Here is a 114,564-nt window from a genome sequence, read left to right as displayed (position 1 = left end):
GTGTTCAAATCACCAAAAAACGTGACACATGCCGTCGGCCTGGCCGTACCGAGCAGACCCTTCACAAGGAAGGACGTCCGAGACTTGGATCTTGTTGCGATCCAGCCATGGAAGCGATCCGGATCACATTTCGATCACGGAGAGTGACGGACGAGCCGGGGCTCGCCGCAAGGCGCCGCCATGTTTACGGGCACGGTTGAAGCGCCATCTCTCCTGGTCCGCACCTGAACAAACCTTTCTCCGGGCACTGTAACCGGATGAGGTGAAACATTACCGCCAAATCGGGCATTGGGTTGACAGTCCGGCCCCCTTCCCGCCACCTTTGGTGGCATGCCAGCGACCACTGCGACCGCCGCGACCCACGCCCGTGGGTTCCGCCGCGCTGTCCAGGTCGACTGTTGCTGTTGTTGTTCCAGCTGTTGATGCCGTAGAGCTCCAGCTTCTTCCCCCAGCGTCACCCAGCGTCACCTTCGCGTCACTTGTGTCACCCCCTCTTCGTGACCCCCACCGCTTCTGTTTCTGCTGAGGAACCTCCCCACCCATGAACATGGACAGCGACCTTCAGATCGCCGGCGACATCCTCGAGGTCCCGCACCTCCTCCAGCCCGAGCGCGCCCACCCCGTCACGGTGGCCGAGTTCGCCGGGCTCGCGCGCTCCATCGCCGACGACCGCTCCCAGTGGGCCCCGTACGTCGAGTACGACGCCACGACCCGCTGGTACCACCGCCTCCGCACCGGCCCCGGCTACGAGGTGTGGCTCCTCTCCTGGGTGCCGGGCCAGGGCAGCGGGCTCCACGACCACGGCATCTCCTCCGGCGTCCTGACCGTCCTGGAGGGCGAGTTGACGGAGCGCACGGACAGGGGCGCGCGGACGCTCGGCGGCGGCGCGCAGCGCGTCTTCGCGCCGGGGTACGTCCACGAGGTCGTCAACGACTCCCTCGAACCGGCCGTCAGCCTGCACGTCTACTTCCCCGGCCTCACCGAGATGCCGATGCACGAGTCGCTGCAGGCCCAGTGCGCCCCGGCCGCGCCCGAGGCCGTCGTCGCCTGACAGACTGCTGTCCATGCGCATTGTGGTTCTGGCCGGTGGCATCGGTGGTGCCCGCTTCCTTCGCGGCCTCAAGCAGGCCGCGCCGGACGCGGAGATCACGGTCGTCGGCAACACCGGTGACGACATCCATCTCTTCGGGCTGAAGGTCTGCCCCGACCTGGACACGGTGATGTACACCCTCGGCGGTGGCATCAACGAGGAACAGGGCTGGGGCCGCCTCGACGAGTCCTTCACGGTCAAGGAGGAGCTCGCGGCGTACGGCGTCGGACCCGAGTGGTTCGGCCTCGGCGACCGGGACTTCGCGACCCACATCGTCCGCACGCAGATGCTCGGCGCGGGCTTCCCGCTGAGCGCCGTCACCGAGGCGCTGTGCGCCCGCTGGCAGCCGGGCGTGCGACTGCTCCCGATGTCCGACGACCGCGTCGAGACGCACGTCGCGATCGAGGTCGACGGCGAGCAGAAGGCCGTGCACTTCCAGGAGTACTGGGTGAAGCTGCGCGCCTCCGTGGACGCGAAGGCCGTCGTGCCGGTCGGCGCGGAGGCGTCGAAGCCGGCGCCGGGCGTCCTCGACGCGATCGCCGAGGCGGACGTCGTCCTCTTCCCGCCGTCCAACCCCGTGGTGAGCGTCGGGACGATCCTGGCCGTGCCCGGGATCCGCGACGCGATCGTCGCGGCCGCGGCCTCCGGGACGCCGGTCGTGGGCCTCTCCCCCATCGTCGGCGACGCGCCCGTGCGGGGCATGGCCGACAAGGTGCTCGCGGCGGTGGGCGTGGAGTCCACGGCGAAGGCGGTCGCGCTGCACTACGGCTCCGAACTCGTCGGCGGCTGGCTGGTCGACACCGTGGACGCCGGCGCGGTGGCGGACGTCGAGGCGGCGGGCATCCGCTGCCGGGCGGTGCCGCTGATGATGACGGACGTGGAGGCGACGGCCGCGATGGCGCGCGAGGCGCTGGCGCTGGCCGAGGAGCTGCGGTGACGTCTCCGGGGGCGACGTCTTCGGCGGTGACGTCTCCGGCCGGGGCGTCTCCGGCCGGGACGTCTCCGGCCGGGGCGGCGCCCGAGGCGGCGGCCCTGGGGAAGGCGGCCGCGGAGGCGGTGGCTTCCGAGGCTCCTTCGTACCGGGTCTGGGCCTTGGGCGGGCTGCCCGAGGTGGCCGCCGGGGACGATCTGGCCAAGCTGATCGCTTCCGTCTCTCCCGGCCTCGTCGACGGCGACGTCCTCCTCGTCACCTCCAAGATCGTGAGCAAGGCCGAGGGCCGGATCGTCGCCGCCGACGACCGCGAAGAGGCCATAGACGCCGAGACGGTACGCGTGGTGGCGCGGCGCGGCACCCTGCGGATCGTCGAGAACCGGCAGGGCCTCGTCATGGCCGCCGCCGGGGTCGATGCCTCCAACACCCCTTCCGGGACCGTGCTGTTGCTGCCGGAGGACCCCGACGCCTCGGCGCGGCAGATCCGTTCGGGGCTGCGGGAGGCACTCGGCGTCGACGTCGGGGTCGTCGTCACGGACACCTTCGGGCGCCCCTGGCGCAGCGGCCTCACCGACGTCGCGATCGGCGCGGCGGGGGTGCGGGTCCTCGACGACCTGCGCGGCGGGACCGACGCGTACGGCAATCCGCTGAGCGCGACCGTGGTCGCCACCGCCGACGAACTCGCCGCCGCGGGCGACCTGGTGAAGGGCAAGGCCGAGGGGCTGCCGGTCGCCGTCGTCCGCGGTCTGCCGCACGTCGTCGCCGGGGACGAGGAGCCGGGGGCGCGGGCGCTCGTGCGCGTCGCCGCCGACGACATGTTCCGGCTCGGTACGTCGGAGGCGGTACGGGAGGCGGTGACGCTGCGGCGGACCGTACGGGAGTTCACCGACGAGCCCGTCGACCCGGGCGCGGTTCGGCGTGCGGTCGCCGCGGCCGTGACGGCGCCGGCCCCGCACCACACCACGCCCTGGCGGTTCGTCCTGCTCGAGTCGCAGCAGTCGCGGACGCGGCTGCTCGACGCGATGCGGGACGCGTGGATCGAGGACCTGCGGCAGGACGGGAAGTCCGAGGAGTCGGTGGCCAAGCGGGTGCGGCGCGGGGACGTCCTGCGCAACGCGCCCTATCTGGCCGTGCCCTGTCTCGTGACGGACGGCGCCCACCACTACGGCGATCCGCGCCGGGACGCCGCCGAGCGCGAGATGTTCGTCGTCGCGGCCGGCGCGGGGGTGCAGAACTTCCTGGTGGCGCTCGCGGGTGAGCGGCTCGGCTCTGCGTGGGTGTCGTCGACGATGTTCTGCCGGGACGTCGTACGGGACGTCCTCGGGCTGCCGGAGGGCTGGGACCCGATGGGCGCGGTGGCGATCGGGCACGCGGCCGGTCCGCCGAAGGAGCGGCCGGGGCGGACCGCGGCGGAGTTCGTCGAGGTGCGCTGAGGCGGTGCTCCCGGGCGCCCGGTCAGAGGTGGGTGATCCTGCCCGGCGCCATGCGGGGTGCCCTGCGGGGCGGGACGCGGCCGCTGAGGAGGACCAGGCGGGCCGCGCGGTGGCGCTGGCCCTCGTACGGGGCCAGGAGCGCCAGCATCGCCTCGTCGTCGGTCGTGCGGTCGCCCGCGAGGGCCCAGCCGACGATGCCCGGGAGGTGGAGGTCGCCGGTGGTGACCTCGTCCGGCGCGCCGTTGCTGCGCTGGATCGTCTCGGCGCTCGTCCAGGGGCCGATGCCGGGGATCAGCTCCAGGCGCGCTCGGGCCGCCGGCGGGGCCATGTGCGCGGCCTCCTCCAGGCGGGCCGCGACCCGCGCCGCGCGGACGATCGTCGCCGAGCGCTTGCCGTCGACGTTCGCCCGGTGCCACTCCCAGGACGGGATCCGGGTCCACGTCCGGGCGTCGGGCATCGCGTACATGCCGTCGGGGGCGGGGCCGGGGGCGGGCTCGCCGTACTTCCGTACGAGCAGCCGCCAGGAGGCGTAGGCCTCCGTCGCCGTGACCTTCTGCTCCAGGACCGTCGGGATCAGCGACTCCAGGACCAGGCCCGTGCGGGTCAGGCGGAGGCCGGGGCGGCGGCGGTGGGTCGCCAGGAGGAGTTTGTGGCGGGGGACGAAGGCCGTCGGGTCGTCCTCGGCGCCGAGGAGGGCCGGGAGGCGGTCCAGGAGCCAAGCCGCGCCCGGGCCCCAGGCCTCGGCTTCGACCTCGCCGGCCCGGACGGCCACGCGGAGGGTGCCGGGGCCGTCGGGGGTGCGGCTGGCCCGCCAGACCGAGCCGTCGGGGGTCACGCGGAAGGTGGGGTCGGCGGGGCCTCGGCGGAGGGGGCCGAGGGTGAGGCCCAGGTCCACGGGGGCGTCGGAGGGGAGGGGTATGGGGACGTGGCCGCCGCGCACGGTGGTGCGGGTGCTGGGGGTGCTGGGGGTGCTGGGGGTGGGGGGTGTGAAGCGGCCGGCCATGGTTATGAGCGTAGCCGGGTCCCGTGCGGGGCTTGGGGGTCGGTTTGTGCGGGTGCCCGTGCGGGGCATCGGGGCGGGGTGCCGTCTTGGCCCTGGGGCGTGCGGGGCCTCGGGGGCGGGGTGCCGTCTTGGCCCTGGGGCGTGCGGGGCCTCGGGGGCGGGGTGCCGTCTTGGCCCTGGGGCGTGCGGGAGCCGCGTGGTTGCCGTCTCGGGCGCGGGGCGTGCGGCTTCGGCGTGGTGCGGTGCGGGTCCCTGGGGTGGACGAGCAGGGGGCGGGCATCGCCCTGGGGGCGTTGTGCCCACCCTCCCCCAGAGGGGGACCCCCAGCCCTGGGCGGAACGCATGCCCACAACGTGGGCGACGACGGCCCGGGGGCGCGGAAGCCCGGGGCGCGGAAACGCGGGGCGCGGAAGCCCGGGGCGCGGAAACGCGGGGCGCGGAAACGCGGGGCGCGGAAACGCGGGGCGCGGAAACGCGGGGCGCGGAAGCCGGGCCCCGGTGGGGGCCCGGCTTGGGGCGTTACTGGTCCGAGGAGAAGCGGACCGCGTTGGCGGGGAGGGTGGTGTCGCACCAGATTCTGATGCCGTCCCGGAGTTCGTTGTCCGGGCCCACCTGGGCGCCGTCGCCTATCACCGCGCCCGTGAGGACCGTACGGGCTCCGATGCGGGCACCCGCGCCGACGAGGGAGTCGGTGATGACCGCGCCCGGTTCGACGACCGCGCCGGCCAGGATCGTGGAGCCCGCGATGCGCGCGCCCTCGCCGACCACCGCGTCCGCTCCGACGACCGTGCCGCCGGTCAGCTTGGCGTCCGGGGCGACCCGGGCCGACGGGAGGACCAGGCGGTCGCCGCAGCGGCCCGGGACCGCCGGTGAGGGGGCGCGGCCGAGGACCAGGTCGGCGGAGCCGCGGACGAAGGCCTGCGGGGTGCCGAGGTCCAGCCAGTACGTGGAGTCGACCATGCCCTGGAGGTGCGCTCCGGAGGAGAGGAGGTCCGGGAAGGTCTCGCGTTCGACCGAGACGGGGCGACCGGCGGGGATCCTGTCGATGACCGAGCGGCGGAAGACGTACGCGCCGGCGTTGATCTGGTCGGTGACGATCTCCTCGGGCGTCTGGGGCTTCTCCAGGAAGGCCGTGACGCGGCCCGTCTCGTCCGTGGGGACCAGGCCGAAGGCGCGGGGGTCCTCGACGCGGGTCAGGTGGAGCGAGACGTCCGCGCCCGAGGAGGCGTGGGTGTCGACGAGGGCCCGGATGTCGAGGCCCGTCAGGATGTCGCCGTTGAAGATCAGGACCGGCTCGTCCGGGCCCGAGTGGAGGCGCGAGGCGACGTTGCGTATCGCGCCGCCGGTGCCGAGCGGCTCCTCCTCCGTGACGTACTCGATGCTCAGGCCGAGGTCGGAGCCGTCGCCGAAGTGCGGCTCGAAGACCTCGGCCAGATAGGAGGTGGCGAGCACGATGTGCTCGACGCCGGCGGCGCGGGCGCGGGCCAGCTGGTGCGTCAGGAAGGGGACGCCTGCCGCCGGGACCATGGGTTTCGGCGTGTTGACCGTGAGGGGCCGCAGCCTCGTGCCCTTGCCACCGACCAGGAGGATCGCTTCAGTCACCTTGTCGTCTCTGCTTCCTGTACGGGGCCGGTCCGCCCGCCCGTCTCGGTCGTCCGTGCTATGTGACCGGTCAGTTTAGGCAGATGGTTGCCCGGCTGACCCCATCAGAGCCTCCCCTGGTACTTCGCCGAGGTCGTCCTGGCCGTGCCGAGCTTGCCGTACAGGCGGGCGCCGGGGCACGCCGTGGCGAATCCGTCACGGTGCCCGGCGATGGTGCGCAGCTTGACCTTGGTGCCCTTCTTGTACAGGTTTCCGCCTCCCGAGGTCAGATACGTCGTGCCGTTCGGGTTCACCCCGTGCAGCCCCAGCTTCCAGGCCGTCAACCGGGCGACGGCGGTGAGTACGGCGGCCGGCGGATTGCTCTTGTCGTAGCTGCCGAGGACGGCGACGCCCATGCTGTTGGTGTTGAAGCCGAGGGTGTGCGCGCCGAGGACGGGCTTGCCCACTCCCCCCGCCCGGCCTTCGTAGATGTTCCCGCACTTGTCGATGGCGAAGTTGTAGCCGAAGTCCCGCCATCCACTGCTCTGGACGTGGTAGCGGTAGATACTGCGCAGGACGGAGGGGGCCTGGCGGCACGTGTAGTTGTTGCCCGTCGCGCTGTGGTGGACGAAGGCCGCCTTGATGCTCTTCGTGTAGACGAAGCCCTTCTCCCGGAGCTTCTCGTCCGCTCCCCAGCCCTTGCGCGTGATGATCTTGGGGCGGGGGCCGATGTACGGCTTCGCCGGTGCTGCCGCGACGGGGGTGACCTTCGCCGGTCCCGCCGGCCGTGTCGGGACGAACCTCTCCGCGAAGTGGCGGAACGTCACTTCCGTCGCCTCCTTCGACAGCGCCGGGATCCAGGACGCGCCGAACGTCGCCAGCTGCGAGTTGACCGCGCTGGCCGCCGCCTCCGCCGCCGTCGGGCCGGACGGGACCGCCGCCGTGCGGACCTGGGGGACGGCGTCGTCCGGATCCGCGCCCGGGTCGACCAGTTCGAGGCGGAGGCCCTCCGGGAGCTGTTCCTCGCCCCGTACGCGGATCTCGACTCCGTCCGAGTCGCCCACCCACAGCGGCGCCGTGGAGCCCTTGAGCGCCCGGCCGGCCCCCTCCGCGGTCTCCGGGTCGGCGCCGTGTTCGTCGTTGTGGGTCTCCACGTCCTGCCACGGGGACCAGGCCCCGCCGCCCGTGGCCCGGGTGCGGACCTGCACCGTGCCGTGCAGCGCGGCCACCGGGTCGTCCCAGACGACACCGAGGAGGGAGAAGGGTCTGACGTCGCGTCGGGCCAGGCCCCGCTCCGCCGGGTCGGAGCCGGTTCCGGCGCCGAAGCCGCGTACGGCCCCGTCCAGGGGTTCGAGCGGCAGCGACTGGGTGGAGCCGGGCAGCCGCTCGGGTCCCGGCGGCAGCGCGGCGACCTCCGGTGGCGCCGTTGCCGCCGCGGTTGCGGCGAAGGAGACCGGCAGGGCGAGCACCGCCGCGCAGGTGACGGCGATCGAGGTGGCGAGTGAGGCACGCATGGGCCGATCGTGCGTATCCCCGGCGCGTTCCGCGCGTCGGGAATCCGCACGGAAATTGACGGGCCGTCGGGCCGACCGGTGGACGGTGTCACCGGTACGGAGGACCGCGCGCGCCCGTCCGCGTACGCTGACCGGCGTGAACGCCAGCGACCGCACCCCCGCCGACCTGCTGCGATCCGCGCTCGCCGCGGACCCCGCCCGCCCCTTGGTCACTTTCTACGACGACGCCACCGGTGAGCGCGTGGAATTGTCCGTCGCCACCTTCGCCAATTGGGTGGCCAAGACGGCGAACCTCCTCCAGGGCGAGCTGTCCGCCGCGCCGGGTGACCGGCTCGCGCTGCTGCTCCCCGCGCACTGGCAGACGGCCGTCTGGCTGCTCGCCTGCTCCTCGGTCGGGGTGGTCGTCGAGGCCGGCGGCGATCCCGCCGACGCCGATGTCGTGGTCGCGGGGCCGGAGACGCTGGAGGCGGGTCTCGCCTGCTCCGGCGAGCGGATCGCGCTTTCGCTGGCGCCGCTGGGCCGCCGCTTCCCCGCCCCGCCGGCCGGCTACGCGGACTACGCGGTCGAGGTGCCGAGCCAGGGCGACCGGTTCGCGCCGTTCGTCCCGGTGGACCCGGAGGCTCCCGCCCTCGTCGTCGACGGTACGGAACGGAGCGGCGCCCAGCTCGTCGACCAGGCCCGCCTGGACGCGGCGGCCCTCGGCCTCGCCCCCGGCTCCCGGCTGCTCACCGGTCTCGGTTACGACGGCTGGGAGGGGCTCTCAACCGGCCTGTACGCGCCCCTCGCGGCCGGTGCCTCGGTCGTGCTCTGCCGGAACCTGGACGCCCTGGGCGCCGAGGGCCTGGAGAAGCGGGTGGAGAGCGAGCGGGTGACCCACACCGCGCTCTGACGGCTCCCGACGGGTGGGCATCGGCCACCCGTCGCCCGCCAGGACGGGCACCCGCCCCGGCCCGACGCCGTCGTTCCGTCCCGGCGTCCGGACCCACCGACCCGGGTGCCCTCGATCCGCTGGACCCCGTTCGGCGTAGTGCCGCGCCGAGTCCCCGGGTCCGCGCGCCGACTCCGGTACATGATCGGCCGGAGGGAGTCACCTCCCTCCGCACAACCATGCGTCGGGTTCGGCCGTCTCCTTCCATGACCGGTGGCCGCCGGGCGCGCCGCCGACGCCTCGAAGGACGGACTGACGTGACGGACCGTGCTGGCACGCCCGCCGAACCGGATCCCCCGGCGGAGGAAGACGCGGCGCCCGGTGCTCCGGAGGAGCCGCGCAAGCGCCACTGGCTGCGGTGGGCTGCCCTCGGGGTCTCGGTCGTGGTGCTGATCGCGGCCGGGGTCGGCTGGTGGTTCTACCGGAAGCTCGACGGCAACATCACCACGGACACGACGGCCGCCGAAGAGCTGCGGAAGTACGAGAAGGAGCGGCCGACGGCGGGCGCCACCGCCGCCAGGAACATCCTGCTCATCGGCTCGGACACCCGGACCGGCGAGGGGAACCGCAAGTACGGCAAGGACAAGGGCACCCAGCGCTCCGACACGACGATCCTGCTGCACCTCTCGGCGGAGAAGTCGAGCGCGACGGCCATGTCGGTCCCGCGCGACTTGATGGTGACGATCCCGAGCTGCACCAAGGCCGACGGGACCCGGACCCGCGAGCAGTTCGCGCAGTTCAACTGGGCCTTCGAGTTCGGCGGTACGGCGTGCACGATCCGTACCGTCGAGAAGCTGACCGGGATCCGCGTCGACAACCACATGGTGATCGACTTCCGGGGCTTCAAGAAGATGGTCGACGCCGTGGACGGGGTGGAGGTCTGCCTCAAGGAGCCCGTCGACGACGCCGACGCCAAGCTGAAGCTGCCCGCGGGGCGCCAGACGCTCCACGGCGAGCAGGCCCTCGGCTTCGTACGGGCCAGGAAGTCCATCGGCAACGGCAGCGACACGGAACGCATGGACCGGCAGCAGCAGTTCCTCGGCGCGCTCGTCAACAAGGTGCAGAGCGACGGGGTGCTGCTGAACCCGACCAAGCTCTACCCGGTGCTGGACGCGGCCACGAAGGCGATCACGACCGACCCGGGGCTCGACTCGCTGCGGGACCTGTACGACCTGGCGCGCGCGATGCGGGCCGTCCCGGCGGAGAAGGTGCAGTTCCTCACGGTGCCTCGCCGCCCTTACACATATGACGCGAATCGGGACGAACTGGTGCAGCCGGCGGCGAGTCAACTCTTCCGCCAGCTAAGGGAGGACAAGCCCGTCCTCGTCACTCCGCACTCCGAGGAGGAGAAGGACGGGAGCGGCGGGACGGGTCGCGCGACAGGCGGCGGGACGGGCGGTGACGGGAAGCCCGACGACGCGGACGCCACGGCGCCCTCCGCGACTCCGACCTTCACCGGCCGGAACGCGGCGGAGGGCGTGTGCTCTTAGGAACACCACGGAGGCGATGGGTAAAGGACGCCCCAAGGGGAGGGCAGGGTCGGATGAGGTTTGAGCAAATTGCCCGGTTGTAAGGGGCGTGGAATTTGTCACTGACGTCGCCCCACGTTGAACTGGGCGGATAGTGTGACGCGATCCGGTGCACCCCGACCGTGTGGTCGTCGCACTCACCAAGGATCGAACGACCGAGAATGCGGCGCCGGGGGAGGCGCCTCGCGTGGCACCGACGGAGGACTCGAGTAACCGTGGACGCGCACAGCCGTGGACGGGCGGACGAGATCGACCCCGCCGACCAGTGGGTACTCAACCCACAGACCGGCAACTACGAACTGCGACTGGACCACTCCGCTGGGCAGCCGCAGGCACCGTCCCGACCCCGGAGATCGAGCACGGTCACCGAGGCCGACGCGGCCCCCGCAGGCCGAGGTGCCGGCACGGCCACCGAGGCTCCCGTCCCCGGTCAGCGCCGCCGCCGCGTCTCCGAGCAGGGTGGCGGCGGTCAGCCGCCGGCCAGCCGCCGCAAGCCCAAGCAGGGTGCGTCCCGCAAGAAGAAGGTCCTCCTGTGGACCGGCGGCACCATGGCCTTCGTCCTCGTGGGCGGCGCCACCGGCGCGTACATGCTCTACAAGAAGCTCGACGGCAACATCGACGCCGTCGACGTCGGCAGCGCCGCGGTGGAGACGCCGGGCATGGACGGGCCGCTCAACATCCTCGTCATCGGCAACGACGTCCGTACCGGTGAGGGCAACGAGAGCTACGGGAACAAGACCAACGTCACCGGCCACGCCGACACGACGTTCCTCATCCACGTCGCCGAGGACCGCACCAACGCGACGGCCGTGAGCATCCCCCGCGACCTCAAGATCAAGATCCCGGACTGCCCCACGAAGCAGCCCGACGGCTCCACCAAGGTCATCCCCGGCTCGGTCGGGACGACCAAGTTCAACGAGTCGTTCGGCGTCAACGGCCGCGACCCCGGCTGCACGATGCGCACCATCACCGAGATGAGCGGCATCGGCATCAACCACTTCATGATGGTCGACTTCAACGCGGTCAAGACGCTGTCGACCGCCGTCGGCGGCGTGAAGGTCTGCCTGAACAAGCCCATCCGCGACACCAAGTACTCCAAGCTCAACCTCGACGAGGGCGAGCACCGGATCCAGGGCGAGGACGCGCTCGCGTTCCTCCGCAACCGCCACGGCCTCGGCAACGAGAGCGACCTGGACCGCATCAAGATGCAGCAGCAGTTCCTCGCGTCGATGATGCGCCAGCTGAAGGAGGACACGCTGGACAGCCCGTCGCAGCTGCTCGACGTCGCGAACGCGGCGACCGACGCGCTGACGGTGGACAAGGGCATAGGAAGTGCCCTGAAGCTGACCAGCCTCGCCAAGGAGATCGGCAAGGTCGACCTCAAGAACATCAGCTTCATGACCGTGCCGGTCGTCGACAACCCCGACGAGCCGCCGAACAAGCGGGCGACCGTGGTCCTCGACCAGACCAAGGCCCCGCAGGTGTTCGAAATGATCCAGAACGACGTCTCCTTCACCGAGGTGAAGAAGAAGGAGAAGGACGCCAAGAACGCCAAGGCGCAGGCCCAGGCGAAGCTCCTCCAGGGCCCGCGCGCCCAGGCCGCGGACGTGCGCGTCGACGTCTTCAACGGCAGCGGCATCACCGGAGCCGCGCAGTCCACGATCGTGTGGCTGCAGAACGACATGGGTGTGAGCCGCTCCAGCAACAAGAGCAACGCCCCCGAGAAGGCGGCGAAGACCACGCTCACCTACGCACCGAACCAGGCCGATCAGGCCCGCAAGCTCGCGGACATGATGGGTCTGCCCGCCACGGCTCTCAAGCCGGGCACGCAGGACGCCGGGGAACGCGAGCCCATGACGCTCGTCCTCGGTGCCGACTTCAAGGGCGCGGGGGCGCCCGTCAAGGGTCCGACGAAGGCGCCGGACGTCGACAAGGTAGAAGCCGACAAGAAGGTGTGCGCCGAATGACCTGGAAACACCAGGCCTCGGCGCGCGGCTGAATCACGAGGGGACCTGGGGTGGGACAGAACGTGCGTGGGGAGGGAACGCGGGGACGCGTTCCGCGCGCCCGTGAACTGGGCTGGGACGACGAGCTCCACGGGGCCGGTGAGGCGACCGGCGCCGGGGGCGTGGCCGGGGCAGGGGCCGGGACAGGGGCCGGAACAGGGGCCGACGGCGCCGGATCCGGCGGTACGTCCGCTCCGGCGTCGACCCGGGCCGAGCGGCGTCGCAGCGGTACCGCCGGCGGAGGGGCGGAGACCGGTGGCGACGCGCGGACGAGCCACCGCCGCGGCGGCTCGCGCCGCCGGGCCAAGAAGGCCGGCAAGCACAAGGTGCTGCGCTGGGCGGCGATCACCCTCGCCGTGCTGATACTCGGCACGGCCGGCGCCGGATACCTGTACTACGAGCACCTCAACGGCAACATCCGCAGCGGTGACCGCGCCGGCGGCAACAGCGGCGCGAAGAAGGCCGCGCCGAACGCGCTCGGCGACACTCCGCTCAACATCCTCCTCATAGGCTCCGACAGCCGCGAGGACGAGAAGAACATCGCCCTCGGCGGCGGCCGGAACGACAAGGACCGCAAGCCGCTCGCCGACGTGCAGATGCTGCTCCACGTCTCGGCGGACCGCGAGAACGCCTCGCTCATCTCCATCCCGCGCGACACGGTCGTCCGCATCCCGGAGTGCAAGGACGAGAACGGCACGCCGTACGCCGCCACCGACAACCGGCCCATCAACGAGTCGCTCCAGCGCGGCGGTCCCGGCTGCACCCTCACCACCTGGGAGAGCCTCACCGGGGTCTACATCGACCACTGGCTGATGGTCGACTTCGCCGGTGTGGTGGACATGGCCGACGAGGTCGGCGGCGTCCCCGTCTGCGTCAAGACCGGTGTGCACGACAGGTCGACCGCCCGGGTGAAGGGCGGCTCCGGGCTGAAGCTGCCGGAGGGCACCACCGAGGTCAAGGGCGAGCAGGCGCTCCAGTGGCTGCGTACCCGGCACGCCTTCGGCAGCGACCAGAACCGTGCCAAGGCCCAGCACATGTACATGAACGGGATGATGAAGAAGCTCCAGGAGCAGAACGCCTGGACCGACACGGGGCGGCTGATGGGCCTGGCCGAGACCGCCACCAAGTCCCTCAAGGTCTCGGAGGACCTCGACACGGTGAAGAAGCTCTTCGACCTGTCGATGCAGCTGAAGAACGTGAAGATCGACCGTCTGACGACGGCGACGGTTCCGACCGACCCGTACGCGCCGAACCCCGACGCGTGGCTCCAGCTGCGGCCCTCCGCCGCCGACAAGATGTGGTCGATGCTCCGGGACGACGTCGCCCTCGACAAGAACGGTGACAAGTCCGGCGCGAAGGCGAAGCCGAAGGCCACCGCCTCCCCCAAGCCCACGACGCCCGCCGAGGCCCCCGGCTCCTTCGCCGTGACCGTCGTCAACGGCACCGACGGCGGCGGTGAGCCCGCCGTCCAGGGCCGGGCGCGTCACATGGCCGAGGCGCTCCAGGGCAAGGGCTTCACCCAGGCCGAGGCCTCCCGGGACGGTGGCAGCCGCAAGGACACCGTCGTCACCTACCCCAAGGCGGACGGCGAGCAGGGCAAGGCGAACGCGCTCTCCGTGACGAAGGCGCTCGGGCTGCCCGCCTCGGCCGTACGGACCGACGCCGAGGCGAAGGGCATCACCCTGGTCGTCGGCGCGGACTGGCGCGAGGGCACCACGTACAAGAAGCCGACGGCGGTGGCCGGCGACCTGCCGGACGGTGCCGACGACAAGGAGACGTGCATGGACATCTACTCGGTCTACCGGTGGGACGGGAAGAGCTGAACACCGTGAGTCGCGCATGACCGACGGCCGGGTCCCCTTCCGGGGGCCCGGCCGTCGGTGTCCGTGCTGTGGTCGCGGTGAGCGCGGCGGTCGTCAGACCGTCTCGGACTCGCCCGCCTTCACCGCCGGGCGGCGGCTCGCGATGACCTTCCGGGCCAGCGAGCGCGGGCTCGTCAGGAAGCCGAACCCCCACGACATGTGCATCGTCGCGAGCGCCACCGGGATCTGCAGACGGGCCTTCAGCGACAGGCCCTTGCCCGCCGGGAGCGAGCCCGCCGTGATCGCGGCGAGGTAGCCCGCCGGAACCACGAAGCCGAGCGGGGTGAGCGTGGCGCCCACCACGAGGCCCGCGGCGATGGCGCAGACGGCGGTCGGCGGGGCCAGGTAGCGGAGGTTGATGGAGCCCTGGTGGTAGCGGGCCACCACGTGGCGCCAGCGGCCGTAGTCCTTGTACTGCTTCGCGAGGGCCTTCACCGAGGGCCTCGGGCGGTACTGGACGCGCAGCTCCGGCGAGAACCAGATGAGGCCGCCGGCCTCACGGATCCGGAAGTTCAGCTCCCAGTCCTGGGCGCGGATGAACTCGACGTTGTAGCCGCCCGCCCGCTCCAGCGCCTCGCGCCGGAAGACTCCCAGGTACACGGTCTCCGCCGGGCCGGCCTCGCCTCCCGTGTGGAAGGCCGCGTTGCCCACGCCGATCTTCGAGGTCATCGCGGCGGCGACCGCGTCCTCCCAGGCGTTCTCGCCCTCGGCGTGCATGATGCCGCCGACGTTCTGCGCGCCCGTCTCCTCCAGGAGCCGGACGGCGGTCGCGATGTAGTTCGGCGAGAGCATGCCGTGGCCGTCGACGCGCACCACGATCGGATGACGGGAGGCCTTGATCGCCGCGTTGAGAGCGGCGGGGGTGCGGCCCGTGGGGTTCGGCACGGTGTGGACGCGGGGGTCTTCGCGTACGAGCTCGGCGGCGATCTCGTCCGTGCGGTCCGTGGACGGACCGAGGGCGATCACCACCTCCATCTCGCCGTCGTACTCCTGCTCCAGGATGTGGCGGACCGAGTTGCGCAGGTGCCGCTCCTCATTGAGGACCGGCATGATCACGGAGACGGGGGGCATGGTTCCTCGGGGGTTCGGGGGTCGCCCCCGGAAGACAGCAGTATTGGCGGCCACGTTACCGCGAACGGGGGACACGGGTGCGCGCCGCATGGGTGGTGCACCCTTGCGCTGATCGTATGGGCCTACCGTGCTCACGGTTCCCCTTGTCACACCCGCGGAGGTGTCCGTCCGTGCCCACACCGCCCCGCACGCCCCCTCGCAGGCCCGTCCCCCGGCCGCCCGCGCCGGTCCGCCGGCGGCGACCGAGGCGGCCCCGGTGGGGGATGCGGATGGCGACCGCGCTGTCCGTGGTGGTCCTCGCGGCGGGCGGGATCGGGCACGCGGTGGTGACCGGCCTGGACACCGGGATCACCCGGGTCGACCCCTTCAAGGACATGAAGAACCGGCCGCAGGCCGGGCACGGGATGAACGTCCTCGTCGTCGGTACCGACGGCCGCGACCGGATCAGCCCGGAGGAGAAGGAGAAGTACCGGCTCGGCGGCGCGCCCTGCCACTGCACGGACACCGTGATGCTCGTGCACATCTCGGAGGACCGGGAGCGGGCGAGCGTGGTGAGCCTGCCCCGGGACTCGTACGCCGAGATGCCCGAGCACACCGACCTGACCAGCGGCAAGAGGCACAACTCCCACCCCGTGAAACTGAACGCCGCCTACGCGGAGGGCGGGCCCGGGCTGACCGTGCGGACCGTCGAGTCGATGACCGGCGTCAAGATCGACCACTATCTGGAGGTCGACTTCACCAGCTTCATGCGGACCGTGGACGCGATCGGCGGGGTGCAGATCTGCACGAGCCGGCCGGTCAAGGACTCCTACACCGGGCTCGACCTCGCGGCCGGCACCCATGAGCTCGACGGCGGGCAGGCCCTCCAGTACGTCCGCTCCCGGCACATCGACGGAGCCGCCGACATCGGGCGCATGCAGCGCCAGCAGAAGTTCCTGGCGGCGCTGATCGAGCGGGCGACGAGCGGCGGGGTGCTCCTGAACCCGGTGCGGTTCCGGGAGATGGCCACGACGATGCTGAGCTCGGTCCGGGCGGACGAGGACTTCGGTACGGATCAGATGCTGGCGCTCGCCAAGGCGATGCGGGGCTTCACACCGGCGTCCTCGGAGTTCGTGTCGGTGCCGATCGGCGACATGAGCTTCCCGGTCAAGGGGATCGGGTCGACGGTGAAGTGGGACGCGGCGAAGGCGCAGAAGCTGTTCCAGGCGTTGCGGGAGGACCGGCCGCTGGCGCCGGCCTCGCAGAAGCCGGCGGCCTCCGCCTCCGCCTCCGTCTCCGGGAAGGGCGCCGCCCCGCGGACGGCCGTCGTGGACGTGGCTCCGCGCACCATCCGGGTGCAGGTCTACAACGGAACTCGGACGGACGGACTGGGCCGGAAGGTGGACGACGCACTGCGCGCCACCGGCTTCGACACGACCCGGACGCCGATGACCGGGTCCGGTCAGGAGCGGGCGCGGACGCTCGTGGAGTACGACCCGCGCTGGGACCGCTCGGCGAAGTCCCTCGCTACGGCGCTGCCGGGGGCGGAGCTGCGGGCGGTGCGGGGGCGGGGCGGGACGCTGCGGGTGACGGTGGGGGCGGACTACCGGGGGGTCACGGGGGTCCGGGCGGAGGAACCGGGCCGGGGCGGCGGCCCGTTCGAGGCGGTGACCGGGGACCAGGTGGTCTGCCCTTAGGGGCCTTGAGGGGTACGCATCCGGAGGCGGGGCCGTGAGAGGTACGCCCCCGGGGGCGGGGCCCTGAGAGGTACGTCTCCGGGGCAGGGGCCGTGAGGGCGTACACGTCCGGGGGCGGGCCGTGAGAGGTACGTCTCCGAGGCGGTGCCGTGAGGGCGTACTCCTCCGGGGCGGGGGCCGCTCGTCGGCGGCCCCCTGGGCGTCAGTCCTCGTAGCCCTCGGCGGCACGGCGCTCGCGGAGGTCCTTGATGGCCTGGCGGCGGGCAAGGCGGTGGGTGCGGCGGATCTGGGCCTCCTGGTTGCGGCGCTTGTCCTGCTCCGTCTCCGGGACGACCTGCGGGACGCGCCGCGGCTTGCCGTCCGCGTCGACGGCCGCGAAGACCAGATAGGCCGAGCCGACCTGGGTGGCGGGCGTGGACTCGTTCCAGCGCTCGGCCATGACCCGTACGCCGACTTCCATGGACGACCTGCCGGTCCAGTTGACCTGGGCCTTCACGTGCAGGAGGTCGCCGACCCTGACCGGCTCCAGGAAGGCCATCTCGTCCATCGAGGCGGTGACCGCCGGGCCACCCGAGTGCCGGCCCGCGACTGCGCCCGCCGCGTCGTCCACCAGCTTCATGATCACGCCGCCGTGCACCGTACCGAGGAGGTTGGTGTCGTGGCTCGTCATGATGTGGCTGAGGGTGGTGCGGGAGGCCGAGGTGGGCTTGCCCGGGATATCGCCCTGTTCTGTCATGCCCTCCACCTTATGCCGGGTCGCACCCCTGTCCGGTTTGCATCAGCTTGGCAACAGCACCGGTCCGATTTTCCACCCGGCCTGTCCAGGGGATTCCCCCGCCCGGCACACTGGTCCGCATGAATGACTGGCCCGAAGACGGCGGACACGGCCGCAACGCGAACTCCCAGCCCGAGGGTGCTCGCAGGATGCGCCATGTGCAGCGCCCGCAGGCTCCGCAGCAGCCGCAGCACGGTTACGACCAGGGCTACGGCCAGGACCAGGGCTACAACCCGAACTTCACCCAGGCCCAAGGCTCGGGCTACGACTCCGGTTACAGCTCGGGCCAGGTCTACGGCGGCCCGCAGGGGGGCCGGCAGGGTGGTGGCGCCCAGGGCGGCGGCCCGGGCAACGTCCCGCCGTACTCCCCGCAGGGCCCCGGGCGCCCCGCCCCGGACTGGCGCAAGCGCGCCAAGATCGGTTCGATCGTCCTGGCCGTCGGCGTCCTCGCCTGGGGCATCGGCACGTACGCCTGGGCCAGCTCCCAGATGCGCAACGAGGTCGACCTCTCCAAGGTCATCGAGCGGCCGTCGGAGGGCGACTGCACGACGTACCTGATCGTCGGCTCGGACAGCCGCGAGGGCATGTCCGCCGAGGACAAGAAGAAGCTGCACACCGGCTCCGCCGAGGGCAAGCGGACCGACTCGATGATGATCCTCGCGGCCTGCTCCAGCGGGAACACGATGGTCTCGCTCCCGCGTGACTCGTGGGTGACGATCCCGTCCTTCGTCGGCTCCGAGTCGGGCAAGCAGTACCCGGCCCGCGGCGGCTCCAAGCTGAACGCGGCGTACGCGATGGACGGCCCCGAGCTGCTCGTGCGGACCGTCGAGTTCAACACCGGTCTGCGCATCGACCACTACGCGGAGATCGGCTTCGCCGGCTTCGCGAACATCGTGGACGCACTCGGCGGCGTGGAGCTCAACATCGAGAAGGGCTTCAAGGACAAGAAGTCCGGTGCCGACTTCCAGGCGGGCGAGCAGACCCTCAACGGCGAGCAGGCCCTGGCCTTCGTCCGGACCCGGTACGCCTTCGCCGAGTCGGACTTCGCGCGGACGAAGAACCAGCAGAAGTTCCTCTCCGCCCTGGCGAACCAGGCGGCGACGCCGGGCACGATCCTCAACCCGTTCGCGCTGTACCCGACGCTCGGCGCCGGTCTGGACACGCTGATCGTGGACAAGGACATGTCGCTGTACGACCTCGGGAAGATGTTCTTCGCGATGAAGGGCATCAGCGGCGGCAACGGTAAGTCCATGAACATGCCGCTCGCCGGCAGCGCCCCGCAGAACTCCTACAAGTGGGACATGCAGAAGGTGAAGCAGCTCGTCGAGCAGATCCGGAACGACGAGAAGGTCACGGTCGAGTCGAACCGCTGACCGGCGGGGCGACCGGCGGGTAGGGGCCTAGCCTGGGAGAGGGGCTCCTACCCGAGGTGGTGTGGTGTGCCGTGACCGAGGACAGCAGGTACTGGGCTTCTGGAAACTGGCAGGTCTCCGAAGGTGAGGTCGACGAGTTCGTCGACCGCTGGAGGGCCTTCCTCACCTGGACCAAGGAGGCCAATGACGGTTTCCTCTCAGCGCGACTCATCCATGATCTGAACGAGCCGCGCCACTTCGTCTCCTTCTCCTCCTGGCGGGACCCGGCCGCGATGAAGGAGTGGCAGGGCAAGCCCGAGTTCGCCGAGCTCTTCGGCGCCTGCAAGGCGCTGTGCGACGACATGTCGAGCGGCGGGTACGAACTGGCGGTGGCCGTCTGACCACCAGGTGCCGCTACTCCAGCAGGTCGAGGACGTCGGGCGGCTTCGGGATGTGCGGCGCGCACTCCGTGCAGGCGTAGACGTTGAACCCGGGGCCCGAGCCCGCGTGCACCTCGGAGACGATCACGGGGTCCGTGGTGAGCCCTTCGCAGCGGACGCACATCCGCACGGGTCGGCGCCCGGCCGTCACGCCGCACCGACGAGGTGCGTGTCGAGATCGATCCCGAAGTCGGCGGCGAGGACCAGCGCGAGGCGGCGGCTCCGCTGCTCGTGGGCCCGCAGGTACGGGCGTACCAGCGGGGTCTCTGTTCCGTCGAGCGGGGCGTCGAGCCCGTACGGCGAGCGCGGGGTGGGGAGTGCCCGGCGCGGGGGTGCGTCCGCGCAGGGGCGGTGCGTAGCGGCGACTAGCGGTGCGAACAGGAGCCTCGTCCAGCGCACGAGGGCGCGGATAGGGTGGGCCATGTCGGTCTGCTTTCGGTAGGTCGGATCGGCCATGCCCCGGGACGGCTCCACCCGTCGCCGGGGCTCTTGCGTTCTCTGATCGCAGCGTAGGGGAGGTGTACTACCCCCGTCTACCCCTGACTACCCCTGACTACCCCTGACTATCCCTGGGGGTGGCTATGGTAACCCGCAGGTAGCTTCCTAGGGTCGTGGGCCATGAGCATTGACCGGGAAGGCCCCATCCCGCCGTACAGACAGATCGCGACGATCCTGCGTGCGCGCATCGAGGACGGCACCATCGCGCCCGGCCGCCGTATCCCGAGCATGGTCGCGCTGGAGGCGGAGTACGGCGTGGCACGCGACACGCTCCGCAAGGCCGTGCAGGTCCTCAAGGACGAGGGGCTCGTGCACACGGTCACCGGCATGGGCGGCTACGTCGTCGACAAGGCCGCCGAGTAACCCGAAGGGCAGGGCGCGCCCCGGCCCCGGGCCAGGGCACGACTATGCTCGGGCAGGCATTCCGCCCGACGTCACTGGAGTACCGCATGGCCCTCAAGATCACCGTGATCGGCACCGGCTACCTCGGCGCCACCCATGCCGCGGCGATGGCGGAGCTGGGCTTCGAGGTGCTCGGCCTGGACGTCGTCCCCGAGAAGATCGAGCTGCTGTCCTCCGGACGCGTCCCGATGTACGAGCCGGGTCTCGAGGAGCTCCTCGCGAAGCACGTGGCCGGCATCGAGGGATCGACCGGCCGGCTGCGCTTCACCACCTCCTGGGAGGAGGTCGGCGCCTTCGGCGACGTGCACTTCGTCTGCGTGAACACCCCGCAGAAGCACGGCGAGTACGCCTGTGACATGAGTTACGTCGACGCCGCCTTCGCCTCCCTCGCCGCGGTCGTCCGCGAAGGGGCCCTCGTCGTCGGCAAGTCGACCGTGCCGGTCGGCTCGGCGGAGCGGCTCGCGGAGCTGCTGCCCGAGGGCGTCGAGCTCGCGTGGAACCCGGAGTTCCTGCGGGAGGGCTTCGCCGTCCAGGACACCCTGCGCCCGGACCGCATCGTGGTCGGCGTACAGGGCGAGCGCGCCGAGAAGACGCTGCGCGAGGTGTACGCGGTCCCCGTCGGCCAGGGCTCGCCCTTCGTGGTGACCGACTTCCCGACGGCCGAGCTGGTCAAGACGTCCGCGAACTCCTTCCTCGCCACGAAGATCTCCTTCATCAACGCGATGGCCGAGCTCTGCGAGGCCACCGGCGGCGACGTCGCCAAGCTGGCCGAGGCCATCGGCCACGACGACCGGATCGGCGCCAAGTTCCTGCGGGCCGGCATCGGCTTCGGCGGCGGCTGCCTGCCCAAGGACATCCGCGCCTTCATGGCCCGGGCGGGCGAGCTGGGCGCCGACCAGGCCCTGACCTTCCTGCGCGAGATCGACTCGATCAACATGCGGCGGCGCGGCCAGATGGTGGAGATGGCGCGCGAGGCCCTCGGCGGGTCCACCTTCCTGGGCCGGCGGGTGGCCGTGCTCGGCGCGACCTTCAAGCCGGACTCGGACGACGTCCGCGACTCCCCCGCGCTGAACGTGGCGGGCCAGATACACCTCCAGGGCGGCCAGGTCACCGTCTACGACCCGAAGGGCATGGAGAACGCGCGCCGCGTCTTCCCGACCCTGGGGTACGCCGAGACGGCCCTCGACGCGGTGCGCGGGGCGGACGTGGTGCTGCACCTCACCGAGTGGCGGGAGTTCCGCGAGCTCGACCCGGCGGAGCTCGCCGCGGTCACCTCCTCGCGGGTGATCCTCGACGGCCGCAACGCCCTCGACGGCGAGCGGTGGCGGGCGGCGGGCTGGACCTACCGGGCGATGGGCCGCCCGCGGGCCTGAGACGACGAGGAGGAGGAGGGGCGCACCGCCGTGGCGGTGCGCCCCTCCTCCGTAGGTGCCTCTCCGTCCCGTCAGGCCGCGGCCGGGCGGATGCGGTTCGTCCGCGCCAGGAACTCCGTCTCGCGCAGCGCGCTGGTGACGTTGGCGTGGGCCAGCCCGACCAGGTCCTGGGCGGGCCAGCCCCTGCGGAGGAGCTCCGCGAAGAGCGGTACGTAGCCGTGGGCCGGGTCGGTGGTGTGCGAGACGCCCGTCGAGCGGGGGCCCGCCTCCGTACGCACGCGGTCGAGGACGTCGGCGTCGGCGGCCGGGTCGTCCGTGACCGTGACCATGCAGACGGCGCCGTTCTCGCCGAGGAGCCCCAGCACGTCGTCCGGGAGGCCCTCCGGTGCCGCCCTGGTCAGCAGGGCCGGGGCCCGGGTGACCGCGAGGGTGCGGCGGACGGTGTCCTGGTCGGCGCCGGAGAGGTCCACGGCCAGGCCGAGTCGGTTCATCTCCCGTACGGCTTCGCGGGCGAAGCGGTCGAAGCGGGTGAGGTTCACGGCCCGTACGCCCAGGGCGTGGTAGGCCCGCAGGGTGGCGGCCGAGCCGCCGAGCGCGGGCCAGCCGACCGGCCCGAGCAGGGCCGCGACCCGGCCGCAGTTCCCGGCGTGGGCCATCTCGGACGTGCTGTGCACGAGGCGCAGGTCCTCGGGACACGCGGCGACGAGCGCGCGGATCGCGTCGATCCGCCGCAGCGTACCGATGACGCCCTCGTCGGCGTCCACGTACAGGGACCAGAACTGCGCTCCGGCCTCCCCCGCGCGAGCGGGCGGAAGGTCCTCGGGGTCGAGGGACGGGGGCAGTTCCGTGTGGCCCTCGACCACGGGCTGGGCGGCCAGGATGGCGCGGGCCCGGGCCGTCTCGTCGAGCGGGGGTGGGGACTCGGCGGGATCCAGCGCGCCGACGGCGGCGGGGGCGGCAGAGAAGGGGGAATGGTCGTCGAGATCTGCCATGGTGCTACTCCGAACTCGGTGATGCAGTACCGCCCCGCCGAGAGCGGCGGGGCAGTACCGTCCACCGTGCCACCGGCCGGGGACCGGGGCGCGACGGGGTAGACCGTCCGGGTGACGAGCCGGTTACGGAGCGTCCTGTGCCGCGGGGGCGTCCAGGACGTCGATCGTCGCGTTCGACGGGGACGTGCGGGAGCGCAGGTCGCGGGAGACCGCTTCCGCGTCGCGGAGGGCGCGGACCGCGTTGGACCAGGTCAGCTTGGCGAGGTCCGGGTGTGACCAGCCGCGGTGGAGGAGCTCCGCGATCAGGTTCGGGTAGCCGGCGACGTCGTCGAGGCCGGCCGGGGTGAAGGCCGTCCCGTCGTAGTCGCCGCCGATGCCGATGTGGTCGATGCCGGCGGCCTCGCGCATGTGATCGAGGTGGTCGGCGACCGTGGCCACGGTGGCGATCGGGCGCGGGTTCTCCGCCTCGAAGGCGCGGTGCAGCTTCATCGCCGCGGCGGTGGTGTCGAGGTGGTCGAAGCCGTGCGCCCGGAGGTTGTCGTCCGCCCGCGCGGTCCACTCGACGGCCGCGGGGAGGATGAACTTCGGCACGAACGTGGCCATCGCGACGCCGCCGTTGGCGGGCAGCCGCTCCAGGACGTCGTCCGGGATGTTCCTCGGGTGGTCGCAGACCGCCCGGGCCGAGGAGTGCGAGAAGATCACCGGCGCGGTCGAGGTGTCGAGCGCGTCCCGCATGGTCGTCGCGGCGACGTGCGAGAGGTCCACGAGCATGCCGGAGCGGTTCATCTCGCCGACGACCTGCCGGCCGAAGGCGGAGAGCCCGCCGACACCCGGCTCGTCGGTCGCCGAGTCAGCCCAGTCGTTGTTGTCGTTGTGCGTGAGCGTCATGTAGCGGACGCCCAGCGCGTGCAGCGCGCGCAGGGTGGCGAGGGAGTTGTTGATCGAGTGGCCGCCCTCGGCGCCCTTGAGCGAGGCGATACGGCCCTGCTTGCGGGCCGCCTCCATGTCGTCCGCCGTCAGGGCCGGGGCGAGGTCGCCGGCGTACCGCTCCAGGAGCTGGTCGACGACGTCGATCTGCTCCAGGGTCGCGCTGACCGCGTCGTCACCGGCCAGCCGGCAAGGGACGTAGACCGACCAGAACTGGGCGCCGACGCCACCGGCCCGCATCCGGAGGAGGTCGGTGTGGAGGGCGCCGGTCTGGTCGGCGCCGATGTCCATCCGGTCCAGGTCGTACCGCACGTGCTCGCGCAGCGCCCACGGGAGGTCGTTGTGGCCGTCGACGACGGGGTGGCCCGCGAGCAGCTCGCGGGCCTCCGCCAGACGGTCCGCCGCCGCGCTCACTTGGCGAAGCCGAACGACTCCGCGCCCTCGACCTTGGCCCGCAGGCGCTTGCCCTTCTCCGTGGCCTGGTCGTTGAGCTCCTGCAGGAACTCGTTCATCCGGGCGAGGAGCTCGGGGTCGTGCGCGGCGAGCATCCGGGCCGCGAGCAGGCCCGCGTTGCGCGCGCCGGCCACGGAGACCGTGGCGACGGGGACGCCGGCCGGCATCTGCACGATGGAGAGCAGCGAGTCCATGCCGTCGAGGTACTTCAGCGGCACCGGAACGCCGATGACCGGGAGCGGGGTGACGGAGGCGAGCATGCCGGGCAGGTGGGCGGCGCCGCCCGCGCCCGCGATGATCGCCTTCAGCCCGCGGCCCGCGGCCTCCTCGCCGTACGCGATCATCTCGCGGGGCATCCTGTGCGCGGAGAGGACGTTGACCTCGTACGCGATCTCGAACTCGTCCAGGGCCTGGGCGGCGGCCTCCATGACGGACCAGTCGGAGTCGGATCCCATGGCGATGCCGACGACGGGGGCGGTGCTCATGCTGCTCACTCGGTGATCGTTCCTCGCAGGTAGCCGGCGGCGTGACGCGCGCGCTCCAGCACGTCGTCCAGGTCGTCGCCGTAGGTGTTGACGTGCCCCACCTTGCGGCCGGGCTTCACGTCCTTGCCATACATGTGGATCTTGAGCTGCGGGTCCCTGGCCATGCAGTGCAGGTACGCGGAGTACATGTCCGGGTAGTCGCCGCCCAGGACATTGCACATCACGGTCCACGTCGCGCGCGGCCGCGGATCGCCGAGGGGGAGGTCGAGGACCGCCCGGACGTGGTTCGCGAACTGCGACGTGACCGCGCCGTCCTGGGTCCAGTGGCCGGAGTTGTGCGGGCGCATCGCCAGTTCGTTGACGAGGATGCGGCCGTCCGTGGTCTCGAAGAGCTCGACGGCGAGGTGGCCGACGACCCCCAGCTCCTTGGCGATGCGGAGCGCCAGCTCCTGCGCCTGCCCGGCGAGTTCGTCGTCGAGGTCGGGCGCGGGCGCGATGACCGTGTCGCAGACGCCGTCGACCTGACGGGACTCGACGACCGGGTAGGCCACGGCCTGGCCGTGCGGGGAGCGGACGATGTTCGCCGCCAGCTCGCGCGCGAAGTCGACCTTCTCCTCGGCGAGGACCGGGACGCCCGCGAGGAACGGGTCGCGGGCATCCTTCTCGGTACGCACGAACCAGACGCCCTTGCCGTCGTAGCCGCCGCGCACGGTCTTGAGGATGATCGGGAAGCCGCCGACCTCGGCCGCGAAGGCCACGGCGTCCGCCGGGTCCGCGACGATGCGGTGGCGCGGGCTCGGCGCGCCGATCTCGTCGAGCTTGGCGCGCATCACCCCCTTGTCCTGGGCATGCACCAGCGCGTCGGGCCCCGGCCGGACGGGGATGCCGTCCGCCTCCAGGGCTCGCAGGTGCTCCGTGGGGACGTGCTCGTGATCGAAGGTGATCACGTCACATCCGCGCGCGAAGTCACGCAGCGTGTCCAGGTCGCGATAGTCGCCGATGACGACCTCGCTCACCACCTGGGCCGCGGAGTCCTGCGGGGTGTCGCTGAGGAGCTTGAACTTGATACCGAGGGGGATACCCGCCTCGTGGGTCATACGCGCGAGCTGACCGCCGCCGACCATGCCTACTACGGGGAACGTCACCCTCTTAGGGTATCCGCACCATCAGGGAACACTCGTCCGCCTGTGCTTTGCGACAAGCACTGCGCAGGTGGAACCCGGCTTTCCCCGTGGTTTGCGAGGTACTCGGGCGGGTGACAGGGGGGCTGGTTAGCATGGTTGGGTTGACGTCGCCCGGACGTCACCCGGACGGACGGGACAGGCCCATCACCATGAGTGAACCCGGCGCGCTGCGCATGCGACTCAACGGGCTCTTCCGTGAGGTCGCCAAGTTCGGGGCAGTGGGGGCTGTCGGTGTCCTGGTCGACCTCGGGGTGTTCAACCTCGTACGGCACTTCACGGATCTCCCCGTCGTGCGCGCGAGCATCATCGCCACGCTGGTCGCGATCGCGTTCAACTACGTGGGGTTCCGTTACTTCACGTACCGCGACCGGGACAAGAGCAGCCGCACCAAGGAGATGTCGCTCTTCCTCCTCTTCAGCCTGATCGGTCTGGTGATCCAGAACGGTCTGCTGTACGCGGCGACGTACGGCTTCGGCTGGGACGGGCCGCTCGCGAGCAACTTCTTCAAGTTCTTCGGCATCGGCATCGCGACCCTGTTCCGCTTCTGGTCGTACCGCACGTGGGTGTTCCGCGCGCTGCCCGCGAAGGAAGCCGTGCAGACCGCCGAATCGTTCCTTGAGCAGCCTCCGCGCCAGGCGGCCCACCGTCAGCCCGACCGCGTCTGAGCCTCCGGCCCCGCCTCAGCGGACGGGGCGCTCCCGCGCGTCGTCCGAGACGCTCCTGACCTCCCGGCTCAGGAAAAGCGCGAAGACCGGCGGGTGCTGCTGGAGGAGCTCCAGGCGCCCGCCGTCCGCCTCCGCCAGGTCCCGGGCGACGGCCAGGCCGATCCCCGTGGAGCTGCGGCCGCTGACGGCCCGCTCGAAGATCCGCGCGCCGAGGTCGGACGGGACGCCGGGGCCCTCGTCCGTGACCTCGATCACCGACTGGTTGCCCGTGACCCGCGTCCGTACGGCGACGGTGCCGCCGCCGTGCATGAGCGAGTTCTCGATCAGCGCCGCGAGGACCTGGGCGACCGCGCCCGGGGTGCCGACGGCCCGCATCCCCTGCTTGCCCGAGTGCACGATGGCCCGCCCGGCGCTGCGGTAGGCCGACCGCCACTCCTCCAGCTGCTGCTTGACGACCTCGTCGAGGTCGAAGGCGACGGCGGAGCCCGTACGGGGGTCGCGGGAGTTCGTCAGGAGCCGTTCGACGACGTCGGTGAGCCGCTCGACCTGCGTGAGCGCGATCGTCGCCTCCTCCTTGACCGTGTCCAGATCGTCGGCGAGGGCGACCTCCTCCAGGCGCATGGAGAGGGCCGTGAGGGGCGTACGGAGCTGGTGCGAGGCGTCGGCGGCGAGCCGGCGCTCGGCGGTGAGCATCCGGGCGATGCGCTCGGCGGAGGCGTCGAGGACGTCCGCCACCCGGTCCAGCTCGGGCACCCCGTACCGCCGGTGCCGGGGCCGGGGGTCGCCCGAGCCGAGGCGCTCGGCGGTCTCGGCGAGGTCGGTCAGCGGCGACGCCAGCTTGTCGGCCTGCCGGACGGCGAGGAGGACGGCGGCGATGACGGCGAGCAGCGCCACCGCGCCGATGATCAGCAGGGTGCGGCCGACCTCGGCGGTGACCGCGGAGCGGGACTCCTCGACGACCACGGTCTCGCCGCGCTCACCCTCGGCGAGGCCGCGGATGACGTCCCCGCCGGGGCGGGTGCCGATCTCGATGGTCTCGCGGCCGGGGATGCGGATCTGTGCGTACCGCTTGGCGCCGCTCTGCTCGGCCAGGATGTCCGGATTCACCGGCTCGCCGCCGATGAGCCGGCTGTCGACGATGGAGACGATCCGCAGCGCCTCCGAGTCCACGCTCTCCTGGGCGCTGCTGGAGATCGTGCGGGTCTCGACGATGACGAGCGAGACACCGAAGACGGCGATGACGACGAGCACCACGGCGAGCGTGGAGTTGATCAGACGGCGGCGCACGGCGCCCCTAGCTCTTTTCGAAGCGGAAGCCGACACCGCGCACGGTGGCGATGTAGCGCGGGTTGGCGGCGTCGTCGCCGAGCTTCTTGCGGAGCCAGGAGATGTGCATGTCGAGGGTCTTGGTGGAGGACCACCAGGTGGTGTCCCAGACCTCCCGCATCAGCTGGTCGCGGGTGACGACCCGGCCGGCGTCCCGGACGAGGACCCTGAGCAGGTCGAACTCCTTGGCCGTGAGCTGGAGCTCCTCGTCGCCCATCCAGGCGCGGTGCGACTCGACGTCGATCCGGACGCCGTGGGTCGAGGGGGCGGTGACGGGCTCGCTGGAGCCGCGCCGGAGCAGGGCCCGGACCCGGGCGAGGAGTTCGGCGAGGCGGAAGGGCTTGGTGACGTAGTCGTCGGCGCCCGCGTCGAGCCCGACGACGGTGTCGACCTCGTCGGCCCGCGCCGTGAGGACCAGGATCGGCACCGCGTGACCCTCGGCGCGCAGTCGGCGGGCGACCTCCAGGCCGTCCATGCCGGGCAGTCCCAGGTCGAGGACGACCAGGTCCACTCCGCCCTGGAGTCCGGCGTCGAGGGCGGTCGGACCGTCCTCGCGGACCTCGACCTCGTACCCCTCTCTCCGCAGGGCGCGGGCCAGCGGTTCCGAGATGGATGCGTCGTCCTCGGCGAGCAGTACACGGGTCATGGGGTGATGGTAGTCCGCACCGCCACCGGGCCGTGGCGGGATCGGCCCGGCCCCGGTGACCCCTGGGGATCCTGTGGGCATCTTGCTCATGACCTTCGAATAGCCTTGTTCGGTTGCACCTCCACCTGTGATCCATCTCTCAAGTCCTTCCATATCCGGCACTGTCGTGTCGTATGGTGGCGAGACGTCTGTAGCGGTAAACGGGGACCTTTGGCCAGCTTCATGCGCCAAGGTCCTCTTTCTGCGTGAGGTCGGCCCCGCCGGTCTCGAGGACAGTGAACGACCTGTGGGCCGGGTTCCGGGACGCGATGACGCGACTCCCGGGGCGTGGATCCCGGTGGAGTCCAACGGCTCCGCCGGTGCCGGCCTCCCCCACCGGGCGCATCACGCTCACAAGGCGTGCGTCCCGACAGAGCAAGGATCGACATGGCGTCCAGCCTGACGAAGGACTCGGCCGAACTCGGCTACGAGAAGACCTTCCTCGGCCACCCCCGCGGCCTGGCCACCCTCTTCATGACCGAGATGTGGGAGCGCTTCTCCTACTACGGCATGAGGGCCCTTCTCGTCCTGTACCTGGTCTCCGGCGGCGTGGACGCCGCTACGGGCAGCCAGGGCGGCGGCCTCGCGATGACCGCGGCGACGGCGACGGCGATCTACTCCGTCTACGTCTCGATGGTCTACCTCATGGCCATGCCCGGCGGCTGGTTCGGCGACCGCGTCTGGGGCGCCCGCAAGACCGTCGCGATCGCGGCCTCCGTGATCATGCTCGGTCACGTCTCGCTGGCCATCCCCGGCCAGGCGATGTTCTTCGTCGGCCTCGCGCTCGTCGCGGTCGGCTCCGGTCTGCTCAAGGCCAACATCTCGACGATGGTCGGCCACCTCTACAAGGGCGCGGACGACCCCCGCCGTGACGGTGGCTTCACGCTCTTCTACATCGGCATCAACCTGGGTGCGTTCTTCGCTCCCCTGGTCATCGGCACCGTCGGCGAGAAGGTCAACTGGCACCTGGGCTTCGCCCTCGCCGCCGTCGGCATGGGCCTCGGCCTCGCCGTCTTCCTGGCCTTCGGCAAGACGCTGAACCCGAAGAGCAGCGAGGTCCCGAACCCGCTGACCGCCGCCGAGCGCAAGGCCGTCATCACCAAGGTCGCCGTCGTCGCCGTCCTGGTGGCCGTGTTCTACGGCGCCGTGGTCGCCTTCGGCATGTACACCCTGAACTGGGCGATGGTCCCGATCACCCTCGCCGGTCTGATCATCCCGGTCGCCGTCCTCGCGCGCATCAAGCGCGACAAGGACCTGACCTCCGGCGAGAAGTCCCGCGTCACCGGCTACATCTGGTTCTTCGTCGCCGCGGCCATCTTCTGGATGATCTACGACCAGGGCGGCTCGACGCTGTCGCTGTTCGCCGACGCCAAGACCTCGGACACGATCTTCGGCCTCGGCTTCCCCGCCACCTGGTACCAGTCGCTGAACCCGCTGTTCGTCATGGCGCTGGCCCCGATCTTCGCCTGGCTGTGGCTGTGGCTGGCGCGGAAGAACCAGGAGCCGAACACCATCGTGAAGTTCGCGATGGGTCTGGTCCTCGTCGGTGCGTCGTTCTTCGTCTTCATCGTCCCGATGAACATGGCGGGCGGCGGCGACAAGGTCTCCCCGATGTGGCTCGTCTCGATCTACATGATCCAGACCATCGGTGAGCTGTGCCTCTCCCCCGTCGGCCTCTCCGTCACCACGAAGATGGCGCCGCAGAAGTACGCCTCCCAGATGATGGGTGTCTGGTTCCTCGCCGTCACCGCCGGTGACTGCACCACGGGTCTGCTCTCCATCGCGGGAGTCGACCTCAACGGCACAGGGATCATCGCCATGCAGGCGACGCTCGCCGTCGCGGCGGGCTTCGCGATCTACATGTACCGCAAGAAGGTCCAGGGGCTCATGGGCAGCGTCCACTGACCTGCGCCCTTCTGTACGCGCGAAGGCCGCCGCACCGGTTCGGTGCGGCGGCCTTCGCCGTTCTCGGCTCCCTCAGCGCCGCAGTCGCGCCCACGGTGTGAAGGTGAACACCGCCCCGCCGAGGAGGATCACCGTGCCCGCGACCAGGGCGAGGGCGCGCAGGGCGCCGTCGCCCTCGGAGCCGGTCTCGGCGAGGTTCTCACCGGAGGAGCCGCCGGAGGCCGAGCCGGAACCCGAACCCGAGCCGGAGCCCGAACCCGAACCCGAGGCGCTCGAACCGCCGTCCGAGCCGCCGCTCGCCCCGCCTGCCTGCTTGCTCGTGTCCAGCTCCAGGGAGGCGTTCACCGCGCCCTTGACCTGGCACGGAATGTCCATCTTCGCCTCGCCGAGCGTCACCTTGATGGTCAGCGCGCCCGGGCTGAGCGTGGACTTCCCGGTCGCGCCGGGCTTGTACGTGCCCTTCATGTCCTCCAGGCTCACCGGTGCGCCCGCCGCGACCGCGGTGGGGTTGGGGGCGCCGGTGACCGTCACCGTGCCGCTGTCGGCTCCGCCGATCTTGACCGCCATGGTGGGGACGAGCGCCCCCTTGGGGAGCGGAGCCGGGCTGTCCATGACGCCCTTGGCCGTCTTGACGGTGAGCTCGTAGACGGCGCCGTTCTTCTTCGCGCTGATCGTCACCTTGGAGTTGATGTTCGGCGGTCCGGGGGACGTGCAGGTGAAGGCGACGGCGACCTCCTTGCCGGGGAAGTCGGTCTGCCCGCCGCTGCCTCCGGAGGAGCCGCCGCTGCTGCTACTGCCGGATGTGGAGCTTCCTCCAGCGGTGGAGCTCCCTCCCGTGGTGGCGCCGCCGGAGGAGGTGGAGCTGCCGCCCGACGTCGTGGTCGAGCCGCCCGTACCGCCGCCGGTGCCCGTGTGCCCACCGGAGGTCGTGGTCGTACCACCGCTCGTGGTGGTCGTACCGCCCGAGGTCGTGGCCGTACCGCCCGAGGTGCTCGTACCGCCGCTCGTGCTCGTACCGCCGCTCGTGGTCGTACCGCCCGAAGTGGTCGTCGTCCCACCGCTCGTGGTCGTACCGCCTGAGCTGGTGCCGCCGGCCGCCGTCACCTTGATCGTCGCCGCGACCGGAACCGCTTCCTTCGGTGCGCACTTCGTGTCCGTCGACAGCGGCTTGGACACGTTGATCGTGTACTTGTCGGGCGTCAGCGTGACGTCGCCCGCCTTGTCCAGCTTCAGCTTCCCCTTCATCTCGGGCAGCACCATCGGGCTGTTCTTGGGGATCGGCGGGTTCTTCCGCGGACCCTCCACGGCGACGGTGCCGCTCCCCGCGCCGCCCACCGTGAGGACACCGCTCGGCTTCACGGTGTCCGCTCCGAGGTCGAGCACGTCGGGGTTCTTCGAGGCGGCCTGGACCGTCTTCCAGACGATCTCGACCTCGTCGCCGACCTTGGCCTCCGCCGGTGCGGTGATGAGCACCTTCGTGGTGCCCTGCACCGGCGGGAGCCCGGAGATGGGCGGGGGGACGCACTCCGTCTTGTACGAGACCTCGGCGGCCTGTGCGGGGCCGGCGGAAATCAGGATCCCCGCGCCGCCGAGCATCAGCGCGACCCCGGCCGCGCTCATCCTCCGTTGCGTACTCACGCATGTCCCTTCGTCGTCGGACTGCTCTCTGGCGCTGACGGTGCGGAGTCAGGGCTGAACCACGGCAGGACCGTGGCCGGTTCGTCGTCCCTCGCGTCCCCGGTGGCGGGGGCGGGGACGGACGTGCGGGTGGTACGGCGGCGCGGTGCGGCCGTACGGGGGAAGCGGAGGCCCGGGCGGCCGGCGGACGGGCGCCCCGCGGCGGGGCGTCCGGCGGCGGGGCGGACGCGGTCCACCACGGCCATCCCGATCCGGAACAGCGCGGCCGGCACGACGACGGCGAGCAGCACCCAGAAGAGCGTCACGCCCCAAGGACGGCCGACCCCCCACGGCTGCTCGACGAGGACCTTGCCCGCGTACCGCACGGAGACCTGGTAGTCGCCGTGCGCGCCCGCCGTGAGTTCGGCCGGGAGCCGGACCAGGGCCTTCTTGCCGGGTTCGATCGTGCCGCGCCACTGGCGTTCCTCGTACTGCGGCGCGAAGACACCGTGGCTCGTGCCGACTTCGAAGACCGGGTCCTTGACGGCGGCCGATCCGAGGTTGCCGACGGTGAAGACGACCTCGCGGCGCGGCGGCGCCCCGAACCAGACGAGGAGGCCGCTGGAGCCGTCGAGGCGGACGGCCGCGAGGACGGCGAGCCGGCCGTTGCCCGAGGGCTCGGGGAGCGGGGCCGTGGGATGACCGGCGACCGTGAACTCCTTGTCGACCGCGTCCTGTTGGCCGGTGACTCCGGCCACGTGCACGACGCAGGGGCAGGGCTTGGGCGGTTCCGCGACCGGGAGCTTCGCGCTGAAGCCGCCCCGGGCGTCGACGGTGGCGGCCCGGCCCTCGCTGTTGGCACAGGAGTTGGTGCCGCCGATGACGCCCGTGCCGGGCGCGGACTGGCCGCAGATCAGGAGCATGAGCAGCGCGCCGGGTTTCCAGCCGCTGCCGCTGACGGTGATCGTGCCGCCCTTGCCGCCCTCGGCCGCCGAGAGCTCGACGACGGGCCCGGGCGCGGCCGTCGCGCTGACCGCGGCCGGCAGCGCGAGGGCGAGGGCCGTGAGCAGGGCTGTGACCAGGGCCGCGGCCGTACGCGACCGCCTCGTCGGCCTCATGTTGTCGCTCCCGTCGACGCTTGCGGGGTACGGGTACGGGGACCCGCGCCCGTACGGCTTCCGGCCGCCCTGCCCCGTCGCCGTACCGCCCACGCACCGGCGCCCGCCGCGGCGAGGAGCGGTGCGGCCGCACCCCCGAGGGCAGGGAGCTCGACGAAGGCGGCCTCGGCGCGGGCGGTGGCGTCGGGCGCGCCGGGGGCGCGGGCGGTGAGCCGGACGGTGACCGAGTCGAGGGCGGGCGGGTCCGGCCAGGGTTCGGTGCGGGCGGCCCGCTCGCCGGGGCGCAGGGTGAGCGGCAGGGCGCGCTCCGGCCGGTCGAGGACCGTGCCGAGGAGCCCCTCGGCGCGGACGGCGAGCGTCGGGGCGAGGACGGTCGTCCCGCGGTTGACCAGGGTGTAGCGGAGGGCGCCGGTGGCCTCGTCGACGCGGACGTCCTCGACGGTGAGCGCGGCGAGGCGCGGGCCGCTCACCCGCAGGAGCAGGTCCACGCTCAGCTCGCGTCCGGCGGCCGTGGCGCGCACGGTGCCGCGGTGGTCGCCGGGCGGGGTGTCCGCGGTGACGGTCACGGCGAACGGCACGTCGGCCCGGGTCCTGGCCGGCACGGTGACGGTCCGCGCGGCGAAGGCCACGGGCGCGCCCTCCCCCGCGAGCCGTACGGTGAGCGGCCGCCCGCCCGGATTGGTCACGGACAGGCTGTCCTGGAGGACGCTCCCCGCGGGGCCCTCCAGATAGGCGTACGGCCGTCCGGCGGCGGGGGCCGCCGTCCAGGTCCCGTCTCCGGGGGGAGCCGCCGCGACCACGCCGACGAGGGCGGTCGCGGCGGCCACGAGCCCGGAGCGCGCCGCCGCCCGCATCAGCGTGCCGTGCGCCGCGTGAGCCAGAGGACTCCGGCGGCGCCGGTCAGCAGGACGGTTCCGCCGAGGGTCCCGAGGGCGAGGGCGGAATCGAGCGGGCCGGTCTTGGGCAGTTCGGACCCGGAGCCGTTGTCGTCGCCGCCGTCGTCGGCGGCGGGCGGGGGCGTGTCGTCCCCACCGGAGAGCCCCGTCACCTCCAGCTCCAGGGAGGGCTTGGGGTTGTTCTTCGGGGTGCAGACGGCCGCGTCCATGCCGAGGGCGTGGACGGTGAGCGTGCCGGCGGTGAAGGTGACCTTGCCGTTCGTCTTCGGCGTGAACGTCCCCGTCAGGGTGCCGATGGCGATCGGGGTGTCCGGCGGGATGGCCACGGTGTTCGGCGTGCCCTTGACCTTGACCGTGCCCTCGGCGGCGCCGCCGAGGACGAGCTCGGCGCGCGGGGTCATGACTCCCTTGGGGAGTTCGATCGGGCTGTCGGAGACGCCCTTCTCGAAGGACATCGTGATCGTGTAGCCGCTGCCGCTCTTGACGGCCTTGATGTCGACGGGCGAGACGGCGCCCTTCGGCCCGATCTTGGTCTCGCACGCGTAGTTCACGTCGACGACGGTCGCCCGGGCGGCCGGTGCGGCGGTCAGCACGGCGGCGCCCGCCACCGCGACCGCCGCCGTGAGACCGGCGGCCGTTCTCCTTCGGTTCGGCACCTTGGACACCCGAGCACCCCTCACCGCGACGTAACTGACGGTCTTTCAGATTGGCCGTCAAGGTACGCCCGGGGCCTTGCGGAGGGAAGGCAGAGGAGTGGGTGAACTTGTGAAAATGCTAGGCGGGTGCGGCCAGTTCGGCCCAGACCGTCTTGCCGGGGGCGCCCGGGGTGCGGTCGATGCCCCAGTCCAGGCAGAGTCGCTGGACGATGAACATGCCGTGGCCGCCGGGGCGGCCGGAGCGGTGGGGGGTGCGGGGGGCGGGCTGGCCGGCGCCGCGGTCGGTGACTTCGAGGCGGACGACCTGGGGGGTGCGCAGGACGCGCAGCCGCTCGGGGCCCTCGGCGTGCAGGCAGGCGTTGGTGACGAGTTCGGAGACGACGAGCAGGACGTCCTCGGCTGCGGCCCTGCGGTCGGCGGTGGCGGCCGGGAGCCAGCCCCATTCCGTGAGCGCCGACCGCGTGAAGTCACGGGCGAGCGGGACGGTGCCGCTGGTCTCGCCGAGGGCGAGCGTACGGACGTCGGAAGCTTGGTCCATCAGCGCTTCACCTCACCGATTGACGAGACAGAGGGGTGGTACGTACGAACGGCTCTTGGCCGGTCTCAGCCGGGGAGGGCCGTGCCGAGCGTGTCGTGCAGCGTGAAGACGGCCTCCGCGCCGGTGATGTGGAACACCCTGGCGACCGCGGGCCGCATCGCCACCAGATGGACCCCGCCGCCCGCCGCTTCCGCCCGCAGGCGGGCGCCGAGCAGGACGTTGAGTCCGGTCGAGTCGCAGAAGTCGAGGCCCGAGCAGTCGACGACGAGCCGCGGCCGGCCCGCGTCGAGCGCGGAGTCGAGTGGCGTACGCAACAGTTCGGCGGTGTGGTGATCGAGCTCACCCACGGGGGTGAGGAGTTCGCTTCCCCCGTCCACGGTCCGGACCTCGACCCGCAGGCGCGCGGGCTGCGCGCTGCCGATGTGCTGGCGGTCCATGTCCGTGCCTCTTCTCGCTCTCGCGGGTGCCGACTGACGTGCCTCGAACCCTACAAGCGGGGCGCCCTTCCGCGCACACACCGCCCCCCACGAACCCACCCAAATCGGACTATTGGCACTTGCAACCATCGGCGTCAACCAGGTAGGGCTAGAGGGAACACCTGACAGGACACCCGACACGACCGGCCTCGGAGGCGCCGCAAACCGCAGCAGAAGACCGATGAAGGAGACCCATGTCACCCCGGCTCGACGCCACGCGTACCCCCGACGCGCCGTCGGCGGCAACCCCCCTCGACCACCTGCCCGACGGGCCCCTCGACCGCATCGGAGCGGTCGACGCGCGCGCCCTCTCGAAGCAGCTCTTCGCCCGCCTCTCCGAACTGGAGGAGGGCACCCACGACCACGCGTACGTCCGCAACACCCTCGTCGAACTCAACCTGGCCCTGGTGAAGTTCGCCGCGGCCCGGTTCGGCAGCCGCAGCGAGCCGATGGAGGACATCGTCCAGGTCGGCACGATCGGCCTCATCAAGGCCATCGACCGCTTCGAACTGACCCGCGGCGTCGAGTTCCCCACCTTCGCGATGCCGACGATCATCGGCGAGATCAAGCGGTTCTTCCGCGACACCTCCTGGTCCGTGCACGTCCCCCGACGGCTCCAGGAACTCCGCCTCGACCTCGCACGGGCCGGTGACGCACTCGCCCAGCGCCTCGACCGCGCCCCCACCGTCGCCGAACTCGCGGAGGAGCTCGGGATCTCCCCGGAGGAGGTCGTCGAGGGCATGACCGCCAGCAACGCCTACACCGCGAGCTCGCTCGACGCCAAGACCGAGGAGGACGAGGCCGGCAGCGGGGACAACACCCTCGCCGACCGGATCGGCTACGAGGACGACGGGCTCACCGGGATCGAGTACGTCGCCTCCCTCAAGCCGATGATCGCCTCCCTGCCCGCCCGCGACCGGCTCATCCTCTCCCTCCGCTTCGTCTCCGGCATGACCCAGTCGGAGATCGGCACGGAGCTCGGGATCTCGCAGATGCACGTGTCCCGGCTGCTCGCCCGCACCCTCACCCGGCTGCGCCGCGGCCTCACTCTGGAGGAATGACCTCCACGGACACCCCCGAACCGCCAAAATGGCTCAGGAAGGGGCCCGTTCACGGTCGACCGACCCGGAACGGGCCCCTTTCGTACCGCCGTGCACGACCGGGCGGAAGGCTCTTCGGCGACGCCGACCGCGCGCCCGGGGGGCCTTGTTGACGGGCCGTCCGGATTGGGCCACATTGAGCCCGGGGATTCAGGGGGGAATCACATGGTTTCTGCGTACGCGGAACTGGAAGGGCGGATGCGCGACCGGCTCGGGGGCAGGGAGTGCCTCTACGTGCCGTCGTGCCGCTTCGGGCTCTACCTCGCGCTGCGCCACTGGTGCGAGCCCGGCGGCCGGGTGCTGATGTCACCGGTCAACGACGACGTCATCTTCTTCGTCGTGCTCGCCGCCGGCCTCCGCCCGGTGCAGGCGCCGCTCGACCCCCGGGACGGGTCGATCGACACGGCGGCCGTCCCCGAGTCCGTCTGGCGCGGCCTGTCCGCGGTCCTCACGACCAATCTGTACGGGAACCCCGACCCGGCACCGGAGCTGCGGGCCCACTGCGACCGGCTCGGCATCCCGCTGATCGAGGACGCCGCCCACGCGATCGGCTCCACGGTCGGCGGGCGCCCCGTCGGCACGTACGGCGAGGCCTCCGTCTTCAGCCTCTCGAAGCACACCGCCGCCAAGACCGGCGGCTTCCTCACCCTCGCCGACCCGAAGCTGCGGGAGGAACTCGCCGCGGCCCGCGACGAGTTGCTGCACCCGGGCCGCGCCGTCGACGAACTCGCCTACCTGGCACGGCCGTACGTGGAGGCCGCCCTGCGCGGGACGCGCCTCGTCCGGCCCGCACGCGCGGCGGTACGGCTGCTCAGGATGGAGGAGCGCGAGGAGATAAGGATGCCGCTCCGCGCCGACGAGCTGCGGCGGGCCCTGCCGGCCGCGCCCGCGCTCGCCCCCTTCCACTCCTGGATCCGGGTCGACATGCACGCCTACCGGCTCCGGCCCGGCCCCGGGCGGCTCCGCCGCACCACCCGCCGGCTGGCCCGGCTCGACGGCGTCCTCGCCGCCCACCGCGCCGGCACGGCCCGGCTCCTGGCCAGCGAGTACGGCACGCCCGGGGCCACCGCCGAGTCGGCCCAGCCGCTGTTCCGGGTGCCCCTGCTCGTCGAGGACCGGGACGCGGCGATCGCCGCCCTCGCCCGGCACCGGATCACCACCGGCTACGTCTACGACCCGCCGCTCGACAGCTACGCGGGCGAGGCCTTCACCGACCTCTCCCCCGCACCGGAGGCCGCCGCCAGCTTCGCCCGGCACGCCCTGCCGGTGGACCCGCGCCGCGCGGACGAGGTCCTGGGCGCGCTGCGCGCGGCCGGTGCCCGTCCCGCGCGCCTGTCGGAGGCCCCCGGCGGCGCCCGGTGACCGACACCGTACGACTGCGGGCGACGGACGACCCGGCGGCCGGGGAGCCCCCGGCCGCCGCCGTGCCGGAACCCGCCGGCAAGGACCTGACGGAGGCCAAGGGCGACTCCGGCGAGAACTCCATGTTCCGCAACGCCTACGCGCTGATGCTCTCCACCGGCGTCTCCGCAGCCCTCGGCCTCGGCTTCTGGCTGGTGGCGGCCCGCTACTACACGGAGGAGGCCGTCGGCCAGGGCTCCGCCGCCATCGCCGCCCAGCGGATGCTCGCCTCCCTCACGGCGACGACGCTGACCGGCGCGGTCGTCCGGTACGTGCCCCGGGCGGGCCGGGCCACCGGGCCGCTCGTCGTCCGCCTGTACCTGGTCAGCACGGCCGTCGTGGGCGTCGCCTGCGGCGTCTTCCTGCTCACCCTGGACTGGTGGGGACCCTCGTACGCCCCGCTCGGCACCGTGTCCGCCGGGATCTTCTTCACCGCCGCCAGCATCGGCTGGGCCCTGCTCACCCTCCAGGACGCGGTCCTCACCGGGCTCAGACGGGCGATCTGGGTACCCGTCGGCAACGCCGTCTTCTCGCTCGGCAAGCTCGTGCTGCTCGTCGTCCTCGCCGTCGGCCTGCCGGTGCTCGGCGTCTTCGTCTCCTGGGCCGCGGCCATCGTGCTCTCCGTGGTACCGCTCGGCTGGCTCGTCTTCCGGCATCTGATCCCGCGACAGGCGCACGCCGACCGGGACCGCGAGCCGCCGACCATGCGCGAGATCGGCCGCTTCCTCGCCGGGGACTCCGTCGGCTCCGTCTTCAGCCTGCTGATGATCAGCCTGCTGCCGATGATGGTCGCCGTCCGCTTCGACGCCGCCCACAACGCCTTCTTCTACACGGCCTACACCGTCGGCGGCACGATGGAGTTCATGGCCATCAACATGGCCTCCTCGCTCACCGCACACGCCTCGCACAGCCCGGAATCCCTCGCCGAGGGGGTCAGGGGCGCGCTGCGCCGCATGGTGCTCCTGCTCGTCCCCGTCGTGCTGGTGCTCGTCGTGCTCGCGCCGGTGCTGCTCACGCCGTTCGGCGAGGAGTACGCCGAGAACGGCACGACCGTGCTGCGGCTGCTCGCCGCCGCCGCGCTCCCCCGGGTCGCCGTCGAGCTGTACATCGGAGTGCTGCGCGTGCAGGGCCGTACGGGCATGCTCGCCGCGCTCCAGGGCGCGATGTGCGTCCTGGTGCTCGGCAGCGCGGTCTTCCTCCTCGGGCCCTTCGGCATCGCCGGTGCGGGGTACGCCGTGCTGGGCGCCATGACCCTGATGGCGCTGGTGTCCGTGCCGGGCCTGCGGGCCGCCCTCAGGGGCGAGGAGCCGGCCGAGGGCTCCCGGTCCGCCGCGCGGGTGCAGGAGCGCGCGGAGGACGGGTACGGCACGAACTGGGCGCGGGAGAGCGCCTATCTGCGCGGGACGCACGACTCGGTGACGCCCGCCTTCGGCATCCCCGTGTACGTGCCGCGGCCGCGCACGGACGGGCCGGCGGCCGCCCCGGGACGGCCGGGGGGCCGCGCGGGGCAGGCGGGCGCACGGGAGGCGGACCGGGCCTCCGCCCCGGAGCCGGCCGCCGCGGCCCGGCTCCGGCTCGGGCTCTGGCTGTGTCTCGGGCTGGCAGCCGGGCTCTTCTGGTTCCCGCTCGCGGGCTCCGGCGCCCTCGACGTGGAGCGGCTCTCCGGGACCGGCCTGCTGACCGCGCTCCCGCCCGTCACGCTCCTCGCGGGGCTGGTCCTCGTCGCGCTCCAGGGGGCGGCCGTCGGTCTGCGCGCCTTCCGGTCGGGGTTCGCCGGGACGGTCCTGCTCGCCACCTTCCTGGCCCTGCACACCGCCCCGCCCCTGCTGGGGCTGCGGCCCGCGGCGGCCGGCGGACCGGGTGCGGACCTCCTCGGCGAGGCCGCGGGGCCGGCGGCGGCGGTGACGCCGATCGTGCTCCAGGCGCTGTGCCTGCTGCTCGCGGCCCTGCTGCTGCGGGTGCTGGGCGTGGGCGAGCGGGTCACGGCGGGTGTGGTGTGGGTGCTCGTCTGGGCCGGGTGGGCGGGGCAGCAGGCCTTCGCCGCCGCCCCGCTCCCGCTCTTCCTGGGTCTTGCCGGGGCGACGATGGCCGTCTGCGCCTTCCGCGGCCTGGCGGCGGGCCGCCGCTGACTCCCTGCGGGGTCAGCGGCGTGGCAGGGGCTGCTTGAAGTACGGGTCCTGGCCGGCGATCCGGTAGCCGTCGAGCCCCGGGCCGGAGTCGATCGTGAGGTCGCAGCCCGGCCCGGGGACGGCGCGGTTCCAGTGCACGTACGCCTTCACGTCCGGCAGCGTCGGCGCCACCTTCGGGATCGCGGTGTACCAGTCGCGCTGCCGCTCGGGGCTCTTCGGGTCGGGGGCGGTGGAGAACTCGGAGAGCATGACGGGCTTGTCGGCGGAGATGTTCTTCCGCAGCCAGTCGTAGCTGGGGCGCTGGCTGCCGTCGAAGTCGAGCCAGTTCGGGGACTTGTGGCAGAGGTAGTAGTTGTACTGGTCCATGCCGATCCAGTCGACGTAGTCGTCGCCGGGGTAGAGGCGTTTCATCAGGGCGGAGTTGCCGAGGTAGCCGGAGACGGTCCAGACCCACACCACGTTGGTGACGCCAAGCTTCTCGAAGCGGTCGCGGACGTGGCGGTAGGCGGCGACGTACTCCTCGGGGGTGCCGGCGCCCTGCTCGATGCGGAAGTCGGCCTCCTGGTCGAAGGAGAAGAAGACCCGCTTCCCGTACTCCTTGAGCCGCAGGGCCTGCGGGTCGATGACAGAGGTGTCGTACGTCCCGGCGGCGATGTTCTTCCAGCCGAGCTGCTTCTCGGTCCAGTTGGCGTGGTGCTTCTCGGTCCAGACCGTGGACTCCCAGGCCAGCATGAGGAGCCGGTCGCGGCCGAGCTCCCGCTCGTCGGGGGTGAGCAGTTCGCCGTCGGCCTTGCTCCCTGACATGTCGTGGTACGTGTAGACGAGGTCGAGCTTGCGGCCGATCTTCTTCTCGAAGGCGTACACCGGCCGGGTGAGCGAACTGTCGTCGTCGTACGGGATGTACGCGCCCCACCAGGCACCGCACGGTGCGACGAGCGAGGTGTCGGGAGCGCAGCGGTCGTCGTCCTCGGTGAGGGTCACCCAGACGCCGATGCCGACGATCAGCGCGCCGACGGCGGCGAGCGCGACGGCTGCCCGGGTCCAGGGGCCGCCCTTGGCGTGCCGCCCGTTCACCGGCCCCCGCCAGGCCTTCGTTTACGGAACCGGGCGGCGAGCGGGGACGTACCCCCGGCGGTACGCGCGGACGTGCGGGCGCTGTCGCGCTCGACGGCGCCGCGCGTGGCGGCCGGCAGCGGCACACCGGGCAGGGTCGCGGCGACGGTCACGAAGAGCGCGAGGACGGCGAGGAAGACGGTGAGCGAGAAGGCCTTCGTCAGGAAGAGGGTGGTCGCGACGAGCGTCGCCACGGAGAGGCTGACGGGCGCGGCGAGCGCCAGGGCCTCCAGGCGGGCGCCGGGGCGGAGCCCGAGGGGCTGCGGGAGCAGCAGCGCGAGGCCCGGCGCGAGGACGACGAACGCGAGGACGGGGATCCAGCGCAGCGGGGAGCCGCCGGGGAGCGCGGTCGCGGCGAGGGCGACCCATCCGGAGGCCGCGAGGGCGGCTCTGCGCTGGACTCGTGGGGTCAGGCGTGGGCTGGCGGCCATGAGGTACCGGCTCCTTCGGGTGCGGACGGGCCTGCGGGGGTTCAGGTGGTGGGCCGGTAGCGGAGGACGAGTCCGTCGCGGCTCTCCTCCACGACCTCGAAGAGCGGGGACCGCTTGAGCGCGTCCTTGAGGGTGTCGAAGCCGCCAACCGGGAGGTACCCCTCGCCGATGACGGCCTCGCCCTGCGTGGGGGTGAGGATCACGTAGGCCGGGCGGCCCGCGGGGATGCCGCCCGCGAGGTAGCCGGCGGGGTCCTTCAGCATGCGGAGGTTCTCGTCGACCTCCTGCTCGGTGAAGAACCAGCGCTCGTAGTGGTCGTAGCGGTAGTACGAGTCGGCGAAGGCGCCCGTCGCGGCGAGGATCAGCGCCCCTTCGGGCGCCCGGTCGAAGGCGCGGCGCGTGAGCGCGGTCTCGCCGGGCGGCGCGTAGTGCATGCCCTCCTTGCCGTAGTACGAGGGCAGGAAGCCGGCGAGCAGGGCGACGAGCGTGACGGGCAGGGCGACGGCGGCGGTGCGGCGGGCGACGGCGGCGGCCCGGCTCGCGGCCCCGACGGCGGGGACGAGCGCGGCGGCGGCGAAGAAGGCCGCGCCCGGCAGGCCGAAGAGGTAGACCCGGAAGATCATCTCGCCGCCGTAGTCGTTGACGGCGAACATCGGCAGGGGCGCCGCTGCGGCGAGGATCAGCGGCAGGGCGCTGCGGGCCAGCCTGCGGCGGAGCAGTACGGCGGCGGCGGCGAGCCCGCCGAGGGCGAGGACCATCAGGATGTTGGCGCTGCCGACGAGCTCCGGGCCGGGGCCCGTGGGGTCGCCGGCGAAGCCGGGACGGGAGTTGCCGAGGAGGTCTCCGGCCTTCTCCCGCAGGGTCCCGAGGGTCTCCAGGAAGAGCTCCCGGCCCATGGTGAGGTTCCAGACCAGCATGATCAGGCCGGTGGTGACGAGGAGCCCGATGTTGCGGTAGCGGCGGGTGAGGCAGAGGGCGAAGAGGCTCGCGCACAGCATCACGGGGGTGAGCTGGTGCGAGGCGTTGATGGTGAGGATGACCGGGACGAGGAAGAGGACGGCGACCGCGCGCTGCCTGGTCGTGGTGGGCGGCGGGACGGCCGCGGCGGCGGGGTCGAGCGCGGAGCGGTCGCGGAGCGGGCCGGCCGAGCCGGGCAGGACGAAGTGCCGGACGACGACGGCGAAGACGGTGAGGTAGAGCAGGTAGGAGAAGCCCTGCGGGGAGAGGTAGTCCTGGCCCACCCAGTTCGCCAGCTGGAAGATCCACACGCCGGTCCACACGAGCCGCCAGTCGTCGCTGAACGTGCGGTAGACCAGGATGAGGACGGGCACGGTGAGCATCCCGAGCGCGACCGGGGCCCAGTTGATGAAGGAGGCCGCCGCGTCGACGCCGAAGGCGCGGACGAGGGCCGCGTCGAGGGAGAAGAAGCCGGGCCACTGGTCGTAGGCGGACATGCCGCCGGAGAGCTCGCGCCCGGGGTGGACGGTGCCCTCGGTGAGCAGCCGGCTGATGATCGCGTCGTGCTTGGACGCCCAGGCGTAGCGGACGGTGTCGTAGAGGATCGCGGGCGGCGCCTTGAGGGCGACGAGCATCGCCGCGCAGTAGGTGGCGGGCCAGAGGGGCGCGGTGCCGGCGCGGCGGAGGGTGAGGACGAAGCCGCCGGTCAGGACGGCGAGGGCGGCGTAGAAGCCGACGGGGAAGCGGTCGAGGAGGCCGAACTCCTCGATGCTCCGGAAGTCGATCTGGGGCAGCGCCCAGAGCCAGAGGGCGGCAGCGAGGACCAGCGGGGCGAGGTTGGCGGCGGCCGGGGTGCGGAGCGCGGCGAGGGGACCGGACCGGGGCCGGGGGGCCGGGGCCGTGCCGGTGTCCCGAGGGGCCGGGGCCGTGCCGTTGTCCCGGGGGGCCGGGGCCGTGCCGGTGTCCCGAGGGGCCGGGGCCGTGCCGTTGTCCCGGGGGGCCGGGGCCGTGCCGGTGTCTCGGGCGGCCGCTGCCGGCTGTGTCGCCGCCCGCACGGCGGCCTCCCTGTCGGCGGCCTGACGTTCGGCGTCTTCCCGCTCTGCGGCCTCGCGGTCCTCCGCGGAGGGCTGTGGCGGCACGCCGTCGCCCCCGGTCACCGGTGTTGTCGGCAGACGGTCCTGCTGCAAGGCGGCTCTCCCCCCACTGTCCCTGTCCCCTTGGTGAAGCAAGGGAACGTACTTCGGGTGTGCACCCGGATTCAACTCTCGTCCCGGATGGGGGAGTTGATGATCATGCGCGCCACTGCGGCGCCGCTGCGCCGTGGCGTCAGCCCGCGAACTCCGGCCCGTTGAGCAGCGCACGGGCCCTGCGGTACATCCGCCAGCCGACCGTGGGCAGCGAGTCCGGGTACGGCGCGGCCTTCGCGCCGCGGCCCTCCATCCACTGCTCGATGTCGGCGACGGTGTGCCCGCGGCGCAGGATGAGCCGGGCGATGCGGTAGATCTCGTCCGACTCGGAGCTGAGCGCGTGCCGGACGGCGACGGCGGAGGTGTAGCCGGCGGCGGCGACGGCCCGGCGCACGGCGGGGCTGTTGTAGCCGTGCGGGTAGGCGAGGTGCCGGACCTCGCGCCCGAGGACGTCCTCCAGGACCACCTTCGCCTCGCGCAGTTCGCGGCGCAGGAGCCCGGGCGTGAGGGTGTCGAGCTGCGGGTGGGTGACGGTGTGGGCGCCGACCTCCATCCCGTACTGCTCCAGGCGCGGGGCCTGGGAGAGGTTCATCATCGGCGCGGGCGGCAGGAGGCAGGGCCGGCCGGGGGTGATGGCCCCGGTCGTGAGGTACGCGGTGGACGGCAGGTCGCGGGCGGCGAGCGCCTCGGCCGTCGGTCCGACGAGGTCGGCGAAGCCGTCGTCGAAGGTGAGGACGACGGGGCGGGGCGGCAGCGGCTCGCCGGCGGTGAAGTGGGCGGCGAGGGCGCCGACGGTGATCGCGGTGCGCCCGCTGGCGACGATCGCGTCGAGCTGGGAGGCGAACTCCTTGGGCGAGACGGTGAATTCGGCGATCCAGCCCGGGGGGTCGTCCATCACGGCGTGGTAGAGGAGGACGGGTATGCGGGTGGAGACGGGCGCGCACTTCATCGGGCCGCCGCCTTCCGTACCGCGCGGGCCTTCGCGTATCCGATCGGGCCGTAGAGCATGCCGCGTCGCTCCAGTCGGGACAGGGTGCGGGGCCAGGGATGGTGCTGGGTGCCGTGCTCGCCGGGGACTCCGCCCTCGGCGGCCCCTCCCCGCTGGGCGGTCAGCGCCCTGGCGTGGGCGAGGCCGCGTGGCAGCCTGGCGAGCAGGGCGGGCAGCAGGCGGGGGCTGCGTACCAGGGTCGCGGTGAGGTAGGCGGTGAGGCCGGCGCCGTAGCCGTACGCCTGGTTCCGCAGGTCCTGCCAGGTCTCGCGGTGGTGGTGCCAGACGAGGGCCTCGGGTGTGTAGCGGAGCCGGAAGCCGGCGGAGAGGACGGCGACGAAGGCGTACAGGTCGTCGCCTCCCCTGGCCGGGGTCCCGGTACCGGTCGCCGGGTCGAAGCCGCCGGCCTTCTTCAACGCGGAGGCCCGGAAGGCCATGTTGGCGCCGGAGCCGAAGCTGCCCGCCGTGAAGGGGAAGAGCGGCTCGTCGGCGGGCGGCCGGGCGGGGTCGTAGAGGCGGGGCGCGAAGCCCTTGGCGAAGCCGCCGTGCGATTCGAGGAGGACCTGGGCGGGGGTGCCCAGCCGGGCGGGCAGGATGAGGCCGGTGACGCAGCCGAGGCCGGGGTCGGCGGCGAAGGGTTCGGTGAGGGCCGTCAGCCAGTGCGGGTCGGCGATCACGTCGTCGTCGGTGAAGGCGAGGACCTCGCCGTCGGCGGCCGCGGCGCCGGTGTTGTGGGCGACGGCGAGCCCGGGGGTGTCCTCGCAGACGTACCGGACGCGGTCGGCGTACTTCCCCGTGACGAGGTCGTGGGTGTCGGTGGTGCGGGGCGCGTTGTCGACGACGATCAGCTCGTGGTCGGGGTGGTCCTGCGCGAGGAGCGAGTCGAGCGCGCGGGCGAGCTGCTCGGGGCGCTCGCGGGTGGCGACGACGACGGAGGTACGGGGCGGGGTGAGCCCCTTGCGGGCCGACGCGAGGAGGTCGGGCCGGGCGAGCGGGCGTGCCGCGGCGAGGCGTTCGGCGTCGGTACGCGGCCGGGCTGCGGCCTCGACGCGCTGCCGCGCGAGCGCGCCGAGCACCTCCCCGGGGTCCTCGCCCTCCGCGACGGTCCCGATGACGGTGGCGGCGGGCCGGCCCCGGAGCCGTACGAGCGCGTAGACGTCGCCCGTCGCGAGGGGCGGCCCGCCGGGCGCGGGCCGCAGTCCGACGACCGGCCCGTCGGGCGCGTCGAGATCCAGCTCGGCGACGGAGACGGAGGCGGCACGGGGAGGGGGGACGGGGCGGTCGGGGCGACTGCTCGATCGGCTGCTCAATGGGGATCCCTCAGGGGAGTACGGCGGCGGGCTCGGCGGCTGGGGAGGGGCGGCGGCGGGGCGGAGCCGGCGCGGTCGGGGACGAGGGGCGTGGCGGCCCGGGTGGTGGCCCGGGAGCCGGTCCGTTCGCCGGGCCGGACGCCGCTCGGGTCGCCGAGCCGTTCGCCGGTCCGGACGACGGGCCGCCGTCTCGTCGTCGGGTCGGGGCTATCGGTTGCCCCGCAGCCGGGCGAGGCCGTTGAGGGTGGTGCGGGCCCGGGCCGCGAGGGCCGGGCGGTCGCGGACGAAGCGGTGGGCGCGCCGGGCGGGCTCGCGCCCGAGCCAGTGCAGGGCGGCGCGGGCACCCGGGACGAAGACGGCCCCCTCGTACACCGTCAGCTCGCCCGTCTTCAGTGCGTCCTTGTACTCGGCCGCGCCGCGCCCCAGGTCGAGCAGCCCGATCCCGGCGGCGGCCGCGGCCTCGGCCATGCGCAGGTGGAGGACGAGGCCGGGCGAGTACTTCGCGAACTCGGGGTCGTACGAAGGGAACCAGCAGGAGAGCACGGTCGCGGACCGCAGCCCGAAGTGGGCGGCGATGGGCCGGTCTCCCACGTACAGCACGGACAGGACGCCGGAGCAGCCGGGCGTGCGCTGCTCGTGGAGGCGGCGGACGAGGGTGCTGATCCACTCCTTGGCGAAGCGGTCGCCGCGCCCGGTCCTGCGGTACTGGGCGGACTTCCACTCCATGAGGGTGCGCAGTGCGGCCGGGTCGCGTTCGTCGAAGACGAAGCGCACCTCGCCGTCCGCCTGGCGGCCGAGCTTGCGTTCCTTGGCGAGGGTGGTCCGGAGGAACTTGGGCGACTGGACGCGCAGCAGCGCCTCGTAGGCCGCGTACCCCTCGCCGACGTCGATCACGGGCGAGGCGAAGGACTCGGTGGCGGCGCCCTCGAAGACGGGCTGGCCGGCCTCCAGGTTGTCGAACTCCCAGACCGCGGCCCCACAGGCGCGCAGCAACGCGCGGGCACCGGGCCGCAGTCCGGGTCGCAGGACGGCGCCGTGGCTGTCGGAGACGCCGAAGCCGATGGCCCGGCCCTGCCCCAACGGCCCCTTCTCGTACGGGAAGAAGCCGACCGGATCGCCGCCCTCCCACCACACCGCGACCCGCGAACGGGGCCGCACCTCGGCGACCGCGCGCGTGAACTCGGGCTCCATGAACGGGTTCGCGGGCGAGCCGGACGTGGCACGCAGCTCCCGCCACGCCGCCATCTCGCGCTCGCTCAGCTCCCCCGGCCGCACGATCCGCACACGCAAAGCACTCACCTTGCCGACCCCCCGGTCTACCCCCTGAGTACTGCCAGGACAGGACGGTACCGGTCCGAACCCCTCCCCGGCAGGCATACTCGGCCATTCCGTGACCCCACTGTGAAGCGGCGGTCAGGCACGGGTGAGCATGGACAAAAGAGGAACGGGGCAGGGCAGTTGAAGATCATCGGGCAGGGCAGGACCGCGGACGTGTACGCACTGGACGAGACGCGGGTCCTGCGGCGGTACCGGGACGGCGACGACGCGACGCGGGAGGCGGGGGTGATGACCCGGCTGGCGGGCCACGGCTACCCGGTTCCGGCGGTGGTGCGGGCGGAGGGGCCCGACCTGGTGATGGAGCGCCTCGCCGGACCGTCGCTCCTGGACGCGCTCCTGGACGGCACCTACGAGCCGGAACCGGCGGGCCGACTGATCGCGGAGCTCCTCACCCGCCTGCACGGCCTGCCGGGCTCCCGCCTCCTGCACCTGGACCTGCACCCGGGGAACGTGGTGCTCACGGCGTCCGCGGGCCCCGTCGTCATCGACTGGCAGACCGCCGAGGACGGCCCGGCGGGCCTGGACTGCGCCATGTCGGCGCTGATCCTCGCGGAGGTGGCGGCCTCCGCCGCCCCGTTCGCCCCGGGCGCCCGCGCCGCCCTGGGGGCGCTGTTGTCCACCACCCACGCCCCGGTCCTCCCCCACCTCCCGACGGCCCGCGGGCGCCGCGCGGCGGACCCGAACCTGACGACCGGAGAAGTCGCGGCTCTGACGGAAGCGGTGGCGCTCGTGGAGTCGATGACCGCCTGACCCCCGACCGCACGAGAAGGCTTCGAATTGTCGGCGGAATTCAGGTGAACCGTGCGTTCCGCTTACCTTCGCACCGCACCGACTTCCGCTCGGCAGACGCATTCTGATCTGCGGTCAGGCCACGCACATGAGTACGCCTACTCATATCGCGCTGCCCATCTTTCCTGCCCTGAAGATGAGCTCCCCGGATGCACGGGATTCCCTTGTCGCCCGCCGTTTCCCGCTCATAAAGTCCGTGGACATCGACACCTCAAGTCACTCCGACGGGCAGGAATCCATGCACAGAATCGCCTTCCCCATCGTGGCTTCGGCCTCCCTCTCGCTGGCTCTCCTGCTCCCGCAGTCGGCCTCCGCCGCCGTGGCGGACGTACCGGACCAGCCGTCGGTCGCCGGCGAGTTCCGCACCCTCGGTCCCGGCCTGTACACGTCCACGCCCTCGCGGTACCGGATCGCCGAGAACGACGTCGCGGTCGGCCTCATGAGCCGCAGCCAGACCGTCACCCGTCAGGCCGACAGCACACAGGCGCAGGACGCCCCCGCCGGCCGTCCCGACCTCGGCGTCTTCGGGCCGGGCTGGACCGCCGAGTTCCTCGGCGGCCGGCTCAACCGCTCCCTGACCCGGGGCTCGGGCTTCCTCACCACCACCGATCTGGGCGTCTCCGAGTCCGTCCGCTACGACCTGACGAACCAGCTGGACCGGCCCGACGGCGGCCACCTCATCACGTACACCGCCCCCGACGGCTCCACGATCACGGAGAGCGCCGTCTGGGACGACGCCGCCGGCGTGCTCCGCACCACCGTCACGGAGACGGTCAACCTCGGCCTCGCCACGGCACCGGCGGGCGACGACGTGCCCGTAAACGCGCTCGGACAGCCGGTCCCCGCCGCCGACCTCAAGCCGATCTTCACCTGGAAGCAGGTGGCCGGCGGCGCCTGGCGGGTGACGGGCGTCGGCACCAAGGCGTTCAGGACGACCACGGTCGCCTACGACTCCAAGGGCCGCGTCCAGCAGATCGACGAGCCCGCACGCGGCGAGACGCCCGCGCGGTCGGTCAAGGTCTCCTACGCGTCCGCCACGACCGCCGCGGGCACCGCCCTCGGCGACGTGGCCGGCCGGGCCAAGGACATCACCGTGACCGAGGGCGCGACCGTCCAGACCCGGGCCCGCTACGCCTACGACGTGCGCGGCCTCCTGCGGAAGACCACCGACCCTGCCTCCGGTCTCGACCTCAACGCCTACACCTACGACGGCTACGACCGCGTGGTGACCGCCACCACCGACGAGGGCGCCCGCTGGGAGCTGACCTACACCGGTGACGCGGTCGCCCCGCAGGCGCGCGAGACCACGGGCACCCTGCCCGTCCCGGGCGGCCCGGTCACCGGAGCGGCCAGTCAGAACGAGCCCGAGGGCGTGGCCCCGGGGCCGGAGGAGTTCCTCGACCCGGACGTCTCGCTGCCGCTCCCGTACCCGGGTCCGTGCTCCACGGCGGGCTCCTGGATGCTCTACGCCTCCGAGGGCTGCTCGACGAAGGTCGCGCACCACGGGTGGCGCAACCCGTCCTGGAAGCAGCTGAAGAGCGGGACGTTCGTCCGGGGCGTCGACAACGACCACTGCACCACCGCGCCGGACCGCCCGCTGGGCTACGACTTCCGCGCGGCCTGCGACGCGCACGACTACGGGTACGGGACGATCGGCAACTCCTACAAGGAGCACCGCTACTCGCTCTCACGGTCCCAGGTGGCTGAGGTCGACGCCCTGTTCTGGGACATGCTGTACGACCGGACCTGCCGCGGCTACGCGGTCAAGAGCCCGTGCCGCGCGGCAGCGACCACCCTCTACGGGGCCGTGGCGGTCTCCGCCCGCGCGAAGGCCGGCGCCGACGCGACCTGAGTGCTCAGCCCGCGACGCGCGCGCCCGCGCGCCAGACCTCGCTGACCAGCGGGACGCCCGGCCGGTAGGCCAGGTGGACGTGGGACGGGGCGTCCAGGACGGTCAGGTCCGCGCGGGCGCCGGGGGTGAGGCGGCCGACGTCCGTGCGGCGGAGGGCCGCGGCGCCGCCGGCCGTCGCGGACCAGAGGGCCTCGTCCGGGGTCATGCCCATGTCCCGTACCGCGAGGGCGATGCAGAAGGGGACGGAGGACGTGAAGGACGAGCCCGGGTTGCAGTCCGTGGAGAGGGCGACGGTCACGCCGGCGTCCAGGAGGCGGCGGGCGTCCGGCCACCGGGCGCGGGTGGAGAACTCGGCGCCGGGGAGGAGGGTGGCCACCGTGTTGCCGGAGGCCAGGGCGTCGACGTCGGCGTCGGTGAGGTGGGTGCAGTGGTCGGCGCTGGCCGCGTCCAGCTCCACCGCCAGCTGCACGCCGGGGCCGTACGTCAGCTGGTTGGCGTGCACCCGGGGGTGCAGGCCCTTCGCCTTGCCGGCGGTGAGGATCGCGCGGGCCTGGTCGCCGTCGAAGGCGCCCTTCTCGCAGAAGACGTCGACCCAGCGGGCGTGGGGGGCACAGGCGTCGAGCATCTCGCCGGTGACGAGCTCGACGTAGGCCGCCGGGTCGTCCGCGTAGTCCGGGGAGACGATGTGCGCGCCGAGGTACGTCACCTCGTCGGTGTGCTCGGCGGCGATCCGCAGGGCACGTGCCTCGTCCTCGACCGTCAGGCCGTAGCCGGACTTCGTCTCGAAGGTGGTCGTGCCCTGGCGGAGGGCCTCGCGCATGAAGCGGGCCACGTTGGCCGAGAGGGCCTCGTCGCTCGCCGCCCTCGTCGCCGCGACCGTCGTGCGGATGCCGCCCGCCGCGTACGCCTGGCCCGACATGCGGGCGTTGAACTCGGCGGTGCGGTCGCCCGCGAAGACGAGGTGCGAGTGGGAGTCGACGAAGCCGGGGATCACGGCCCGGCCGCCGGCGTCGACCCGATTGTCAGTGGTGGGTGTTCTGCTTGATTCACCGACCCAGACGACCCGGTCGCCGTCGACGACGACGGCCGCGTCCTGGATCAGGCCCAGAGGACTGCCATCACCGAGGGAGGGATCGTTCGTGACGAGGCTGGCGATGTTGACGATGGCGGTGGCGGTCGTCGCCACGGCGCTGTTCGCGCTCCTGGGGGCGGAGCTCGCCGCCGGGTTGTTCGTCGCCGCGGGGCCGGTGTTCATGATGAGGGGTGTCTCCTTCAGCCGCGCAGGGCGGCGATCGAGTCCGCGAGGGCGCCGGCCACGTCCGGTACGGAGTGGTGGACCCCGTCCCGTACGACGTGACGGCCGGCCACGACCGTGTGACGGACGTCCGCTGCCGACGCGGCGAATACCGCCGTCTCGGCTGCCAGACGCGGTAGCGGTCCCGCTGTCCTGACCGTGTCCAGGGCGATCGTCGTGAAGTCGGCGAGCGCGCCGGCCTCCAGGGTGCCCGCGTCCGGCCAGCCGAGGGCCGCGTGGCCGTCGGCGGTCGCCGCGCGAAGGAGCGCCGCGGCCGTCCAGTGACCTCGCGTGCGGGTGCGCAGGCGCTCGTTCAGCTCCATGGCCCGTGCCTCCTCCAGGAGGTCGATGACCGCGTGGCTGTCGCTGCCCAGGGAGAGCGGGGAGCCGGCCCGCTGGAGGGCGACCGCGGGGCCGATGCCGTCGGCAAGGTCGCGTTCGGTCGTCGGGCACATGCAGGTGCCGGTGGTCGAGGAGCCGAGGAGGGCGATGTCGCCGTCCGTCAGGTGGGTGTTGTGGACGCCGGTGGTGCGGGGTCCGAGGACGCCGTGTTCGGCGAGGAGCTGGGTCGGGGTGAGGCCGTGCGCCGCGAGGCAGGCGTCGTTCTCCGCGGTCTGCTCCGAGAGGTGGACGTGGAGGGGGGCCTCCCTGTCCTGTGCCCAGCGGGCGACCGTGGCGAGCTGGTCCGCCGGGACGGCCCGTACGGAGTGGATCGCCGCTCCGACGCGGACGCCGTCCCGTTCCTTGAGCGCCGACACCCGCTCGGCCCACTTCTCCGCCGTGCCGTCGGAGAAGCGGAGCTGGTGCCGGTCGGGGGCGGCCCCGAAGCCGGAGGAGAGGTAGGCGGTGTCGAGGAGGGTGATGCGGATGCCGGCCTCGGCGGCGGCGGCGATCAGGGCCTCGCCCATCGCGTTCGGGTCGGCGTACGGGCTGCCGCCGGGCGCGTGGTGGAGGTAGTGGAACTCTCCGACGGAGGTGATTCCGGCGAGCGCCATCTCGGCGTACACGGCGCGGGCGAGCGCGAAGTAGCTGTCGGGCGTGAGGCGCTGGGCGACGGTGTACATCACCTCGCGCCAGGTCCAGAAGGTGCCGGAGCCGACCTGGACGGTGCCGCGCAGGGCGCGGTGGAAGGCGTGCGAGTGGGCGTTGGAGAGGCCGGGGATCGTCAGGCCGCGCAGGACGACCGCGCCGGGCGGCGGGGCGTCGACCCCGGTGCGGACGGACGCGACCCGGCCGTCCGGGGTGCCCGCGGCGGAGCCGCTGGTGGACACGGTCAGGGCCACGCCCGGCTCGACGTTCGTGTCGAGCCAGGCGTGCTCCAGCCAGTACGTCGTCAGCGACACGCCAGGCCCTCCAGTACGTCGGCGAGTGCGAGGACCCCGGCCACGCAGTCGTCCTCGGCCGCGAATTCGGCCGGGGAGTGCGAGACGCCGGTCGGGTTCCGTACGAACAGCATGGCGGTCGGGATCGATTCGGAGAGGATCCCGGCGTCGTGTCCCGCGCCCGTGCCGAGAACGGGGGTCTTCTCGCCGGTCTTCTCGCCGAGGATCTTCGCCAGCTCGTCGCGCAGGGTGTCCGAGAAGTCGACGACCGGGGTGAAGGACTCCCGGGTGACGGCGAGGTCGATGCCGTGGCGGCCGGCGTAGTCGCGGGCGGCGGCCTCGACGCCGGCGATGACCTGGTCCAGGGAGCCCTGGTCGGCGGCGCGGGCGTCGAGCCAGCCGCGGACGAGGGACGGGATGGCGTTGACGCCGTTCGGCTCGACCGCGATCTTGCCGAAGGTGGCGACGGCGCCCGCGAGTTCGGCCTCGCGGCGGGCGGCGAGGACCGTCTCCGCGTAGGTGAGCATCGGGTCGCGGCGGTCGACGAGCCGGGTGGTGCCGGCGTGGTTGGCCTCGCCGGCGAAGTCGTACCGCCAGCGGCCGTGCGGCCAGATCGCGGAGGCGAGGCCGACGGCGTCGCCGGACAGGTCCAGGGCCCGGCCCTGCTCGACGTGCAGCTCGACGAAGGCGCCGATCTTCGCGAGGCGCTCGGGGTCGGCTCCGATGGTGGCCGGGTCGTGGCCGGCCGCCTCCATCGCCTGCGGGAGGCTGATGCCGTCGGCGTCGCGGAGCTCGTAGGCCTGCTCCTTCGTCAGCCGGCCCGCGGTGAGGCGGGAGCCGACGCAGGCGAGGCCGAAGCGGGCACCCTCCTCGTCGCCGAAGTTGACGATGGCGAGGGGCCGCTTGAACACGGCGCCCCGCGCGCGGAGTTCGTCGAGCGCGGCGAAGGCCGAGACGACACCGAGGGGGCCGTCGAAGGCGCCGCCGTCCGGGACGGAGTCCAGGTGGGAGCCCGTGACGACCGCGTCACCGGCGGTCGGGTCGCCGAGCCAGGCCCACTGGTTGCCGTTCCGGTCGGTCTCGACGTCGAGACGGCGGGCCTCTGCCTGCATCCGGAACCACAGCCGGCAGTCGGCGTCGGCCTCGGTCCAGGCGTAGCGGCGGTAGCCGCCCGAGGCGGCGCTGCGGCCGATGGGCCGCAGCGACCGCCACATGGCGTGGAAGGTCTCGCTCACGCGGAGGCCTCGGCGCCGGAGACCTCGGAAGCGTCGTCGCCCTCGCGCATCGGGACGCGGACGCCCTTCTCGTCGGCGACGCGCTCGGCGATGTCGTAGCCGGCGTCGACGTGACGGATGACGCCCATGCCCGGGTCGTTGGTGAGCACGCGGCGGATCTTCTCGCCGGCGAGCGGGGTGCCGTCGGCGACCGTGACCTGGCCGGCGTGGATGGAGCGGCCCATGCCGACGCCGCCGCCGTGGTGGAGGGAGACCCAGGAGGCGCCAGAGGCGACGTTGACCATGGCGTTGAGGAGCGGCCAGTCGGCGATGGCGTCGGAGCCGTCGAGCATGGCCTCGGTCTCGCGGTACGGGGAGGCCACCGAGCCGCAGTCGAGGTGGTCGCGGCCGATCGCGAGGGGCGCGGCGAGGGTGCCGTTGCCGACCATGTCGTTGAACATGTCGCCGGCCTTGTCACGCTCGCCCTGGCCGAGCCAGCAGATGCGGGCGGGGAGGCCCTGGAAGTGGACGCGCTCGCCGGCCATCTTGATCCAGCGGTGGAGGGACTCGTTCTCCGGGAAGAGCTCCAGGATCGCCTTGTCCGTCTTGTGGATGTCGGAGGCCTCGCCGGAGAGGGCGGCCCAGCGGAAGGGGCCCTTGCCCTCGCAGAACAGCGGGCGGATGTAGGCGGGGACGAAGCCGGGGAAGGCGAAGGCGCGGTCGTAGCCGGCGAGCTGCGCCTCACCGCGGATCGAGTTGCCGTAGTCGAAGACCTCGGAGCCGGCGTCCATGAAGCCGACCATGGCCTCGACGTGCTTGGCCATGGACTCGCGCGAGCGCTGGGTGAAGCCGGCCGGGTCCTTCGCCGCGGCGTCGGCCATGTCCTCGAAGGCGATGCCGACGGGGAGGTAGGAGAGCGGGTCGTGGGCGGAGGTCTGGTCCGTCACGATGTCGATCGGGGCGCCCTCGGCGAGCATCTGCGGGAGCAGCTCGGCGGCGTTGCCGAGGAGGCCGATGGAGAGCGGGCGGCGGGCGTCGCGGGCCTCGACGGCGAGCTGGAGGGCGTGGGCGAGGTTGTCGGCCTTGACGTCCAGGTAGCGGTGCTCGATGCGGCGCTCGATGGCGCGCGGGTCGACGTCGATGCAGATGGCGACGCCGTCGTTCATCGTCACGGCGAGGGGCTGGGCGCCGCCCATGCCGCCGAGGCCGGCGGTGAGGGTGATGGTGCCGGCCAGGGTGCCGTTGAACTTCTTCGCGGCGACGGCGGCGAAGGTCTCGTAGGTGCCCTGGAGGATGCCCTGGGTGCCGATGTAGATCCAGGAGCCTGCGGTCATCTGGCCGTACATGGTGAGGCCGAGGGCCTCCAGGCGCCGGAACTCCTCCCAGTTCGCCCAGTCGCCGACCAGGTTGGAGTTGGCGATGAGGACGCGCGGGGCCCACTCGTGGGTCTGCATGACGCCGACGGGGCGGCCGGACTGGACGAGCATCGTCTCGTCCTGCTTCAGCGTGCGCAGCGTGCGGACCATGGCGTCGTACGAGCGCCAGTCGCGGGCGGCCTTGCCGGTGCCGCCGTAGACGACGAGCTTGTCGGGGTGCTCGGCGACCTCGGGGTCGAGGTTGTTCTGGAGCATCCGGAGGGCGGCTTCCTGCTGCCATCCCAGGGCGCTCAGTTCCGTACCGCGTGCCGCTCGGACGGGGCGGGGTCCTGACATGGGGGTGCCTCCTCGGATGTCGATCAGATATTCACATCTTGGCGCGCTGAATAGTTGTAGTCAACAGGGCCGCCCTCACCCGTACCGGTGAAGCGATGGACGAGGATGGGCCGCATGGCCTCCTACCGCCGTGATCTCGCCGTCCGAGCCTCCGTCGACCAAGGACTCCTCTCCCCCGCCGAACCCGTCGTCGCCCTCCTCGACACCGCCGGCATCCGCGCCTCCGCCGCCGCCCTGACCAGCGCCTTCGCCGCCGTCACCGACGCCCACGTCCTCCACGCCTTCGCCGTCAAGGCCGCCCCGCTGGTCCCCGTCCTGCGCCTCCTCCACGACGCGGGACTCGGCGTCGAGGTCGCCAGCGCCGGCGAGCTCGCCCTCGCCCGCGCCGCCGGGATCCCACCCACCGACACCGTGCTGGACTCCCCCGCCAAGACCCCGGCCGAGCTGCGCCAGGCCCTCGCGCTCGGGATCGCCGTCAACGCCGACAACCTCCAGGAGCTGGACCGCCTCGACGCGCTCGTCGCCTCCGCGCCCACCGCCTCGCCCCTCGGGATCCGGGTGAACCCGCAGGTCGGAGCCGGTTCCATCGGAGCGCTCTCGACCGCGACCGCCACCTCCAAGTTCGGCGTGGCACTCCGCGACGAGGGCGCCCGCGAGGGCGTCGTCCAGGCCTACCTGGACCGCCCCTGGCTCACCCGGCTGCACACCCACACCGGCTCCCAGGGCGTCCCGCTCGCCCTGATGGCCGAAGGCGTCGGGGAGGCCTACGCCCTCGCCGAGGAGATCAACCACAAGGCGGGACGGCAGCAGATCGACACCCTCGACATCGGCGGCGGCCTGCCGGTCAACTTCACCTCCGACGAGGAGACGCCGACGTACGCCGAGTACGCCCGCCTCCTCGCCGACACCGCGCCCGGGCTCCTCGACGGCCGCTACCGGCTCGTCACCGAGTTCGGCCGCTCCCTGCTCGCCAAGCACGGCACGGTCCTCGCCCGGGTCGAGTACACGAAGACCTCCGGGGGCCGCCCGATCGCCGTCACCCACGCGGGCGTCCAGCTCGCCACCCGCACGGTCTACGCCCCCGACTCCTGGCCGCTGCGGATCCTCGCGTACGACGCCGAGGGCCGTCCCCGCGCCGGGGAGCCCACCGTCCAGGACGTGGCGGGGCCCGCCTGCTTCGCCGGGGACCTGCTCGCCACCGGCCGGGAGCTGCCGCTGCTGCACCCGGGCGACATCGTGGCCGTCCCGGACACCGGCGCGTACTACTTCGCCCACCACTACGCGTACAACAGCCTGCCCCGGCCCGCGATCCACGGCTTCACGGTGGGCGACGACGGGACGGTGGCGTTCTCGACGGTCCGGAAGGCCCAGACAACGGACGAGATCGTCGCGGAGGCGGGCGGGGCCCACGCGGACGCGCTCGTCGGGTAGCGCGGGCGGGACGGCCGGACCACAAGGACCGGCCCGCCGGATCGCGCGGGCGGCGGCGCCGGATCGCACGGACTCGGCCGGCCGGATCGCGCGGGCGGGGGGCGCCGGATCGCACGGACAGGGGGGCGCCCGGTAGCGCGGGCGGGCCTTTCGGGTAGCGCGGGCGCGGCGTCCCGGCTTCGATGAGGACATGACTGGATCGGGTACGGACACCACCTCCGTCGTCGTCGAGCGCCGGGTCGCCGCCTCCCCCGGGCGCGTCTGGGAGTCGATCACCGACCTGCGGGACATGCCCCGTGTCCTCTCGGGCGTCCAGAAGGTCGAGGTGCTCACCGAGGGCGGCTTCGGCGTCGGCACGCGCTGGCGCGAGACGCGGAAGATGCTGGGCAAGGAGGCCACGGAGGAGATGACGGTGACCGAGTGCGTGCCGCCCGACCGGTACGTCACGGTCGCCGAGTCGCACGGCATGCACTACGAGTCCGAGATCACCCTCCACGCCGACGGCGAGGGCGCCACCACGCTGCGGATGACGTTCTCGGGCCGCCGGATGGCCGGCCGCCGGCCCGGATTCGCCTCCAAGCTGATCGCGCGCCTCGGCGCGAGGGCCGTCGCCAAGGCGCTCGCGAAGGACCTGTCCGAGATCGCGAACGCGGTCGAGTCCCGCGCCTGACGAGCACGGGCGGTCAATTCCCGCCACCCTCGGGCATGTTCCGATGGAAAATGCCAGAACACCTCCCGCGAGCCGGAACGTTCAGTAACGTCACCGTCACCGCCGTTCGTTCGCGCGCCGTATCGGGAGGGGAATCCGCGTGCCCGGAATCGACGAGTGCCTGCTGGAGGCCATGGCCCTGCCAGGCGCTCGCGGAGCCTCCCTGGTCGACTGGACCAGCGGGCTCGCGCTCGGGACCGCGGGGGACTCACCGGTCGGCGACCATGAGACGACGGCCGCCGAGACGGCCGAACTCGCCAGGTCCGCCGCGGAGTTCGACTCCTTCGTGGCGGAGGGCGAGACCCCCTCCGACGGCCCTCCCGTCGAGGACCTCATCGTCACCACCCGCGCCGGCTACCACGTCCTCCGCTTCGTCGAGACCTCCTTCGACAGCAGCGTCTTCCTCCACCTCTGGCTCGACCGCGACACCGGCAACCTCGCCCTCGCGCGCATCCGGCTCAAGGACCTCGCCGAGAGGCTGGTCCTCGGATGACCGCCGTCGCCACCCCCGTCTCCCCGATGCTGGTCCGCCTCGCCGCCGAGAAGGCCACCGGCGCGCTGCTGCGCGACCACGGCACTCTCTACCTCGTCGACGGACGCGTCGTGCACGCCGAGAGCCCCGCCGCCCCCGGCGTCGACGTCCTCCTGACCACCGGCGGGCGCCTGCCCCGCGAGGGCTGGGACGAGGCCGTGGACCGGGCCGGCGCCCACCGCGCCGTCGGCCGCTTCCTCGTCGACAGCGGCCGGCTGCACGACGGCGAGCTGGAGATATGCCACCTCGGCGCCGTCTTCGACGCGGCCTTCTTCGCCCTCTCCCCCACCAGCGGACCGACCCGCTTCCGCTACGGGGTGGGCCACTGGTTCGGCACCGTGCGGCCGGTCTCCGCCGAGGCCGTCGAGCGCGAGACCGTCCGCCGCCGCGAACTCCTCGACGCCGTCTGGCCGTACGCCTCCGTCGACAGCGCCCCGGTCGTGCCGCGACCCGCCGCCCCCGGCCAGACCGTCGGGGCCCGGCAGCGCGCCCTGCTCGCCGCCGCCGACGGGGAGCGGACCCCGGCGGAGCTCGCCCGGCTGCTCGGCCGCCCCGCCTTCCACACACTCCTCGACGTCCGGCGGCTCGCCGCGGCCGGGCTCGTCGAGACCCCCCAGGAGCCGGAGCCCGAGCCCGGCCCCGTACCGCCCCCGCAACCGCTCCTGGCGGCACCGCAGGTGGCCGACCCCGACATCGCCCTGCTGCGCCGGCTCCGTGACGCCCTGGAGGCACATCTGTGATGAGACGTGCCCTGCGCCTGCGCGCCGAGAGGAGACAGCTCATGACTGCGGAAACAGAAGTCCTCGGCGAACTCAGACGACTGCGGGCCCGGCTGCCCCAGCTGACCGGAGCCCTCGCCGCCAGCGCCGACGGCCTCGTGCTCGCCCACGACACCGTCGACGGCGAGGCGGAGAGCGTGGCCGCGCTGACGGCGGCGGCGCTCGGCGTCGGCCAGCGGCTGACCGACTCCACGGGCCAGGGCCGCTTCCGCGAGCTCCTCGTCCGCGGCGAGAGCGGTTACGTGGCGACCTACGCGGCGGGCGGCGCGGCCGTCCTGACGCTCCTCGCCGAACCTCGGATCAACGTGGGCCGGCTCCACCTGGAGGCCCGCAGGTCCAGCGCCCGGATAGGGGAGCTCGTCGACGGCGCCCTGGAACGCAAGGACCTGAACAGACTCTGACCGACTCCGACCGACCTGTCTGATCCGACTGACCTGATCGACCTGATCGACCTGATCGAACCGTCCGCACAGCACACTCGAAAAGGAAGTACGACACCATGGCGAACACCGAGACCTCCCTCAAGGAAGCGGCCTCCATCGAGGGCGCCATCGGCGCTGCCCTCGTCGACTACACCAGCGGTATGGCGCTCGGCACGATCGGCGGCGGCAAGGAGCTCGACCTGAACGTGGCAGCGGCGGGCAACACCGACGTGGTCCGGGCCAAGGTCCGGGCGATGGAGATGCTCGGCCTCGGCGAGGAGATCGAGGACATCCTGATCACCCTCGGCCGGCAGTACCACCTGATCCGGCTACTCAGGACCCAGGGCTCGAACGGCCTGTTCATGTACCTCGCCCTGGACAAGGAACGCGCGAACCTGGCGATGGCCCGCCACCAGCTCAAGAAGATCGCCTCCGAGCTCCAGATCTGACCCGGAGCACCCCCGCCCGGCGGGCTACTCCACGAACAGGCCCCGCGCGGCCGCCTTCGTGTCGAACTCCTCCAGACGCGCCTGCGCGTCCGGGAGTTCGTCCGCCATGGCCTCGAGGAGGACCCGGCCGAGCATCATCGGCGCACAGGCGGTGTCGAAGGCGAGCCCGGTGCCGACGGCGGCCGGAATCAGCAGGTCGCTGTGGGCGGCGACGGGCGCGAACGCCGAGTCGGCGACGGCCACCACCGTGAGCCCCGCCGTCCGCGCGTACTCCAGGGCCTCGACGACCTCCCGGGGGTGCCGGGGCAGGGCGAAGCAGAGCAGCGCCGTGGCCCCGGCCCGTACGGCCGCGTCGACGCGGTCCGTGAGCATCGAGCCGCCCTCGTCGAGGAGCCGGACGTCGGGGTGCACCTTGGCGGCGAAGTAGGCGAAGCCGCGCGCCTGCGAGGAGGCGGCGCGCAGGCCCAGCACGAGCAGCGGGCGCGAGGAGGCGAGGACCCGGCCGGCCCGCTCGACGGGACCGGGGTCGGCGAGCAGCCCGGCGAGGTGCCGCAGGTTCTCGATCTCGGCGAGCACGGCCTGCTGGTACTCGTTGCCCTGCTCGCCCCCGGCGCCGTCCGGCTCGGGCGGCGCGACCTCCCGCAGGTGCTTGCGGAGCGCCGGGTAGCCGTCGAAGCCGAGCGCGACGGCGAAGCGGGTGACGGAGGGCTGGCTGACCCCGGCGAGCTCGGCGAGCTCGACGCTGGACAGGAACGGCACGTCGGCGGCGCGCCGCACCATGCAGTGGGCGATCCGCCGCTGCGTCGGCGTGAGCCGGTGCCCCTCGAAGAGCGCCTGCAGCCGTCCGGCCGGGCTGTCGCTCATGCCGCCCCCTCACCTATTCACCCACCAAAGCCTCTGCATAAGGATATGCAGCCGGGTGGCGGGAGGGAAAGGCGAGGGAAGCGGAAGATGTGGCGCGGGGACCGCCGCACCCCCGGTGAAGGGGGGCGGGACGACGGCGGTCCCCGCGAGGGACACGGGCCCGGGTCAGGGCCGGTCTCCGCGTCCGCGGCGTCCATGGAGACCCGGGAGCCGCTCCGGAAGTCCTTGACGCCGACGAACACCAATGTGCCGGACGCGTGTTAAGCGGGTGCTGCGCGTACGTGTCACGCTCGTACCGGTTGCACGAAGTGCCGGTTGCACGGACGCGTCACGGACGACGGAGCACCCCCCGCACGTCCTACTTCGAGCCGCCGTTGGCCAGGAAGGCCAGCAGGTCCTGGCGGCTGACGACGCCGGTCGGCTTGCCCTCGACCAGCACGATCGCCGCGTCGGAGGACTCGCCGAGGACCGTCATCAGGTCCGCGACGGGCTCGCCGGAGCCGACCTGCGGCAGCGGCGCGCTCATGTGGCGCTCCAGCGGGTCCTCCAGGGAGGCGCGCTTCGTGAAGAGCGCGTCGAGGAGCTCGCGCTCGACGACCGAGCCGACGACCTCGGCGGCCATGACGTCGGGGTGGCCGGCGCCGGGCTTGACGATGGGCATCTGGGAGACGCCGTACTCGCGCAGCACCTCGATGGCCTGGCCGACGGTCTCGTCCGGGTGCATGTGGACGAGGGAGGGCAGGCCGCCCTCCTTGTGGCGCAGGACGTCGGCGACGGTGGCGGAGGAGGTGTCCTCCAGGAAGCCGTGTCCTGCCATCCACTCGTCGCTGAAGATCTTCGACATGTAGCCGCGGCCGGAGTCCGGCAGCAGGACGACGACGACGTCGTCGGGCCCGAGCTCGCGGGCGACCTCCAGGGCCGCGACGACGGCCATGCCGCAGGAGCCGCCGACGAGCAGGCCCTCCTCCTTGGCGAGGCGGCGGGTCATCTGGAACGAGTCCTTGTCGGACACGGCGACGATCCGGTCCGTGACGTTCCGGTCGTAGGCGGTCGGCCAGAAGTCCTCGCCGACGCCCTCGACCAGGTACGGCCGGCCGGAGCCGCCGGAGTAGACGGAGCCCTCCGGGTCGGCGCCGATGACCTTCACGGAGCCGCCGCTGGCCTCCTTGAGGTAGTTGCCGGTGCCGGAGATGGTGCCGCCGGTGCCGACGCCCGCCACGAAGTGGGTGATCTTCCCGTCCGTCTGCGCCCAGAGCTCGGGACCGGTGGTCTCGTAGTGGGAGCGCGGGTTGTTCGGGTTGGAGTACTGGTCGGGCTTCCAGGCGCCCGGCGTCTCACGGACGAGCCGGTCCGAGACGTTGTAGTACGAGTCCGGGTGCTCGGGGTCGACCGCCGTGGGGCAGACCACGACCTCGGCGCCGTACGCCCGCAGGACGTTGATCTTGTCGAGGGACACCTTGTCGGGGCAGACGAAGATGCACTTGTAGCCCTTCTGCTGGGCAACGATCGCGAGGCCGACGCCGGTGTTGCCGGACGTGGGCTCGACGATGGTGCCGCCGGGCTTGAGCTCGCCGCTCTGCTCGGCCGCCTCGATCATCCGCACGGCGATCCGGTCCTTGACCGAGCCTCCGGGGTTGAAGTACTCGACCTTGGCCAGGACGGTCGCCTGGATGCCCGCTGTGACGTTGTTGAGCTTCACCAGCGGGGTGTTGCCGACGAGGCTGATCATCGAGTCGTGGAATTGCACCGTAATCTCCGGGGTCTCCGTAATGGTGTGGCCAGCGTATGCGTAGTCGGAGCGGGTTACGGGGCAGTTAGACCCTGAACGGCTTGAAGGGTCCCAGCGGCTCGGAGGAGGTGACGGCCCCCATGTCGAGGGCGAGGGTGGCACGACGGATCGCGGCGGGTGCGGCGTACGGCGGCGGGAGCATCGGACTCCTCGGCGTGGCGGCGGTCGGGCTCCTGCTGACCGAGATGCAGCTGGCGAAGCGGTCGGTGGGGAACGGGACGGCACCCCTGCCGCCCGTGGCGGACGGCCTGTACGGCCGGTCCTTCGGTACGGAGGAGCCCCTGCGGCTGGCCCTTCTGGGTGATTCCACCGCGGCGGGCCAGGGGGTGCGCCGCACGGGTCAGACGCCGGGCGCGCTGCTCGCCTCGGGGCTCGCGGCGGTCGCGGAGCGCCCGGTGGTCCTGCGGAACGTGGCGCTGTCGGGGGCGCGCTCGGACGATCTGGAGCGCCAGGTGTCGCTGCTCCTGTCCCAGCCCGTGACCCCCGACGTCTGCGTGATCATGATCGGGGCGAACGACGTGACGCACCGGATGTCGCCCACGGAGTCGGTGCGGCACCTCGCGGCGGCGGTGCGGCGGCTGCGGACGGCGGGTGCGGAGGTGGTCGTCGGGACCTGTCCGGACCTGGGGACGATCGAGCCGGTCTACCAGCCGCTGCGCTGGCTGGCCCGGCGGGCCTCGCGGCAGCTGGCGGCGGCGCAGACGATCGTGGTGGTGGAGCAGGGCGGGCGGACGGTGTCGCTGGGCGACCTGCTCGGCCCGGAGTTCGCGGCGAACCCGCGCGAGATGTTCGGGGTGGACAACTTCCACCCCTCGGCGGAGGGGTACGCGACGGCGGCGATGGCGGTGCTGCCGACGCTGTGCGTCTCGCTCGGCGCCTGGCCGGAAAGCGATCGGCTGGAGCCGGCACGCCGGGAGAACATCCTGCCGGTGGCCAAGGCGGCGGCCGAGGCGGCGAAGGAGGCGGGCACGGAGGTCACGGGCGCCCGCGCTCCGTGGGCCCTCCTGAAGCACCGCCGCCGGCGGCGTCTCCCGGCCGCGGAGACCCCGGCCCCCACCCCGGAGGACGCCCAGACCTGACCCGCACCCACGGCGGCCGGCCGCCCCGGCCCCGTGTGCGGCACCCTGGTGGTGCGGGTAGGTGCGGGGGGTGCGCACCGCCCCCGCGAGGGTCCCTTACTGAGCGCTCGCTTAGAAAAGAGGCCCGCGTCACACCGTCAGGGCGGTGACCCGTGCGGTACGTACGGGTAACTTCCCTTTCAGTCCGCCCCCTCCGCACCCTCATGGAGCCGTGATGCCCGAAGCCGTGATCGTCTCGACCGCCCGCTCGCCCATCGGCCGGGCCTTCAAGGGCTCCCTCAAGGACCTGCGGCCGGACGACCTCACCGCGACCATCATCCAGGCCGCCCTGGCCAAGGTGCCGGAGCTCGACCCCCGTGACATCGACGACCTGATGCTGGGCTGCGGTCTGCCCGGCGGCGAGCAGGGCAACAACCTGGGCCGGATCGTCGCCGTGCAGATGGGCATGGACCACCTCCCGGGCTGCACGGTCACCCGCTACTGCTCCTCCTCGCTCCAGACCTCCCGCATGGCGCTGCACGCCATCAAGGCCGGCGAGGGCGACGTCTTCATCTCGGCCGGTGTCGAGATGGTGTCCCGCTTCGTGAAGGGCAACTCGGACTCCCTGCCCGACACCCACAACCCGTTCTTCGCCGAGGCCGAGGCCCGCACCGCCGAGGTCGCCGCCTCCGAGGGCTCCGCCTGGCACGACCCGCGCGAGGACGGCATCGTCCCGGACGCGTACATCGCGATGGGCCAGACCGCCGAGAACCTGGCCCGTTGGAAGGGCATCAGCCGCCAGGAGATGGACGAGTTCGGCGTACGGTCGCAGAACCTCGCCGAGCAGGCCATCAAGAACGGCTTCTGGGAGCGCGAGATCACCCCGGTGACGCTGCCGGACGGCACCGTCGTCTCCACCGACGACGGCCCGCGCGCCGGCGTCACCCTGGAGGGCGTGCAGGGCCTCAAGCCGGTCTTCCGCCCCGACGGCCTGGTCACCGCCGCCAACTGCTGCCCGCTGAACGACGGCGCCGCCGCGCTCGTCATCATGTCGGACACGAAGGCCCGCGAGCTCGGCCTGACGCCGCTCGCCCGCATCGTCTCCACCGGCGTCTCCGGCCTCTCCCCCGAGATCATGGGCCTCGGCCCGGTCGAGGCCTCGAAGCAGGCCCTCAAGCGCGCCGGTCTGACCATCGGCGACATCGACCTGGCGGAGATCAACGAGGCCTTCGCCGCCCAGGTCATCCCGTCCTACCAGGACCTGGGCCTGGACCTGGACAAGGTCAACGTCAACGGCGGCGCGATCGCCGTCGGCCACCCCTTCGGCATGACGGGCGCCCGGATCACCGGCACGCTCATCAACAGCCTCCAGTTCCACGACAAGCAGTTCGGCCTGGAGACCATGTGCGTCGGCGGCGGCCAGGGCATGGCCATGGTGATCGAGCGCCTGAGCTAGCAGGACGCCTGAGCCGACGGGCGCCCGAGCCGACCGAGCGCCTCTCCCGACGCCCCGGGACCAACCCCTCCGCGTCCGAGCCGTGACCGAATCTCCCCCAGGATGTGACCTACGTCCCGGGGGAGTTCATTTTTGCAGGTCAGAGGGGTTTCGGGACTAAACACCCGGCCGAAATACCTGTCCAATTCGTGACGTAATGCACTGACAGCAGGCACCACCCCAGGACAAGCTGATGTAGGAAGTCGGGGGATCGACTCGGAATCGGGAGTACGTCAGTGAGCGCCATGTCTCTTGCCCTGCTGCTGACCACGGCCGCTGCCACGGCCGTGGGCGCTGCTGCCCTGCACGCCGTCCACGGTCTCCGCAAGGAGGTCACCGGCCTCCGCAGCGAGCTGGCGGCCGCCCGCGGCGTCACGGTCCCCGCGGCGCGCGCCACGTCCGCCACGGAGATACGGGCCGCGGTCGCCGAGGCGCTGGCCGAGGAGCGCGAGCGCGAGCTCGCGGAGGCCCGTGCCTTCTGGGCCGCGCAGGAGGCCCGCGACGCGGCGGACGCTTCCCCCCGCTTCGCCGGGGAGGCCCCTACGTCCCTGCTCGGCGGGCTCGGCGGCCCGGCCGAGGACGGCACCTTCTTCGTCCCGCGCCAGGCCGACTTCGCGGGCCTGGAGGCGATGGCCCTGGAGGCCATGGAGGCGGAGGCCGCCGCGCTCGACGGCGTCGCCGAGTTCTCCGACCCGCTGGACGAGTTCCCCGAGGACTCGGCGGAGCTGGCCGCGGCCCGTCGCCGGCACCCCTCGCACCCGGACTTCGTGCCGGTGCAGACCCCGGTCGTCACCGACCACGAGCGGACGGTGGCCCGCCTCGAAGAGCTCGCGGACACCCGCACGGCGCTGACCGACGTGCGCCCCGGCCCGCTCGGCACGCTGGACGTGTACGTCTTCGCGGACGGCACGACGCTCTGTATGACCCCCGGCCACCGCGAGACCGCGGAGCGCCTCGCCGAGGCCCTGCGCTCCGGGCGCTCCCCGGTGCTGCTCGGCGGCTCGGGCGTCTCGGGCGCCTTCGCGCTCACCTTCTCGTACGGCGACACGGACGAGGAGAACGTCTACATCCTGGCGGACCGCGTCATCGCGTCCCTCTGAACCCGCGCCCCTCGCACCGCCCGGCCCCGGAAGGGGCCCAGGCTCTGCCGGCGGCGTTCCGAGCCGCCCGCACGACGCCGCGCCGTACGGCGCGGCCCATTGATCCCTCCGGCCAGACCTCCGACGGCCCTCTGGCGGGCCTCTGAGGGGCCCTCGACGGGCCTCGGACAGGCGCGCTAGAGCCCCGAGCGCTCCGCCGCCTCCCGTACCAGCCTCACGGCCTCGTCCAGCTCTCCCTCGCGGGAGCCGGCCGGGGCCGTTCGCAGGATCTCCGCAAGGTCGTTCCCGGCGACGACGAGCTGGTCGGCGACGGTGAAGACCCCCGCGTCCGGCATCGTCCGCGGCTCCAGCTCCGGGTTCTCGGCGCGCTGGGCGCGCACCGCGAGCTCCCGGGCGAGCTCCAGCCCCTCGGCCGCCGCACCGCGCTGGAGGCGGCTCTGCGGGGCGGCCCGCAGCCGGTCGGCGAGGCGCTCGACGGACGCGGTCAGTTCACTCGTATCAAGCACCCCGCGACCCTACGCGCCGCCCGGGGACCCTGACGAACGGGCTCCGGGCCCGGGAACGCGGAAAGGGCCCGCCCGGCGCGAAGCCGGACGGGCCCTTCCCCCGAGCTCAGAGGCGTCAGTCGTCGCCCTGCAGGATCGACAGCAGACGCAGCATCTCCAGGTAGATCCACACCAGGGTCATGGTGAGACCGAAGGCGGCCAGCCAGGCCTCCTCGCGCGGCGCGCCGTAGTTCACGCCGTCCTCGACCTGCTTGAAGTCGAGGGCGAGGAAGCAGGCACCCAGGATGACGCCGATGACGCCGAAGAGGATGCCGAGGCCACCGCTGCGGAAGCCGAGGCCGTCATCGCCGGCGAAGACGGCGAACAGCAGGTTGACGACCATGAGCAGCATGAAGCCCATGGCGGCGGCCATCACGAAGCCGTAGAAGCGTCGGTTGACCCGGATCCAGCCCATCTTGTAGGCGATCAGGACACCGGCGAAGACCGCCATCGTGCCCAGGACCGCCTGGATGACCACGCCGTCGGCGATGTACGTCGAGACGGCGGCCGAGATCACGCCGAGGAAGACGCCCTCGAAGGCCGCGTAGCCCAGGATCAGCGCGGGAGACGGCTTGCGCTTGAAGGACTGCACCATCGCCAGGACGAAGGCGACCAGGGCGGCGCCGATGGCGATGCCGTAGGACTTGCCGAGGTTGGCCGAGTCGACCGGCAGCAGGAACCAGGACAGGACTGCGGTGAGCACGACCGTGCCGAGCGTCATGGCCGTACGGCTCACGACGTCGTCGATCGTCATCACGTTGCCGCGCGCCTGCTGCGGGGCGCCGACCTGGGCGTCCTGCGGGGCGTACGGGTTGGTGGCGTACGGGTTCGTCGCACCTTCGGCATACGGGTTGCCGGTGGCGTACGGGTTGGTTCCTACGGCGGGGCCCCCGGCCTGCGGCTGCTGGCCGTAGCCCGCGGTGCCGTTGTCGCGGCTGAACCCCCGTCGCGAGAAGACCGGGTTGCTGCTCCTCATCTCACTCCTCCATGGGCAGACCGCGCGGCGCGGTCTTGCGTCAAGAGTAATGCGTAGGCAAAAGAAACTCCCTAGTGCTCGGGGAGGATCTTTTCCGCACCCGTGAGAGACCCCCCGGGGGCAGCCGCCGGGAGTGGCGAGGGAGGACCTGGCCGCCGGGCCTCAGGCACTCGCCTGCGGCCCGGGGTGGTGCCCGGAACCGGACTTGAACCGGTACGGCCCGAAGGCCAGCGAGGTTTAAGCTCGCCGTGTCTGCGTATTCCACCATCCGGGCGTTGCGCGAAGCTCCGCGTTGGCACAGGAGCCTATCGGGGCCCTATCCCTCGTTCAGCGGAACATCGGCCCGATGTTGTCTTATTTTATTGACGCCTGAGGGTGCGTCAGTGCAGGTGAGAGGCATTTCGCCGAACTGTGACGGGGGTCGCAGGCGCAAAGGCGAGCCCACCGGAATGACGAAAAGTCGTCGGACTTCTGTCACCTCGGCTCGATGCCGACTCTCGGGGACCCCGTCATACCTCAGGAGGAGGACCGGGGGCTCCGGTCCGACTCGAGTCTGCCCATGGAACGGGCACGTGGACGGACGCCCCGGGCCTGAACGCTCGACACGATGGAGTGGTTCCCGCAGCAGCCCCGCAGTGACAGGAGTCCCCCTCGTGACCACCACCCCCACCGTGTCCCGCGCCACCGCGGTGGCCGCCCGCGCCACGGATCTCTCGAAGGTCTACGGCCAGGGCGAGACCCAGGTGGTCGCGCTCGACCACGTCACCGTCGACTTCCGGCAGGGCGAGTTCACCGCGATCATGGGCCCCTCGGGCTCCGGCAAGTCGACCCTGATGCACTGCGTGGCCGGCCTGGACTCCTTCTCGTCCGGCTCGGTGCGGATCGGCGAGACCGAGCTCTCCACGCTGAAGGACAAGCAGCTCACCCAGCTCCGCCGGGACAAGATCGGCTTCATCTTCCAGGCCTTCAACCTGCTGCCGACGCTGACGGCCCTGGAGAACATCACGCTGCCGATGGACATCGCCGGCCGCAAGGCCGACAAGCAGTGGGTGCAGCAGGTCATCGACATGCTCGGCCTCTCCGCCCGCCTCAGCCACCGCCCCACCGAGCTCTCCGGCGGCCAGCAGCAGCGCGTGGCCGTGGCCCGCGCCCTGGCCTCCCGGCCCGAGATCATCTTCGGTGACGAGCCGACCGGAAACCTGGACTCGCGCTCGGGCGCCGAGGTCCTGGGCTTCCTGCGCAACTCGGTCCGCGAGCTCGGCCAGACCGTCGTCATGGTCACCCACGACCCGGTCGCCGCCTCCTACGCGGACCGCGTGATCTTCCTCGCGGACGGCCGGATCGTCGACGAGATGCTGAACCCGACGGCCGACGGGGTGCTCGACCGCATGAAGGCCTTCGACGCCAAGGGCCGTACGAGCTGACGCACCGCGCGTCGCCCCGTACCCACCCCCTTCTCCCAGGACTCCAGGACACACCCATGTTCCGTACCGCCCTGCGCAACGTCCTCGCGCACAAGGCGCGGCTGCTGATGACCGTCCTCGCCGTGATGCTCGGCGTGGCCTTCGTCTCCGGCACCCTCGTCTTCACCGACACCCTCGGCCAGGCCTTCCGCAACCAGTCGGCCAAGAGCTACGACGACGTCGCCGTCGCCGTCGAGATGCACCCGGCCCCCGAGGAGGCCCGGAAGACCCCCGGCCTGTCCCGGCAGGACGTCGACAAGGTCGCGAAGCTCGACGGGGTCACCTCCGTCACCCCCCGCGTCGACGGCTTCGCCGGTGTGCCCGACAAGAACGGCAAGCTGATCGGCGTCGGCTGGTCCAACAAGGGCACCAACTTCGCCCCCGGCAAGGACGGCAAGGACCGCGCGTACGCCTTCACCGCGGGCAACGGCCCGACCGAGGCCGGCCAGGTCGCCCTCGACAAGGTCACCGCCGACAAGGGCGGCTACAAGGTCGGCGACACCGTCCGCGTCGCCACGAACGGCCCGGTGAAGGAGTACACCCTCTCCGGTGTCTTCACCACCGAGGACGGCGCCGTCAACGCCGGCGGCAGCCTCGTCGTCTTCGACACCGCCGTCGCCCAGCAGCTCTACCTGAAGCCCGGCTTCTTCCAGAGCCTGACCGTCTCCGCCGCACCCGGCACGGACGACGGCAAGCTCCTCGACGAGGTCCTGAAGGTCGTCCCGAAGTCGGCCACCGCGCAGACCGGCCAGGCCCTCGCCGACCAGCAGGCCAAGGACATCGAGGCCGGCCTCGGCGCGCTCAACCAGGTCCTCCTCGGCTTCGCCGGCATCGCGCTCTTCGTCGGCATCTTCCTGATCTCCAACACCTTCACCATGCTGGTCGCCCAGCGCACCAAGGAACTGGCCCTGATGCGCGCGGTCGGTGCCTCGCGCAAGCAGATCACCCGCTCCGTCCTCGCCGAGGCCGCCCTCGTCGGCCTGGTCGCCTCCGCCGTCGGCTACGTCCTCGGCATCGGCCTGGCCGTCGGGCTCCGCTCGGCCATGAGCGCCTTCGAGATGAAGGTCCCCGGCGGCGGGCTGGTCCTCACCGCCACCCCCGCCGTCAGCGCCTTCGCCGTCGGCGTCCTGATCACGATGCTCGCCGCCTGGCTGCCCGGCCGCCGCGCCGCGAAGATCCCGCCGGTCGCCGCCATGAGCAGCGTCCACGCCCCCGCGAGCACCAAGTCGCTCGTCGTGCGGAACTCCATCGGTGCCGCGCTCACCGCGCTCGGCGCGGTCCTGATCGTGCTCGGCGCGGGCCAGGGCGGCGACGAGGGCCGGATGCTCATCGCGGGCGGCGCCTTCCTCGCCCTCATCGGCGTGATCGTGCTGATCCCGTTCCTGTCCCGTCCCGTGATCGCGGTGATCCGCCCCGTCTTCGTGAACCTCTTCGGGGTCTCCGGCAAGCTCGCCGGCCTCAACGCGGTCCGCAATCCGCGCCGCACCGGCGCCACCGCCTCCGCCCTCGCCATCGGTCTGACCCTGGTCACCGGCCTCTCGGTGCTCGGCGCCACGGTCGGCACGGCCCTCGACAAGGCGACGACCGACCAGGTCAAGGCCGACTACATGGTCTCGATGGCGAGCGGCAACAGCCTCAGCAAGGAGGCGCTGACCGCCCTGGAGAAGGCTCCCGGCGTCACGGCGATCTCCCCGCAGCAGGCGGGCGCGCTGGACATCAAGGGCTCGTACGTCTCGGCCTCCGGTGTCACCCCCGGCGACATCGGGAAGGTCCTCAAGCTCACCGTCGTGAACGGCTCGCTGGACTCCCTCGGCAAGGGCGCGATCGCCGTCGACGAGAAGACCGCCACGAAGCGCGGCCTCAAGGTCGGCGACACCGTCCCGGTCGAGTACCTCGACAAGCAGAAGGCCAAGCTGACGGTCGGCGCGGTCTTCGAGCCCAACGAGTTCCTCTCGCCGGTCCTGATCGACCACGAGCTGGTCACCGCGCACGAGGAGCGGGCGGAGATCCGTCAGATCTTCGTCTCGACCGAGGGCGGTGCGAGTGCGGCCAACGAGCGGGCCCTGGCGAAGGCCATGGGCGACAACCCCGACATCACGGTGCTGGACCACAAGGGCATCCGTGACTCCTTCGGCGGCCCGATCAACCTGCTGCTCAACATCATGTACGGCCTGCTCGGCATGGCCCTGATCATCGCGGTCCTCGGCGTCGTCAACACCCTCGCGATGTCCGTCTTCGAGCGCCAGCAGGAGATCGGCATGCTGCGGGCGATCGGTCTCGACCGGCGCCGTGTGAAGCGGATGGTCCGTCTGGAGGCCGTGGTCATCTCGGTGTTCGGCGCGATCGTCGGCATCGGCCTCGGCTCGTTCCTCGGCTGGGCGATCGGCGAGACCATCCGGGAGCAGATCCCGGGTTACGCCCTGGTCCTGCCCTGGGACCGGATCGGGATCTTCCTGGTCCTGGCGGCCCTGGTCGGCGTCCTCGCCTCGCTGTGGCCGGCCCGGAGCGCGGCCAGGCTGAACATGCTCGCCGCCATCAAGACCGAGTAGCACCCCGGCAGACGGAAAGGGCCGGTCCCCCACCCGGGGGGGGGCCGGCCCTTCGGCGTGTCCGCCTCAGTCCGTCTTCTCGTTCCACACGCGCGGCCGCAGCGCCGTCCCGCTCGTCCCCGACACCGGGGTCTTCACGGCGAGGAACTGGTTCACGCCGATCCGGTTGCGTTCGAAGGAGACGGCCGAGGCCGCCATGTAGAGCCGCCAGATGCGGGCCCGGCCGGGCGACGTGAGCCGGACCGCCCGGTCCCAGTCGCGCTCCAGGTTGGCGACCCAGCGGCGCAGCGTCAGCGCGTAGTGCTCGCGGATCGCCTCGACGTCGCGGACCTCGAAGCCGGCGTCCTCCAGGGTGGACAGGGTCCGGCCCATGGGGGCGAGTTCGCCGTCGGGGAAGACGTACGCGTCGATGAAGAGGTCGATCTCGTAGGCGGCCTCGTCGGGCTCGGGGCGGCGCGAGATCTGGTGGTTGAGGAGCCGTCCGCCGGGCCTGAGGAGCCCGTACAGGGTGTCGGCGTACTCCCGGTACCGCACGGCCCCGACGTGCTCGGCCATGCCGATCGAGGAGATCGCGTCGTACGGGCCGTCCGGGACGTCCCGGTAGTCCTGGACCCGGATCTCGACGAGGTCGGTCAGGCCCTCGTCGGCGACGCGCTTGCGGGCGTAGGCCGCCTGCTCGCGGGAGAGGGTGATGCCGACGACCCGTGCGCCGTACTCACGGGCGGCGTGGAGGGCCATGGAGCCCCATCCGCAGCCCACGTCGAGGAGCCGGTCGCCCTCCTTGAGGTTCAGCTTGCGGGCGATGAGGTCCAGCTTGTCGTGCTGGGCGTCCTCCAGGGTGCCGTCCTCGGTCCAGTAGGCGCACGAGTAGACCATGGACGGCCCGAGGACGATCTCGTAGAAGTCGTTGCCCACGTCGTAGTGGTGACTGATCGCCTGCTTGTCGCGGCGCCTGCTGTGGCTGAGGCCGCTGCGGCCGCGCATCTCCTCGGCGGGCGGCGGCGGGGGCGGCAGGGGCCCGGCGAGCCGCAGCAGGGCGCGGGCCGCGGAGCGGAGCTTCGGGTCGCGGACGGAGTCGCGCAGGGCCGTGAGGCGGCTCCTGGTGTCCTCGGGGCGCTCCCAGAGGAGGCCCGAGAGCCGGTCCAGGACCTCGTACAGGTCCCCCTCGACGTCGAGCTCCCCGGCCACCCAGGCGCGGGCCAGGCCCAGTTCGCCGGGCCTCCAGATCATTCTCCGCAGGGCGCGGCGGTCGCGGACGATCAGGACGGGAGCCCCCGCGGGGCCGGCCTCGCTGCCGTCCCAGGCCCGCAGCCGCACCGGGAGCGGTCCTCCCAGGAGTTCCTCGGCGAGAGTCGTCAGCCGCGACGCGGCGTCGGCCATGGTGCACACCTCCGTGATCTCGTGCCCCAGAAATGCTCGTCACCAAGGGAACACCCTGGGTAGGCGTTTGCCATCCCGGCGCAGCGCAAGAAGTCGGCAAAACACGCGAAGGGCCGTCCGCACCACGGATGGCGGACGGCCCTTTCGGACGAGCTGTGCAGGTGTGCGGAGCTGTCAGGAGGCCTTGGCCTTCTCCTGCGCCGGCGCGGCCGGGGCGGGGGCGGGCTTGGCGGCCTCGTAGAACTCCTCGCGCGGCGTCTCCATGGCGCCGAGCGAGACGACCTCGCGCTTGAGGAACATGCCGAGGGTCCAGTCCGCGAAGACGCGGATCTTGCGGTTCCAGGTCGGCATGGCCATGCCGTGGTAGCCACGGTGCATGTACCAGGCGAGACGGCCCTTGAGCTTGATCTTCACCTTGCCCATGACGATCATGGCGACGCCCTTGTGCAGACCGAGTCCGGCCACCGCGCCCTTGTTGGCGTGGCTGTACTCCTTCTGCGGGAAGCCGCGCATGCCGGCCACCACGTTGTCGCCGAGGACCTTGGCCTGGCGCAGGGCGTGCTGGGCGTTCGGCGGGCACCAGGCGCGCTCGACCGGGACGCCGGCCTTGACCGCGGCCAGGTCCGGGACCTGGGCGTTGTCGCCCGCGGCCCAGGCGTAGTCCATGCCGTTGATCTGGAGCTTCTCGTTGCAGTCCACGTGGCCGCGGGGGCCGAGCGGCAGACCGAAGCGGGAGAGCGCCGGGTTCGGCTTCACGCCGGCGGTCCACACGATCGTGTTGGAGTCGACCTCGAGGCCGTTCTTCAGCACGACGTGGCCGTCGACGCAGGAGTCCATGGAGGTCTCGAGGTAGATCTCGATCCCGCGCGACTCCAGGTGCTCCTTGCCGTACTGGCCGAGCTTGGGGCCGACCTCGGGAAGGATCTTGTCCGCGGCGTCGACCAGGATGAAGCGCATGTCCTCGCGCTTCACGTTCTGGTAGTACTTCGCGGCGTCGCGCGCCATGTCCTCGACCTCGCCGATCGTCTCGGCGCCGGCGAAGCCACCACCGACGAAGACGAAGGTCAGCGCCTTGCGGCGGACCTCCTCGTCGGTGGTCGAGTCGGCCTTGTCGAGCTGCTCGAGGACGTGGTTGCGCAGGCCGATGGCCTCCTCGATGCCCTTCATGCCGATGCCCTGCTCGGCGAGGCCGGGGATCGGGAAGGTGCGGGAGACCGCGCCCATCGCGATGACGAGGTAGTCGAAAGGCAGCTCGTACGCCTCGCCGACGAGCGGCGAGATCGTGGCGACCTTGCGGTCCTGGTCGATGGTGGTGACCCGGCCGGTGAGCACCTCCGCTCCGCGGACGACGCGTCGCAGCGGGACGACGACGTGACGCGGCGAGATGCTGCCGGCGGCGGCTTCGGGCAGGAAGGGCTGATAGGTCATGTACGACCGCGGGTCGACGACCGTGACGGTCGCCTCCGCGTAGCGCATCTTCTTGAGGATGCGCCGAGCTGCGTACAGGCCTACGTACCCGCCGCCTACTACGAGGATCCTGGGACGCTCCGTGGTGCTCATGGGATCGAGTATCCACCCCTCACTGGGGGGGTGCTCGTGCGCCCCTTCACAAGGTCCTGGCGGACCTCTGCTACACTCCGCCGCCCACGTGATCCATGTCATGGCGTTGCAAAGGAACCGGGGTGCGGCGGTGAACGTTGTTCACCCCTTGTGAACTGGCCTGGAGAGCCCTCGTTAACGCTGAACCACCAGATGCGTTCACGCGATGGAAACAACGAGCGAAGTGGCCCCCGAACCTGCGAAAGGGCCCTGAGGCGCCCCTCGGAGGGGCTAAAGACCCTCCTCGGGCGCCACCAGGGCCCTTTTCCTTGTGAAGAACTTCACGAACCTTTTCCGACAGGGTGTCGCCGGAGGGCTCGATAGGCGCCCACTATGCGACGGATAGGGCGATCCCATCGAGAATGTCGTGCTCGCTGACCACGACCTCGCTCGCTCCGACGCGCTCCACGATCTCCCTCAGGACGAGCGCACCGGCGATGATCACGTCCACCCGGCCCGGGTGGACGACGGGGATCGCGGCCCGCTCGTCGTGCGTGGAGGCGAGGAGCATGTCGGTGACCTCGGCGACGCGCGCGGCGGAGATCCGGGAGTGGTGGATCTTCTCGGAGTCGTACTCCGGCAGCCCGAGGGCGATCGCTGCGACGGTGGTGACGGAGCCGGCGAGCCCGACGAGGGTCTCCGCCGTACCGATCGGCACGGTCTCCGCGGCCAGGTCGAGCGCGGCCCGGACGTCGGCGCGGATCGCGGCGACCTCCTCGGCGGTCGGCGGGTCGTGGCGGACGTGCCGCTCGGTCAGGCGCACGCAGCCGATGTCGACGGAGCGGGCGGCCTCGACGTGCTTGTTGCCGGTGACGAACTCGGTCGAGCCGCCGCCGATGTCCACGACGAGGTACGTCTCCGTGCCGTGCAGCTCGCCGGTGGCGCCGGTGAAGGAGAAGGCGGCCTCCTGGTCGCCGGTGATCACCTCGGGCTCGACGCCCAGGATCTCCACGACCCCGTTCACGAACTCGTCGCGGTTCTCCGCGTCCCGGGAGGCGGAGGTGGCGACGAAGCGGAGCTTCTCGGCGCCCAGCTCCTTGATGACCTCGGCGTACTCGCGGCAGGCCGCGAAGGTCCGCTCCAGCGCCTCGGGGGCGAGACGGCCCGTCCTGTCGACGCCCTGGCCGAGCCGGACGATCGTCATCCGCCGGTCCAGCTCGACGAGGTCGCCCGTCTCCGGATGAACGTCGGCGACGAGGAGGCGGATCGAGTTCGTACCGCAGTCGATTCCGGCGACCCGGGTCATTCCGCGGACTCCTTCTCTTCCTTGTCCGCGCACGGCGTCACACACGCGCCCTTCGCCCACCACTCCGGCAGCATCGCGAGGGCCTCGTCGCCGAACGGGTTGACGCCCGGGCCCGCGACCAGCGAGTGGCCGACGAGGACGTGCAGGCACTTCACGCGGTCCGGCATGCCGCCGGCGCTCGGGAAGCCCTCCAGGACCTCGATCGCGTCCCGGCGGGCGAGGTAGTCCTCGTGCGCGGCCCGGTAGGCGGCGGCCAGCTCCGGGTCGGTCGCGAGCCGGGCCTGCATCTCCTTCATGACCCCGTTGGCCTCCAGGGTGCCGATGGCGGAGGCCGCGCGGGGGCAGGTCAGGTAGTACGTCGTCGGGAACGGCGTGCCGTCGGGGAGCCGCGGCGCGGTCTCGACGACGTCCGGGTTGCCGCACGGGCAGCGGTGCGCGATGGCGCGCAGGCCGCGGGGCGGCCGCCCGAGCTGCAGCTCGAAGGCGGCGATGTCCGTCGCGGTGGGCTCGGTGCGTTCGGTCTGTGGAGGGGGCGTTTCCATGTCTTCGGTTGCCTTGCTCGTTGTCGCGGAGGAGGGGTCAGGGGCGGTCGGCGCGGTCGACGCCGTCCCAGAGGTTGTCGTACCAGGGGCGCTCGGCCGCGCCCTGGTCGGCGCGGGGCCGCTGCTCCGCGTCGGGGTCGTTCACGGTGAAGCCGGTCTCGCCGGGCAGCACGTAGTGCAGGTGCTCGCGGGCGAGGCGGCGGACGTAGGCGGGGTCCCGGAGGCGGGCCTTCTCGTCCCGCAGCTCCTCGACCCGGTGGGCGGCCTCGGCGGCCCGGCGCTCCTGCTCCTCGATCTCGCCCTGCTGGGAGACGTAGCTGCGCATCGGGTAGGCGAGCGCCACGACGAGGGAGCAGACGACGAGGGCGAGGAAGGCCGCGCGGCCGGTGAGCCGGGAGCGGCGGGCCTGGCGGCGGGTCTGGGAGCGGTAGACACGAGCGGCGGTCTGCTCGCCGAGCAGTCTGATCCGGGTCGCGGTCGAGAACCGGTCCCGGTCCTTCGCGGCCATGTCGTGTCGCCTCCCCTGTTCATGCGTACGTCCCCGCACACGGTACGGGACCGAGTACGGGGACGTACGGAAGCTGCCCTACGGGGCCGGTGTCAGCCCCTGGGGTCTCGTCAGCCCTTGAAGCGCGGGAACGCGCTGCGGCCGGCGTAGACCGCGGCGTCGTCGAGGATCTCCTCGATGCGCAGCAGCTGGTTGTACTTGGCGACGCGGTCCGAGCGGGCCGGGGCGCCGGTCTTGATCTGGCCGCAGTTCACCGCGACGGCGAGGTCGGCGATGGTGACGTCCTCGGTCTCGCCGGAGCGGTGGGACATCATGCACTTGAAGCCGTTGCGCTGGGCCAGCTCGACGGCGTCCAGGGTCTCGGTCAGCGAGCCGATCTGGTTGACCTTGACCAGGAGGGCGTTCGCGGTGCCCTCCTCGATGCCGCGGGCGAGGCGCTCCGGGTTGGTGACGAAGAGGTCGTCGCCGACGATCTGGACCTTGGCGCCCAGCTTGTCGGTGAGGACCTTCCAGCCCGCCCAGTCGTCCTCGAACAGCGGGTCCTCGATGGAGACCATCGGGTACGCGGAGACGAGCTCCTCGTAGTACTCGGTCATCTCGGCGGCCGAGCGGGACTTGCCCTCGAACTCGTACTTGCCGTCCTTGTAGAACTCGGACGCGGCGACGTCGAGCGCGAGCGCCACGTCGGTGCCCGGGGTGTAGCCGGCCTCCTTGATGGCCTCGACGATGAGGTCGAGGGCGGCGCGGTTCGACTCCAGGTTCGGGGCGAAGCCGCCCTCGTCGCCGAGGCCGGTGGAGAGGCCCTTGCGCTTCAGCACGCCCTTGAGCGTGTGGTAGATCTCCGCACCCCAGCGAAGGGCCTCGGAGAAGGACTCCGCGCCGATCGGGGCGATCATGAACTCCTGGATGTCGACGTTGGAGTCGGCGTGCGACCCACCGTTGAGGATGTTCATCATCGGAACGGGCAGCAGGTGCGCGTTCGGGCCGCCGAGGTAGCGGAAGAGCGGGAGGTCGGAGGCCTCGGACGCGGCGTGCGCGACGGCGAGGGAGACACCGAGGATGGCGTTCGCGCCGAGCGAGCCCTTGTTCTCGGTGGCGTCCAGGTCGAACATGGCCTGGTCGATCAGGCGCTGCTCGGTGGCGTCGTAGCCGACGAGCTCCGGGCCGATCTGCTCGATGACGGCGAGGACGGCCTTCTCGACACCCTTGCCCAGGTAGCGGTTCGGGTCACCGTCGCGAAGCTCGATGGCCTCGAACGCACCGGTGGAGGCGCCGGACGGAACAGCAGCACGGCCGGTGCTGCCGTCGTCGAGGCCGACCTCGACCTCGACCGTGGGGTTGCCTCGGGAGTCCAGGATTTCCCGGGCTACGACGACGTCGATGGACGGCACGAGCATCTCCTTTTTGGGATGTGACGCTGGATGTGACGCATGGCCGGTGCAGGGTCGATCGGCCTTGCGACATGAGCCTAACCGGCTCGGGGGCTCCGGTCGGCCGCGCGCCCGCACCCTGGGACGAAAAAGGACCCAAGGGCATGCAATAAGGGACGAAGGGCCCCAGATCTACTGGACGGTAACCGCGAGGTCGTCCCCCGGCGGGCGGAGCTCCGGCCGGATACCGGGGCGGAGCGCGGCCGGATAAGCGGAACCCCGGTCCGGCGCGCACGGGGGAGAGTGCGCCGGACCGGGGTGGTCACCGCGGGAGGGTCGTCGGGGTCGGACGAGCCGCCGGACTCATCGGACCCGTCGGGGTCACTTCAGGTGGAGCTGCTGACCCACGTAGATGAGGTCGGCGTTCTCGACGACGTCCTTGTTCAGCTCGAAGAGCTCGGCCCAGCCGCCCTTGACGCCGTGCGCCTGGGCGATCTTGCTGAGGGTGTCGCCGGCGACGACCTTGTACTCGCCGTCGCCCTTCTTGACGACCTTGCCGGTCGGCGTGGTGACGGTCTTCTTGGCGGCGGCCTTCGGCGCGGACTGCTGCGTCGACTTCTTCGGGGCCTGGCGCTGCTCGCTGCGGGTGGTCGGCTGCTCGGCCTTCCGCTCCGGGCGCGGCTGCTGGGTCGGCTGCGACTGCTGCTGCGGCGCGCTCGGCTGCTGCGGCGCGCTCTCGGCGGCGCCGCCGTCGTACGAGGCGCCGGAGAGGCCCACGCCACAGCTCGGCCAGGCACCCTTGCCCTGGCCCGCGAGGACCTTCTCGGCGATGGCGATCTGCTGGGACTTCGACGCCTGGTTGGCGGTCGAGGCGTAGGCGGTGCCGCCGTACGCGGCCCACGTGGAGGCGGAGAACTGCAGGCCGCCGTAGTAGCCGTTGCCGGTGTTGATCGACCAGTTGCCGCCGGACTCGCACTGGGCGACGCGGTCCCACTCGGAGGCCGTGGCGGCCGAGGCGGTGCCCGCGGTCATCAGCGGGGCGGCCACGGCGACACCGGTGACGCCGACGAGCGTGGCGACCTGGGTGGCCTTGGAGGGACGACGGTGTTTGCCCTTGCCGGAAAACAGCATGGAGATTCTCCTCACCGACGCCTGTGAGGTGAGCTGTCGGGTTCGGGCCGGAAAGTTGCCCGGCCGCGTGTCCTAGCACGCGGCTTCACCCCAAGCCGGTCTTCGGCCGTCTCTCAACGGCCGGGACCGGCACTTACCTTGGGTCCCCCACTCCTGCCTTCGGCGCTGACGCGACGACTGTTCCCATCGGCCGACGGCAGGATTCGGCGTTTCGGTCGACGGGGCCCGCGGTGGCGAGCGGTTACGACCGTAGACACAGACCCACCGGAAGTTCAAAGAGGCGTATTGCGGAAATAACGCCCCTACTTGCCTTCCGGCGGGGGGTGTTTGTGCAGGTCGGAGGTGACGGGAGCAAAGTTCGCGGACGTGACACGCCAGTTGAGGCGAAGAGACCCATGTCTCACTTGCCCAGAACTGGACATTTGCCCTCGAACTACTCCGCGGCCTCTTCCGAACCGACCGTCAGGTCGAGGCTCTGACCAGGGACGATGAGGTCCGGATCGGTGCCCACGGTCCCGCGGTTGGCGTCATAGAGGGCGTTCCAGCCGCCGGGGAGTTCGTTCTCCTGTGCAATCTCGGACAGGTTGTCACCCGGCCGCACGGTGTACGCGCCCGAAGTGCCCTGACTGTCCGTTGTGCCCGAATCCTTCGACTCGTCAGCCGAGGGCTTGGCGGTGGAGTTTTCCGCCAGCTCGTCCGTCGATGACGCATGTCGGCCGGATTCGACAGAGGTGTCCGCCTTGTCGGTTTCCTCCGGAGCTGCCTCGCCCCGGTGCTTGCCGGTGCCGGGCGTGGCCGACGAGTCGCCACCCATCGGCGTCTCGGGCGAAACGGGCGTAAGGGATGTGTCGGGCGTGACCGGGGTGGTCGGGGTGCCCGGCGTGGTCGGGGTGCCCGAAGCGGGCGGGCTCACCGGTGTGGTCGGGGTGGCCGAGCCGTCCGGAGTGGTCCCCGTCACCGGCGCGGTCGGACTGACCGGCACGCCGGGGCCGGCGGGGGTGGTGGGCGTGACGGGAGCGGTGGGGGCCTCCGAGGCCTGACGGGGCGACCCGGGGGTCTTCGTGGCCTGCGTGGGCGCGGCGGTCTTCTCCGCGGCCTTCCCGGTGGCGGCCTCCGAGGGCGCGGCCGGGGTGCCGGCGGTCCGGTTCGACTCCGCCACGGGCCCCGTGGGCGCCTTGGGGGCGGTGGCCGGGCCGGGATTGACCCCGGTGGCCTTGCCGTCGTTCGTCAGACCGGCGATGGGCGCGCAGGTGGCCCAGTCGGTGCCGCCGGCGGTGAACGCCTTGTCGGCGATCGCGATCTGCTGGGCGCGGCTGGCCAGATCGGGGCTGGGCGCGTAGTCGAGGCCACCGTTCCGCTCCCAGCTCTCCTGGGTGAACTGGAGGCCGCCGTACATGCCGTTGCCGAAGTTGGCGCTCCACTGGCCACCGGACTCGCACTCGGCGACCCGGTCCCAGGTCGCCGCGTCGGCGGCCGAGGCGGAGCCGGTGGCGAGCAGCGGCAGTGCCAGGGCGGAGCCGGTCACACCCGCGGCGACGACGATGGCGGGGGCCTGACGGGGGCGACGGTGTCTTCCGTTCCCGGATCGCATAGGAACGCCTTTCGCGTGACGGCTGGAAACTGCCGGGAAACGTAGCGGCATTCGAACACTCATCACAAGTCGATGGACCCCCGATCACGTGAAGATCACATTTCTGACGGTCCGTCAACTCACAGCAGACGTACGGAAGGGGTGAAATCCACCGGAAGCGTGCGCAATCCCCGCATGATGAGCCCTCCGCGCCACCGCAGTTCGGCCGGATCCGCCGCAAGTCGCAGGTCGGGCAGGCGCGTCAGCAGGGTGGCCAGCGCGGCCTGTCCCTCCAGCCGGGCGAGCGGCGCACCCAGGCAGTAGTGGATGCCGTGCCCGTACCCGAGGTGCTGGCTGTCGCGCCGCGAGAGGTCCAGCGTGTCCGGGTCCGCGAAGCGCTCCGGATCCCGGTTCGCGGCGGCGAGGACCACGAGCACCGGGTCGCCCGCCGGGATCTCCTGCCCGCCGACGGTCAGCGCCTGCGTCGCGTACCGCCAGGTGGCCATCTCCACCGGCCCGTCGTACCGCAGCAGCTCCTCGACGCCCGTCTCCAGGAGCCCGGTCTCCCCCGCCGCGACCGACGCCTGGAGCCGCTCGCGCTGCTCGGGGTGGCGCAGCAACTGGTAGACGCCGTTGCCGATGAGGTTCACGGTCGTCTCGAAGCCGGCGAAGAGAATGATGAAGGCCATCGCGGCCGCCTCGTTCTCGGTGAGGTGCTCGCCGTGGTCGGAGGCCCTGATGAGCCCCGAGATGAGGTCCTCGGCCCCTTCCTGCCGCAGGTCTTCCCGCTTTCGGTGGATCAGCTCCGCGAGGTAGCCGCGCATCTTCTTCACCGACCGGGCGACCCCGCCGCGCGGACCTCCGCCGTGCCGGATCATCATCCCGGCCCAGTCGCGGAAGTCGTCCTGGTCCTCCGGGGGCACGCCGAGCAGATCGCAGATCGCGTAGATGGGAAGCGGGAACGCGAACTCGTGGATGAGGTCGGCGCTCCCCCGCTCCACGAACTCGTCCATGAGCCGGTCGGTCAGCTCCTGCACGCGCGGCGCGAACTCCGCGACCCGGCGCGGCGTGAAGGCCTTCGACACGAGCCGCCGCAGCCGGGTGTGGTCGGGCGGGTCGATGTTGAGCAGATGCGTCATCAGCTCGGCCTTGCGCTCGCCCGGGATGCCCGTCTTGCCCTTCGCGTGAGGGGACTCGTCGTGGTGCGCCGGGTTCTTGGACAGCCGCTGGTCGGCGAGGGCCTGCCGGGCGTCGGCGTACCGGGTCACGAGCCAGGCCTCGACGCCGCTGGGCAGCTTCGTGCGGTGCACGGGCGCGTGCTCCCGCAGCCAGGCGTAGGCGGGATAGGGGTCGCTGGCGAACTCCCAGGTGAAGAGCTCGGGGGCGGGGCTGGTACTCACTCCCCGACCGTACAGGGGGCATGCATGGAGAACCTGTGATCATGAGGTGCCCGACGTGCCCTAGATTCATGCCAGTGGATCCCCAGCTGATCAGAAGCACGTTCGCGGTCGTCGAGAGACGGGCCGAGCATGCCGTCACCTTCTTCTACTCGCACCTCTTCTGGAACAACCCGGGAGTGCGCGCGCTCTTCCCCGAGGACATGGCCCCCCAGCGGGACCGGCTCTTCGCGGCGCTGACGCATGTGGTGACGCACCTGGAGGACCCCGCACTCGCCGCCTACCTGGGGCATCTGGGCCGCGACCACCGCAAGTTCCTGGCCTCGCCGGCGCTGTACGCCGCCGTCGGCGAGAGTCTGATCGGCGCCTTCGCGCACGCCGCCGGGTCCGCGTGGACCATCGAGGCGGAGAAGGCCTGGACCGAGGCGTACGGGCTGGTGGTCGAGCTGATGCAGGCGGGCGCCGAAGAGGCCGCCGGGGCCGGGGAGCCCGCCTGGTGGGACGCGGACGTCGTCCGCCACGAGCGGTACGGCGACAGCCTCGCCGTCCTGACCCTGCGGCCCCGGCAGCCCTTCCCCTACCTCCCCGGCCAGTACGTCAGCGTCAGCTCGCTGCGCGTCCCGCGCGTCTGGCGCACCTACTCCGTCGCGAACGCGCCCCGCGACGACGGCACGCTCGACCTCCATGTGAGCCGGATCCCCGGCGGTGCGATGAGCACGGCGCTCGTCGAGGAGACCGGTCCCGGCGAGGTCCTGCGGCTGAGCGCCGCCGGCGGCGGACTCACGGCACGGACGTCCGCGGGCGGACTGCGCACCTATATATGCGCCGGTACGGGCTGGGCCCCCGTGCGCGCCCTCCTGGAGGAGGCCGCCGACGCGGAGCCGGACCTGGAAGGCCGGCTGTTCGTCGTGGCCCGTGCGAAGGACCACCTCTACGGACGCCCCGACGCCGAGGCCCTCAAGGAACGTCTCCCCGGTCTGAACGTCACCTACATCACCGCGGCCCCCGGACGCCGGCGCGACCAGGCCACCGAGCGGCTGATCCACGCGCTCCAGGCGTGCGAGCAGTGGCCCGCGCACGAGGTCTACCTCGCCGGCCCGCCCGGCTTCCTGACGGAGACCGTCGAGGTCCTCACGGAGCTCGGCACCGCCCCTGACCGCGTCCACCACGACACGCTCCCGGCCGTGGGCCGCTTCACGGTCCGCCCGAGCACCGCCGCCGAACGCCTCCTCGGCCCGCCGCAGCTCCAGTGGCACAACCCCGAGGCGCGGGCCCCGGGCGGGGAGTGAGCGGGGGCTCAGGCCACCCGGGAGGCGCGGGCACGGACCCGCCCCACGACGAAGTTCCCGAGGAACGCGAGCGCCAACAGCCCGGTGACGACCCGCAACCAGCCGGGGGTGTCGCTCTGCACCGCGAGTCCGCCCATCAGCAGGACGAGCAGGGACGCGCCGAGCGGGGTGTCGGGGAACTCCGGCTTCCGCACGCCGGCCCCGCGCGCACGCTCCCCGCTCACTCCAGCCCCTCCGCCGCGCGGATCGCCTCGCGGTACGTCCGGGCCGCCGCGCGCAGCGCCGCCTCCGGGTCCACGCCGGCCGCCTCCGCACGGGCGGCGAGGCCGAGGAGCTCGTACCCGATGCCCTCGCCCGCCGGCAGCGCCACGTCGAGCCCCGCCGTCCGCACGCGGTTCGCCAGCTTCGTGGCGAGCGCGAGCCCCGGCTGTCCGAGCGGCACGCCGTCGGTCACGGACTCCCGCTGCTTCTCGACGGCCTTCGTCCGCAGCCAGTGGGCCTTGACCTCCTCCGGCGTCTCGGCCGTCGCGTCACCGAAGACGTGCGGGTGCCGGTGGATCAGCTTTTCGACGATCGTCCCGGCGACGTCGTCCACGGAGAACGGCTCCTCCGGGTCCTCCTCGGCGATCCGGGCGTGGAAGACGACCTGGAGCAGGACGTCCCCGAGCTCCTCGCGGAGCTCCTCGCGGTCACCGTCCTCGATCGCCTCGACGAGCTCGTACGCCTCCTCGATGCCGTACTTGGTGAGCCCCTTGTGCGTCTGCCGCGAGGACCACGGGCACTCGCGCCGGATCCGGTCCATGACCTGCACCAGGTCCAGCAAGCGGGATCCCGGCAGGTCGTACGAGCCGGGGAGCAGCTCCAGATCGGGCATGGAGACCCGGCCCGAGCCGGCGAGCCGGGCGAGTCCGTCCGTCAGGGCGCGGTCGCCCTCGCCGGAGGGCAGCAGCACGACCGTCCGGCCCCCGGCGCACTCCTCGACGAGCTCCTGCGCGGTGGGCAGGACGTGCTCGACGACGACCCCGGCGTCCTTCAGGTACGGCAGCTGGGGGTGGTGCTCGTCGGGACACAGCACCCGGTCCGCGCCGTGCAGTGCCTGCCACGCGGGCCAGGACAGCAGTCCGGGCGCCACGCGGTGGCTGGCGGTCAGCAGGACGATGCGGCCGGGGCTCTCAGATGTCACACCTCGAACCTACCCGGACGGGGCGGCCCCGGGCCCCGCGCCCCCGGACCGGTCTCACGCCCCGGACCGGTCTCACGCCCCGGCCTGGGCCGCGCCCGGGTCCTGGCTGACCTGCCGCAGCCACGGCGACCCGTCGTAGGAGCCGTCGAGCTGGACCTGCGCGTCGTCCCAGGCGCCGAAGCGCGGGTTCACGTCGATGTCGAGGGCCTTCGAGGCGTCGGTGAAGACCTTCGTCAGCTTCTCCTGCCCCTCGGGGGTCTCGGTGATCCCCAGCTTGGCGGCGATCTTGTTCATGAGGACGTTGCGGCGGACGACGTCGTCGATCTGGTCGGGGGCCACGCCCTGCTCCTGGAGCAGGGCGGCCGCCAGCCGGTCCTCGCCGCCGCTCTGGCGGACGAAGGCGGCGCGGGTCTGCTGGAGCTCGGCGCGGGTCGCGGTGACGCCGTTGTCGGCGGCGACCTTGTTCACGACCCGGTCGAAGATCAGGCCGTTGAGCTTGCGGCGGTTGAGGTCGCCGCTGGTGCCGAGCAGCTGGGCGCCCTGCGGCGAGGCGGCCTGAGCGGCCCGCACGTCCTCGACCTGCGCCTGGAGCGTGGAGACCTCGATCCGTTCGCCGCCGACGACGGCCGCCGCTCCTGGGTGGGCGTCGCTCCCGCAGGCGGTGAGCAACGGCGCCGCGAGGAGCGCGGCGGAGACGGAGAGAGCAATGCGGCGATCGCGGCGGTGCACAGGAGCCTCCCGGGCTGGTCGTGCGTCAGTTGAACGACCTTGCGGTGATCGATGGTAGGGAGTCGCCGGGGCCGTAGCCACTACTTCGGAGCGACTGTTTCCCACAACGAGTCACCGGACCGCCGGGTGTCGGCCCGCATCTCCCGCTCCTCCTGCCCCGCCTCCGTCTCCTGCACCAGGTAGTGGGGGCGGCGCTTCACCTCGTAGTAGATGCGGCCGACGTACTCGCCGATGAGGCCCACCATCACCATCTGGACGCCGGCGAGCGCGGTGACGGCGACGAGGAGCGTGACGTAGCCGGGCGTGTCGACGCCGCTGGCCAGGGCGTCGACGACGATCCAGGCGGCGTACAGGGAGGCGAGGGAGACGAGAAGCAGGCCGAGGTGGACGGCGGCCCGGAGGGGTTTGTTGTTGAAGGAGAGGAGGCCGTCGAGCCCGTAGTTGAGGAGCTTGCCGAAGGTCCACTTGGAGCGGCCCTCCTCGCGCACGGCGTTCTCGTAGGAGAAGGTCGTGGTGCGGAAGCCGACCCAGGCGAAGAGGCCCTTGGAGAAGCGGTTGTACTCACCGAGGCCGAGGAGGGCGTCGACGGTACGGCGGGACAGCAGCCGGAAGTCGCCGACGCCGTCGACGAGCTCGACGTCCACGAGCCGGTTGATCGCCCGGTAGTAGAGGCGGGCGGTCAGGGTGCGGGTGACGCGGTCGCCCTCGCGGGTGCGGCGGGCGACGACCTGGTCGTACCCCTCGGCGTGCAGGGCGACCATGCGGTGCACGAGCTCGGGCGGGTGCTGGAGGTCGGCGTCCATGATGACGACGGCGTCCCCGGCGGCGTGCCGGAGCCCGGCGAGCATCGCGGCCTCCTTGCCGAAGTTGCGGCTGAAGGAGACGTAGCGGACGCGGCCGGGGTCGGCGGCGGCCAGCTCCTGGAGGAGCGGGAGGGTCCGGTCCCGGCTCCCGTCGTCCACGTAGACCAGCTCGAACTCCCCGTCGAGACGGGAGAGTTCGTCGGTCACGCGGGCATGGAAGCGGGTGAGGACATCGTCCTCGTTGAAGCACGGGACCACGATCGAGAGCAGCACGCGGACCACGACAACGGAGCCCGGTGACCCGTCCTGTCCGCGCGGATGACGGAGAGGCGACCATCGAGTGAACTGGCCCGCCGGGCCGGCCCTTTCCCCGGTGGTCGCTGACATATTCGATGCGCCATGCAGATGCAGATCACGCCGAACCCCACAGCCCGCGCCCTCTCCGCCCGCTCGAAATCCGCCCGCGCCCTCTCGGCCCGGCCCCTCTCCCTCGCGGCCCTCCTCGCCACCGCAGCCGTCTGCGCCGGCGACGCCGTGGCCCGCGTCTTCCCCTTCGGGCCGCGCCACCGGGCCGTCAACGACCTCGCGAACCAGTTCGTGCCTTTCCACGCGCACCTCTGGGACCTGCTGCGGGGCCGCGCGGACGGCGGGCTGCTGCTCGACTGGAGAGCGGGCTGGGGCACGAGCTTCCTTCCCGACTACGGCACCTACCTGTCGAGTCCCTTCGCCCCGCTCGTGGCGCTGCTCCCGCGCGCGGACATCGAGTACGCGGTGTACGGGATCACCGTCCTGAAGACGGCGGTCGCCGCGGCGGCGATGACGTTCCTGCTGCGGCGCACCGGCCCCGGGGGCGCGTGGTGGTGGGCGGCGGTCCTGGGCGCGGCGTACGCGCTGTGCGGCTGGTCGCTCGCGGAGGGCACGTACAACCCGATGTGGCTGGACGGTCTGATCGCCTTCCCGCTGCTCTGCCTGGTCGGCGAGTGGGTACGGGAGGGCCGCAGACCGCTCCTGGGGCCGGCGGTGGTGGCGGTGTGCTGGCTGGCGAACTTCTACACCGCGTACATGGCGACGCTCGGCGCGGCCCTCGTGCTCCTGGTCCGCCTGGCCACGGCGGGGCCTTCCGGACGGGCTCCGGTACGGACGCTGCTCCGGGCCGCGCTGACGACGGCGCTCGGCATCGGTCTCGCCGCCCCCGTCCTCGTCCCCGTCTTCCTCGGGTCGCGTCACGCGTACCCCGGTGTGGTCAGGGAGTTCGACCCGGCGGCCGGTACGGACGTCCTCGCCCGGCTGCTCCCCGCGACGTACAGCTTCGCCACCCCGGCGGCCTTCGTCACCACGGCGGTGCCGCTGCTCGCCGCGACGCTCCTCTTCCGCCGGGACGTCCCGGGCCGTGAGCGGTGGCTGTGGGCGGGCCTGTGCGGGGCGGTCGCGCTCTCGATGCAGTGGGGCCCGGCCCATCTCGTCTGGCATGTCTTCGCCACCCCGAACGGCAGCCCGTACCGGCAGACCTTCGTCCTCTCCGGCGTCCTCGTCCTCGCCGCCTGGACGGCCGTCTCCCACGGCCTCCCGGACCGGCGGTCGGCGGCCGCGGGGGCGGCGGTCGTCCTCGCGCTCGCGGCCGGGGCCCTGCCGAGCCGCCTGATCACCCCCACGGCGCTGCTCCTCGCGGGCGCGGGCCTCGCGGCGGTGGCGGGCGCGCTCCTCCTCCCCCGCCGGGGCCGGTACGGGATCCTGGCCGCGCTCCTGGTCGCGGGCACGCTGCTCGGGCAGGCGGCGGCGACCACGGCCCACGCGGACCGGGAGCGGGCGGCCCGGCTCGACGACTACCCGCCGCTGGGCGCGGAGCAGGAGCGGCGGGCGGCGGCCCTGGCGGCGGCCGACGGCTGGCCCGCGTACCGCACGGACCCGGGACTGCCCCGGGTCGCGGGCAACGATCCACTGCTCATGGGCGGGCAGGGCGCCGCGTACTACAGCAGCCACACCCCGGCGGTCCTCACGCGGACGCTGACGGCGCTCGGCGGCGGCTGGACCTCGCGGGGCCGGAACCTGCTGAGCCTGGACAACCCGGTGACGGACGCGGTCTTCGGGGTGGGGGCGCGATGGCGGGACGGTTCGGTGGAGCGCACGGAGACGTACCTCCCGCTCGTGACCGTGCGCCCGCCGGGCCCGCCCCCGGTCTACGGCCCGTCGCCCTTCCGCAACCAGGAACTCCTGCTGGGCGCCCGGGTGTACGAGGCCCCGCGCGCGGGTGCCTGCCGGGTCGGCACCGAGGTCTTCCTCTGGGCGCCCGACGCCACGGGCCAGGCCCGGCTGGGGTCACGGACGGCGGCCCTCCTGGGCGGCCGGCCGAAGCGCAGCGCGGCCATGACGTCACTGGGGGTCCAGCGGACGGCGGGCGCGCGGGTGGAGGTGCCGGGCGGCGGGCGGGGCGAGGTCGGCTGCCTGGACCACGCGCGCCTGCGGGAGGCGGTGGCGTCGCTGCGCGTCGGGGCGGCCACGACGGCCCGCCCCACGCAGGACGGCATCAGGGCGACGCTCCCGGCGGGCACGGGCAGCACGGGCGCGGGCGCGGGCAGCACAGGCGCGCTCGCAGGCACAGGCACGGTGGTCATAGCCGCCCCGCACATCGCGGGCTGGACCTGCGCGGGCTCCCCCACCGCCTCGTACGGCGGCCTCCTCGCCCTCCCGGTGCCGGCCTCCGGCACCGTCGACTGCGCGTTCCGCCCGCCGGGGCAGCGGGCCGGCCTGGCGGCGGGAGCGGCGGCCCTGGGGGCGCTGCTGCTGTGGCGCCTGACCTCCGCCATCAGGCGTTCCCGGGACCGGCCTTAAGGTCGTCGCATGCATCTGGACGAGGGACGGAAGGCCGCGGAGGCCGGGGAGTGGGTGGCGGCCGGGCACGCGTTCGTGCGGGCCGCCATGGAGGGCAGCGCGGAGGGGGCCGAGCTGGCGACGCAGGTGACCGTCGGTCTCGTACCGCTGGCCGACGCGGGGTCGGCGGAGGCGGCCGCGCTGCTGGCCGGGATCTATCTGGAGTACTTCGACGAGTCGGCCCTGCCCGACGCCGTGCGGTACGCCCGCGCGGCGGCCGGGGCCGGGCATCCGGCCGGGCAGCGCACCTACGGGTACATGCTGCTCGAAGGGACCGGCGTCCCGGAGGACCACGAGCGCGCGGCGGAGCTGTTCCGGGCGGCGGCGGAGGCGGGGGACGCGTACGCCTGCCTCAACCTCGCCCAGCTCGTCGACGACTTCGACGAGGCCAGGCTGCTCCTGGAGCGGGCCACCCGCGAGGGGATCGACATCGCCGGCGCCCTGCTCGCCGACCGGCTGTCGGAGCTGGACCGCGACGAGGAGGCGCTGACCTGGTACCTGTGGGCGGCCGAGCGCGGCCACCCGGGCGCGATGCACGCCGCCGCCTGCTGGTACCGCGACGGCTTCGGCACCGAGCCGGACCCTGTGCAGGCGGTGCGCTGGTTCCTCGCGATGCTCGCGCACGGCGAGGGCGACGGCGTCCACGAGGCGGTCGACCTGGCGAAGTCCGGGGCCCTGGACGCGGACCAGGTCCGCGAGGCGGGCCGCCTGGCGGGCGACCCGGCGGCGGCGGAGTCCCTCATCGCGACGGTGTGGGGGGACACTCCTTAGGGGATGTCCCGTCGCCAGCGGATCTCACCGTCCTGTTCCTCGTCGGTCGGGGCGAGTCCGGCCGCGCGGGCGACGGCGGCGGAGGCCGTGTGCCCGGGGTGGACGTGTGCGAGGACCGTCCGGACTCCCTGGCCGACGAGCAGGCCGACCAGCCCCTGGGCGGCCTCGCGGGCGATCCCGCGCCCCTGCCAGTCGGTGCCGACGACCCACGCGACCTCCGCGACCCGCCCGCCGTCGGTGACCGTGGCCTGCACGGTCCCGGTGAGCCGGTCCTCGTCGCGCAGCCGCACGACCCAGTTGCGCCAGACCACGGAGGGGTCCGGCGACCCGGCGACCAACCGCTCGTAGCGGGCGCCCAGTTCGGGCGCGGTGAGCGGGGCGCCCCCGATGAAGGCGTGCAGGGCGGGGTCGGCCAGGACGCCGGCCATCTCCTCGGCGTGCGCGACGTCGAGCGGTACGAGGTCGAGCCGCCCGGTCCGTACGACCGCCCCGCTCACAGCGCCCCCAGCGGTCCCGGATCGACCTCGTCGAACTGCGCGCCCGTCTCCCGCTCCAGCTCCAGCAGCTCGGCCATCGTCACGATGCGCCGGCTGGTGGCCCCCAGGTCCTGGTGCGCCTCGGCGGACCACAGCGGCGGGTGGAGGGCGAGCCCCCGGTCCCCGTCCAGGTCACGGACCTCGTCGCGCCAGCCGGGCCAGCGGAGGTTCTCGTAGAACTCCTCCGTGCCGCCCGCGAGCATCCACGACAGCCAGGCCCCGTAACCGGCACCCAGCGCCTCCCACCGGAGCGAGTCCGGCGCGAAGTAGATCATCTCCCCGGGCTGTCCCGGCAGCCCGACCTGGTCGGCGGGTCCGGCCTGGAGGACGAACGCCCCGCCGAGGACGTCATGGGCCACGACGAGCCCGGCCTGCGGATGCCAGTCGGGGACGGTCACGGGCGGGTAGCCGTTGACCCGCGCGAGAGAGGGCAGCCGCCGGGGGTTGTCGGCGGCCGGGCTTCCGTACACCCGCAGCCAGCCGTCGTCGACGAACGCCCCGCCGCTGCGCAGCAGGAACGCCCCCAGGAACGACCCCACGGTCACCTGGGTCTGCACCAGCGCGGCGGCCCCACGCCCCGGATCGGCGTCCAGCACGTCGACGGGCACGGCCGCGCCCCGCAACTCCGCACCGAGCACCGGCCACGCCGGGTCCTCGACCTCGATCAACTCACTCAGTTCACGCACCGCAGCATGCTCGCACGCGCGCGGGATGGGGCGGCCCGTGCCCACCACCCCGCTCCTGCGGCGGCTGGCGCGGGCGCTCGACGCCGAGCTGACCATCGAGCCGACCCCCCGCCACGAAGCGGCCTGAACGCCCCGTAGCCGAGCCGGTCACCGCACACCCGAACGGCTGTACCATCCGGCGGATGATCAGTCAGGGGTGGCGGGCGGCGATCGGCGCCGCGGGCGCGGTCGCGTTCTGCTGGGGTGTGGCGGGCGCGGTCCACATGGGGTTCGAGCATCAGGGAAGCAACGGGAGGGGCGCGAACTACTACGGCCTGCCCGAGGGCGGCTGGGGGTACGAGATCGCCCTGCTGGCCGGGTTCATCGTGTCGGTCTACTCCACGCCCGGGCTGCTGCGCCGCGCCGCGTGGTGGCCCTCCATGAGCCTGAGCGCGGGCGCCGGGGCGGGTGTCGTCGCCGTGCTGTCGCTGGGGCAGGAGCCGAGGCACTGGGTGGCCGCCGCGCTGCTGTGGGCGACCGGGATCGCGGCGCCCCTCGTGAACCGCTTCTGGGGCCGCCACCATCCCCTGTGACGCCCGGTCACGCCGCCCGCGCCCCGGCCCTGGACCCGAGAAGGGCCGGGACCCCCCCGTGAGGTCCCGGCCCTTCTCCGCGTACGCGTCCGCGTGTTACTTCGCGGCGACCTCTTCGAGGCACAGCACGAACTTGATCGTCTCGAGCTGCTGCGCGAGCGCCGAGAGCTCCGTGCCGCACTTGTTCACGTCGAAGGTGTCCTCGACGACCTTGACGACCTTGAACGTGTCGGCCTTGCCGGCCGCGCAGTCGACGGTGTCGACCTTCGGGTCGTTGTCCGGACCGGTCACCGTGACGCACTCGCCCGCCTTGGCGTGCACCGGTGCCTCGCCCGTGAGGTACGGGACGCCGAACTTCCAGGCGAGGACGGCCACGATCGCGACGAGGACGGCGCCGATCTTCTTGAGGATCTTCTTGCCCTTCGAGGGAGCCTCGGGGGCGCCGAAGGCGGCGGGCTGCTGCTCGGGGGTGAGGGGCGCGGCGGGCGTCGTCATGAGGATTCCTTGCAGGACGTGGACATGATCAGACGCGAACGTTACATGCGCCAAAACCGACAAAGGGGATGGGGAAGATCCACTTCCCCATCAGATGCCGAGTCGTGATTCTGGCGCCCCGTCAGGATCACGCCCCTATCACGTCAGGGGCGTGGCCCCAGCAGGCGCTGGCGCTCCAAAGCCCTGCACAAGTCCACCGGAAGCGGGTGATACGGGCCGTACGCGCGCTCCGCGTCGAACAACAGCCGCTGGAGCTCCGCCTGTCCGACCGCGTGCTCCCCCGTCGCCAGGTGCAGCAGCCCCGTCCGGTGCCGGATGTCGAAGGCCCGCGCCGGGTCGGCGGCCTGCTCGTAGAACGGCAGGACCGCGCGGAACTCCGCGAGCGCGGCGGCCGTCTCGCCCAGCTGCTCCAGGCACACGGCCGCGTCGTACCGGAACTGGAGCGTCTGCGGGTCCGCCGGGCCCGCCTCCGCGGCTCGGTCCTCCGCGAGGCGGCGCAGCTCCGGCAGCGCACGCCGGTACTGCCCGTCGTCCATCAGCGTCGACGCGTACTGCTTGCGCAGGATGCGGACGACCGGCGAACCCTCGCCGTGCTCCGCCGCGGCTGCGGGCAGGATGCCGCCGAGGATGTCGACGGCCTGCGTCAACGACCCCTCCGCGAGCAGCCGCTTGACCTCGTCGACGGCGGCGGCGACATCGGGCCTGGGGGGCCTCGACGGAGGCGGGGGCGTCGTCGCGTACATCCGGGGGTCCGCGGGCGGGGACGGCGGCTGTACGGGAATTTGCGCGGGTACGGGTGGGGCGGCCGGCGGCGCCTGGGGCGCCTGCGCCGCGGTCCGGTCCGGCCAGGGGGCGTGCGGGCGCAGGAACGGGCGGGTCGGGTCCATCGGCCCCGCCGGGGCGCCGCGCGCGGGCAGCAGCGGCAGGAGGTGCTCGTACACCTCCTGCGCGCCCGACGGCCGGTCGCGCGGGTCCTTGGCCAGCAGGCGCAGCACGAGCGCTTCGAGCGCCTCGGGGACCTCGGGGCGCAGCTGGCGGATCGGACGCGGCGGCTCGTACAGGTGCCGGTGCAGCACGCCGAGCGCGGTCGAACCGGAGAACGGCACGTCCCCGCTGAGGAGTTCGTGGAGGAGGGCGCCGAGCGCGTACAGGTCGGTGTACGGACCGACCGCGCCGCCCATGGCCTGCTCGGGCGCCATGTACGCCGGGCTGCCGATGGGGGAACCGGTGTGGGTGAGGCGGGTGGTGTCCGTGTCGAGGACGGAGGCGACGCCGAGGTCGAGGACGGTGACCGTGCCGTCCGGACGGACCATCACGTTCCGCGGCTTGAGGTCGCGGTGGACGATCGGCACGGCGTGCACGGCGGCGAGCACCGCGCACAGTTGGGCGGCGACGCAGACGGCCCACACCCAGGGGTACGGGTCGTTCTCGGCGAGGTGGTCGGAGAGGTCGGCGCCCTCCACGTACTGCATGACCAGGTACAGGTCCTCGCCGTCGCTGCCCGCGTCGTGCACGGTGACCAGGCCCGGGTGGTCGACCTGCGCCGTGACGCGGCACTCGCGCACGAAGCGGCGGCGCAGCTCGTCGGCGGCGGTCGCGGGCCCCGCGATGCCGGCGGGGTGCAGCAGCTTCACCGCGACCCGGCGGTCGAGCCGGCCGTCGTACGCCGTCCAGACCTGACCCATGCCGCCCTGGCCGATGACGGTGGCGAGCTCGTAACGCCCGCCGATGACGCGCCCGTTCACTTGCGGCCTTCGCCTTCCCTGCCGTCCCTGCTGTCCCTGCCGTCCTGGCGCAGGAGGTCGCTCAGCTCGTCGAGCTCGGCGCGGACCTGCTCGATGCGGGGTGCGGTGGTCGGCTGGACGGGCTGCGCGGGCTGGGAGGCGCCGAAGTACGGGGCCGGGGCCGGGGTCACGCTCGGTGTCGTCGCGGCGGTGGAGCGGTCCGGCCCGTACCCGTACCCGACCGGCCCGTACGGCGGCGGCACCGGCATCGCGCGGCGGCGTTCGTAGTACCGGATCTCCCCGACCAGGTAGTAGGCGACGGAACCGGCCCCCAGGGCCAGGATCATGCCGACCCCGATGACGGCCTCCAGGTCGGTGGTCTCCTTCTCGCCCGTGACGCCCATGTAGACGAAGAGCGCGGTGGCCACGACGAAGGCCAGCCCGAAGAACACCCAGTCCCGCACCGTGCGCGTGAGGATCGCGAGGCGCAGCATCGGCGCCCAGGCGAGGAAGCCGCAACTGAGCAGCGGCAGCGCGACGAAGAGGACGCGCAGCGCGATCAGGCCACCGGAGGCACCGGAGGCGGGACCGGGCGGCGACGGCTGCGGGGCCTGCGGGTGGCCGTACATCTCGGCTGCTGCTCCTGCTCGAACGGATCGGAACGGATCGGCGCGGATCGCCCCGGATCGATGCGGATCGGGGGCGGATCCGGGACGAGCGTATACACCGTCGCCGACAACGGTTCCGGGTTGTCCGGAACCGTTGTCGAACCGATCAGGACCCTCAGCCCGCGACGGCCCGGGTCACGGCGCCACCGTGCCGTCCGCCAGGCCGTCGTACAGGCCCTGGACGAGCTGTTCGCCGAGCCGGGAGGCCTGCCGCAGGGTCTCCTCGAACTCCGCGAGGGCGCGGAACCGCTCGCCGAACCGGCGCTGCTCGGCGAGGGGCAGGCGCGGCAGTTGGAGGCGGCGCACGTCGAGGCGGGTCGCGGTGGAGGCGTAGCTGCTGGCCTGCCGGGTGTTGGCGGTGGCCCGGAGGAATCCGGCCAGGAACCACGGGTCGAGGGCGGCCGGGTCGGGGCGGAGCAGTTGGAGGTTGCGGCCGAGGGCGGCGCCCTCGGCCGGGGCGTCGACGACGCGGACGGCCGCGCCGCCGCCGAGGACCGGGACGACGACGTCACCGGCGGCGAGGAGGACCGGGTCCTCGGGCGGGCCGTCGGGGAGCGTGCCGGAGGGCGGCTGGGCGGCGAGGACGTCGTGGTCGGTGAGGACGGCGACGGGAGCGCCGGCGGGGGCCGTGCCCGCGCCGCCCGCGTGCAGGGTCAGGGCTCCGGCGCGCGCGAGTTCGCCGACGGTGGTCGTGCCGGCCGTGGCCGCGGGCCGGCTCGCGGGGCCGCCGTCGGCCGTGGCCGGCTCGGCCAGGGGCGCCGGCGTCAGCTCGCGGGTCCGGTGCAGGGTCTCGGCGAGGCGCTCGCGGACCAGGGCCAGTTGGGTCACGCCCTCGGCGGCGGCGCGGGGCGGGAGGTGGCGGGCGGGGGCGAGGTCGACGTCGTCGTCGAGGAGCTCGATGACGGGGACGGCGCGGCTCTCCCCGGGGGTCGCGGCGAGGGTCCCGTCCCGGTCGAAGGCCGTCCAGGCGTCCAGTACGGCCGTGTGGACGGCCGACCAGTCGATCCTGTCCCGGCTGTCCCTGCCGTCCCTGCCCTGACCGTCCCGGCCGCCCTGGCCCGGGTGCTCGGACGCCGTGTCGACGAGGAGCAGTTCGGCGGCGGGGCGCTCGCCGGGGACGGGCCTGCGCAGGACCCAGAGGTGGAGCGGGATGCCGTACGGGGGTGCGGCGCCGGCCGGGAGGGCGACGACCGCGCGGAGGGCGCCGCGGCGGAGGAGGTCGGCGCGGATCCGGCGGCCGGAGCGGCGGGAGGCGGCGGCGGGCGGCATGAGGAGGACGGCGGTGCCGCCGGGGCGGAGGCGGGCCAGGGCGTGCTGCACCCAGGCGAGCTCGGACTCCGTACGGGCCGGGAAGCCGTACTCCCAGCGGGGGTCGTAGGCCAGTTCGTCGTGGCCCCAGTTGCGCTCGTTGAACGGCGGGTGGCAGAGGACGGCGTCGGCGGCGAGCGCCGGGAACGCGTCGGCGCGGAGGCTGTCGCCGGAGCGGACGCGGATGTCGGCGGCGGTCTCGGCGGAGAGGGCCAGGCGGAGGGCGGTGAGCGCGGCGAGGTCGTGGTCGGCGTCCTGGCCGCAGACCGCGCCGGGCCGCTCGACCGCGCTGAGCAGACCGCCGGTGCCGCAGGCGGGGTCGAGGACGGTGAGCGGGGCGCGGGTGTCGTCGGCGGCCCGTGACGCCGTGCCGCCGGTCGCGAGGGCGGCCATCAGGGAGGCGGGGCCGGGCGGGGTCAGCGTGTACTGCCGGGGGTTGGCGTCGAGGTGACGGCCGAGCAGGAACTCGAAGGCCGGCCGGACCCCGTCCATCTCGGCCGCGAGGTCGGCGGCCCCCCGGAGGAGGGGGACGGAGGGGGCGAGCGCGGAGACGGTGGGGGTGAGGACGGGCCGCTCGGGGCCGAGGCGCTCGGTGAGCGTCTCCTCCAGGGCGACGGGGAGCACGCCCGTGAGCCGCTCGTCCGGCAGCGCGGCGAGCGCCGGCCAGGCAGCCGACCTGTCCCGTACGAGGAGGAGGGCGCAGCCCGCGTGGACGAGGGCGGTGACGGCGCCGGCGGGGTGGCCCGCGATCTGCTGCCAGACGCGCTCGCGCAGGGGGACCTCGGCGAGCTTGCCCTGCTCGCGGAGCCATCGCTCGACGTCGGCGAGGGCGAAGGAGGGACTGGCCTCCGTGCCGCCCACCGGCTTGGGGAAGTCGGCGTGACGGCGGCGCCAGTTGCTGACGGCGGCCCGGCCCACCCCGGCGAGCCGGGCGATCCCGGCGGCGGTCACCTCTGCCGAGCCGGCGTCTCCGGCGTCTCCCGGTGTCCCCATGGCTCCCGTGTCCCCGGTGTCTCCCGCGCGCTCCTCCGGCACCTGACTCATCTCCCTGGCTCGCCTCGCCCACGTCCTCGTGTGACATCGATCTTACCGACGAACGCGCACCGCACCACTTCACAGCGTGAGCGGACTCGTTTTTCCTGAATCGTGTTGACTCGGTTCACAAGCTCTGTTGTGATTGACCCATCGCTTCAGACAGCTTCTCTGTCCGGGAGGACACACCCATGTCGTACGACACTCAGGTCCCCGCCGCCCCGCGGCAGGTCATGCGCAACGGCCTCGGCACCGCGGCCCTGATCCTCGGCATCATCGGCACGGTCTCCGGCCTCATCCCGCTGCTCTTCTGGCTGGCCGGCACCCTCGGCGTCATCGCGCTGGTCCTCGGCCTGGTCGGCAAGGGCCGGGTGAAGCGCGGCGAGGCGAGCAACAAGGGCGTGACGGTCACCGGCGCGATCCTCGGCCTCGTGTCCCTGATCCTCGCGACGGTCGGCCTGATCATCACGGTCACGGCGGTCAGCGACGCGGTCGAGGAGATCGACAAGAGCATCAAGGACGCGGCGCCGAAGGACCCGACCAAGACGGAGGCCCCCTCGGGCGACGCCGGGAAGGCGGACAAGGGCAAGGCCCTCGCGGACGGCGACACCTCGGTCTACGACGACGACCTGAAGGTCACGGTCTCGGACCCGAAGCCCTACACCGCGAGCGAGTACGCGGTCGGCCACACCAAGGGCAACAAGGCCTACCAGGTCACCGTCGTCGTCGAGAACGGCGGCAAGAAGAACTTCGACGCCGTCGGCGTCCTGCTGAGCGCGCGCGCCGGTGCCAACGGCGTCGAGGCGGAGCAGATCTTCGACGAGAAGGTCGGCGCGGGCTTCCAGGGCGCCGTCCTGCCCGGCAAGAAGGCCACGCTCACCGTCGCCTTCGACGCCCCGAAGGACGCCAAGAACCTGACCGTCGAAGTGAACCCCGGCTTCGACTACAACGCCTCGCAGTGGGAACTGAAGCTCGGCTGACCGGGCACAGCCCATCACCACGCACCAAGCAGCGCACCGAACACCGAACACCAAGCACCAAGCACCAAGCACCAAGCACCAAGCACCAAGCACCAAGCACAGAGCACAGAGCACAGAGCGCCAACAGGACCGGGGGCCCCACGGGGCCCCTTCCCTCGTTCTCCCCCGTCGAAGACACTGCCACGATGCACGCCTTACTCCGCCGCCCTGTCGCCGTCGCCTTCCTCTGCGCGACCTTCACCCTCTCCGCCACCGCCTGCGACCGGCACGTCGGCGACCTGACCAAGTCCGAGCTTCTCGACAAGGCGATCAGGGCGACGGAGTCGGCGGAGTCCGTGACCGTGCACTCCGACGGGTTCTCATTGGCGTTGCCGGTGAAGAGCCGCACCTCCTACGACGGCCGCGGGAACTGCACCACCGCGCTGTCCTACGGCACGTCGGACACGATCGACGTCATCAGGGTCGACGGGGACACGTACGTGCGCCGCGGCGAGGCTCGCCTGCGCAGGGAAGAGGGGCACCGGAGCCCGGAGGACCTGGCGGCCCTGATCGACAGGCTCGGCGGCCGCTGGACGAAGCCGCCCGTCGACGGCCCGGACGCCCCGGCGGAGCCGGCGCTCTGCGGCCGGCTGACGCTCGACGCCCTGGAGAACGGCTGGGGCGACGACGCCGCGAAGGGAGAGCCCACCACTGTCGACGGACGGAAGGCTCTGAAGCTGGTGAAGGCGGGCACCGAGAACGAGACAGCCGTCCACATCGCGGCGGAGGGCCCGCCCTACATCCTGAGGATCGTCACGAAGGGCGGCGACACGCCGGGGACCACCACCTTCGACTACGACCGGCCGGTCGAGGTGAAGGCCCCGCCGGCCGGGGCCGTCGTCATGGCGGACTGATCCGCCGTTCCACCGTCAGAGGGCGTGCCGAACCCACACGTTGGGCTCGACATAGACCGCGTAGCCCCGCGAGACCTCGCAGTGGACCGGGACGAGGGCCTTCTCGACCTCGACCGGACCGTCCGTGTCGAACGGCAGCCCCGTCCACTCGCGCCACTGCTCGACGGAACCGCTGACCGTCATCGACGCCGGGGCCACCGCCTCGACGACACCGCCCGCACGGACGTGGACGCGCAGCCACGGGTCGACGGGCAGGCCGTCGGACTCGCGGGTGCGGAAGGCGTACTCGTGGATGGAGGACTCCGCCTCCAGGTGCTTGCCGTTGGGGCGGACCGGGGCGACGAGCTCCGAGAAGCCGAGCCGCTTCGTGTTGTCCCGCATCGCGGCGAGCATCCGGTGCGAGACGCCGTTGCCCAGCGCGCTCGTGTCGACCGTGATCTCGATCGCGCTGACGGTGTCCGGCTCGCGGCCGGCCCGCAGGTCCGAGAAGGCCCAGAGCAGCACCTCGTCCCAGCCCCGGGGCGGCAGCCCGCGGCGGCCGTCGACGTCCATCCGGAAGGGGACGCTGAAGCCGCGCGCGACGACCTTGCCCTCGGAGTCGGTGGCGACGAGGACGTACTCCGGCAGCTCACGCACGATCCGGCCGATGTTCGCCCAGCCCACCGGGTCGTACATCATGAACTCGGGCCAGAGGTCGAGCATGCTCCACATCGGCCCTTCCAGCTCGGGACGGGCGGCGAGGGTCGATATGTTCAGGTCCATGCGGGCAGGATAAAGATCATCTTCCCGGTGGGGAAACGATTTTCCCGACAGTTCGGCCGCCTACGGGAGCTTCTGCTGCGGGCAGCGGTCGAGGACCCGCTTCATCGCGTCCCGCTCGGCGCCGGTCACCCACACCCCGTACTTCTTCTTCACGGCGACCTGCCGGGCGACATAGGTGCAGCGGTACGCCCTGTTCGGCGGGAGCCAGGTCGCGGCGTCGCCGTCGGACTTGCGCCGGTTCGCCGAGGAGTCGACGGCGAGGAGGTTGAGCGGGTCGTTGGCGAAGCGGCGGCGGGTGTCCGCGTCCCACTTACGGGCGCCCTTCTGCCAGGCGTCGGAGAGCGCCACGACGTGGTCGATGTCGACCTTGCTGCGGCCCCGGACGTACTCGACGGTGGTGCCGGTGTACGGGTCGTCGGTGAGGGTCCCGGAGGCGACCTTGCAGCGGCCGTCCGTGAGGCGGACGCCGGTCAGGTCGCGCCGGAGCACGTCGTCGCGGGTGCCGCAGCCGTTGCCGTCGACGTCCGCCCAAGCCCGGCCGAACTTCTCGCGCTCGTAACCGGTCTTCGGGGCCCGGCCCTTGACGGTGAGGGTGTCCACGGCGGCGAGCGCGGACCCGCGCGCGGCGGGCCTGCCGCCGGCTCCCCCGTCGGACGCGGGGGTGTCGGAGCCGGGCGAGCAGGCGGTGGCCACCAGGGCGGCGACGGCGAGGACAGTCGCGGCGAGGGGCTTTCGATACGTCAGCACGCTGGAATCCTAGGGTGGGCGAATTCGAGCCGGTTCGTCCCCCTTGCTTCCCTCGTGGATCCCCGCGGGCCCCTCGTGGATCCCCGCGGGCCCCTCGCGATCCGCGCCGGAAGGTAGCGTTCCGACCTTCCGAAACGACACCTCAGGGGGACGCATGCAAGGGTCCGGAGTGCTCCGGGCGCTGACGGCCGTACTGGCCTTCATGTGCGCGGGGCTCATGCTGACAGCACCTCGGGCGCAGGCCGACACGGTGGGCCCGTCGGCCGCGCCGCCGGTCAGGACGTACACGTACAACATGTGCGGCAGCGGCGGGACCGGTGGGTGCGACGTCAGCGCCGCGGGCAACGAGGCGCGGTACGACGCGATCGTCGGCGAGACGGCGGCGGGCGTCTGGAACGCCGACTACCTCTTCCTCGTCGAGGTCTGCCGGTACCAGTTCGACGACCTGAAGGCCCGTCTCGGCAGCCGCGGATACGCGGGCCGTTACGTCGAGACCGTCCCCGCCGGGAGCCTCGGGTCGCTCTGCAAGGACCCGGTCGGGACCACCACGCCGAGCTACGGCATGGCCACCTTCGTCAGGGGCGTCGTCGTCGACGGCGTCGACCTCACCCTGGACACGCGGGCCGCGATCCTGACCACCGTCCCGGGGTCGAACGCCGAGGACATCAAGGCCCCCTGCGTCAAGGCCTGGGTGCAGTCCCGGCAGACCTGGGCGTGCTCCGTGCACCTCTGGTGGGGCCTCCCCACCCTCCCCGCCAACCCCACACCCCAGCAGCAGGCGACTCACTCCGTGATGACCAGGGAGGCCGACAGGCTGGCCGCCCAGGCCAGGACCTGGGAGGACGCGGGCCTCCCCGTCGTCCTCGGCGGCGACTTCAACTCCTCGCCGTGGGGCGACGTCCTCGACCGCTTCTACGAGGCCGGTGCCGGCGAGGGCGGCCACGGCACCTTCGCCGAGGCCGACGAGACCGACGCCGACCGCTTCGGGATGCGCGGCACCCTCTGCGCCGCCCCGGCCGTGCGCTGCCGCAGCGGACAGCTCACCAAGCTCGACGCGGCGCACACGACGCAGACGCAGAAGCTCGACTACACCTTCTTCAGCTCCCGGTACTTCCGCGGCGAGGTGGGCGACGTGCCTCCCGAGCCGAGGACCCCGACCGTCGGGAAGTGGATCTCCGACCACCTGCCGATCCGCGGCGCGGCCTACTGGGCGGACTGCGTCGCCTACGGCGCCACACCCGGCGCCGTGTTCCGGCGGGACGCGGCCGGCGGGCTGTACCGCTACGAGGGCCGGGCCGACGGCGCCGGAGTGGCCAAGCCCTGCAAGGTCGGCACCGGCTGGTCCGGGATGAAGCGGGTGGCCCGCCAGGGCACGACCCTCGCCGCCGTCGACACGGCCGGCGACCTGTGGCACTACGAGGCCGCCCCCTCCGACGGTTCGTACTCCGGCGGCGCCGGCCGTACGGCGGCGGGGACCGGCTTCGGGAACGACGACCTGCTCCTCGCCCCGGGCGACGCCGACGGTGACGGCGTCGCCGACCTGATCACCCGCGACTCCGCGGGCGCCCTCTGGCTCCACAAGGGGACCGGCCCGCACGGCTACGCCCCGCGCACCCGGATCGCCGACATCGACGGCGACGGGGGCACCTGGGGCGGCTACCGGTCCGTGGTCGCCGTCGACTTCGACCGGGACCTCACCGGCCCGAAGGCGCCCGACCTCCTCGCGGTCGACGCCGGCGGCCGGCTCTGGTTCCACCGCGGGAACGGCGACGGAACGTTCTCCGCGCGCCAGGCCATCGGCACCGGCTGGACCGTCTACGACGCCCTCGTCGCCCCCGGCGACCTGGACGGCGACGGAAGGCCCGACCTGGTCGGCCGCGAGGCCGGGGGTGACCTCTACTCCTACAAGGGCGACGGCGCCGGCGGCTACGCCCCGCGCGTGAAGATCGGTTCGAGCTTCCCCTCGGGCGAACTGCTCTTCTGAGTCACGTGACGCGTGAATCCCCGTGACGCTCCGGCCTCACACCTTGCCGATGCCGAGGGTGTTCTCGGAGGGGAGCAGGCCGGAGCCGATCGCCGACAGCCAGGGGCCGCCGAGGAGTTCGGCGAGGCGGGCCGTGTCCTCGGGGCCGAGGGCGGCCCAGGGCGCGGCGGCCAGTTCGTCCGTACGCAGCTCGACCTCGGCGCGCAGGGCGCGGCCCACTTCGGTGACGGCGCCGTCCTCGTCCAGGACCCCGCGGGCGGTGAGGCGCTCGCGGGCGGCCGCCCACTCGGCCGCGCTCCAGCCCCGGCTCTCGAAGACCGGCTCGGGGGCGGCGCCGATCGCCGCGAAGGAGACGAGCGCCTCGACCGGGTCGAGCCCGGCGACGAGGAGCGCGGCGAGGTGGCCGTCGCCGCGGTGCTCGCGCAGGATCGTCGCGGCCTGCCAGAGGACGAGGTGCGGGGCCTCGGGCCAGGGCAGGGCGGCGTTGGCGGCGGCGAGGGGGCGTCCCTCCGTCCCGGCGGCCTCGGCGGCGCGGCGGGCGAGGGCGGCGGCCTCGGCGAGCTCGGGGCTCTTGACCGTGTCCTCGCCGAGGACGGCCCGGTAGGTGCGGTCGACGGCGCGGAGGCGGGCGGCGAGGACGTCGACGGGGGGCGCGGAGGGCGCGCCCGGGACGTAGCGGGCGACCATCCCGGGGCTGAAGCTGTAGAAGGCCGAGGTGACCCCGACCGGGCCTGGCGCTCCCAGCGGGGCGGAGCGCCAGGCGAAGTAGGAGGGCCAGCGCTCGGCGGTGTCGTAGCCGAGGGCGGCGGCCTCGTCGAAGGCCTCGGGGGCGTAGTAGAGCAGGGCGTGCAGCGGTTCGAGCAGGTGCCACATCTGACGTACGCGTGTGGATTCCACGGGGTACCCCTCTCGCGATGACGGCGGACCATCAACTTGTCACTGACTAGATACTGCGCCCCGAGAGCCAACTTGTCAACGACTAGATGAGGGCTAGGCTGCCCCCATGAGTCCGAGCCGGAAGACCTACCACCACGGCGACCTGCGGCAGTCCGTCCTCGCCGCCGCCCTCGACGTGATCGCCGCCGAGGGCCCCGGGGCGCTGAGCCTGCGCGACCTCGCCCGCCGCGCCGGCGTCTCCCACGCCGCCCCCGCCCACCACTTCAAGGACCGCACCGGCCTCCTCACGGCCATCGCCACCGAGGGGTACGACCTCCTGGCCGCGGCCCTCGCCGGCACGCCCGAGCTGCGCGAACGCGGCGTGCGGTACGTGCGGTTCGCGACGGAGCACCCGGCCCACTTCCAGGTCATGTTCCAGCCGGACCTGCTCCGCGCCGACGACCCGGAGCTCCTGGCCGCGAAGGAACGCGCCTCCGCCGAACTCCGGGCGGGCGTCGCCGGCCTGCCGGACGTCCCGGACGCCCGCACGGCGGGCATCGCGGCCTGGTCCCTCGCCCACGGCTTCGCGACCCTGGTCCTCACCGGAAACATCGAGGCGGCCCTGGGCGACCGGGAGCCGGAGGACTACTTCCGCTCGCTCACCGGACTCCTCTTCACCGGCCAACTCCCGCAGAAGGACCGGAGTTGATTCCCGACGACCGGGAATAGCCCGCGCCTGCCCGCAATTGATGCCAGCATGCAAACGTCGAACACCCTGCGCCGCACCACCCTCGCCCTCCTGACCGCCGCCGCCCTCGGCCTGGCCCCCACCGCCCTCGCCGAGACCGGCTCCGGCTCCGGCTCCGGCCACAAGGGCTCCCCCTGGCGTGCCGCCTGGGCCGCGTCCCCGCAGTCGCCGACCGCGCCCTTCACCGCCAACTGGTCGCAGCAGGGCTTCGACAACCACACGGTCCGCCAGGTCGTCCGGGTCACCACCGGCGGCACCCGCGCCCGGATCGAGCTGACGAACCGTTACGGCTCCACTCCGCTGCGGATCGCGGGCGCGACCGCGGCCCGGACCGCCGAGGGCGGCGCGGTGCGCCCCGGCTCCGTACGCCAACTCCGCTTCGACGGCCGCGCGTCCGTGACGGTCCCGGCCGGCGGCACCCTCCTCAGCGACGCCGCCAACCTCCCCGTCGAGGCCTTCGGCTCGCTCACCGTCACCCTCTACCTCGCGGAGAGGACCGGCCCCACCACCTTCCACCACTTCGCCTCGGCCACCAGCTACCGCGCCGCCGGCGACCACCGCGGCGACCTGACCGGCGCGGCCTTCCAGGAGACCAGCGCGTCCTGGTACTTCCTCTCCGGCGTCGAGGTCACCGGCGGCCGGGACTCCGGACGCCGGAACGGTGTCGTGACCTTCGGCGACTCCATCACCGACGGCGTCGGCTCCACGCCCGACACGAACGGCCGCTACCCCGACGAGCTGGCGGAACGCCTCGCCGCGGCCGGACGCCAGCGCGCCGTCGTCAACCACGGCATCGCCGGCAACCAGGTCGTCAACGACACCACCTGGGCGGGCGAGAAGGGCCTCAAGCGCTTCCGGCAGGACGTGCTGGCGGAACCCGGCGTCCGGACCGTGATCGTCCTCGAAGGCATCAACGACATCGGCGGCAGCACGGCGACCTTCCCGGCCCCGCCCACCCCCGACGTCTCCGCCGCGCGCCTGATAGCGGGCCACCGCACCCTGATCCGCGAGGCGCACGCGAAGGGCCTCAAGATCGTCGGCGCGACCCTCACCCCGGTCAAGGGCTCGTACTACGACACCCCGGCGAACGAGGCCAAGCGGGAGGCCGTCAACGACTGGATCCGCACCTCCGGCGCGTACGACGCGGTCGTCGACTTCGACCGGGCGGTCGCGGACCCGGCGGACCCGGACCGCATCCTCCCGGCGTACGCCTCCGGCGACGGCCTCCACCCGAACGACGCGGGCTACGAGGCGATGGCCGCGGCGGTGGACCTGGACGAGTTGTAGCCCCCGTGGTGCGGCGCCCCGCCCCTACGGCTCGGGGTGCCGCACCAGCCACTCCTGGAACTCCCGGTGCCGGAACTGGTAGACGGCGCCGGAGGTCCGCATCAGCCCGGCGGAGACGGACGCCCCATCAATCGGCCCGGCCGCGTCCTCGCCGTCCAGGGCCCACAGGACGCCCGCCACCGCCAGGGCGAGCAGGCCCGCGCCCAGCAGCCGGCCCCGTACCGTCCAGCTCCCTCGTCCCCCGTCCGACATGGGGACATCCTGCCGGACGGGGAACGGTCAGAGTGTCACGATCCCAGGATCGTCGTGAGGAACTCGCCCGTCCACGCGAGCAGTTCGCGCCCCACCACCGGCTTCCCGCCGATCTTCCCGCTCGTCGGCCGCGGCACCAGGATCTGGTGGACCGCCGGCTTGATGACCGTGCGCGGGTACAGGCGCTTCAGGCGCAGCTCCTGCGACTCGCGCAGCTCCACCGGGGCGAAGCGGATGTTCGGGCCCTGGAGGACGATCTCGCCCACGCCGCACGCCCGCGCCAGCATCCGCAGGCCCGCGACCAGGAGCAGGTTCTCGACCGGCTCCGGCAGCTTGCCGTAGCGGTCGGTGAGTTCCTCGCGTACGGCCCTGATGTCCTCCTCCGAGTTCGCTGAGGCGATCGAGCGGTAGGCCTGGAGGCGGAGCCGCTCGCCCGGCGCGTAGTCGTGCGGCATGTGGGCGTCGACCGGGAGCTCGATCTTGACCTCCAGCGGCGCCTCCTCCTCCGCGCCGCCCTCCATCTGCGCCCGGTAGTCCGCGACCGCCTCGCCGACCATGCGGACGTACAGGTCGAAGCCGACGCCCGCGATGTGGCCGGACTGCTCGCCGCCGAGGAGGTTGCCCGCGCCGCGGATCTCCAGGTCCTTCATCGCCACGTACATGCCGGCGCCCATCTCGGTGTGCTGGGCGATCGTCGCGAGCCGCTCGTGCGCGGTCTCCGTCAGCGGCTTCTCCGGCGGGTACAGGAAGTACGCGTAACCGCGCTCGCGGCCACGGCCGACGCGGCCGCGCAGCTGGTGGAGCTGCGAGAGGCCGAAGTTGTCGCCGCGCTCGACGATCAGGGTGTTGGCGTTGGAGATGTCGATGCCCGATTCGACGATCGTCGTCGAGACGAGCACGTCGAACTTCTTCTCCCAGAAGTCGACGACGACCTGCTCCAGAGCCGATTCCGACATCTGGCCGTGGGCCGTGGCGATCCGCGCCTCCGGCACGATCTCGCGCAGCCGCGCCGCCGCCCGGTCGATCGAGTCGACGCGGTTGTGGATGTAGAAGACCTGCCCCTCGCGCAGGAGTTCGCGCCGGATCGCGGCGCCGATCTGCTTCTCCTCGTACGGGCCGACGAAGGTGAGGACCGGGTGGCGCTCCTCCGGCGGGGTGGTGATCGTCGACATCTCGCGGATGCCGGTGACCGCCATCTCCAGGGTGCGCGGGATCGGGGTTGCGGACATCGTCAGCACGTCGACGTTGGCCCGGAGCTTCTTCAGCTGCTCCTTGTGCTCGACGCCGAAGCGCTGCTCCTCGTCGACGATGACCAGGCCCAGGTCCTTGAACTTCGTCTCGGAGGCGAAGAGCCGGTGGGTGCCGATGACGACGTCGACCGAGCCCTCCCGGAGCCCCTCCAGGGTCGCCTTCGACTCGGTGTCGGTCTGGAAGCGGGAGAGCGCCCGGACGTTCACCGGGAACTGCGAGTACCGCTCGCTGAACGTGCCGAAGTGCTGCTGGACGAGCAGCGTCGTCGGGACGAGGACGGCGACCTGCTTGCCGTCCTGGACGGCCTTGAAGGCGGCTCGCACCGCGATCTCCGTCTTGCCGTAGCCGACGTCGCCGCAGATCAGACGGTCCATGGGGACCGTCTTCTCCATGTCCTCCTTGACCTCGGCGATCGTGGAGAGCTGGTCGGGGGTCTCCGCGTACGGGAAGGCGTCCTCCAGCTCGCGCTGCCAGGGCGTGTCCTGGCCGAAGGCGTGGCCGGGGGCCGCCATGCGGGCCGAGTACAGCTTGATCAGGTCGGCGGCGATCTCCTTGACGGCCTTCTTCGCGCGCGCCTTCGTCTTCGTCCAGTCCGCGCCGCCGAGGCGGTGCAGGGTGGGCGCCTCGCCGCCGACGTACTTGGTGACCTGCTCCAGCTGGTCGGTGGGGATGTACAGCCGGTCGCCGGGCTGGCCGCGCTTGGCGGGGGCGTACTCGACGAGGAGGTACTCGCGGGTCGCGCCCTGCACGGTCCGCTGGACCATCTCCACGTACCGGCCGACGCCGTGCTGCTCGTGGACGATGTAGTCGCCGACCTCCAGGGTCAGCGGGTCGATGGTCTTGCGGCGCTTGGCCGGCATCCGCTGGCCGTCCTTGCCGGCCGCCTTCTGGCCGGACAGGTCGGTCTCGGTGAGGACGGCGAGCTTCAGCGCCGGGTCGACGAAGCCGTAGTCGATGGAGCCGGTCGACACGTGCACGACGGACGGCGCGATCTCCGCGAGGTCCGCGTCGAGGCGGGCGGCGATGCCCTCGCCGCCGAGGACCTCGACCGTGCGGGTGGCGGGGCCGTGGGCCTCCGTGACGTACACCGTTCGCCAGCCCTCGGCCAGCCAGCCCTTGGTGTCGGCGAGCGCGCGGGCGGTGTCGCCGCGGTACGACTCGGGGGCGCGCATGCCGAGGGTCAGGGTGTCCCCCGACAGGACCTCGTCCGCCGCGAACGGCGACACCGACCACCAGGCGATGTCCAGCTCGCGCGCCCGGTCTCGGACGTCCGCGATCCCCCACAAGGAGGCCGCGCCGACGTCGATCGGGGCCTCGCCGCCGCCCGCGGTCGCCGCCCACGAGGCCTGGAGGAACTCCTGCGAGGTCGCCACCAGGTCGGCGGCCCGTGTGCGGACCCGCTCCGGGTCGCAGACGACGGTCATGGCGCCCTTCGGGAGCACGTCGAGCAGCAGCTCCATGTCGTCGACGAGGACCGGGGCCAGGGACTCCATGCCCTCGACGGCGATCCCCTCGGCGATCTTGTTGAGCAGCTCGCCGAGCTCGGGGTGTTCGACGGCGAGCGCCGCCGCCCTCTCCCGTACGTCATCCGTGAGGAGCAGTTCGCGGCAGGGCGGCGCCCACAGGCCGTGCTCGGCGACTTCGAGGGAGCGCTGGTCCGCCACCTTGAAGTAGCGGATCTCCTCGACGTCGTCGCCCCAGAACTCGATGCGGAGCGGGTGCTCCTCGGTGGGCGGGAAGACGTCCAGGATGCCGCCGCGCACGGCGAACTCGCCGCGCTTCTCGACGAGCTCGACGCGGGAGTACGCGGCGGCCGCGAGGCCCTCGACGATCTCGTTCAGATCCGCCGTCTGGCCGCTGCGCAGCGCCACGGGCTCCAGGTCGCCGAGGCCCTTGACCTGCGGCTGGAGCACGGAGCGGATGGGTGCGACGACGACGCTGACGGGGCCGGCGGCCGGGTCGTCGTCGCGGGGGTGCGCGAGGCGTCGCAGCACGGCGAGGCGTCGGCCGACGGTGTCGGAGCGGGGCGAGAGCCGCTCGTGCGGCAGGGTCTCCCAGGAGGGGTACTCGGCGACCGTGTCGGGGTCGAGGAGCGAGCGCAGGGCGGCGGCCAGGTCCTCGGCCTCCCGGCCGGTCGCGGTGACCGCGAGGACCGGGCGCCCCGAGTCGCGGGCCAGCGCGGCCACGGCGAAGGGCCGGGCGGCGGCGGGCCCGACCAGGTCGACGTGCGGGCGGTTCCCGTCGGCGGCGGCCTTCACCGCCTCGGCGAGAGCCGCGTCCTTGACGACTACATCGAGCAGGCCGTGCAGGCTCATGGAGCTTTCCATCCCGGGTTCGGAGTACGGGGCGCGGTGGCGCGGGGCGGGCAACGCGAACGGCCCGACACGTCGCACGGGCCGGGGTGCCCAGCCTACGACGTGCCGCTGTCGCTCGCCCGAAGGAAAGGCGCCACTCGGAGGGATGGCCGATCCCGCTCCCGGACGGCGGGCGGCCCCGGTGCGTGTCGTCGCACACCGGGGCCGCCGGGTCCTGCGTACCGCCGACGCGCCTACTCGCTCGCGATCGCGTTCAGGACGTTCATGCGGCCGGCGCGGAAGGCCGGGACCAGGGCCGCGAAGAGGCCCACGAAGGCCGAGCCGACGAAGACGGTGAGGATCGTCGGCCAGGGGATCTCCAGGACGCCGAGGCCCTCCAGGGCCAGCAGCTTCTGGGCGGCCGTGCCCCAGCCCATGCCCAGACCGAGGCCCAGGAGGGCGCCGAAGAGGGCGATGACCACGGACTCCAGGCGGATCATGCGGCGCAGCTGGCGGCGGGAGAGGCCGATGGCCCGCATGAGGCCGATCTCGCGGGTCCGCTCGACCACCGAGAGGGCCAGGGTGTTCACGACGCCGAGGATCGCGACGACGATCGCGAGGGCGAGGAGCCCGTACACGATGTTGAGGAGCTGGCCGACCTGGTCCTTGAGGGCCTCCTTGTAGTCGGCCTGGTTGCTGGCCTTGTACTGGGGGTAGGGCGCGAGGGCCTTCTTGACCGCCTCGTACGCCTGGGTCTCCTGGCCCTCCTTCGCGCTGGCGAGGAGCAGCAGGCTGTGCGGCATCCGGTCGGCCGGGACGTAGCGGGCGACGGTGGAGACGTTGGTGTACATCGCGCCGTTGTCGACCTGGCCGGTGTCCGCGGTGATCGCCGCGACCTTGAGCTTCGCCGTCCTGCCGCCGGTGAAGGCCATGGTCAGCACGTCGCCGACCTTCACGCCGTGCTCGGTGGCGTAGTCGCTGCCGACGGACATCGCGTCCGCGCCGTACGCGTCGGCGAGGGTGCCGGAGGCCGTCTCCCGGCGGAGGTCCTGCGTGTACGTCGGTTCGGTGGCGGCCAGGTCGGCCGTCGTGGTCTTCCCGCGCGGGTCGGTGACCTTGGCGTCGACCCACCTGTACTCGGTGACGTGGTCGAGGCCGGGGACCTTCTCCAGGGCGGCCTGCGCCTGCGGGACGATCGGCTGGCCGGTGCCGGACTGGACGATGAAGTCGGCGCCGACGGAGCGGTCCAGCTCGTCGGTGGCCGAGGCGACCATCGAGGAGCCGACCACCGAGAGGCAGGCGACGAGGGCGAGGCCGATCATCAGGGCGGCGCCGGTGGCGCCGGTGCGGCGCGGGTTGCGCAGGGCGTTGCGCTCGGCCATGCGGCCGACGGGGCCGAAGACCCGCAGGACGACGACGCCGAGGGCGCGGACCACACCGCCCGCGAGGAGCGGGCCGATGACGATGAAGCCGAGGAGGGAGAGGACGACGCCGAGGCCGAGCCAGAGGGAGCCGGGACCGGCCTCTTCGGCGCGGGTCGCGGCCCACAGGGCGGCGGCTCCGGCGGCGGTGAGGGCGAGGCCGAGCCCGCCCCGGACGCGTCCGGCCTTTCCGTCGGCGGGGGTGCCGGCGTCGCGGAGGGCGGCCATCGGGGAGACCTTGCCGGCCCGGCGGGCCGGGACGTAGGCGGCGAGGACGGTGACGACGATGCCGAGGGCGAGGCCGACCGCGGGGGTCGTCCAGGCGACGGTGAGGTCGCGGGTGGAGAGCTCCATGCCCATCGAGGACATGAGCTTCATGAGGCCGACGGCGAGCCCGACGCCCGCCGCGACGCCGGCGACCGAGCCGACGATGCCGAGGAGCAGCGCCTCGACGAGGACCGAGCGGTTGACCTGCTTGCGGCTGGAGCCGATCGCCCGCATGAGGCCGATCTCGCGGGTCCGCTGGGCGACCAGCATGGAGAAGGTGTTGACGATGAGGAAGATGCCGACGAGGAAGGCGATCCCGGCGAAGCCGAGCATCGCGTACTTCATGACGTCGAGGAATCCGGCGACGTCCTCGCGGCCCGCGTCGGCGGCCTCGGCGGCGGTCTGGAGCTTGTAGCCGTCGCCGATGGCGGCGGCGATGTCCGCCTTCAGCGCGTCATCGCTGACACCGGGCTTGGCGTCGGCCTGGACCTGCGTGAACAGGCCTTCCTTGCCGAGGAGTTCGCGCTGCGCGGTGGCCGTGTCGAAGTAGACGAGGGTGGCGCCGGGGTTGGTGACCTTGAAGTCGACGATGCCGGAGATCTTCGCGGTGAAGTCGCCGTCGACGGCGATGGTCCGCAGCTCGTCGCCGATCTTCAGGCCGTGCTTCTCGGCGGTGGCGCCGTCGACGACCACGTCGGTGGGGCCGCGCGGCTCGTGGCCCTCGACGAGCTCCACCGAACGGAGCTCGTTGGGGCTCCAGTTGAGGGCGATGGTCGGGGCGCCGCTGGTGGGCCCGACGTTCTTGTTCTTCGCGTCGACGACGGTGACGCTGGTGGAGGCGATCGCGCCCTGCGCAGCCTGGACGCCCTCCGTCTTCCTGACCTGCTCGACGAGCGAGGCGGGGAGGGACTCGGGGCGGCCGGTCTGCGGGGACTCGTCTTCGGCCGCCGCGCCCTTCGGGCTGACGCTGACGTCGGAGGCGGTCGACGCGAAGAGCTTGTCGAACGTCGTGTTCATCGTGTCGGTGAAGACGAGCGTCCCCGAGACGAAGGCGACGGAGAGGAGGACGGCGACGGCGGAGAGCGCCATGCGTCCCTTGTGCGCGAGGAAGTTGCGCAGCGAGGTCTTGAGGACGGTCATGACGTCCGCCCGCGCGCGTCGAAGTCCTTCATGCGGTCGAGGACGGCTTCGGCGGTGGGCCGCTCCATCTCGTCCACGATCCGCCCGTCGGCGAGGTAGAGCACCCGGTCGGCGTAGGAGGCGGCGACCGGGTCGTGGGTGACCATGACGATCGTCTGCCCCAGCTCGTCGACGGACTGCCGCAGGAAGCCGAGGACCTCGGCGCCGGCCCGGGAGTCGAGGTTTCCGGTCGGCTCGTCACCGAAGATGATCTCGGGCCGGGCGGCGAGCGCGCGGGCCACGGCGACGCGCTGCTGCTGGCCGCCGGAGAGCTGGTTGGGCCGGTGCTTGAGGCGCTCGGAGAGCCCGACGGTGTCGACGACCCGGCGCAGCCAGTCGGCGTCCGGCTTCCGTCCCGCGATGTCCATCGGGAGCGTGATGTTCTCGAGGGCGTTCAGGGTCGGCAGCAGGTTGAACGCCTGGAAGATGAAGCCGATCCGGTCGCGGCGCAGCTGCGTGAGCTTCTTGTCCTTGAGCCCGGTGATCTCGGTGTCGTCGAGGAAGATCTCGCCGCTGGTGACGGTGTCGAGTCCGGCGAGGCAGTGCATCAGGGTCGACTTGCCGGAGCCGGAGGGCCCCATGATCGCGGTGAAGCGGCCACGGGCGATGTCCACGTCGACGGAGTCCAGCGCGACGACCCGGGTCTCCCCGGTGCCGTACGCCTTGACGACCTGACGCGCCCGCGCGGCGACGGCCGTGCTCTCTCCCGTACCCCCGTGCCTGGGGATGGTCACAGCCGAAGTCACGGTCTTCTCCTTGGTGGGCGGAACTGGGCGGATGGGGTGGGGCTGGTTTGTAAGTTCAAGTTAAGAAGCGAGAACGGGACTTCTCCTCCTCCGGCGGGACGAACGACCCCTGGCCCGTATGGGGGAGGAGCCCCTAGGGGTTCCTCAGCCCCTGGTACTGGTGAGACCCTGTCCCGAACATTTAGGTGTACGAAGAAAGGAAACGCACGGTGACCGAGTCCCCCACGACACCGGCGGCAACGGCGCCCTCCCCCGGCTCGGCCGCGGCCGCACGACGCGGACCGGTCGTGGCCGCGCTCATGCTCGGCATGGGGCTCGCCGCCATCGACGGCACGATCGTCTCGACCGCCGTCCCCCAGATCGTCGGCGACCTCGGCGGCCTCGCCGTCTTCTCCTGGCTGTTCTCCGGCTACCTGCTCGCCGTGACCGTGACCCTGCCGGTGTACGGGAAGCTCAGCGACACCTTCGGCCGCAAGCCCGTCCTCATCGCCGGGATCGTCCTCTTCCTCATCGGCTCCCTGCTCTGCGCCGCCGCCTGGAGCATGGCCTCCCTCATCGCCTTCCGCGTCGTCCAGGGCCTCGGCGGCGGCGCGCTCCAGGGCACGGTCCAGACGATCGCCGCCGACCTGTACCCGCTGAAGGAACGCCCCAGGATCCAGGCCCGGCTCTCCTCCGTCTGGGCCGCGTCCTCCGTCGCCGGCCCGGCGGTCGGCGGACTGCTCGCCGGATACGCCGACTGGCGCTGGATCTTCCTCGTCAACCTGCCGATCGGGCTCGTCGCCCTCTGGCTCGTCACCCGCCACCTGGTCGAACCGCAGCGGGCCACGGCCGCGCCCCGCGAACGCCCCCGCATCGACTGGGCCGGCGCACTCGGCGTCTTCGCCACCGGGGCCCTGCTCATCACCGCGCTCGTCCAGGGCGGCGTCGCCTGGCCCTGGCTCTCGGCCCCGTCCCTCGCCCTCCTGGGCGGGGCGGTCGCCCTCGGCGCCCTGACCGTCGTCATCGAGCGGCGGGCGGCCGAGCCGATCATCCCCGGCTGGGTCTGGCGCCGCCGCACCATCGCCGCCGTCAACCTGTCCCTGGGCGCCCTCGGCCTCCTGATGGTCGCCCCGACGGTCTTCCTGCCGACGTACGCGCAGTCCGTCCTGGGCCTCGGCCCGATAGCCGCCGGCTTCGTCCTCTCCACCTGGACCCTGAGCTGGCCCATCAGCGCCGCGTTCTCCAACCGGGTCTACACCCGCATCGGCTTCCGCCTCACCGCCGTCCTCGGCATCTCCGGCGCCCTGCTGCTGCTCCTGGCCTTTCCGTTCCTGCCGTTCCCCGGCGAACCCTGGCAGCCCGCGCTGATCATGCTGCTCCTGGGCGCGGCACTCGGCCTCTTCCAACTGCCCCTGATCGTCGGCGTCCAGTCGACCGTCCCGTACGAGGAGAGGGGCACGACGACCGCCTCGGTCCTCTTCTGCCGCCAGATCGGCCAGACCGTCGGCGCGGCCCTCTTCGGCGCTGTCGCGAACGGCGTCCTGGCGTCCCGCCTCGGCTCCGGGAGCGGCGACCTGGACACCCTGGCCCGCGCCCTCGACGACCCCGCCTCCCTGACCGCCGAGACGACGGACCACCTGCGCCGGGCGGTGGACGCGGCGGTGGACTGGGTCTACCTGGGCGCGGCGGCAGCGGCGGCCCTGGCCCTCCTGGCCCTGCTCACCCTGGCCCCCCGCCGCTTCCCGGTACTGAAGGAGGCGACGGGGGACGAGGAGTGAGCGTGAGCGTCACCTCCCGTCGCCCCCG

General features: G+C 72.5%; 98 protein-coding genes, 1 tRNA gene and 1 riboswitch. Of the genes, 40 read left to right on the top strand and 59 right to left on the bottom strand.

Annotation, left to right across the window (positions count from 1 at the left end):
• Positions 1-541: 541 nt before the first annotated feature.
• The 3 genes from IE124_RS14460 (at position 542) to IE124_RS14450 (ending at position 3,454) form a co-directional block, all read left to right on the top strand.
• Positions 542-1,051, top strand: coding sequence for a cysteine dioxygenase (locus tag IE124_RS14460; protein WP_189508112.1), 510 nt, complete (start codon positions 542-544; stop codon positions 1,049-1,051).
• Positions 1,052-1,064: 13 nt separating this feature from the next.
• Positions 1,065-2,027 carry a 2-phospho-L-lactate transferase gene (gene cofD, locus IE124_RS14455; protein ID WP_189508111.1) on the top strand — a complete coding sequence of 321 codons (963 nt, stop codon included), beginning with the start codon at positions 1,065-1,067 and terminating at the stop codon, positions 2,025-2,027.
• A 95-nt stretch (positions 2,028-2,122) separates the two neighbouring features.
• Entirely contained in the window at positions 2,123-3,454 is a 1,332-nt protein-coding gene (locus tag IE124_RS14450; RefSeq protein ID WP_370468765.1) for a coenzyme F420-0:L-glutamate ligase, read from the top strand.
• A 22-nt stretch (positions 3,455-3,476) separates the two neighbouring features.
• On the opposite strand, the gene IE124_RS14445 is transcribed toward IE124_RS14450, so the two are convergent.
• The 3 genes from IE124_RS14445 to IE124_RS14435 form a co-directional block, all read right to left on the bottom strand.
• On the bottom strand, positions 3,477-4,457 hold the full coding sequence (locus tag IE124_RS14445) for a DNA-3-methyladenine glycosylase family protein (protein WP_189508109.1): 981 nt from the start codon (positions 4,455-4,457) through the stop codon (positions 3,477-3,479).
• 519 nt (positions 4,458-4,976) lie between these two features.
• Complete coding sequence (manB, locus tag IE124_RS14440; RefSeq protein ID WP_189508108.1) at positions 4,977-6,059, bottom strand: mannose-1-phosphate guanylyltransferase; 1,083 nt, start codon at positions 6,057-6,059, stop codon at positions 4,977-4,979.
• Positions 6,060-6,163: 104 nt separating this feature from the next.
• Positions 6,164-7,552, bottom strand: a complete 1,389-nt coding sequence (locus IE124_RS14435) for a peptidoglycan recognition protein family protein (RefSeq protein WP_189508107.1) — start codon at positions 7,550-7,552, stop codon at positions 6,164-6,166.
• Between the two features lie 136 nt (positions 7,553-7,688).
• Between IE124_RS14435 and IE124_RS14430 the strand changes: the two genes are divergently transcribed.
• The 4 genes from IE124_RS14430 (at position 7,689) to IE124_RS14415 (ending at position 13,838) form a co-directional block, all read left to right on the top strand.
• A complete protein-coding gene (locus tag IE124_RS14430) occupies positions 7,689-8,441 on the top strand; it encodes a TIGR03089 family protein (protein ID WP_189508106.1) in 753 nt (250 codons plus the stop codon).
• A gap of 296 nt (positions 8,442-8,737) precedes the next feature.
• The gene (locus IE124_RS14425; RefSeq protein ID WP_189508105.1) at positions 8,738-9,970 is read left to right on the top strand and encodes an LCP family protein; all 1,233 of its coding nucleotides are present in this window, start codon (positions 8,738-8,740) and stop codon (positions 9,968-9,970) included.
• A gap of 254 nt (positions 9,971-10,224) precedes the next feature.
• Positions 10,225-11,976: an LCP family protein gene (locus tag IE124_RS14420; RefSeq protein WP_189508104.1), complete on the top strand. Its 1,752-nt coding sequence runs from the start codon at positions 10,225-10,227 to the stop codon at positions 11,974-11,976.
• A 50-nt stretch (positions 11,977-12,026) separates the two neighbouring features.
• Positions 12,027-13,838: an LCP family protein gene (locus IE124_RS14415; RefSeq protein WP_229832449.1), complete on the top strand. Its 1,812-nt coding sequence runs from the start codon at positions 12,027-12,029 to the stop codon at positions 13,836-13,838.
• A 93-nt stretch (positions 13,839-13,931) separates the two neighbouring features.
• Here the strand turns inward: IE124_RS14415 and IE124_RS14410 are convergent, their stop codons facing one another.
• Positions 13,932-15,038: a glycosyltransferase family 2 protein gene (locus IE124_RS14410; RefSeq protein ID WP_502266932.1), complete on the bottom strand. Its 1,107-nt coding sequence runs from the start codon at positions 15,036-15,038 to the stop codon at positions 13,932-13,934.
• A gap of 80 nt (positions 15,039-15,118) precedes the next feature.
• Here IE124_RS14410 and IE124_RS14405 point away from each other — a divergent pair, with 80 nt between their 5' ends.
• Entirely contained in the window at positions 15,119-16,624 is a 1,506-nt protein-coding gene (locus IE124_RS14405; protein ID WP_440862308.1) for an LCP family protein, read from the top strand.
• 202 nt (positions 16,625-16,826) lie between these two features.
• On the opposite strand, the gene IE124_RS14400 is transcribed toward IE124_RS14405, so the two are convergent.
• Entirely contained in the window at positions 16,827-17,360 is a 534-nt protein-coding gene (locus tag IE124_RS14400; RefSeq protein WP_055643142.1) for an acyl-CoA thioesterase, read from the bottom strand.
• A 119-nt stretch (positions 17,361-17,479) separates the two neighbouring features.
• Here IE124_RS14400 and IE124_RS14395 point away from each other — a divergent pair, with 119 nt between their 5' ends.
• Together IE124_RS14395 and IE124_RS14390 are read left to right on the top strand one after the other, a co-directional pair.
• The gene (locus IE124_RS14395) at positions 17,480-18,772 is read left to right on the top strand and encodes an LCP family protein (protein ID WP_189508101.1); all 1,293 of its coding nucleotides are present in this window, start codon (positions 17,480-17,482) and stop codon (positions 18,770-18,772) included.
• A gap of 71 nt (positions 18,773-18,843) precedes the next feature.
• Positions 18,844-19,152, top strand: coding sequence for an antibiotic biosynthesis monooxygenase family protein (locus IE124_RS14390; protein WP_189508100.1), 309 nt, complete (start codon positions 18,844-18,846; stop codon positions 19,150-19,152).
• Positions 19,153-19,338: 186 nt separating this feature from the next.
• Here the strand turns inward: IE124_RS14390 and IE124_RS14385 are convergent, their stop codons facing one another.
• Complete coding sequence (locus IE124_RS14385) at positions 19,339-19,614, bottom strand: hypothetical protein (RefSeq protein WP_189508169.1); 276 nt, start codon at positions 19,612-19,614, stop codon at positions 19,339-19,341.
• A gap of 195 nt (positions 19,615-19,809) precedes the next feature.
• On the opposite strand from IE124_RS14385, the gene IE124_RS14380 reads away from it, so the two are divergent.
• Both IE124_RS14380 and IE124_RS14375 read left to right on the top strand, forming a co-directional pair.
• Positions 19,810-20,052: a GntR family transcriptional regulator gene (locus IE124_RS14380; RefSeq protein ID WP_189508099.1), complete on the top strand. Its 243-nt coding sequence runs from the start codon at positions 19,810-19,812 to the stop codon at positions 20,050-20,052.
• Positions 20,053-20,138: 86 nt separating this feature from the next.
• Positions 20,139-21,464 carry a UDP-glucose dehydrogenase family protein gene (locus IE124_RS14375; RefSeq protein ID WP_189508098.1) on the top strand — a complete coding sequence of 442 codons (1,326 nt, stop codon included), beginning with the start codon at positions 20,139-20,141 and terminating at the stop codon, positions 21,462-21,464.
• A 71-nt stretch (positions 21,465-21,535) separates the two neighbouring features.
• On the opposite strand, the gene IE124_RS14370 is transcribed toward IE124_RS14375, so the two are convergent.
• The 4 genes from IE124_RS14370 to IE124_RS14355 all read right to left on the bottom strand — a co-directional run bounded on the left by IE124_RS14370 (position 21,536) and on the right by IE124_RS14355 (position 25,466).
• Positions 21,536-22,456 (bottom strand): membrane dipeptidase, encoded by a 921-nt coding sequence (locus IE124_RS14370; RefSeq protein ID WP_189508097.1) that lies wholly within the window; start codon positions 22,454-22,456, stop codon positions 21,536-21,538.
• Between the two features lie 123 nt (positions 22,457-22,579).
• Complete coding sequence (locus IE124_RS14365; protein ID WP_189508096.1) at positions 22,580-23,797, bottom strand: dipeptidase; 1,218 nt, start codon at positions 23,795-23,797, stop codon at positions 22,580-22,582.
• Positions 23,794-24,321 (bottom strand): 5-(carboxyamino)imidazole ribonucleotide mutase, encoded by a 528-nt coding sequence (gene purE / locus IE124_RS14360; protein ID WP_150269639.1) that lies wholly within the window; start codon positions 24,319-24,321, stop codon positions 23,794-23,796. Before purE ends, IE124_RS14365 begins: the two co-directional genes overlap by 4 nt.
• Positions 24,322-24,326: 5 nt before the next feature.
• Entirely contained in the window at positions 24,327-25,466 is a 1,140-nt protein-coding gene (locus tag IE124_RS14355; RefSeq protein WP_189508095.1) for a 5-(carboxyamino)imidazole ribonucleotide synthase, read from the bottom strand.
• 188 nt (positions 25,467-25,654) lie between these two features.
• On the opposite strand from IE124_RS14355, the gene IE124_RS14350 reads away from it, so the two are divergent.
• Positions 25,655-26,170: a GtrA family protein gene (locus tag IE124_RS14350; RefSeq protein ID WP_189508094.1), complete on the top strand. Its 516-nt coding sequence runs from the start codon at positions 25,655-25,657 to the stop codon at positions 26,168-26,170.
• 15 nt (positions 26,171-26,185) lie between these two features.
• On the opposite strand, the gene IE124_RS14345 is transcribed toward IE124_RS14350, so the two are convergent.
• Together IE124_RS14345 and IE124_RS14340 are read right to left on the bottom strand one after the other, a co-directional pair.
• Entirely contained in the window at positions 26,186-27,457 is a 1,272-nt protein-coding gene (locus IE124_RS14345) for a sensor histidine kinase (protein WP_189508093.1), read from the bottom strand.
• Positions 27,458-27,464: 7 nt separating this feature from the next.
• On the bottom strand, positions 27,465-28,142 hold the full coding sequence (locus tag IE124_RS14340) for a response regulator transcription factor (protein ID WP_189508092.1): 678 nt from the start codon (positions 28,140-28,142) through the stop codon (positions 27,465-27,467).
• A gap of 426 nt (positions 28,143-28,568) precedes the next feature.
• Here IE124_RS14340 and IE124_RS14335 point away from each other — a divergent pair, with 426 nt between their 5' ends.
• On the top strand, positions 28,569-30,086 hold the full coding sequence (locus IE124_RS14335; protein ID WP_189508091.1) for a peptide MFS transporter: 1,518 nt from the start codon (positions 28,569-28,571) through the stop codon (positions 30,084-30,086).
• A gap of 72 nt (positions 30,087-30,158) precedes the next feature.
• Here IE124_RS14335 and IE124_RS14330 read toward each other — a convergent pair whose 3' ends face one another.
• The 6 genes from IE124_RS14330 to IE124_RS14305 all read right to left on the bottom strand — a co-directional run bounded on the left by IE124_RS14330 (position 30,159) and on the right by IE124_RS14305 (position 35,348).
• Positions 30,159-31,706, bottom strand: coding sequence for a hypothetical protein (locus IE124_RS14330; RefSeq protein WP_189508090.1), 1,548 nt, complete (start codon positions 31,704-31,706; stop codon positions 30,159-30,161).
• A 14-nt stretch (positions 31,707-31,720) separates the two neighbouring features.
• The gene (locus IE124_RS14325; protein ID WP_189508089.1) at positions 31,721-32,821 is read right to left on the bottom strand and encodes a neocarzinostatin apoprotein domain-containing protein; all 1,101 of its coding nucleotides are present in this window, start codon (positions 32,819-32,821) and stop codon (positions 31,721-31,723) included.
• Positions 32,818-33,675 (bottom strand): hypothetical protein, encoded by an 858-nt coding sequence (locus IE124_RS14320; protein ID WP_189508088.1) that lies wholly within the window; start codon positions 33,673-33,675, stop codon positions 32,818-32,820. Before IE124_RS14320 ends, IE124_RS14325 begins: the two co-directional genes overlap by 4 nt.
• Positions 33,675-34,373 (bottom strand): peptidase, encoded by a 699-nt coding sequence (locus IE124_RS14315; protein ID WP_189508168.1) that lies wholly within the window; start codon positions 34,371-34,373, stop codon positions 33,675-33,677. The genes IE124_RS14320 and IE124_RS14315 overlap by 1 nt, the downstream gene beginning before the upstream one ends.
• 118 nt (positions 34,374-34,491) lie before the next feature.
• Positions 34,492-34,911 carry an ATP-binding protein gene (locus IE124_RS14310; protein ID WP_189508087.1) on the bottom strand — a complete coding sequence of 140 codons (420 nt, stop codon included), beginning with the start codon at positions 34,909-34,911 and terminating at the stop codon, positions 34,492-34,494.
• A gap of 65 nt (positions 34,912-34,976) precedes the next feature.
• Positions 34,977-35,348, bottom strand: coding sequence for an STAS domain-containing protein (locus IE124_RS14305; protein WP_189508086.1), 372 nt, complete (start codon positions 35,346-35,348; stop codon positions 34,977-34,979).
• 233 nt (positions 35,349-35,581) lie between these two features.
• Here IE124_RS14305 and IE124_RS14300 point away from each other — a divergent pair, with 233 nt between their 5' ends.
• The 3 genes from IE124_RS14300 (at position 35,582) to IE124_RS14290 (ending at position 40,017) form a co-directional block, all read left to right on the top strand.
• Positions 35,582-36,448 carry an RNA polymerase sigma factor SigF gene (locus IE124_RS14300; RefSeq protein WP_189508085.1) on the top strand — a complete coding sequence of 289 codons (867 nt, stop codon included), beginning with the start codon at positions 35,582-35,584 and terminating at the stop codon, positions 36,446-36,448.
• 204 nt (positions 36,449-36,652) lie between these two features.
• On the top strand, positions 36,653-37,849 hold the full coding sequence (locus IE124_RS14295; RefSeq protein ID WP_189508084.1) for a DegT/DnrJ/EryC1/StrS family aminotransferase: 1,197 nt from the start codon (positions 36,653-36,655) through the stop codon (positions 37,847-37,849).
• Positions 37,846-40,017, top strand: coding sequence for a lipopolysaccharide biosynthesis protein (locus IE124_RS14290; protein WP_189508083.1), 2,172 nt, complete (start codon positions 37,846-37,848; stop codon positions 40,015-40,017). The genes IE124_RS14295 and IE124_RS14290 overlap by 4 nt, the downstream gene beginning before the upstream one ends.
• A 12-nt stretch (positions 40,018-40,029) precedes the next feature.
• On the opposite strand, the gene IE124_RS14285 is transcribed toward IE124_RS14290, so the two are convergent.
• The 6 genes from IE124_RS14285 to IE124_RS14260 form a co-directional block, all read right to left on the bottom strand.
• Positions 40,030-41,091, bottom strand: a complete 1,062-nt coding sequence (locus IE124_RS14285; protein ID WP_189508082.1) for a glycosyl hydrolase — start codon at positions 41,089-41,091, stop codon at positions 40,030-40,032.
• Positions 41,088-41,561, bottom strand: a complete 474-nt coding sequence (locus IE124_RS14280) for a hypothetical protein (protein WP_229832447.1) — start codon at positions 41,559-41,561, stop codon at positions 41,088-41,090. Before IE124_RS14280 ends, IE124_RS14285 begins: the two co-directional genes overlap by 4 nt.
• A gap of 41 nt (positions 41,562-41,602) precedes the next feature.
• The gene (locus IE124_RS14275; protein WP_229832446.1) at positions 41,603-43,705 is read right to left on the bottom strand and encodes a hypothetical protein; all 2,103 of its coding nucleotides are present in this window, start codon (positions 43,703-43,705) and stop codon (positions 41,603-41,605) included.
• A 139-nt stretch (positions 43,706-43,844) separates the two neighbouring features.
• Entirely contained in the window at positions 43,845-44,654 is an 810-nt protein-coding gene (locus IE124_RS14270) for a polysaccharide deacetylase family protein (RefSeq protein WP_189508081.1), read from the bottom strand.
• Positions 44,651-46,003 (bottom strand): glycosyltransferase family 2 protein, encoded by a 1,353-nt coding sequence (locus IE124_RS14265; protein WP_189508080.1) that lies wholly within the window; start codon positions 46,001-46,003, stop codon positions 44,651-44,653. The genes IE124_RS14270 and IE124_RS14265 overlap by 4 nt, the downstream gene beginning before the upstream one ends.
• A 207-nt stretch (positions 46,004-46,210) precedes the next feature.
• Positions 46,211-47,293 (bottom strand): GNAT family N-acetyltransferase, encoded by a 1,083-nt coding sequence (locus tag IE124_RS14260; protein ID WP_229832460.1) that lies wholly within the window; start codon positions 47,291-47,293, stop codon positions 46,211-46,213.
• Positions 47,294-47,461: 168 nt separating this feature from the next.
• Here IE124_RS14260 and IE124_RS14255 point away from each other — a divergent pair, with 168 nt between their 5' ends.
• Together IE124_RS14255 and IE124_RS14250 are read left to right on the top strand one after the other, a co-directional pair.
• The gene (locus tag IE124_RS14255; protein WP_189508078.1) at positions 47,462-48,091 is read left to right on the top strand and encodes a phosphotransferase; all 630 of its coding nucleotides are present in this window, start codon (positions 47,462-47,464) and stop codon (positions 48,089-48,091) included.
• A 277-nt stretch (positions 48,092-48,368) separates the two neighbouring features.
• Complete coding sequence (locus tag IE124_RS14250) at positions 48,369-49,982, top strand: phospholipase A2 (protein WP_189508077.1); 1,614 nt, start codon at positions 48,369-48,371, stop codon at positions 49,980-49,982.
• Between the two features lie 4 nt (positions 49,983-49,986).
• On the opposite strand, the gene hutI is transcribed toward IE124_RS14250, so the two are convergent.
• Genes hutI through hutU form a run of 4 tightly spaced genes read right to left on the bottom strand, consistent with a single transcriptional unit; the run spans position 49,987 to position 55,524 of the window.
• Entirely contained in the window at positions 49,987-51,237 is a 1,251-nt protein-coding gene (hutI, locus tag IE124_RS14245) for an imidazolonepropionase (protein WP_229832445.1), read from the bottom strand.
• Between the two features lie 17 nt (positions 51,238-51,254).
• The gene (locus IE124_RS14240) at positions 51,255-52,619 is read right to left on the bottom strand and encodes a formimidoylglutamate deiminase (RefSeq protein ID WP_189508076.1); all 1,365 of its coding nucleotides are present in this window, start codon (positions 52,617-52,619) and stop codon (positions 51,255-51,257) included.
• A complete protein-coding gene (locus IE124_RS14235; RefSeq protein ID WP_189508166.1) occupies positions 52,610-53,812 on the bottom strand; it encodes an allantoate amidohydrolase in 1,203 nt (400 codons plus the stop codon). The genes IE124_RS14240 and IE124_RS14235 overlap by 10 nt, the downstream gene beginning before the upstream one ends.
• Positions 53,813-53,829: 17 nt before the next feature.
• Positions 53,830-55,524, bottom strand: a complete 1,695-nt coding sequence (gene hutU / locus IE124_RS14230; protein ID WP_189508075.1) for a urocanate hydratase — start codon at positions 55,522-55,524, stop codon at positions 53,830-53,832.
• Positions 55,525-55,629: 105 nt separating this feature from the next.
• On the opposite strand from hutU, the gene IE124_RS14225 reads away from it, so the two are divergent.
• From IE124_RS14225 to IE124_RS14200, 6 genes are all read left to right on the top strand, one after another.
• Positions 55,630-56,955 (top strand): type III PLP-dependent enzyme domain-containing protein, encoded by a 1,326-nt coding sequence (locus IE124_RS14225; protein WP_189508165.1) that lies wholly within the window; start codon positions 55,630-55,632, stop codon positions 56,953-56,955.
• A gap of 190 nt (positions 56,956-57,145) precedes the next feature.
• Positions 57,146-57,625: an SRPBCC family protein gene (locus tag IE124_RS14220; RefSeq protein ID WP_189508074.1), complete on the top strand. Its 480-nt coding sequence runs from the start codon at positions 57,146-57,148 to the stop codon at positions 57,623-57,625.
• Between the two features lie 139 nt (positions 57,626-57,764).
• Complete coding sequence (locus IE124_RS14215) at positions 57,765-58,157, top strand: roadblock/LC7 domain-containing protein (protein ID WP_189508073.1); 393 nt, start codon at positions 57,765-57,767, stop codon at positions 58,155-58,157.
• The gene (locus IE124_RS14210) at positions 58,154-58,936 is read left to right on the top strand and encodes a transcriptional regulator (protein WP_189508072.1); all 783 of its coding nucleotides are present in this window, start codon (positions 58,154-58,156) and stop codon (positions 58,934-58,936) included. The genes IE124_RS14215 and IE124_RS14210 overlap by 4 nt, the downstream gene beginning before the upstream one ends.
• 41 nt (positions 58,937-58,977) lie before the next feature.
• A complete protein-coding gene (locus IE124_RS14205; protein ID WP_055643103.1) occupies positions 58,978-59,376 on the top strand; it encodes a roadblock/LC7 domain-containing protein in 399 nt (132 codons plus the stop codon).
• A gap of 98 nt (positions 59,377-59,474) precedes the next feature.
• Entirely contained in the window at positions 59,475-59,846 is a 372-nt protein-coding gene (locus IE124_RS14200; protein ID WP_189508070.1) for a hypothetical protein, read from the top strand.
• Between the two features lie 24 nt (positions 59,847-59,870).
• Here IE124_RS14200 and IE124_RS14195 read toward each other — a convergent pair whose 3' ends face one another.
• Complete coding sequence (locus IE124_RS14195) at positions 59,871-60,710, bottom strand: MurR/RpiR family transcriptional regulator (RefSeq protein ID WP_189508069.1); 840 nt, start codon at positions 60,708-60,710, stop codon at positions 59,871-59,873.
• Positions 60,711-61,068: 358 nt separating this feature from the next.
• Positions 61,069-62,457, bottom strand: a complete 1,389-nt coding sequence (locus IE124_RS14190) for a cystathionine beta-synthase (RefSeq protein ID WP_189508068.1) — start codon at positions 62,455-62,457, stop codon at positions 61,069-61,071.
• 122 nt (positions 62,458-62,579) lie between these two features.
• Between IE124_RS14190 and IE124_RS14185 the strand changes: the two genes are divergently transcribed.
• From IE124_RS14185 to IE124_RS14175, 3 genes are all read left to right on the top strand, one after another.
• On the top strand, positions 62,580-63,578 hold the full coding sequence (locus IE124_RS14185; protein WP_229832444.1) for an SGNH/GDSL hydrolase family protein: 999 nt from the start codon (positions 62,580-62,582) through the stop codon (positions 63,576-63,578).
• 214 nt (positions 63,579-63,792) lie between these two features.
• On the top strand, positions 63,793-65,013 hold the full coding sequence (locus IE124_RS14180; RefSeq protein WP_189508067.1) for an acetyl-CoA C-acetyltransferase: 1,221 nt from the start codon (positions 63,793-63,795) through the stop codon (positions 65,011-65,013).
• A 284-nt stretch (positions 65,014-65,297) separates the two neighbouring features.
• The gene (locus IE124_RS14175; protein ID WP_189508163.1) at positions 65,298-66,152 is read left to right on the top strand and encodes a hypothetical protein; all 855 of its coding nucleotides are present in this window, start codon (positions 65,298-65,300) and stop codon (positions 66,150-66,152) included.
• Between the two features lie 176 nt (positions 66,153-66,328).
• On the opposite strand, the gene IE124_RS14170 is transcribed toward IE124_RS14175, so the two are convergent.
• The 3 genes from IE124_RS14170 to IE124_RS14160 all read right to left on the bottom strand — a co-directional run bounded on the left by IE124_RS14170 (position 66,329) and on the right by IE124_RS14160 (position 67,947).
• Positions 66,329-66,658, bottom strand: coding sequence for a hypothetical protein (locus IE124_RS14170; protein WP_189508066.1), 330 nt, complete (start codon positions 66,656-66,658; stop codon positions 66,329-66,331).
• A gap of 115 nt (positions 66,659-66,773) precedes the next feature.
• On the bottom strand, positions 66,774-67,673 hold the full coding sequence (locus IE124_RS14165; protein ID WP_189508065.1) for a Bax inhibitor-1/YccA family protein: 900 nt from the start codon (positions 67,671-67,673) through the stop codon (positions 66,774-66,776).
• 187 nt (positions 67,674-67,860) lie between these two features.
• Positions 67,861-67,947: transfer RNA gene (locus tag IE124_RS14160), tRNA-Leu, on the bottom strand.
• A 379-nt stretch (positions 67,948-68,326) separates the two neighbouring features.
• On the opposite strand from IE124_RS14160, the gene IE124_RS14155 reads away from it, so the two are divergent.
• A complete protein-coding gene (locus IE124_RS14155) occupies positions 68,327-69,097 on the top strand; it encodes an ABC transporter ATP-binding protein (RefSeq protein WP_055643093.1) in 771 nt (256 codons plus the stop codon).
• A 56-nt stretch (positions 69,098-69,153) separates the two neighbouring features.
• The gene (locus tag IE124_RS14150; protein WP_189508064.1) at positions 69,154-71,685 is read left to right on the top strand and encodes an ABC transporter permease; all 2,532 of its coding nucleotides are present in this window, start codon (positions 69,154-69,156) and stop codon (positions 71,683-71,685) included.
• Positions 71,686-71,751: 66 nt separating this feature from the next.
• Here the strand turns inward: IE124_RS14150 and IE124_RS14145 are convergent, their stop codons facing one another.
• The 9 genes from IE124_RS14145 to IE124_RS14105 form a co-directional block, all read right to left on the bottom strand.
• Positions 71,752-73,065, bottom strand: coding sequence for a class I SAM-dependent methyltransferase (locus tag IE124_RS14145; RefSeq protein WP_189508063.1), 1,314 nt, complete (start codon positions 73,063-73,065; stop codon positions 71,752-71,754).
• A 174-nt stretch (positions 73,066-73,239) separates the two neighbouring features.
• Positions 73,240-74,625, bottom strand: a complete 1,386-nt coding sequence (locus IE124_RS14140; protein WP_189508062.1) for an NAD(P)/FAD-dependent oxidoreductase — start codon at positions 74,623-74,625, stop codon at positions 73,240-73,242.
• A 370-nt stretch (positions 74,626-74,995) separates the two neighbouring features.
• A complete protein-coding gene (locus IE124_RS14135; RefSeq protein WP_189508061.1) occupies positions 74,996-75,910 on the bottom strand; it encodes a Ppx/GppA phosphatase family protein in 915 nt (304 codons plus the stop codon).
• Positions 75,907-76,452: a DUF501 domain-containing protein gene (locus tag IE124_RS14130; protein ID WP_055643088.1), complete on the bottom strand. Its 546-nt coding sequence runs from the start codon at positions 76,450-76,452 to the stop codon at positions 75,907-75,909. Before IE124_RS14130 ends, IE124_RS14135 begins: the two co-directional genes overlap by 4 nt.
• A 37-nt stretch (positions 76,453-76,489) precedes the next feature.
• The gene (locus IE124_RS14125; protein ID WP_189508060.1) at positions 76,490-76,960 is read right to left on the bottom strand and encodes an FtsB family cell division protein; all 471 of its coding nucleotides are present in this window, start codon (positions 76,958-76,960) and stop codon (positions 76,490-76,492) included.
• Between the two features lie 110 nt (positions 76,961-77,070).
• Positions 77,071-78,357, bottom strand: a complete 1,287-nt coding sequence (gene eno / locus IE124_RS14120) for a phosphopyruvate hydratase (RefSeq protein ID WP_055643086.1) — start codon at positions 78,355-78,357, stop codon at positions 77,071-77,073.
• A gap of 354 nt (positions 78,358-78,711) precedes the next feature.
• The gene (locus IE124_RS14115) at positions 78,712-79,461 is read right to left on the bottom strand and encodes a LysM peptidoglycan-binding domain-containing protein (RefSeq protein WP_189508059.1); all 750 of its coding nucleotides are present in this window, start codon (positions 79,459-79,461) and stop codon (positions 78,712-78,714) included.
• 3 nt (positions 79,462-79,464) lie between these two features.
• A riboswitch (cyclic di-AMP (ydaO/yuaA leader) is annotated at positions 79,465-79,636 on the bottom strand.
• Between the two features lie 258 nt (positions 79,637-79,894).
• Positions 79,895-81,052 carry a transglycosylase family protein gene (locus IE124_RS14110; protein ID WP_189508058.1) on the bottom strand — a complete coding sequence of 386 codons (1,158 nt, stop codon included), beginning with the start codon at positions 81,050-81,052 and terminating at the stop codon, positions 79,895-79,897.
• A 119-nt stretch (positions 81,053-81,171) separates the two neighbouring features.
• Positions 81,172-82,431 (bottom strand): cytochrome P450 family protein, encoded by a 1,260-nt coding sequence (locus tag IE124_RS14105; RefSeq protein WP_229832443.1) that lies wholly within the window; start codon positions 82,429-82,431, stop codon positions 81,172-81,174.
• Between the two features lie 68 nt (positions 82,432-82,499).
• Between IE124_RS14105 and IE124_RS14100 the strand changes: the two genes are divergently transcribed.
• On the top strand, positions 82,500-83,717 hold the full coding sequence (locus IE124_RS14100; RefSeq protein ID WP_229832442.1) for a globin domain-containing protein: 1,218 nt from the start codon (positions 82,500-82,502) through the stop codon (positions 83,715-83,717).
• Positions 83,718-83,725: 8 nt separating this feature from the next.
• Here the strand turns inward: IE124_RS14100 and IE124_RS14095 are convergent, their stop codons facing one another.
• From IE124_RS14095 to IE124_RS14080, 4 genes are all read right to left on the bottom strand, one after another.
• Positions 83,726-83,941 (bottom strand): hypothetical protein, encoded by a 216-nt coding sequence (locus tag IE124_RS14095; RefSeq protein WP_189508057.1) that lies wholly within the window; start codon positions 83,939-83,941, stop codon positions 83,726-83,728.
• A complete protein-coding gene (locus IE124_RS14090; RefSeq protein ID WP_189508056.1) occupies positions 83,938-84,900 on the bottom strand; it encodes a nucleoside triphosphate pyrophosphohydrolase in 963 nt (320 codons plus the stop codon). The genes IE124_RS14095 and IE124_RS14090 overlap by 4 nt, the downstream gene beginning before the upstream one ends.
• 72 nt (positions 84,901-84,972) lie before the next feature.
• On the bottom strand, positions 84,973-85,629 hold the full coding sequence (locus tag IE124_RS14085) for a SurA N-terminal domain-containing protein (protein WP_189508055.1): 657 nt from the start codon (positions 85,627-85,629) through the stop codon (positions 84,973-84,975).
• Between the two features lie 80 nt (positions 85,630-85,709).
• Positions 85,710-86,705, bottom strand: coding sequence for a glycosyltransferase family 2 protein (locus tag IE124_RS14080; protein WP_189508054.1), 996 nt, complete (start codon positions 86,703-86,705; stop codon positions 85,710-85,712).
• Positions 86,706-86,837: 132 nt separating this feature from the next.
• Between IE124_RS14080 and IE124_RS14075 the strand changes: the two genes are divergently transcribed.
• Together IE124_RS14075 and IE124_RS14070 are read left to right on the top strand one after the other, a co-directional pair.
• Positions 86,838-89,261 carry a YfhO family protein gene (locus IE124_RS14075; protein ID WP_189508160.1) on the top strand — a complete coding sequence of 808 codons (2,424 nt, stop codon included), beginning with the start codon at positions 86,838-86,840 and terminating at the stop codon, positions 89,259-89,261.
• A gap of 9 nt (positions 89,262-89,270) precedes the next feature.
• The gene (locus IE124_RS14070) at positions 89,271-90,071 is read left to right on the top strand and encodes a tetratricopeptide repeat protein (protein WP_189508053.1); all 801 of its coding nucleotides are present in this window, start codon (positions 89,271-89,273) and stop codon (positions 90,069-90,071) included.
• Here the strand turns inward: IE124_RS14070 and IE124_RS14065 are convergent.
• Positions 90,068-90,568, bottom strand: coding sequence for a GNAT family N-acetyltransferase (locus IE124_RS14065; RefSeq protein ID WP_189508052.1), 501 nt, complete (start codon positions 90,566-90,568; stop codon positions 90,068-90,070). The two genes, IE124_RS14070 and IE124_RS14065, sit on opposite strands and share 4 nt — an antisense overlap.
• Complete coding sequence (locus IE124_RS14060; RefSeq protein WP_189508051.1) at positions 90,565-91,293, bottom strand: DUF2625 domain-containing protein; 729 nt, start codon at positions 91,291-91,293, stop codon at positions 90,565-90,567. Before IE124_RS14060 ends, IE124_RS14065 begins: the two co-directional genes overlap by 4 nt.
• A 182-nt stretch (positions 91,294-91,475) precedes the next feature.
• Here IE124_RS14060 and IE124_RS14055 point away from each other — a divergent pair, with 182 nt between their 5' ends.
• Complete coding sequence (locus tag IE124_RS14055; protein ID WP_189508050.1) at positions 91,476-91,865, top strand: hypothetical protein; 390 nt, start codon at positions 91,476-91,478, stop codon at positions 91,863-91,865.
• 96 nt (positions 91,866-91,961) lie between these two features.
• Here IE124_RS14055 and IE124_RS14050 read toward each other — a convergent pair whose 3' ends face one another.
• From IE124_RS14050 to IE124_RS14035, 4 genes are all read right to left on the bottom strand, one after another.
• Complete coding sequence (locus IE124_RS14050) at positions 91,962-92,360, bottom strand: LppU/SCO3897 family protein (RefSeq protein WP_189508049.1); 399 nt, start codon at positions 92,358-92,360, stop codon at positions 91,962-91,964.
• A 143-nt stretch (positions 92,361-92,503) separates the two neighbouring features.
• The gene (locus tag IE124_RS14045) at positions 92,504-94,105 is read right to left on the bottom strand and encodes a serine/threonine-protein kinase (protein WP_189508048.1); all 1,602 of its coding nucleotides are present in this window, start codon (positions 94,103-94,105) and stop codon (positions 92,504-92,506) included.
• The gene (locus IE124_RS14040; RefSeq protein ID WP_189508047.1) at positions 94,102-94,713 is read right to left on the bottom strand and encodes a hypothetical protein; all 612 of its coding nucleotides are present in this window, start codon (positions 94,711-94,713) and stop codon (positions 94,102-94,104) included. The genes IE124_RS14045 and IE124_RS14040 overlap by 4 nt, the downstream gene beginning before the upstream one ends.
• Before the next feature lie 174 nt (positions 94,714-94,887).
• On the bottom strand, positions 94,888-97,053 hold the full coding sequence (locus IE124_RS14035) for an N-6 DNA methylase (protein WP_229832458.1): 2,166 nt from the start codon (positions 97,051-97,053) through the stop codon (positions 94,888-94,890).
• A 230-nt stretch (positions 97,054-97,283) separates the two neighbouring features.
• On the opposite strand from IE124_RS14035, the gene IE124_RS14030 reads away from it, so the two are divergent.
• Both IE124_RS14030 and IE124_RS14025 read left to right on the top strand, forming a co-directional pair.
• Positions 97,284-98,072, top strand: a complete 789-nt coding sequence (locus IE124_RS14030; protein WP_189508046.1) for a DUF4190 domain-containing protein — start codon at positions 97,284-97,286, stop codon at positions 98,070-98,072.
• A 185-nt stretch (positions 98,073-98,257) separates the two neighbouring features.
• Positions 98,258-98,965: a hypothetical protein gene (locus IE124_RS14025; RefSeq protein WP_189508045.1), complete on the top strand. Its 708-nt coding sequence runs from the start codon at positions 98,258-98,260 to the stop codon at positions 98,963-98,965.
• A gap of 15 nt (positions 98,966-98,980) precedes the next feature.
• Here IE124_RS14025 and IE124_RS14020 read toward each other — a convergent pair whose 3' ends face one another.
• Positions 98,981-99,727: an N-acetyltransferase gene (locus tag IE124_RS14020; protein ID WP_189508044.1), complete on the bottom strand. Its 747-nt coding sequence runs from the start codon at positions 99,725-99,727 to the stop codon at positions 98,981-98,983.
• 60 nt (positions 99,728-99,787) lie between these two features.
• Positions 99,788-100,474 (bottom strand): HNH endonuclease family protein, encoded by a 687-nt coding sequence (locus IE124_RS14015; RefSeq protein ID WP_189508043.1) that lies wholly within the window; start codon positions 100,472-100,474, stop codon positions 99,788-99,790.
• Positions 100,475-100,628: 154 nt separating this feature from the next.
• Between IE124_RS14015 and IE124_RS14010 the strand changes: the two genes are divergently transcribed.
• Positions 100,629-102,458, top strand: a complete 1,830-nt coding sequence (locus IE124_RS14010; RefSeq protein WP_189508042.1) for an FG-GAP repeat domain-containing protein — start codon at positions 100,629-100,631, stop codon at positions 102,456-102,458.
• Between the two features lie 36 nt (positions 102,459-102,494).
• On the opposite strand, the gene IE124_RS14005 is transcribed toward IE124_RS14010, so the two are convergent.
• Positions 102,495-103,331 carry an SCO6745 family protein gene (locus IE124_RS14005; RefSeq protein ID WP_189508158.1) on the bottom strand — a complete coding sequence of 279 codons (837 nt, stop codon included), beginning with the start codon at positions 103,329-103,331 and terminating at the stop codon, positions 102,495-102,497.
• 130 nt (positions 103,332-103,461) lie between these two features.
• Between IE124_RS14005 and IE124_RS14000 the strand changes: the two genes are divergently transcribed.
• Together IE124_RS14000 and IE124_RS13995 are read left to right on the top strand one after the other, a co-directional pair.
• Positions 103,462-104,043 (top strand): TetR/AcrR family transcriptional regulator, encoded by a 582-nt coding sequence (locus IE124_RS14000; protein ID WP_189508041.1) that lies wholly within the window; start codon positions 103,462-103,464, stop codon positions 104,041-104,043.
• Positions 104,044-104,091: 48 nt separating this feature from the next.
• Positions 104,092-105,369, top strand: a complete 1,278-nt coding sequence (locus tag IE124_RS13995) for an SGNH/GDSL hydrolase family protein (protein ID WP_189508040.1) — start codon at positions 104,092-104,094, stop codon at positions 105,367-105,369.
• Between the two features lie 24 nt (positions 105,370-105,393).
• On the opposite strand, the gene IE124_RS13990 is transcribed toward IE124_RS13995, so the two are convergent.
• From IE124_RS13990 to IE124_RS13975, 4 genes are all read right to left on the bottom strand, one after another.
• Positions 105,394-105,621 carry a hypothetical protein gene (locus tag IE124_RS13990; protein ID WP_189508039.1) on the bottom strand — a complete coding sequence of 76 codons (228 nt, stop codon included), beginning with the start codon at positions 105,619-105,621 and terminating at the stop codon, positions 105,394-105,396.
• A gap of 35 nt (positions 105,622-105,656) precedes the next feature.
• A complete protein-coding gene (gene mfd / locus IE124_RS13985; protein WP_189508038.1) occupies positions 105,657-109,187 on the bottom strand; it encodes a transcription-repair coupling factor in 3,531 nt (1,176 codons plus the stop codon).
• A gap of 233 nt (positions 109,188-109,420) precedes the next feature.
• The gene (locus IE124_RS13980) at positions 109,421-111,994 is read right to left on the bottom strand and encodes an ABC transporter permease (RefSeq protein ID WP_189508037.1); all 2,574 of its coding nucleotides are present in this window, start codon (positions 111,992-111,994) and stop codon (positions 109,421-109,423) included.
• Positions 111,991-112,779 (bottom strand): ABC transporter ATP-binding protein, encoded by a 789-nt coding sequence (locus IE124_RS13975; RefSeq protein WP_189508036.1) that lies wholly within the window; start codon positions 112,777-112,779, stop codon positions 111,991-111,993. The genes IE124_RS13980 and IE124_RS13975 overlap by 4 nt, the downstream gene beginning before the upstream one ends.
• 209 nt (positions 112,780-112,988) lie before the next feature.
• On the opposite strand from IE124_RS13975, the gene IE124_RS13970 reads away from it, so the two are divergent.
• Positions 112,989-114,536 (top strand): MFS transporter, encoded by a 1,548-nt coding sequence (locus IE124_RS13970; protein ID WP_229832441.1) that lies wholly within the window; start codon positions 112,989-112,991, stop codon positions 114,534-114,536.
• Positions 114,537-114,564 lie beyond the last annotated feature (28 nt).

Source organism: Streptomyces narbonensis, from assembly GCF_014649015.1.
GTDB classification, from domain to species: Bacteria; Actinomycetota; Actinomycetes; order Streptomycetales; family Streptomycetaceae; genus Streptomyces; species Streptomyces narbonensis.
This window is presented reverse-complemented; position numbering and strand designations above follow the sequence as displayed.

What these genes read in the sequence shown, in the direction of transcription:
- IE124_RS13995 (WP_189508040.1), top strand. Translation starts at nt 104,092, where the DNA reads ATGCAAACGTCGAACACCCTGCGCCGCACCACCCTCGCCCTCCTGACC.
- IE124_RS14055 (WP_189508050.1), top strand. Translation starts at nt 91,476, where the DNA reads ATGATCAGTCAGGGGTGGCGGGCGGCGATCGGCGCCGCGGGCGCGGTC.
- IE124_RS14180 (WP_189508067.1), top strand. Translation starts at nt 63,793, where the DNA reads ATGCCCGAAGCCGTGATCGTCTCGACCGCCCGCTCGCCCATCGGCCGG.
- hutI (WP_229832445.1), bottom strand. Translation starts at nt 51,237, where the DNA reads ATGAACACCGGCCCCGCGGCGACGAACAACCCGGCGGCGAGCTCCGCC.
- IE124_RS14335 (WP_189508091.1), top strand. Translation starts at nt 28,569, where the DNA reads ATGGCGTCCAGCCTGACGAAGGACTCGGCCGAACTCGGCTACGAGAAG.
- IE124_RS14100 (WP_229832442.1), top strand. Translation starts at nt 82,500, where the DNA reads ATGCCAGTGGATCCCCAGCTGATCAGAAGCACGTTCGCGGTCGTCGAG.
- IE124_RS14435 (WP_189508107.1), bottom strand. Translation starts at nt 7,552, where the DNA reads ATGCGTGCCTCACTCGCCACCTCGATCGCCGTCACCTGCGCGGCGGTG.
- IE124_RS14200 (WP_189508070.1), top strand. Translation starts at nt 59,475, where the DNA reads ATGGCGAACACCGAGACCTCCCTCAAGGAAGCGGCCTCCATCGAGGGC.
- IE124_RS13980 (WP_189508037.1), bottom strand. Translation starts at nt 111,994, where the DNA reads ATGACCGTCCTCAAGACCTCGCTGCGCAACTTCCTCGCGCACAAGGGA.
- IE124_RS14145 (WP_189508063.1), bottom strand. Translation starts at nt 73,065, where the DNA reads ATGGCCGACGCCGCGTCGCGGCTGACGACTCTCGCCGAGGAACTCCTG.
- IE124_RS14250 (WP_189508077.1), top strand. Translation starts at nt 48,369, where the DNA reads ATGCACAGAATCGCCTTCCCCATCGTGGCTTCGGCCTCCCTCTCGCTG.
- IE124_RS14235 (WP_189508166.1), bottom strand. Translation starts at nt 53,812, where the DNA reads ATGTGGCGGTCGCTGCGGCCCATCGGCCGCAGCGCCGCCTCGGGCGGC.
- IE124_RS14020 (WP_189508044.1), bottom strand. Translation starts at nt 99,727, where the DNA reads ATGGACCTGAACATATCGACCCTCGCCGCCCGTCCCGAGCTGGAAGGG.
- IE124_RS14300 (WP_189508085.1), top strand. Translation starts at nt 35,582, where the DNA reads ATGTCACCCCGGCTCGACGCCACGCGTACCCCCGACGCGCCGTCGGCG.
- IE124_RS14075 (WP_189508160.1), top strand. Translation starts at nt 86,838, where the DNA reads ATGCAGATCACGCCGAACCCCACAGCCCGCGCCCTCTCCGCCCGCTCG.
- IE124_RS14040 (WP_189508047.1), bottom strand. Translation starts at nt 94,713, where the DNA reads ATGTACGGCCACCCGCAGGCCCCGCAGCCGTCGCCGCCCGGTCCCGCC.
- IE124_RS14350 (WP_189508094.1), top strand. Translation starts at nt 25,655, where the DNA reads ATGAGTGAACCCGGCGCGCTGCGCATGCGACTCAACGGGCTCTTCCGT.
- IE124_RS14135 (WP_189508061.1), bottom strand. Translation starts at nt 75,910, where the DNA reads ATGACCCGGGTCGCCGGAATCGACTGCGGTACGAACTCGATCCGCCTC.
- IE124_RS14205 (WP_055643103.1), top strand. Translation starts at nt 58,978, where the DNA reads ATGACTGCGGAAACAGAAGTCCTCGGCGAACTCAGACGACTGCGGGCC.
- IE124_RS14385 (WP_189508169.1), bottom strand. Translation starts at nt 19,614, where the DNA reads ATGGCCCACCCTATCCGCGCCCTCGTGCGCTGGACGAGGCTCCTGTTC.
- IE124_RS14030 (WP_189508046.1), top strand. Translation starts at nt 97,284, where the DNA reads ATGTCGTACGACACTCAGGTCCCCGCCGCCCCGCGGCAGGTCATGCGC.
- IE124_RS14195 (WP_189508069.1), bottom strand. Translation starts at nt 60,710, where the DNA reads ATGAGCGACAGCCCGGCCGGACGGCTGCAGGCGCTCTTCGAGGGGCAC.
- IE124_RS14340 (WP_189508092.1), bottom strand. Translation starts at nt 28,142, where the DNA reads ATGACCCGTGTACTGCTCGCCGAGGACGACGCATCCATCTCGGAACCG.
- IE124_RS14270 (WP_189508081.1), bottom strand. Translation starts at nt 44,654, where the DNA reads ATGAAGTGCGCGCCCGTCTCCACCCGCATACCCGTCCTCCTCTACCAC.
- IE124_RS14150 (WP_189508064.1), top strand. Translation starts at nt 69,154, where the DNA reads ATGTTCCGTACCGCCCTGCGCAACGTCCTCGCGCACAAGGCGCGGCTG.
- IE124_RS14125 (WP_189508060.1), bottom strand. Translation starts at nt 76,960, where the DNA reads ATGGCCGCGAAGGACCGGGACCGGTTCTCGACCGCGACCCGGATCAGA.
- IE124_RS14305 (WP_189508086.1), bottom strand. Translation starts at nt 35,348, where the DNA reads ATGGACCGCCAGCACATCGGCAGCGCGCAGCCCGCGCGCCTGCGGGTC.
- IE124_RS14460 (WP_189508112.1), top strand. Translation starts at nt 542, where the DNA reads ATGAACATGGACAGCGACCTTCAGATCGCCGGCGACATCCTCGAGGTC.
- IE124_RS14115 (WP_189508059.1), bottom strand. Translation starts at nt 79,461, where the DNA reads ATGCTGTTTTCCGGCAAGGGCAAACACCGTCGTCCCTCCAAGGCCACC.
- purE (WP_150269639.1), bottom strand. Translation starts at nt 24,321, where the DNA reads ATGAGCACCGCCCCCGTCGTCGGCATCGCCATGGGATCCGACTCCGAC.
- cofD (WP_189508111.1), top strand. Translation starts at nt 1,065, where the DNA reads ATGCGCATTGTGGTTCTGGCCGGTGGCATCGGTGGTGCCCGCTTCCTT.
- IE124_RS14400 (WP_055643142.1), bottom strand. Translation starts at nt 17,360, where the DNA reads ATGACAGAACAGGGCGATATCCCGGGCAAGCCCACCTCGGCCTCCCGC.
- IE124_RS14380 (WP_189508099.1), top strand. Translation starts at nt 19,810, where the DNA reads ATGAGCATTGACCGGGAAGGCCCCATCCCGCCGTACAGACAGATCGCG.
- IE124_RS14025 (WP_189508045.1), top strand. Translation starts at nt 98,258, where the DNA reads ATGCACGCCTTACTCCGCCGCCCTGTCGCCGTCGCCTTCCTCTGCGCG.
- IE124_RS14280 (WP_229832447.1), bottom strand. Translation starts at nt 41,561, where the DNA reads ATGGCCGCCAGCCCACGCCTGACCCCACGAGTCCAGCGCAGAGCCGCC.
- IE124_RS14165 (WP_189508065.1), bottom strand. Translation starts at nt 67,673, where the DNA reads ATGAGGAGCAGCAACCCGGTCTTCTCGCGACGGGGGTTCAGCCGCGAC.
- IE124_RS14050 (WP_189508049.1), bottom strand. Translation starts at nt 92,360, where the DNA reads ATGACGACGCCCGCCGCGCCCCTCACCCCCGAGCAGCAGCCCGCCGCC.
- IE124_RS14320 (WP_189508088.1), bottom strand. Translation starts at nt 33,675, where the DNA reads ATGCGGGCGGCGGCGCGCTCCGGGCTCGTGGCCGCCGCGACCGCCCTC.
- IE124_RS14375 (WP_189508098.1), top strand. Translation starts at nt 20,139, where the DNA reads ATGGCCCTCAAGATCACCGTGATCGGCACCGGCTACCTCGGCGCCACC.
- IE124_RS14370 (WP_189508097.1), bottom strand. Translation starts at nt 22,456, where the DNA reads ATGGCAGATCTCGACGACCATTCCCCCTTCTCTGCCGCCCCCGCCGCC.
- IE124_RS14295 (WP_189508084.1), top strand. Translation starts at nt 36,653, where the DNA reads ATGGTTTCTGCGTACGCGGAACTGGAAGGGCGGATGCGCGACCGGCTC.
- IE124_RS14035 (WP_229832458.1), bottom strand. Translation starts at nt 97,053, where the DNA reads ATGGGGACACCGGGAGACGCCGGAGACGCCGGCTCGGCAGAGGTGACC.
- IE124_RS14445 (WP_189508109.1), bottom strand. Translation starts at nt 4,457, where the DNA reads ATGGCCGGCCGCTTCACACCCCCCACCCCCAGCACCCCCAGCACCCCC.
- IE124_RS14010 (WP_189508042.1), top strand. Translation starts at nt 100,629, where the DNA reads ATGCAAGGGTCCGGAGTGCTCCGGGCGCTGACGGCCGTACTGGCCTTC.
- eno (WP_055643086.1), bottom strand. Translation starts at nt 78,357, where the DNA reads ATGCTCGTGCCGTCCATCGACGTCGTCGTAGCCCGGGAAATCCTGGAC.
- IE124_RS14210 (WP_189508072.1), top strand. Translation starts at nt 58,154, where the DNA reads ATGACCGCCGTCGCCACCCCCGTCTCCCCGATGCTGGTCCGCCTCGCC.
- IE124_RS14175 (WP_189508163.1), top strand. Translation starts at nt 65,298, where the DNA reads ATGTCTCTTGCCCTGCTGCTGACCACGGCCGCTGCCACGGCCGTGGGC.
- IE124_RS14225 (WP_189508165.1), top strand. Translation starts at nt 55,630, where the DNA reads ATGGGCCGCATGGCCTCCTACCGCCGTGATCTCGCCGTCCGAGCCTCC.
- hutU (WP_189508075.1), bottom strand. Translation starts at nt 55,524, where the DNA reads ATGTCAGGACCCCGCCCCGTCCGAGCGGCACGCGGTACGGAACTGAGC.
- IE124_RS14005 (WP_189508158.1), bottom strand. Translation starts at nt 103,331, where the DNA reads ATGTGGCACCTGCTCGAACCGCTGCACGCCCTGCTCTACTACGCCCCC.
- IE124_RS14220 (WP_189508074.1), top strand. Translation starts at nt 57,146, where the DNA reads ATGACTGGATCGGGTACGGACACCACCTCCGTCGTCGTCGAGCGCCGG.
- IE124_RS14110 (WP_189508058.1), bottom strand. Translation starts at nt 81,052, where the DNA reads ATGCGATCCGGGAACGGAAGACACCGTCGCCCCCGTCAGGCCCCCGCC.
- mfd (WP_189508038.1), bottom strand. Translation starts at nt 109,187, where the DNA reads ATGAGCCTGCACGGCCTGCTCGATGTAGTCGTCAAGGACGCGGCTCTC.
- IE124_RS14395 (WP_189508101.1), top strand. Translation starts at nt 17,480, where the DNA reads ATGAATGACTGGCCCGAAGACGGCGGACACGGCCGCAACGCGAACTCC.
- IE124_RS14070 (WP_189508053.1), top strand. Translation starts at nt 89,271, where the DNA reads ATGCATCTGGACGAGGGACGGAAGGCCGCGGAGGCCGGGGAGTGGGTG.
- IE124_RS14140 (WP_189508062.1), bottom strand. Translation starts at nt 74,625, where the DNA reads ATGAGCACCACGGAGCGTCCCAGGATCCTCGTAGTAGGCGGCGGGTAC.
- IE124_RS14130 (WP_055643088.1), bottom strand. Translation starts at nt 76,452, where the DNA reads ATGGAAACGCCCCCTCCACAGACCGAACGCACCGAGCCCACCGCGACG.
- IE124_RS14185 (WP_229832444.1), top strand. Translation starts at nt 62,580, where the DNA reads ATGTCGAGGGCGAGGGTGGCACGACGGATCGCGGCGGGTGCGGCGTAC.
- IE124_RS14410 (WP_502266932.1), bottom strand. Translation starts at nt 15,038, where the DNA reads ATGCGGCGCGCACCCGTGTCCCCCGTTCGCGGTAACGTGGCCGCCAAT.
- IE124_RS14310 (WP_189508087.1), bottom strand. Translation starts at nt 34,911, where the DNA reads ATGGACCAAGCTTCCGACGTCCGTACGCTCGCCCTCGGCGAGACCAGC.
- IE124_RS13990 (WP_189508039.1), bottom strand. Translation starts at nt 105,621, where the DNA reads ATGTCGGACGGGGGACGAGGGAGCTGGACGGTACGGGGCCGGCTGCTG.
- IE124_RS14325 (WP_189508089.1), bottom strand. Translation starts at nt 32,821, where the DNA reads ATGAGGCCGACGAGGCGGTCGCGTACGGCCGCGGCCCTGGTCACAGCC.
- IE124_RS14330 (WP_189508090.1), bottom strand. Translation starts at nt 31,706, where the DNA reads ATGAGCGCGGCCGGGGTCGCGCTGATGCTCGGCGGCGCGGGGATCCTG.
- IE124_RS14000 (WP_189508041.1), top strand. Translation starts at nt 103,462, where the DNA reads ATGAGTCCGAGCCGGAAGACCTACCACCACGGCGACCTGCGGCAGTCC.